General features: G+C 59.3%; 109 protein-coding genes, 5 tRNA genes and 3 pseudogenes (2 of these 117 only partly in view). 31 read left to right on the top strand and 86 right to left on the bottom strand.

All coding sequences use genetic code 11. The features are described from left to right. From ctaD to OEG84_RS02855, 4 genes are all read right to left on the bottom strand, one after another. Window positions 1–432: the start of a cytochrome c oxidase subunit I gene (gene ctaD / locus OEG84_RS02870; RefSeq protein ID WP_267652335.1), read on the bottom strand. It extends 1197 nt beyond the left edge of the window; the window shows 432 of its 1629 coding nt (coding positions 1–432); its start codon is at window positions 430–432; its stop codon lies off the left edge, out of view. Window positions 433–841: 409 nt separating this feature from the next. Then, the gene (locus tag OEG84_RS02865; RefSeq protein ID WP_267652334.1) at window positions 842–1282 is read right to left on the bottom strand and encodes a c-type cytochrome; all 441 of its coding nucleotides are present in this window, start codon (window positions 1280–1282) and stop codon (window positions 842–844) included. Beyond that, window positions 1279–1674: a Cu(I)-responsive transcriptional regulator gene (gene cueR / locus OEG84_RS02860; protein WP_267652333.1), complete on the bottom strand. Its 396-nt coding sequence runs from the start codon at window positions 1672–1674 to the stop codon at window positions 1279–1281. The genes OEG84_RS02865 and cueR overlap by 4 nt, the downstream gene beginning before the upstream one ends. 51 nt (window positions 1675–1725) lie before the next feature. Beyond that, complete coding sequence (locus tag OEG84_RS02855; protein ID WP_267652332.1) at window positions 1726–4164, bottom strand: heavy metal translocating P-type ATPase; 2439 nt, start codon at window positions 4162–4164, stop codon at window positions 1726–1728. A 140-nt stretch (window positions 4165–4304) separates the two neighbouring features. Between OEG84_RS02855 and OEG84_RS02850 the strand changes: the two genes are divergently transcribed. Continuing rightward, window positions 4305–4781, top strand: coding sequence for a DUF305 domain-containing protein (locus tag OEG84_RS02850; RefSeq protein ID WP_267652331.1), 477 nt, complete (start codon window positions 4305–4307; stop codon window positions 4779–4781). A gap of 35 nt (window positions 4782–4816) precedes the next feature. On the opposite strand, the gene OEG84_RS02845 is transcribed toward OEG84_RS02850, so the two are convergent. The 3 genes from OEG84_RS02845 to OEG84_RS02835 all read right to left on the bottom strand — a co-directional run bounded on the left by OEG84_RS02845 (window position 4817) and on the right by OEG84_RS02835 (window position 14307). After that, a complete protein-coding gene (locus OEG84_RS02845) occupies window positions 4817–6493 on the bottom strand; it encodes a sensor histidine kinase (RefSeq protein WP_267652330.1) in 1677 nt (558 codons plus the stop codon). A gap of 255 nt (window positions 6494–6748) precedes the next feature. After that, the gene (pbpC, locus tag OEG84_RS02840; protein ID WP_267652329.1) at window positions 6749–8857 is read right to left on the bottom strand and encodes a penicillin-binding protein 1C; all 2109 of its coding nucleotides are present in this window, start codon (window positions 8855–8857) and stop codon (window positions 6749–6751) included. Further along, window positions 8854–14307, bottom strand: coding sequence for an alpha-2-macroglobulin family protein (locus tag OEG84_RS02835; RefSeq protein WP_267652328.1), 5454 nt, complete (start codon window positions 14305–14307; stop codon window positions 8854–8856). The genes pbpC and OEG84_RS02835 overlap by 4 nt, the downstream gene beginning before the upstream one ends. Window positions 14308–14681: 374 nt before the next feature. Here OEG84_RS02835 and OEG84_RS02830 point away from each other — a divergent pair, with 374 nt between their 5' ends. Beyond that, window positions 14682–15032, top strand: coding sequence for an ArsR/SmtB family transcription factor (locus OEG84_RS02830; protein ID WP_267652327.1), 351 nt, complete (start codon window positions 14682–14684; stop codon window positions 15030–15032). Window positions 15033–15152: 120 nt separating this feature from the next. On the opposite strand, the gene hemA is transcribed toward OEG84_RS02830, so the two are convergent. Both hemA and OEG84_RS02820 read right to left on the bottom strand, forming a co-directional pair. Next, the gene (gene hemA / locus OEG84_RS02825; protein ID WP_267652326.1) at window positions 15153–16370 is read right to left on the bottom strand and encodes a 5-aminolevulinate synthase; all 1218 of its coding nucleotides are present in this window, start codon (window positions 16368–16370) and stop codon (window positions 15153–15155) included. Between the two features lie 200 nt (window positions 16371–16570). Further along, window positions 16571–17959 carry a glutamine synthetase family protein gene (locus OEG84_RS02820; RefSeq protein WP_267652325.1) on the bottom strand — a complete coding sequence of 463 codons (1389 nt, stop codon included), beginning with the start codon at window positions 17957–17959 and terminating at the stop codon, window positions 16571–16573. A gap of 138 nt (window positions 17960–18097) precedes the next feature. On the opposite strand from OEG84_RS02820, the gene OEG84_RS02815 reads away from it, so the two are divergent. Both OEG84_RS02815 and OEG84_RS02810 read left to right on the top strand, forming a co-directional pair. Beyond that, window positions 18098–19486 (top strand): aspartate aminotransferase family protein, encoded by a 1389-nt coding sequence (locus OEG84_RS02815; protein WP_267652324.1) that lies wholly within the window; start codon window positions 18098–18100, stop codon window positions 19484–19486. Window positions 19487–19588: 102 nt separating this feature from the next. Continuing rightward, complete coding sequence (locus OEG84_RS02810) at window positions 19589–20707, top strand: acyltransferase family protein (RefSeq protein WP_267652323.1); 1119 nt, start codon at window positions 19589–19591, stop codon at window positions 20705–20707. An 84-nt stretch (window positions 20708–20791) separates the two neighbouring features. Here OEG84_RS02810 and OEG84_RS02805 read toward each other — a convergent pair whose 3' ends face one another. The 4 genes and pseudogenes from OEG84_RS02805 to OEG84_RS02790 all read right to left on the bottom strand — a co-directional run bounded on the left by OEG84_RS02805 (window position 20792) and on the right by OEG84_RS02790 (window position 25482). Then, the gene (locus OEG84_RS02805; protein WP_267652322.1) at window positions 20792–21862 is read right to left on the bottom strand and encodes a BMP family ABC transporter substrate-binding protein; all 1071 of its coding nucleotides are present in this window, start codon (window positions 21860–21862) and stop codon (window positions 20792–20794) included. Window positions 21863–21941: 79 nt separating this feature from the next. After that, window positions 21942–22862, bottom strand: a complete 921-nt coding sequence (locus tag OEG84_RS02800; protein ID WP_267652321.1) for an ABC transporter permease — start codon at window positions 22860–22862, stop codon at window positions 21942–21944. Continuing rightward, window positions 22862–23956, bottom strand: a complete 1095-nt coding sequence (locus OEG84_RS02795) for an ABC transporter permease (protein WP_267652320.1) — start codon at window positions 23954–23956, stop codon at window positions 22862–22864. Before OEG84_RS02795 ends, OEG84_RS02800 begins: the two co-directional genes overlap by 1 nt. After that, window positions 23946–25482 (bottom strand): annotated as a pseudogene (locus OEG84_RS02790) (ABC transporter ATP-binding protein). Before OEG84_RS02790 ends, OEG84_RS02795 begins: the two are co-directional and overlap by 11 nt. Before the next feature lie 123 nt (window positions 25483–25605). Between OEG84_RS02790 and OEG84_RS02785 the strand changes: the two are divergent. Then, complete coding sequence (locus OEG84_RS02785; RefSeq protein ID WP_267652319.1) at window positions 25606–25824, top strand: hypothetical protein; 219 nt, start codon at window positions 25606–25608, stop codon at window positions 25822–25824. Window position 25825: 1 nt separating this feature from the next. Here OEG84_RS02785 and OEG84_RS02780 read toward each other — a convergent pair whose 3' ends face one another. From OEG84_RS02780 to OEG84_RS02765, 4 genes are read right to left on the bottom strand one after another with little or no spacing between them, the layout of a single operon-like run. Next, entirely contained in the window at window positions 25826–26800 is a 975-nt protein-coding gene (locus OEG84_RS02780; RefSeq protein WP_267652318.1) for a quinone oxidoreductase family protein, read from the bottom strand. Window positions 26801–26841: 41 nt separating this feature from the next. Next, window positions 26842–27579: a phosphatidylcholine synthase gene (pcsA, locus tag OEG84_RS02775; RefSeq protein WP_267652317.1), complete on the bottom strand. Its 738-nt coding sequence runs from the start codon at window positions 27577–27579 to the stop codon at window positions 26842–26844. A gap of 36 nt (window positions 27580–27615) precedes the next feature. Next, complete coding sequence (locus OEG84_RS02770) at window positions 27616–28233, bottom strand: DUF1326 domain-containing protein (RefSeq protein ID WP_267652316.1); 618 nt, start codon at window positions 28231–28233, stop codon at window positions 27616–27618. Window positions 28234–28247: 14 nt separating this feature from the next. Beyond that, a complete protein-coding gene (locus OEG84_RS02765; protein ID WP_267652315.1) occupies window positions 28248–29180 on the bottom strand; it encodes a DUF2182 domain-containing protein in 933 nt (310 codons plus the stop codon). Between the two features lie 95 nt (window positions 29181–29275). Between OEG84_RS02765 and OEG84_RS02760 the strand changes: the two are divergent. Then, a pseudogene (locus tag OEG84_RS02760) lies at window positions 29276–30489 on the top strand (UbiH/UbiF family hydroxylase). Here OEG84_RS02760 and OEG84_RS02755 read toward each other — a convergent pair. Next, window positions 30463–31428, bottom strand: a complete 966-nt coding sequence (locus OEG84_RS02755) for an AEC family transporter (protein ID WP_267652314.1) — start codon at window positions 31426–31428, stop codon at window positions 30463–30465. The pseudogene OEG84_RS02760 and the gene OEG84_RS02755 overlap by 27 nt on opposite strands. Before the next feature lie 150 nt (window positions 31429–31578). On the opposite strand from OEG84_RS02755, the gene hspQ reads away from it, so the two are divergent. Further along, complete coding sequence (gene hspQ, locus OEG84_RS02750) at window positions 31579–31908, top strand: heat shock protein HspQ (RefSeq protein WP_267652313.1); 330 nt, start codon at window positions 31579–31581, stop codon at window positions 31906–31908. Between the two features lie 239 nt (window positions 31909–32147). Here the strand turns inward: hspQ and OEG84_RS02745 are convergent, their stop codons facing one another. Next, window positions 32148–32756, bottom strand: coding sequence for an invasion associated locus B family protein (locus OEG84_RS02745; RefSeq protein ID WP_267652312.1), 609 nt, complete (start codon window positions 32754–32756; stop codon window positions 32148–32150). Window positions 32757–33055: 299 nt separating this feature from the next. Here OEG84_RS02745 and OEG84_RS02740 point away from each other — a divergent pair, with 299 nt between their 5' ends. The 5 genes from OEG84_RS02740 to OEG84_RS02720 all read left to right on the top strand — a co-directional run bounded on the left by OEG84_RS02740 (window position 33056) and on the right by OEG84_RS02720 (window position 37533). Continuing rightward, on the top strand, window positions 33056–34879 hold the full coding sequence (locus tag OEG84_RS02740) for an extracellular solute-binding protein (protein WP_425602887.1): 1824 nt from the start codon (window positions 33056–33058) through the stop codon (window positions 34877–34879). Window positions 34880–34896: 17 nt separating this feature from the next. Continuing rightward, window positions 34897–35622, top strand: a complete 726-nt coding sequence (locus tag OEG84_RS02735; protein ID WP_267652310.1) for a DsbA family oxidoreductase — start codon at window positions 34897–34899, stop codon at window positions 35620–35622. Between the two features lie 611 nt (window positions 35623–36233). Beyond that, the gene (locus tag OEG84_RS02730; RefSeq protein WP_267652309.1) at window positions 36234–36536 is read left to right on the top strand and encodes a hypothetical protein; all 303 of its coding nucleotides are present in this window, start codon (window positions 36234–36236) and stop codon (window positions 36534–36536) included. Between the two features lie 109 nt (window positions 36537–36645). After that, entirely contained in the window at window positions 36646–36945 is a 300-nt protein-coding gene (locus tag OEG84_RS02725; RefSeq protein WP_267652308.1) for a hypothetical protein, read from the top strand. Window positions 36946–37281: 336 nt separating this feature from the next. Beyond that, window positions 37282–37533, top strand: a complete 252-nt coding sequence (locus OEG84_RS02720) for a hypothetical protein (RefSeq protein WP_267652307.1) — start codon at window positions 37282–37284, stop codon at window positions 37531–37533. Window positions 37534–37605: 72 nt separating this feature from the next. On the opposite strand, the gene OEG84_RS02715 is transcribed toward OEG84_RS02720, so the two are convergent. After that, window positions 37606–37690, bottom strand: a tRNA-Leu gene (locus tag OEG84_RS02715). 227 nt (window positions 37691–37917) lie between these two features. Here OEG84_RS02715 and lipB point away from each other — a divergent pair. Beyond that, a complete protein-coding gene (gene lipB / locus OEG84_RS02710) occupies window positions 37918–38643 on the top strand; it encodes a lipoyl(octanoyl) transferase LipB (RefSeq protein ID WP_267652306.1) in 726 nt (241 codons plus the stop codon). Between the two features lie 104 nt (window positions 38644–38747). Here lipB and OEG84_RS02705 read toward each other — a convergent pair whose 3' ends face one another. Next, complete coding sequence (locus OEG84_RS02705; RefSeq protein WP_267652305.1) at window positions 38748–39386, bottom strand: hypothetical protein; 639 nt, start codon at window positions 39384–39386, stop codon at window positions 38748–38750. Window positions 39387–39586: 200 nt separating this feature from the next. Between OEG84_RS02705 and OEG84_RS02700 the strand changes: the two genes are divergently transcribed. From OEG84_RS02700 to fghA, 4 genes are all read left to right on the top strand, one after another. Next, on the top strand, window positions 39587–39979 hold the full coding sequence (locus OEG84_RS02700) for a hypothetical protein (RefSeq protein WP_324288165.1): 393 nt from the start codon (window positions 39587–39589) through the stop codon (window positions 39977–39979). 214 nt (window positions 39980–40193) lie between these two features. Further along, a complete protein-coding gene (locus OEG84_RS02695) occupies window positions 40194–40577 on the top strand; it encodes a helix-turn-helix domain-containing protein (RefSeq protein ID WP_267652304.1) in 384 nt (127 codons plus the stop codon). A gap of 179 nt (window positions 40578–40756) precedes the next feature. Continuing rightward, window positions 40757–41866, top strand: a complete 1110-nt coding sequence (locus OEG84_RS02690; RefSeq protein WP_267652303.1) for an S-(hydroxymethyl)glutathione dehydrogenase/class III alcohol dehydrogenase — start codon at window positions 40757–40759, stop codon at window positions 41864–41866. A 141-nt stretch (window positions 41867–42007) separates the two neighbouring features. After that, window positions 42008–42841 carry an S-formylglutathione hydrolase gene (fghA, locus tag OEG84_RS02685; RefSeq protein WP_267652302.1) on the top strand — a complete coding sequence of 278 codons (834 nt, stop codon included), beginning with the start codon at window positions 42008–42010 and terminating at the stop codon, window positions 42839–42841. Window positions 42842–42918: 77 nt separating this feature from the next. On the opposite strand, the gene OEG84_RS02680 is transcribed toward fghA, so the two are convergent. The 6 genes from OEG84_RS02680 to OEG84_RS02655 all read right to left on the bottom strand — a co-directional run bounded on the left by OEG84_RS02680 (window position 42919) and on the right by OEG84_RS02655 (window position 47401). Then, the gene (locus OEG84_RS02680) at window positions 42919–43680 is read right to left on the bottom strand and encodes a hypothetical protein (RefSeq protein WP_267652301.1); all 762 of its coding nucleotides are present in this window, start codon (window positions 43678–43680) and stop codon (window positions 42919–42921) included. A 255-nt stretch (window positions 43681–43935) separates the two neighbouring features. Beyond that, window positions 43936–44724: an ATP12 family chaperone protein gene (locus OEG84_RS02675; RefSeq protein ID WP_267652300.1), complete on the bottom strand. Its 789-nt coding sequence runs from the start codon at window positions 44722–44724 to the stop codon at window positions 43936–43938. A 17-nt stretch (window positions 44725–44741) separates the two neighbouring features. Continuing rightward, window positions 44742–45389: an HAD-IA family hydrolase gene (locus tag OEG84_RS02670; RefSeq protein WP_267652299.1), complete on the bottom strand. Its 648-nt coding sequence runs from the start codon at window positions 45387–45389 to the stop codon at window positions 44742–44744. Beyond that, window positions 45386–46375 (bottom strand): RluA family pseudouridine synthase, encoded by a 990-nt coding sequence (locus OEG84_RS02665; protein WP_267652298.1) that lies wholly within the window; start codon window positions 46373–46375, stop codon window positions 45386–45388. Before OEG84_RS02665 ends, OEG84_RS02670 begins: the two co-directional genes overlap by 4 nt. Window positions 46376–46397: 22 nt before the next feature. Then, window positions 46398–46772 (bottom strand): fluoride efflux transporter CrcB, encoded by a 375-nt coding sequence (crcB, locus tag OEG84_RS02660; RefSeq protein ID WP_267652297.1) that lies wholly within the window; start codon window positions 46770–46772, stop codon window positions 46398–46400. 80 nt (window positions 46773–46852) lie between these two features. Beyond that, window positions 46853–47401 carry a flavodoxin domain-containing protein gene (locus OEG84_RS02655; RefSeq protein WP_267652296.1) on the bottom strand — a complete coding sequence of 183 codons (549 nt, stop codon included), beginning with the start codon at window positions 47399–47401 and terminating at the stop codon, window positions 46853–46855. 297 nt (window positions 47402–47698) lie between these two features. Between OEG84_RS02655 and OEG84_RS02650 the strand changes: the two genes are divergently transcribed. Both OEG84_RS02650 and OEG84_RS02645 read left to right on the top strand, forming a co-directional pair. Further along, entirely contained in the window at window positions 47699–47953 is a 255-nt protein-coding gene (locus OEG84_RS02650; protein ID WP_267652295.1) for a type II toxin-antitoxin system HicA family toxin, read from the top strand. Next, on the top strand, window positions 47950–48312 hold the full coding sequence (locus tag OEG84_RS02645; RefSeq protein WP_267652294.1) for a type II toxin-antitoxin system HicB family antitoxin: 363 nt from the start codon (window positions 47950–47952) through the stop codon (window positions 48310–48312). The genes OEG84_RS02650 and OEG84_RS02645 overlap by 4 nt, the downstream gene beginning before the upstream one ends. A 210-nt stretch (window positions 48313–48522) precedes the next feature. On the opposite strand, the gene OEG84_RS02640 is transcribed toward OEG84_RS02645, so the two are convergent. Both OEG84_RS02640 and OEG84_RS02635 read right to left on the bottom strand, forming a co-directional pair. Beyond that, the gene (locus OEG84_RS02640) at window positions 48523–49836 is read right to left on the bottom strand and encodes a replication-associated recombination protein A (RefSeq protein ID WP_267652293.1); all 1314 of its coding nucleotides are present in this window, start codon (window positions 49834–49836) and stop codon (window positions 48523–48525) included. 4 nt (window positions 49837–49840) lie between these two features. Further along, complete coding sequence (locus OEG84_RS02635; RefSeq protein WP_267656063.1) at window positions 49841–51136, bottom strand: DegQ family serine endoprotease; 1296 nt, start codon at window positions 51134–51136, stop codon at window positions 49841–49843. 550 nt (window positions 51137–51686) lie between these two features. On the opposite strand from OEG84_RS02635, the gene msrP reads away from it, so the two are divergent. After that, complete coding sequence (gene msrP, locus OEG84_RS02630; RefSeq protein WP_267652292.1) at window positions 51687–52643, top strand: protein-methionine-sulfoxide reductase catalytic subunit MsrP; 957 nt, start codon at window positions 51687–51689, stop codon at window positions 52641–52643. 2 nt (window positions 52644–52645) lie between these two features. Then, the gene (gene msrQ / locus OEG84_RS02625; RefSeq protein ID WP_267652291.1) at window positions 52646–53296 is read left to right on the top strand and encodes a protein-methionine-sulfoxide reductase heme-binding subunit MsrQ; all 651 of its coding nucleotides are present in this window, start codon (window positions 52646–52648) and stop codon (window positions 53294–53296) included. Window positions 53297–53453: 157 nt separating this feature from the next. Here msrQ and rplQ read toward each other — a convergent pair whose 3' ends face one another. From rplQ to OEG84_RS02465, 32 genes are all read right to left on the bottom strand, one after another. Then, window positions 53454–53879 (bottom strand): 50S ribosomal protein L17, encoded by a 426-nt coding sequence (gene rplQ / locus OEG84_RS02620; protein WP_267652290.1) that lies wholly within the window; start codon window positions 53877–53879, stop codon window positions 53454–53456. Window positions 53880–53922: 43 nt separating this feature from the next. Continuing rightward, on the bottom strand, window positions 53923–54933 hold the full coding sequence (locus OEG84_RS02615; protein WP_267652289.1) for a DNA-directed RNA polymerase subunit alpha: 1011 nt from the start codon (window positions 54931–54933) through the stop codon (window positions 53923–53925). A gap of 106 nt (window positions 54934–55039) precedes the next feature. Next, window positions 55040–55429, bottom strand: coding sequence for a 30S ribosomal protein S11 (gene rpsK / locus OEG84_RS02610; RefSeq protein WP_267652288.1), 390 nt, complete (start codon window positions 55427–55429; stop codon window positions 55040–55042). Window positions 55430–55570: 141 nt separating this feature from the next. Then, window positions 55571–55939: a 30S ribosomal protein S13 gene (gene rpsM / locus OEG84_RS02605; RefSeq protein ID WP_267652287.1), complete on the bottom strand. Its 369-nt coding sequence runs from the start codon at window positions 55937–55939 to the stop codon at window positions 55571–55573. 343 nt (window positions 55940–56282) lie between these two features. Next, complete coding sequence (locus OEG84_RS02600) at window positions 56283–56867, bottom strand: adenylate kinase (RefSeq protein WP_267652286.1); 585 nt, start codon at window positions 56865–56867, stop codon at window positions 56283–56285. After that, on the bottom strand, window positions 56864–58204 hold the full coding sequence (gene secY, locus OEG84_RS02595) for a preprotein translocase subunit SecY (protein WP_267652285.1): 1341 nt from the start codon (window positions 58202–58204) through the stop codon (window positions 56864–56866). Before secY ends, OEG84_RS02600 begins: the two co-directional genes overlap by 4 nt. 196 nt (window positions 58205–58400) lie before the next feature. Further along, window positions 58401–58895, bottom strand: a complete 495-nt coding sequence (gene rplO, locus OEG84_RS02590; RefSeq protein ID WP_267652284.1) for a 50S ribosomal protein L15 — start codon at window positions 58893–58895, stop codon at window positions 58401–58403. Window positions 58896–58911: 16 nt separating this feature from the next. Then, window positions 58912–59112, bottom strand: coding sequence for a 50S ribosomal protein L30 (gene rpmD / locus OEG84_RS02585; RefSeq protein ID WP_007197129.1), 201 nt, complete (start codon window positions 59110–59112; stop codon window positions 58912–58914). A gap of 38 nt (window positions 59113–59150) precedes the next feature. Further along, window positions 59151–59711: a 30S ribosomal protein S5 gene (gene rpsE / locus OEG84_RS02580; RefSeq protein ID WP_267652283.1), complete on the bottom strand. Its 561-nt coding sequence runs from the start codon at window positions 59709–59711 to the stop codon at window positions 59151–59153. A gap of 45 nt (window positions 59712–59756) precedes the next feature. Then, window positions 59757–60119 (bottom strand): 50S ribosomal protein L18, encoded by a 363-nt coding sequence (rplR, locus tag OEG84_RS02575; protein WP_267652282.1) that lies wholly within the window; start codon window positions 60117–60119, stop codon window positions 59757–59759. Between the two features lie 12 nt (window positions 60120–60131). Next, window positions 60132–60665: a 50S ribosomal protein L6 gene (rplF, locus tag OEG84_RS02570; RefSeq protein ID WP_267652281.1), complete on the bottom strand. Its 534-nt coding sequence runs from the start codon at window positions 60663–60665 to the stop codon at window positions 60132–60134. A gap of 38 nt (window positions 60666–60703) precedes the next feature. After that, window positions 60704–61102, bottom strand: a complete 399-nt coding sequence (rpsH, locus tag OEG84_RS02565; protein ID WP_267652280.1) for a 30S ribosomal protein S8 — start codon at window positions 61100–61102, stop codon at window positions 60704–60706. A 12-nt stretch (window positions 61103–61114) separates the two neighbouring features. Beyond that, a complete protein-coding gene (gene rpsN / locus OEG84_RS02560; protein ID WP_267652279.1) occupies window positions 61115–61420 on the bottom strand; it encodes a 30S ribosomal protein S14 in 306 nt (101 codons plus the stop codon). A 34-nt stretch (window positions 61421–61454) separates the two neighbouring features. After that, window positions 61455–62012 (bottom strand): 50S ribosomal protein L5, encoded by a 558-nt coding sequence (rplE, locus tag OEG84_RS02555; RefSeq protein ID WP_267652278.1) that lies wholly within the window; start codon window positions 62010–62012, stop codon window positions 61455–61457. Continuing rightward, entirely contained in the window at window positions 62005–62316 is a 312-nt protein-coding gene (gene rplX, locus OEG84_RS02550; protein ID WP_267652277.1) for a 50S ribosomal protein L24, read from the bottom strand. The genes rplE and rplX overlap by 8 nt, the downstream gene beginning before the upstream one ends. A gap of 11 nt (window positions 62317–62327) precedes the next feature. Then, window positions 62328–62696 carry a 50S ribosomal protein L14 gene (gene rplN, locus OEG84_RS02545; RefSeq protein ID WP_267652276.1) on the bottom strand — a complete coding sequence of 123 codons (369 nt, stop codon included), beginning with the start codon at window positions 62694–62696 and terminating at the stop codon, window positions 62328–62330. Between the two features lie 234 nt (window positions 62697–62930). Continuing rightward, a complete protein-coding gene (gene rpsQ / locus OEG84_RS02540) occupies window positions 62931–63170 on the bottom strand; it encodes a 30S ribosomal protein S17 (RefSeq protein WP_267652275.1) in 240 nt (79 codons plus the stop codon). A 12-nt stretch (window positions 63171–63182) separates the two neighbouring features. Beyond that, the gene (rpmC, locus tag OEG84_RS02535; RefSeq protein WP_267652274.1) at window positions 63183–63383 is read right to left on the bottom strand and encodes a 50S ribosomal protein L29; all 201 of its coding nucleotides are present in this window, start codon (window positions 63381–63383) and stop codon (window positions 63183–63185) included. Window positions 63384–63394: 11 nt separating this feature from the next. Then, entirely contained in the window at window positions 63395–63808 is a 414-nt protein-coding gene (gene rplP / locus OEG84_RS02530; protein ID WP_045648399.1) for a 50S ribosomal protein L16, read from the bottom strand. Between the two features lie 35 nt (window positions 63809–63843). Further along, window positions 63844–64548 (bottom strand): 30S ribosomal protein S3, encoded by a 705-nt coding sequence (gene rpsC / locus OEG84_RS02525; protein ID WP_267652273.1) that lies wholly within the window; start codon window positions 64546–64548, stop codon window positions 63844–63846. Continuing rightward, on the bottom strand, window positions 64548–64937 hold the full coding sequence (rplV, locus tag OEG84_RS02520) for a 50S ribosomal protein L22 (RefSeq protein ID WP_267652272.1): 390 nt from the start codon (window positions 64935–64937) through the stop codon (window positions 64548–64550). The genes rpsC and rplV overlap by 1 nt, the downstream gene beginning before the upstream one ends. 2 nt (window positions 64938–64939) lie before the next feature. Then, a complete protein-coding gene (rpsS, locus tag OEG84_RS02515) occupies window positions 64940–65218 on the bottom strand; it encodes a 30S ribosomal protein S19 (protein WP_267652271.1) in 279 nt (92 codons plus the stop codon). Between the two features lie 15 nt (window positions 65219–65233). After that, window positions 65234–66070, bottom strand: a complete 837-nt coding sequence (gene rplB / locus OEG84_RS02510; RefSeq protein ID WP_267652270.1) for a 50S ribosomal protein L2 — start codon at window positions 66068–66070, stop codon at window positions 65234–65236. 39 nt (window positions 66071–66109) lie between these two features. After that, on the bottom strand, window positions 66110–66403 hold the full coding sequence (locus OEG84_RS02505; protein WP_267652269.1) for a 50S ribosomal protein L23: 294 nt from the start codon (window positions 66401–66403) through the stop codon (window positions 66110–66112). Further along, window positions 66400–67020, bottom strand: a complete 621-nt coding sequence (gene rplD, locus OEG84_RS02500) for a 50S ribosomal protein L4 (RefSeq protein ID WP_267652268.1) — start codon at window positions 67018–67020, stop codon at window positions 66400–66402. The genes OEG84_RS02505 and rplD overlap by 4 nt, the downstream gene beginning before the upstream one ends. Beyond that, on the bottom strand, window positions 67020–67724 hold the full coding sequence (gene rplC / locus OEG84_RS02495) for a 50S ribosomal protein L3 (RefSeq protein WP_267652267.1): 705 nt from the start codon (window positions 67722–67724) through the stop codon (window positions 67020–67022). The genes rplD and rplC overlap by 1 nt, the downstream gene beginning before the upstream one ends. 78 nt (window positions 67725–67802) lie before the next feature. After that, window positions 67803–68111, bottom strand: coding sequence for a 30S ribosomal protein S10 (rpsJ, locus tag OEG84_RS02490; protein ID WP_003547547.1), 309 nt, complete (start codon window positions 68109–68111; stop codon window positions 67803–67805). 71 nt (window positions 68112–68182) lie between these two features. After that, a complete protein-coding gene (tuf, locus tag OEG84_RS02485; protein WP_267652266.1) occupies window positions 68183–69358 on the bottom strand; it encodes an elongation factor Tu in 1176 nt (391 codons plus the stop codon). A 102-nt stretch (window positions 69359–69460) separates the two neighbouring features. Beyond that, window positions 69461–71551: an elongation factor G gene (fusA, locus tag OEG84_RS02480; protein WP_267652265.1), complete on the bottom strand. Its 2091-nt coding sequence runs from the start codon at window positions 71549–71551 to the stop codon at window positions 69461–69463. Window positions 71552–71580: 29 nt separating this feature from the next. Continuing rightward, entirely contained in the window at window positions 71581–72051 is a 471-nt protein-coding gene (gene rpsG / locus OEG84_RS02475; RefSeq protein WP_267652264.1) for a 30S ribosomal protein S7, read from the bottom strand. A gap of 68 nt (window positions 72052–72119) precedes the next feature. Beyond that, window positions 72120–72491, bottom strand: a complete 372-nt coding sequence (gene rpsL / locus OEG84_RS02470) for a 30S ribosomal protein S12 (protein ID WP_007197105.1) — start codon at window positions 72489–72491, stop codon at window positions 72120–72122. Window positions 72492–72966: 475 nt separating this feature from the next. After that, on the bottom strand, window positions 72967–73221 hold the full coding sequence (locus OEG84_RS02465) for a GlsB/YeaQ/YmgE family stress response membrane protein (protein WP_267652263.1): 255 nt from the start codon (window positions 73219–73221) through the stop codon (window positions 72967–72969). Window positions 73222–73493: 272 nt separating this feature from the next. Here OEG84_RS02465 and OEG84_RS02460 point away from each other — a divergent pair, with 272 nt between their 5' ends. Further along, window positions 73494–73790, top strand: a complete 297-nt coding sequence (locus tag OEG84_RS02460; RefSeq protein WP_267652262.1) for a transcriptional regulator — start codon at window positions 73494–73496, stop codon at window positions 73788–73790. Between the two features lie 294 nt (window positions 73791–74084). Then, window positions 74085–74549 (top strand): DUF302 domain-containing protein, encoded by a 465-nt coding sequence (locus OEG84_RS02455; RefSeq protein WP_267652261.1) that lies wholly within the window; start codon window positions 74085–74087, stop codon window positions 74547–74549. Window positions 74550–74623: 74 nt separating this feature from the next. Here the strand turns inward: OEG84_RS02455 and rpoC are convergent. The 11 genes and pseudogenes from rpoC to tuf (OEG84_RS02400) all read right to left on the bottom strand — a co-directional run bounded on the left by rpoC (window position 74624) and on the right by tuf (OEG84_RS02400) (window position 89432). Next, a pseudogene (gene rpoC, locus OEG84_RS02450) lies at window positions 74624–78833 on the bottom strand (DNA-directed RNA polymerase subunit beta'). A 181-nt stretch (window positions 78834–79014) separates the two neighbouring features. Beyond that, window positions 79015–83157, bottom strand: coding sequence for a DNA-directed RNA polymerase subunit beta (gene rpoB / locus OEG84_RS02445; protein WP_267652260.1), 4143 nt, complete (start codon window positions 83155–83157; stop codon window positions 79015–79017). 260 nt (window positions 83158–83417) lie between these two features. After that, window positions 83418–83789, bottom strand: coding sequence for a 50S ribosomal protein L7/L12 (gene rplL / locus OEG84_RS02440; RefSeq protein WP_267652259.1), 372 nt, complete (start codon window positions 83787–83789; stop codon window positions 83418–83420). A gap of 62 nt (window positions 83790–83851) precedes the next feature. Next, complete coding sequence (rplJ, locus tag OEG84_RS02435) at window positions 83852–84370, bottom strand: 50S ribosomal protein L10 (RefSeq protein ID WP_267652258.1); 519 nt, start codon at window positions 84368–84370, stop codon at window positions 83852–83854. Window positions 84371–84718: 348 nt separating this feature from the next. Next, the gene (rplA, locus tag OEG84_RS02430; RefSeq protein WP_267652257.1) at window positions 84719–85417 is read right to left on the bottom strand and encodes a 50S ribosomal protein L1; all 699 of its coding nucleotides are present in this window, start codon (window positions 85415–85417) and stop codon (window positions 84719–84721) included. A gap of 4 nt (window positions 85418–85421) precedes the next feature. Further along, window positions 85422–85850 (bottom strand): 50S ribosomal protein L11, encoded by a 429-nt coding sequence (gene rplK, locus OEG84_RS02425; RefSeq protein ID WP_267652256.1) that lies wholly within the window; start codon window positions 85848–85850, stop codon window positions 85422–85424. Between the two features lie 201 nt (window positions 85851–86051). After that, window positions 86052–86582 carry a transcription termination/antitermination protein NusG gene (nusG, locus tag OEG84_RS02420; RefSeq protein ID WP_267652255.1) on the bottom strand — a complete coding sequence of 177 codons (531 nt, stop codon included), beginning with the start codon at window positions 86580–86582 and terminating at the stop codon, window positions 86052–86054. 13 nt (window positions 86583–86595) lie between these two features. Then, window positions 86596–86796, bottom strand: a complete 201-nt coding sequence (secE, locus tag OEG84_RS02415) for a preprotein translocase subunit SecE (protein ID WP_267652254.1) — start codon at window positions 86794–86796, stop codon at window positions 86596–86598. Window positions 86797–87004: 208 nt separating this feature from the next. Further along, window positions 87005–87080, bottom strand: a tRNA-Trp gene (locus OEG84_RS02410). A gap of 239 nt (window positions 87081–87319) precedes the next feature. After that, window positions 87320–87970, bottom strand: a complete 651-nt coding sequence (locus tag OEG84_RS02405; protein ID WP_267652253.1) for a CatB-related O-acetyltransferase — start codon at window positions 87968–87970, stop codon at window positions 87320–87322. Between the two features lie 286 nt (window positions 87971–88256). Next, entirely contained in the window at window positions 88257–89432 is a 1176-nt protein-coding gene (gene tuf, locus OEG84_RS02400) for an elongation factor Tu (protein ID WP_267652252.1), read from the bottom strand. A gap of 90 nt (window positions 89433–89522) precedes the next feature. Here tuf (OEG84_RS02400) and OEG84_RS02395 point away from each other — a divergent pair, with 90 nt between their 5' ends. Next, window positions 89523–90116 carry a hypothetical protein gene (locus OEG84_RS02395; protein ID WP_267652251.1) on the top strand — a complete coding sequence of 198 codons (594 nt, stop codon included), beginning with the start codon at window positions 89523–89525 and terminating at the stop codon, window positions 90114–90116. 216 nt (window positions 90117–90332) lie between these two features. Here OEG84_RS02395 and OEG84_RS02390 read toward each other — a convergent pair whose 3' ends face one another. The 3 genes from OEG84_RS02390 to OEG84_RS02380 all read right to left on the bottom strand — a co-directional run bounded on the left by OEG84_RS02390 (window position 90333) and on the right by OEG84_RS02380 (window position 91100). Further along, window positions 90333–90704 carry a hypothetical protein gene (locus OEG84_RS02390; protein WP_267652250.1) on the bottom strand — a complete coding sequence of 124 codons (372 nt, stop codon included), beginning with the start codon at window positions 90702–90704 and terminating at the stop codon, window positions 90333–90335. A gap of 218 nt (window positions 90705–90922) precedes the next feature. Further along, window positions 90923–90996: transfer RNA gene (locus OEG84_RS02385), tRNA-Gly, on the bottom strand. 19 nt (window positions 90997–91015) lie between these two features. Further along, window positions 91016–91100 (bottom strand) — tRNA-Tyr (locus OEG84_RS02380). Between the two features lie 285 nt (window positions 91101–91385). On the opposite strand from OEG84_RS02380, the gene rlmB reads away from it, so the two are divergent. The 4 genes from rlmB to OEG84_RS02360 all read left to right on the top strand — a co-directional run bounded on the left by rlmB (window position 91386) and on the right by OEG84_RS02360 (window position 96670). Beyond that, window positions 91386–92288, top strand: coding sequence for a 23S rRNA (guanosine(2251)-2'-O)-methyltransferase RlmB (gene rlmB, locus OEG84_RS02375; RefSeq protein WP_267652249.1), 903 nt, complete (start codon window positions 91386–91388; stop codon window positions 92286–92288). A 271-nt stretch (window positions 92289–92559) separates the two neighbouring features. Then, window positions 92560–92635 (top strand) — tRNA-Thr (locus tag OEG84_RS02370). Between the two features lie 533 nt (window positions 92636–93168). Beyond that, window positions 93169–94200, top strand: coding sequence for an AAA family ATPase (locus OEG84_RS02365; RefSeq protein WP_267652248.1), 1032 nt, complete (start codon window positions 93169–93171; stop codon window positions 94198–94200). A 178-nt stretch (window positions 94201–94378) separates the two neighbouring features. Next, complete coding sequence (locus tag OEG84_RS02360; protein WP_267656062.1) at window positions 94379–96670, top strand: S8 family peptidase; 2292 nt, start codon at window positions 94379–94381, stop codon at window positions 96668–96670. A 155-nt stretch (window positions 96671–96825) separates the two neighbouring features. Here OEG84_RS02360 and OEG84_RS02355 read toward each other — a convergent pair whose 3' ends face one another. Further along, entirely contained in the window at window positions 96826–97551 is a 726-nt protein-coding gene (locus tag OEG84_RS02355; RefSeq protein ID WP_324288164.1) for a recombinase family protein, read from the bottom strand. Window positions 97552–98575: 1024 nt separating this feature from the next. Here OEG84_RS02355 and OEG84_RS02350 point away from each other — a divergent pair. Continuing rightward, window positions 98576–98938, top strand: coding sequence for a hypothetical protein (locus OEG84_RS02350; RefSeq protein ID WP_267652247.1), 363 nt, complete (start codon window positions 98576–98578; stop codon window positions 98936–98938). A 503-nt stretch (window positions 98939–99441) separates the two neighbouring features. Here the strand turns inward: OEG84_RS02350 and OEG84_RS02345 are convergent. From OEG84_RS02345 to OEG84_RS02310, 8 genes are all read right to left on the bottom strand, one after another. After that, the gene (locus OEG84_RS02345) at window positions 99442–100239 is read right to left on the bottom strand and encodes a hypothetical protein (protein ID WP_267652246.1); all 798 of its coding nucleotides are present in this window, start codon (window positions 100237–100239) and stop codon (window positions 99442–99444) included. Continuing rightward, complete coding sequence (locus tag OEG84_RS02340) at window positions 100236–100541, bottom strand: helix-turn-helix transcriptional regulator (RefSeq protein WP_267652245.1); 306 nt, start codon at window positions 100539–100541, stop codon at window positions 100236–100238. Before OEG84_RS02340 ends, OEG84_RS02345 begins: the two co-directional genes overlap by 4 nt. Window positions 100542–100610: 69 nt before the next feature. Beyond that, window positions 100611–101387 (bottom strand): hypothetical protein, encoded by a 777-nt coding sequence (locus OEG84_RS02335; protein ID WP_267652244.1) that lies wholly within the window; start codon window positions 101385–101387, stop codon window positions 100611–100613. Then, window positions 101377–102561 carry a tyrosine-type recombinase/integrase gene (locus OEG84_RS02330; protein WP_267652243.1) on the bottom strand — a complete coding sequence of 395 codons (1185 nt, stop codon included), beginning with the start codon at window positions 102559–102561 and terminating at the stop codon, window positions 101377–101379. The genes OEG84_RS02335 and OEG84_RS02330 overlap by 11 nt, the downstream gene beginning before the upstream one ends. 638 nt (window positions 102562–103199) lie before the next feature. After that, window positions 103200–106268, bottom strand: a complete 3069-nt coding sequence (locus OEG84_RS02325; protein WP_267652242.1) for an efflux RND transporter permease subunit — start codon at window positions 106266–106268, stop codon at window positions 103200–103202. Then, window positions 106265–107530 carry an efflux RND transporter periplasmic adaptor subunit gene (locus tag OEG84_RS02320; RefSeq protein WP_267652241.1) on the bottom strand — a complete coding sequence of 422 codons (1266 nt, stop codon included), beginning with the start codon at window positions 107528–107530 and terminating at the stop codon, window positions 106265–106267. The genes OEG84_RS02325 and OEG84_RS02320 overlap by 4 nt, the downstream gene beginning before the upstream one ends. A 38-nt stretch (window positions 107531–107568) precedes the next feature. Beyond that, window positions 107569–108135, bottom strand: coding sequence for a cytochrome b (locus OEG84_RS02315; protein ID WP_267652240.1), 567 nt, complete (start codon window positions 108133–108135; stop codon window positions 107569–107571). Between the two features lie 109 nt (window positions 108136–108244). After that, entirely contained in the window at window positions 108245–108787 is a 543-nt protein-coding gene (locus OEG84_RS02310; RefSeq protein ID WP_267652239.1) for an EF-hand domain-containing protein, read from the bottom strand. A 242-nt stretch (window positions 108788–109029) separates the two neighbouring features. Here OEG84_RS02310 and OEG84_RS02305 point away from each other — a divergent pair, with 242 nt between their 5' ends. Further along, window positions 109030–109749 (top strand): response regulator, encoded by a 720-nt coding sequence (locus OEG84_RS02305; protein ID WP_267652238.1) that lies wholly within the window; start codon window positions 109030–109032, stop codon window positions 109747–109749. Continuing rightward, window positions 109749–111110, top strand: a complete 1362-nt coding sequence (locus tag OEG84_RS02300) for an ATP-binding protein (RefSeq protein WP_267652237.1) — start codon at window positions 109749–109751, stop codon at window positions 111108–111110. The genes OEG84_RS02305 and OEG84_RS02300 overlap by 1 nt, the downstream gene beginning before the upstream one ends. 258 nt (window positions 111111–111368) lie before the next feature. On the opposite strand, the gene OEG84_RS02295 is transcribed toward OEG84_RS02300, so the two are convergent. Next, the gene (locus OEG84_RS02295) at window positions 111369–112874 is read right to left on the bottom strand and encodes an FGGY-family carbohydrate kinase (protein WP_267652236.1); all 1506 of its coding nucleotides are present in this window, start codon (window positions 112872–112874) and stop codon (window positions 111369–111371) included. Continuing rightward, on the bottom strand, window positions 112874–113611 hold the 3' portion of the coding sequence (locus OEG84_RS02290) for a class I fructose-bisphosphate aldolase (RefSeq protein ID WP_267652235.1). The gene runs 108 nt beyond the window's last position; 738 of the gene's 846 nt are visible here — the last part of the coding sequence; the start codon falls outside the window, past its right edge; its stop codon occupies window positions 112874–112876. The genes OEG84_RS02295 and OEG84_RS02290 overlap by 1 nt, the downstream gene beginning before the upstream one ends.

Here is a 113611-nt window from a genome sequence, read left to right as displayed (position 1 = left end):
CTCGACGAACATCGAAACGATGAAGAGCACAAATGCTACCAGCAGCAGCCAGAACGACAGGTTGTTCAACCGAGGAAACGCCATGTCGGGGGCGCCGATGAGGATTGGCACGAACCAGTTACCGAAGCCGCCGATCAATGCCGGCATCAGAACGAAGAAGATCATCACCAGCCCATGGGCGCTGACAACAACGTTGTAGGTGCCGGGATCGCCGAATATCTGCATGCCGGGTTGCTGAAGCTCCATCCGGATCAGCAGTGACAGCCCGGTTCCAAAAAGACCGGCCAAGATCGAGAACAGCAAATAGAGCGTTCCGATATCCTTGTGGTTGGTGGAATACGCCCAACGTCTCAGAAATGGCAGCGGCGCGTGGCCATCCGGAGAAACCGCGGCGTCCTGTGTTCTGGTGTGGGTGTAGGCTTGGTCGGACATCGTGTTCTCCGTCATGCATCGAAAACCCCGCAGCAAAACGACCGCAGGGCGATTCCGAAAAAGATGGGCTTTCGGAAAAAACAAGGCAAACGGAATTAAATGCAGATTGAGTGCAATTAAATTGCACTCAAATGAAACACAGTCGGAGTCGCTGACACACACAGGAAATTGCAGCTCGGCGCAATTGCCGACTGCTCCATGGTTGGCCGGGTGACCACGGTCTTTCGGTCGAAAAACGGGTTTGCTTCAGCTGGGGAGCCCGTCCGGGCAGGCTAAAACCCAGGCACGGCTCTGTTCAGACAAATGGCGGTCAGTGCGTCAATAAGGCGCCCCGGCTTCCAAGCTGGGCAAACGCCAGCTACACACGCGCCGGACGGACACAGCCCGCTGCACTGACACCTGTACCCGATCAATGGATGCCGTTGGCGCGTTGCAGTTCACGCACATAGGCGACGATCTTTGCGACGTCGGCATCGCTCACGCCTTCGCGTGGCGGCATGTCGCCAAAACGCCAGTGATGGGCGCGGACGCCGTTCTTGGCGGCAAGCACAAAGGCCATGTCGCTGTGGTGGTTGGGTTCATAGATCACATGCACCAGTGGCGGTGCGACGCCATCCTGACCGGCAGCATTGCTGCCGTGGCAAGTGCCGCAATTGCCATCAAACAGCACCTTGCCCTCTTCACCGGCCGCGGAAAGAACGGGCACCGTGACATTGACCAGCGGTGCACCGGCTTCGCCTGCCGTGGTTTGAACCGAATGCGGATTTTCCGGCTTCGGCCAGAACTTGTCATAGGCGAACGCCGCACCACCCAGAACGAATACCGCAATGACGAAATACTTGGGGTTCATAGCGTTCCCTGCCCGGCCATGCCGTCAATGATCGGACAGTCCGGTCGATCATCGCCATGACAGGTATCGGCGAGCTTCTTCAGGGTTGATTTCAAGGCCGTGAGTTCGGCGATCTTGCGGTCCACCTGCGAGATCTTCTCGAGTGCCAGCGCCTTCACATCGGCGCTTGCCCGGTTCTTGTCGGCGTAAAGCCCCAATAGAGAGCGGCACTCATCGACTGAAAAGCCGAGGCTGCGCGCCCGCTGTACAAAACTGAGTCGGCGTACATCCTCTTCGGCATAATCGCGGTAGCCGTTCTCAAGACGCGCTGGCTTGACCAACTTGATGTCCTCATAATAGCGGATCGTCTTGGCCGGCAACCCGGTGGTCCGGGAAACGATACCTATGTTCATTGCGTTTCTCCTGTACTGCAGTGGAGCCTAGAGGTTCCACCGGGCGGAAGGTCAAGCGTCCAGATCGACACGCCGCAGCCGCAACGCGTTTGCAATCACCGATACCGATGACAAGCTCATCGCAGCTGCTGCAATCATCGGCGACAGCAGCGTGCCGGTGATCGGGTAGAGCACCCCAGCAGCGATCGGAATGCCCAGCGAATTGTAGGCAAAGGCGAAGAACAGGTTCTGCTTAATGTTGCGCAACGTGGACTGGGACAGTTTGCGCGCCCGGACGATGCCGATAAGATCGCCCTTCAGCAGCGTGATGCCGGCGCTTTCCACCGCCACATCCGCGCCGGTTCCCATGGCGATGCCCACCTCGGCTGCCGCCAGTGCCGGTGCGTCATTGACGCCGTCGCCGGCCATCGCAACCTTATGGCCCTTGCCGTGCAGTTCATCGACCAGCGCCTTCTTGTCTTCAGGCAGGACTCCGGCCCGCACCTCGTCGATGCCGAGTTGATCGGCCACCGCGCGGGCCGTCCGCTCATTGTCGCCCGTTGCCATGATGATCTTCAAGCCTGCGTCATGCAGCGCCTTGATGGCTTCGGCTGTCGATTGTTTGATCGGATCCGACACCGAAACCAGACCGCTGAGTTGACCGTCAATAGCGACATACATGGCGGTCTTGCCGGAACCGCGCAGTTTGTTGGCCTGATCTTCGATCCCGGAATGGTCTATTGCGGACAATTCCATCATCGCAGCGTTGCCAAGTGCAACCGGCCTGCCCTGGAATTTCGCGCGTACCCCCTTGCCTGTGATCGCCTCGAAATCGGTGATCGCTGCCGCTTCGACGCCACGTGATTTGATGCCCTCGGCGATGGCTTCGGCCAGAGGGTGTTCGGAATTTGCCTCAATACCGCGCACAACTGCCAGCATCTCGGCTTCCGGCAGGTCACCGACGACAATGACATCGGTCAGGCTCGGTCTGCCTTCGGTCAATGTGCCTGTCTTGTCGACCACCAGGACATCGACCTTGGCCATCCGCTCAAGCGCCTCCGCGTCCTTGATCAACACCCCTGCCTGGGCGCCGCGCCCGGTGGCGGTCATGATCGACATCGGCGTGGCAAGTCCGAGCGCACAGGGACAGGCGATGATCAGCACCGATACGGCGGAGACGATGGCGAAGACAAACGCCGGGTCGGGGCCAAAGGCATACCAGAGCCCGAAGGCTGCGATCGCCACCGCGATCACTGACGGGACAAAGAAGGAGGCTACCCGGTCCGCAAGTCCCTGGATCGGCGCCCGTGAACGTTGCGCCGCCGACACCATGGCGACAATCCGCGCCAGCATGGTTTCATCGCCCACCCTGCTGGCTTCGATGATCAGCGAACCGTTCTTGTTGAGCGTGCCGCCGGTCACTGTATCGCCTTGGCCCTTTTCAACCGGCAGCGGCTCTCCTGTCAGCATGCTTTCGTCAACCGATGTCTTGCCACTGATGACCCGCGCATCCACCGGCACGGCCTCGCCAGGGCGAACTCGAAGCCGGTCGCCTTCAACGATGTTTTCGAGCGGCGCATCATATTCATCGCCATCGGGCGTAATCCGCCGTCCGGTTTTGGGCGCCAGATCTAAAAGCGCGCGAATAGCATCGCCGGTCCGCTCGCGCGCGCGAAGCTCCAGCACCTGCCCGACAAACACCAAAGCGACGATCACCACAGCGGCCTCATAGTAGACCGGCATGTGGCCCCCATGCATTTGCAGGCCGGCTGGAAAAAGCCCGGGCAGGAATGTGGCAATCACAGAATAGATATAGGCTGAACCGACACCGATCATGATCAGTGTCCACATGTTCAAGTTCCAGGTCCTGATCGAGTTCCAGCCGCGATGAAAGAACGGCAGTGCAGCCCACAGGATCACAGGGGTGGCCAGCACAAACTCAAGATAAATTGCCAGGCTTTCCCCGAGCCATTGACGGATGGGAAGCCCGAGCATCGGCCCCATCGTCAGCAGCACCAGCGGAATGGCCGCAAGCGAGCTTACCCAAAGCCGCCGGGTAAAATCGGTCAGCTCGTGGTTTGCGCCTTCCACAACCCCACCCTGCGGTTCCAGCGCCATGCCGCAAATCGGGCAACTGCCGGGTCCTTCCTGGACGATCTCCGGGTGCATCGGACAGGTGTAGAGCGTGTTTTTTGGTGCCGTCTCCTTCTTTCGCGCCTTGTTTCCAGACAGATAGAAATACGGATCGCTTTCGAAACGGTCATGGCATTTCTGACTGCAGAAATGATAGTTGTCACCCTTGTACTCGAGCGATGGCTTGCCTGCATCGAGTTTGACTTTCATCCCGCAGACCGGATCAGTCACCGAGCCATCAACCGGCACCGTGGCGCTTTGATGGATGTCTGCCGCGGACTGCAGGTGATGTGGGTCATGATCGTGGTCGTGGTGAGTTTCGGCATGCACATGGCCGTTGTCGCCGTGTTGGTGTGATGCCTCGAATGGTTTTTTCATCAACGCAATCCTTTTCGCTGCCAGTACGCTAGGCCTTCCAGTCAATGGAAGGTCAAGAACAATTATTTTGACGTCATTATGGAACCATCCAGTGCTGGAAGGTCGTTGATGTGATCGAGGCATTGAACAAGGAGGTCCAAATGTCCTACACGCGCTTCTTGACCATGATTGCAACGTCAACAGTCATCATGCTGGGCTTGATGTATCTGAATACATATGCGTGGGATCACATCTTCTTCAGCGAGACGCGCACCTACATGGCGATTTATATGGGTTCGGCGATGGCGATTATCATGCTGGCCTTCATGCTCGGCATGTACACCAACCGGAAGCTCAATATCGCCATCTTTGCCGTTTCCGCGCTGATCTTCGCGGGCTCTGTCTATCTGGTTCGCAGCCAGGATACGGTCGAGGATGTTTCCTGGATGAAAGCGATGATCCCGCACCACTCGATCGCAATCCTGACCAGCAGCCGGGCCAATATTTCGGACCCGCGCGTGCGCAAGCTGGCCGACAATATCATCGAGGCACAGAAGCGCGAAATTGGTGAGATGAAAGCTCTGATCGTCGATCTTGAGGGCGGACCTGCTGCAACGCCGGAAATCGACGGCCAGTGATGCTGGCCGCCTTCGCTTGGCACCGCAATCCGCCGTCAGACCGGCTTTCGTGATGCGCCGGGTTTGGTGGGAACCTCAAACTGTTGCAGCGGCGCGGTCAGCACCCAGCGCAAACCAGTCTGCAGATATTCGGTTGATGCCTGGCCGTTAAAGGTGGCCGCGACATGCCGTTCGAGGATTTGCGCGCCAAATCCCTTGATTTCAGGCTCAACTACAGCCGGCCCGCCACTTTCCAGCCATTGCAGACGCAATTGCTGACCGGTGTCGGATGTCTCAACCGTCCAACTGACTTCCACCCTGCCCGCGCTGGTGCTTAACCCACCATGTTTTGCGGCATTGGTGGCGAGCTCGTGCAGCGCCATGCCCATATGCTGGACCGCATCCGGTCGCAGATCGATATCGGGTCCTTTTACCTTGATATTGCCACCAGTGGCGCCGAAATGCGCAAGCTGGCTTTCTACGAGTTCGCGCAGCGGTACCGAAGCCCACTCCCGCGCGGTCAGCGAATCGATGGAAGCGCCGAGACCCATGATCCGGCTGGTGATCGATTTGGCCATCTGTTGCGGATCGGCATTGCGCTTGGCGGTTTGCCGGACAATGGAGATCACCACGGCGATCAGGTTCTTGGTGCGGTGCGCCAGTTCCTTCATCACGAAGGTGATCGTTTCCTCGCGCTGGCTGCGGTCAAAGGATGCGTTCGACAGAGCCTTGGCGACTCTATCGATTTCGCTGATGCGCGAATCGATCGGCGAAACGATTTCTCCCTCGCCCAGCCGCTCGGCCATCTGAGCGACGTTGTAGACCGTCTTCTTCAGGAACCGGGTGAAGAGATAGAGGATGGCAAGCGATAACAAGAGGAAGATCAGCCCGCCCCAGATGAGAATCTGCCAACTCTGCAACAACGAAGCCTGAGCCGCGTCTGCTGGACCCCAGACGAAGGTTGCCCATTGCGTTCCGATTATCGGCGCGTAGCCCAGAATATTTCCTTCGGCATCGCTGAACCGGCGAAACCGGGAGGTACCGGAAAAATCGGACGGCAACAGACCCATCGGAAGCACCAGCGCATCACCGGTGTTCAATCCACGCTCGCTGCTGGCCACGACGATCCGGCCGTGGTCATCGACAACTGCGGCCGTCCAGCCCGGCGCCAGCACAAGCCGGTCGATGACCGGCGCCAGATCCTCTGTATTTTTAGTCGTCACCACGACATGGGCCTCCGACGTGGTGAAATTCGGCAATGCCTTGAGGACGTTGAAGGCCCATTTGCCGCCGGTGCGCCCCAACAACACATTGGAGACATACGGCATGCTGCTGGCCATCGCATTTTCGATGCCGTCCATGTCGGCGACGAGGCCCAGCTCCGTGCCAAAATCAACCCGGGTATTGAGAAGCTGCTGACCGTTCTTGTCGGTGACGATGATGTAGTTGCCGGATCCGCGCAGCGCAAAACGGGAGCGCCGGTGAAACCCTTCCAGGTCACCCTGGCTCAATTCTTCCATCGACGAGACCAGGTTTACAGTGATCAGCATGCTGTCGATCACCGGCTTGATTGCCTGGGCAATGCTGGCGGCTTCCCGCACCGTCCGCTGTTCCACCTTGGCATTGTCGGAAGCCTGCAATTGTCCCAGCAGCAATACCACGAAGGCAAACAGCGGTAGGAAAATGGCCAGGATAAGCGCGCCAAGCCAGGTCGAAATTGAAAAGCGTGTCATTCAAAATTCCCTGAGCAGGCCCGCGCCCTCGTGAGTTTGGTAATCGCAATCGATCACTACAAACCCGGTTGTCAGCTTAGCGCCAATGGCGCGAGATGGCGTCATATAAAGCGTGCCGCGCATGCGCATCCGCACGCACATAATTTCATTTGTCGACCACAAGTGCCAGCATCGAATTATGGCCGTATGGAGACAGACAGCGATGAAATTATGCCATCCATTCCAGTCGAATGATGTTCTCGCACTGTGCCGGGATCAGTCCGCGTCAATGAACACGCTGACGCTGGCGGCCCGTCCCTCGGCATCCATCACCGTCAGCGTGGAAGCCCCTGCCCCGTCCGGCGTCCAGTTTAACACACGCCGGCGACTTGCCTTGGCCAACGGTTCGCCATTGGCAATCAGCCGGTAGGGCGCCGCCCCGCCCTGCAGCTTGATTACCAGTGGCGTCAGTTGCCCGGCGCCGCGCGAGGTTAAGGCCACGCGCGCGCCCTGTGGCGGATAGACAATGCGCGGCGGCAAAGAAACACCGGCCATCAGTGGTGCAGCATCCTGGCCGGGTGCAAATTTTCTGAGCGCAAACGGCAATTGGCTACGCGACCGGACAACCAGGCCCCGCGGCGGTGCGGCAAATTTAACCGGTGCGAGATCGCTGCGCGCAAACGCCTCAAACAGCAAGGGGGCTGCGGTCGTAAGTCCCGACAGCCCCGGCAAGGGTGCGGCATCAGGTCGTCCAACCCAGACGCCGAGCACATGGCGGCCGTCAAAACCCACCGCCCAGGCGTCGCGATAGCCATAGGAGGTGCCGGTCTTGTAGGCGATGGCGATCCGGGGCGCGCCTTGCGGTGCATCAACGCCCGAGAGAATATTGCTAACCCGCCAATTGGCACGGGCATCGAGCACCGGGTGCTCGAATGTGGTCTTTACCCCATCCTCAAAACCATCATGCAGCACCCGGGCGGCGCCATCATTTATAAACGCTGTGTAGAGCTGCACCAGATCGCGCAGGCTCACGCCGGCTCCGCCAAGCCCGATGGCAAGTCCAGGTGCGCCGCCGGGCGGCAACTGCAGATCTGCGCCGCCGCGTCTCAGCCGGGCGAGAAAACGCTGCGGGCCAACCGCTTCGAGCAACCGCACCGCCGGCACATTGAGCGAAAGCTGCAATGCTTCGCTGACGCTGACCTCGCCCATGAAACCACGATCGAAATTGCGCGGGCGGTAACCGGAAAAATCAGCCGGGCTGTCATCAATCAGCGTTGCCGGATCGACAAGTGCATCCTCGAACGCCAGGCCATAGATGAAGGGTTTCAGGGTTGAACCTGGTGAGCGGATGGCGCGGCTCATATCGATGGCGCCGGCGCGTCCGGCATCCAGGTGCCCGGTTGACCCCACGGAGGCGAGGATCTCGCCATTGCGGCCATCGGCCAGCACCATGGCAAGCGATTGTTTGGGCCCAAGCCGGGCCGCGGTTTCCCGCGCCAGATCTTCCAGCCGTGCCTGAATTGTCTGCTCCAGTGTCAGCTTGATCACACGGGCTTCCGGCATTGATTTCAAGGCTGTGTCGGCAGTGTGGGCGGCGAGATCCGGCATTGCACGGCGCCCGCGTGGAACAGCGGATGCTGACGCACGGGCAATTTCGCTTTCGGGAATGAGGCCCGATTCCTGCATTCGTCTGAGCACCCGGTCGCGCGCCTGCCGCGCTTGTGCATGTTGGCGGTCGGGCCGCCGCACTTCCGGCGCCTGCGGCAGCGCCACCAAGAGCGCCGATTGCCCCAACGTGAGCTTGCGCGGCTCCTTGCCAAACCAGGCGAGGCTCGCCGCGCGTACGCCTTCGATGTTGCCGCCATAGGGCGCCAGCGTGAGGTAAAGCGAAAGGATTTCATCCTTGCTCAGGCGCCGCTCGATCTGCAGCGCCCGCACCATTTGCCTGAGTTTGGCCGAAAGCGACCGCTCAGACCGCGGTTCGATCAGCCGCGCCACCTGCATGGTGATGGTAGAACCGCCAGAAACGATGCGGCCGCCATTGACCACGAACTGCACCGCCGCCCGCAGCAAGGCCAGCGGGTCGACACCCCAGTGATCGCGAAAACGGCGATCCTCATAGGCAAGCAGCATGTTGATGTAGTCTGGATCAACCGCATCCAAACTCATCGGCAACCGCCACAGACCCTGCGGCGTTGTGTAGGCGCGCAGGAGCTGGTCGTTCCGATCTACCACCTCGCGCGAAAGATCGCTGGCAGCCTCAAGCGGTGGCGGAAACGCCCGGTCTGCACGCACCAGCGCGATCGCCCCAAGCCCGATGAGGACAAGGCCGCTCAAGCTGATGCCAGCGAGGCGTTTCCATCTTGCCGCGGACGGCCGTTTCATGGCGCGCCGATGACCTCCAGAATGCCGGTCGCGGTGCGTGCGGCGAGTTCCGGCCGGTACATGTCCTCGACCACCGCTGCGGGCTGCGCATAGATCCCGGGTGTTACCGCGCGCACCACATAAGCGGCGGTGAAGTTGCGGTTGGACGAGCCATTGCGGTCAAACGCCGCCATGAACCGGTCATCGCGGAATTCCGCATGGCCCGCCGATGTCGGTTCGAGCCAGGGGAAATTTTTCAGGTCCGCGCTATCGACCAGCCGCGGGTTGTCGATCACGAAACCTGCAGGCAGCAGATCTGTGACAACCACCCGTGATGTCCAGGCGTTAGCCTCGCGCATTTGCAGAACCACGAGGTAGCGCTGGTTCTGCTGTGCCGATGCGATCGAGGCCGGCTGACCGTCAATCGTGTAGTAGCTGCGGCTGATGTCGAACCCGACACCGCCGGCGCTCAGCGGTTGCGCCGGGGCTGCAATGGTGGTCACCACCGCGTCCACCGGATCAGTTCCCTGGTTGACGATGGTCAGCGGGTTTGCCTTCACTTCCTCGCCGCTCAGTTGCGATTGGTAGGCGCCGGCATAGGCCTTTCCGTTGACATTGACGGAGATCGACTTGTTGCCCGCAACGATCGCCCGCGCAGCCAGCACCATCCAGGCGTTTTCCTGAGTGCTGGTCGATTGCCGCACGGCCTTGGCGTCGCCGACAAAGCGGATCAATTCGGGAACGATGCCCGGGGTCGGCGTCGATTCCGCCGCCAGCGCGAGCATCGCCGCACCATCGCGCAAGGCCGAACCATAATCGTTGCGGCTGCCCACCAGTCTGGCTGTTGAGCGAGCCTGCTGGAAGGCCGAGCGGAAGCTCTCACTGGCGCGTTGCTGATCACCATAGAGCGACAGCGCCGCTCCGATCTGGGCACGCGCCAGTGGCTGGGCGAAGCGATTGATCTGGCTGTCGGAATAGTACCGAAGATCAGTGGCCGCAGCCTTCCGATTGCGCGCCAGCACATAGAGCGCATAGGCAATGCCGCTGCCATCTGTTTCAACATCGGTGGTGTAGGACAGCGCATTCTGGAGATTATCGAGCGCCAGACGACTGGCGACCGACGGCACCGAAAATCCTTTTTCCAGAGCCCTGGTGAGAAAATCGGTGACATAGGCGTCGAGCCAGAGATCGCCGGAGCCCGGGCCCCAAAGACCAAAACTGCCCGATGACGACTGGTAGGCGACAAGCCGGTTGATGGCCGCATCGATGCGCTCGCGGATTACCTTGGCGTCTTCAGCACCATTGCTGTCGCCAAGTTCGCTCAGATAGAGCAGCGGCAGCGCCCGGCTGGCAGTCTGTTCGGCGCAGCCATAGGGATACCGGTCGAGTTGCATCAGCAGCGACGCCACGTCGAAGGCGGCGTTGCGGGTGACCCCGACTGTTACCGAAGCACCGTCGAGCAGACTATCGGCCAGCAACTCGCCGTCGATCCGCAAGGTGCCGCCATTACCGGCAAGACTGATGATCCGCTTGATGGTCACCGGCATTGCCGCCGGCCGCACGGTGATCAGTTCCTGCCGTTCGAGTTCCAGCCCGTCCGGGCCGGTCAGCGCCACGGTGACACTGTCAGACCCGGTTCGCAGACCTTCGAGCGGCACCACCAAGCTGTCGCGGCCGCCTACTGCCAGGTCAAATTCATGACGAACGCCATCTCCGACCTTGATGCGGCCCGAGGCGGTGAACAGTTCCACGGCATAGGTCCCAGCCGGTCCATCGGTATTGGCAAGTTCGATCAGCATCTGCGAACGGTCTTCTGGCGCCAGGAATTGCGGCAGGCTGGCAGAAATCACCACCTGATCGCGGACAATCACGTCCTTGGTTGTGTGGCCCAGCCCCTTTTTGCTCCAGGCCACGGCGTTGACGCGCACGGTGCCGTTGAACTGAGGTATCTCAAAGGAAACCGTCGCCGTTCCGTCCGCTCCGACTTCCACCGGGCCTTCAAAAAACGCCACCAGTTTTTCCTTGGGCGGGCTGCCCTCCGATCGCATCATGGCGCCGTCGCCGCCCGAGCGGATACGGCCGGTGACGCCGGCCGAACCGTCGATCAACCGCCCGTAGATGTCGCGGATCTCGAGCCCCAGCGCGCGTTGGCCGAAATACCATGTTTCCGGATCGGCAACCTCGTGCCGGGTCAGGTTGAGAATGCCGACATCAACCGCGGAAATGGTCACATAGGCCTGCTCGCCGGCGCTCAAGCCGGCAATCTTAACCGGAACCGTGAACTGGTCGCGCGGCGTGGTCTGACTGGCCATGTCGAGGCTGACCGACAATTGCCGCTCTCCCGGGTCAACGGTGAGCCACTTGACGCCAATGGCGCGCATCGGCATCCGCGATTCCTGATCTCCTGCCGGGCGGTAAAGCGTCGCCGTCACATAGGCGCCCGCTCCCCATTCCTCGGTGATCGGCAGCGCGACCGTGGCGCCCTCGGCGCCGACTTCGGCAGTTACGCTGGTAACCAGCCGCTCGGACCCCACCGTGACCAGCACCTTGCCGGCAAATCGCGGCGAAATCCGCAACTGTGCAGTATCGCCGATCTGGTAATTATCCTTGTCGAGCGCGATTTCGAGCCCGTCGGGTGTTTCGACCGACTTGGCGGCGACATACCAGCCTGCATCAAACAGCATGCTGGTCTCGGCGCCGTCCTCGCCCACCACGTCGAGCCGGTAGCGGCCCCATTCGACATTGGCGGCAACCCGTGCTGCGTCATCAGCAGCAAGATCGACCTCGCCGTCGGCCACTTCGGTGGTGAAATCGACCACCTCGTAGTTCCAGGAATTACCCTGGCGATACCACTGATAATTGCGCTCGATCCGCACCAGCGACCATGACGTCGGCATCGCCGTCCGGGCACCGTCAGCGTCAATGGCGATAAGTCGGAATGAGGCTTGGCTGTTTTCCGGGACCTGGCCGTCGTCAAACTTCGGATCGATGCCGATACGCGGTCCGTCTGTCGCAACCTTGAGGTCGACCGCGCGCTCAACCGCGCGTCCACCGCCCTCGGAAGCGCGGATCGTTACCTTGGCGGTCAGAAATTGCGTGGTGAAAGGCAGACTGTCGAGGTTGATGCCCACTTCTGCCTTTCCTGCCTGATCGAGCGGTTGCAGATCCTCGAGCGAAATCCGGGTATTCTCGAATTCCTCGTCGGCAAGCCCGAATTCAAACCCCGGATAGGCATCGAGCGTGCGGGTACGGCTCAGCACCACTTCGCCTTCGGTGGCCATCCCCCCGGCCGGTGCGCCGTAAAGATAACGGCCGGAAACCTCTATTTCAGCCGGCTCACCGGGCGCAACGATTGCGTCTTTCGCATCAAGCTCGATCTCGATCCGGTCAGGCTGGAAATCCTCGACCAGAAAGGTGGCCTCGGCGATCGCTGGGCGTTTGGGATCTGTATGGAGCGCCGCGCGCCAGGCCCCCTGCATGGCGTTCTCCGGCAGCGACAGGGCCAGCGTATGACCGCCCAGTGCTGTGCCGTCAGAGACGACGCGGCGGTCTTCAACTCCGTCGGGCCTTTGCACGATGATGGTCAGCGGCAGATCAACCAGCGCCTCGGCGCGGCTGTCGCGCGCAAGGGCTGTTAGGTGAACGGTTTCGCCGGCGCGGTAGATGCCGCGTTCGGTCCAGGCCATGACATCGACGCCACCCGGCGCCGCCCGGCCGGTGACGCCGCGGTCGGAAAGGTCAAATCCGCCACTGGTCAGATCGAGAAACACGAAATCGCCATCTGCACTTCTGGCAAGCAGCGCTGCTGGCGCCAGTCCGGCAAGTCCGCGTGTCAGTCCTGGCTGGAACCGGGCGTGGCCGCTGGCGTCGGTGACCGCCTCGCCGAGAACCTCGTTGTTGCGGGCAAGCAGCGTCAGCGACACGTCGCCCAGCGGTTCCGCTGTGTCGAGCGAACGCAGGAACACCGAAAGTCCGTCCGTTCCGGCAAACGTGGTCAGGCCGATGTCGGAAATGACAAACCACTGGGTGGCGCGCGCATCCCAGCTTTCGCTCTTGTCACCCAGTGGCGTGGCGGTCAGCACATAGACGCCTGGCTGGCGTTCGGGAAGCAGCGTGTCGACCGGAATGCTGGTGGTCACCTCGCGGTTGAGTTCGCTGGAAATGTCGATGGCCCCCTGCCACACTGGTGCGCCCACATCCTGGCCAATCATCTCGGCCGTGTAGCCTTCAAGCTGACGCAGGAATTCCGAACCGGTGATGATGCGCGTCAATGCCCGTTCGCCAACCCGGTAGAGCTTCAGCTCCGCCGACGGCGCATTGATGGTGACGAGCGGAATTCCGCGCCGCGATTTTGCCGGCAACACGAAATTGGAACCGGTGAAACGCGCCACCGGCGCACGGTCACGAATGTAGAGCGACAGTTCAACCGGGGCTTCGAGTTGTTCGCCGACGCTCGACGGCAGTCCCTGGCGCAGCACCACGCGGTAACGCTGGCCGTGCGACAGGCCGTTGGCACAAATCTGCCGGTTTTCGGTCTCGATCGCCACGTCATCGATACCGTCAATGCTGAGATAATCGGCATAATCCTGCCCCTTCACCAGATTTTCCGAAAACTGGATGCAGACCCGCGGGGTATCGCTTTCGGCGTCAACCATGTTGTCGACCACCCGGAAGCCGCGCCGAGTGCGCAAATCGGCATAGGCAGCGCGCAGCGCCGGCACTTCGCGGATCGCCAGGCTCGCCTTGTAGGCCGACAGCGCCGGTCTCCACCTCTCCGACCGCTCCAGCGCTTCGCCAAGCACTGCGAGGGCGTCGGCCCGTTGGCTTGCCGTCCGCGAGGTCTGATAGGCGTTGACAGCTGCCGATACCGCCACGGAGCGCAGATTGCGCACCAGATTGGCGTTTTCGGGGTTGAAGGTAAGTGCTGAGCGCGAAAGTTCGGCCCAGACCGGGCTGCGCTCGGGATCGGCGGCAGCGGCAATGGCAAAATTGCGCACCGCGGCTTGCATGTCGCCCTCGGCGATCGAGGCTTCGGCGGCGCGCGTCAGCACGGTTGCGCCACGGCTGATGGCGCCGGCGTTGCGAGTGATGATGCGTTCGCGGTAGGTCCGCGCCGCGTCAAGCGTCGATGCCGGCACGAAGCTCAGCGTGGGCGCCGCGCCAAGCTCCGGCTCATCGCTGCTGACCACTCTGCCGGCGACCGCGCCAACAAACGGATTGATGGTGCTGTAATCGGATTTGAGGAAACACCAGCCTGCCTTGACATTATAGGTGAACGCCTTGCATTGCCGGTCTTCAAGGCAGATGGCCTTGCATTCATTCAGCTCCACGTCCTGCACCGTGCGCAGATCAAAACCGTAATAATCGGCATCTTGCGTGGTTTCGATTCGGCGTTGCTCCGCCTGCACGCTTGCTGGCAGACTGACCACCAGAGCACAGATAAAAAACAGGGTGCGTTGAAATCCAGACATGTCACCTCCCGTGCCCGACACGAGGCCGGAGCATGCTTGTGCCGAGCATCGGTAACTCTCCGCCAGATTGGCTTTGTTACCGAGGATCAGGCTGTTCGAAGGCCAGACTACAACATCGGTTGGAAAATCGTAATCCATTTCCAGCAATCTTATCTGGCGAAATCAATAACCTGCACTGAAAAGCTGCTTCATTATGTTGCCGAGTGCCCGTCAAATCATGTAGGAAAAACCCAGTCGGTGCGGCGCTATAGATCCGGCGGCGTCTCATGCTAACATGGCTTTTCGCGTGATGGGTTGCACGAGGCCTGCCTTGGCCTTGTTCACCGCATTGTCCGACATCTCATTGACGATCCCAAGTATCCGAGTGAACGCCCATGAATTTGCCTCACATCAAGTCCGACATGAACGAAAGCGATTTCAACCTGCTGCTCAACCAGGCACGGCAGGCCAGCGATCTGCTCAAGTCGCTCAGCCACGAAACTCGGCTGATGATTTTGTGCATCTTGTCGGAAGGCGAAAAATCGGTATCCCAGCTTGAAGAAATCCTGTCGATGCCGCAGGCTGCGGTCTCGCAGCAACTGGCCCGACTGCGGCTTGATGGCCTGGTCGATACACGCCGCGAAGGGCGGATGATCTATTATTCGATCGTCAATCAAGAGGTTTCTTCGGTGATTGGCACGCTCTACACGCTGTTTTGCGCGCCTGTGCGCAATCAGGACGCCTGACCGGCCGTCATTTTCACTCTGCCAACAAGACAACACGTCAAATAGCAAAACGGCGCGAAACCAAAAAGGTCCGCGCCGTCAAAGCGAATTGCACTTGCCACTTGCGCGGCGCGGCCCGTGTCAGGCCACGGCGCGCGCCAAAGCGCATTGCGACCAGAGTTCGCTCAAAGCGCCGGCGAGATGGCGAATGTCGCCATCGGTGTGCATCGGCGTTGGCGTGATCCGCAGCCGTTCGGTCTTTACCGGAACCGTCGGATAGTTGATCGGCTGCACGTAGATACCGTGATTGTCGATCAACACATCCGAAATCCACTTGCACTTGGCCGCGTTGCCAACCATCACCGGAACGATGTGACTGGGATTGGGCATATGCGGAATGCCGTGTGCGTCGAGCGCCTTGCGAACCTTGGCAACAGCGTCCTGATGACGCCGCCGTTCAAGTTGACTGGCCTTGAGATGGCGAATCGACACCGCAGCCGCCGCCGCCAGCGATGGCGGCAAGGCAGTGGTGAAAATGAATCCGGAAGCAAAGCTGCGGACGAAATCGCACAGTGCGCGGCTTGCGGTGATGTAGCCGCCCATCACGCCGAACGCCTTGCCCAGCGTGCCTTCGATCACGGTCAGACGATCCATGATGCCTTCGCGCTCGGCAATACCGCCGCCGCGCGGTCCGTACATGCCGACAGCATGAACTTCATCAAGATAGGTCATGGCGCCGAATTCATCGGCTACATCGCAGAGGTCGGCGATCGGGGCGATGTCGCCATCCATCGAATAGACGCTCTCGAACGCCACCATTTTCGGTGCCGCCGGATCATCCAGGGCCATCAACCGGCGCAGATCATCGGGGTCATTGTGCCTGAACACGCGCTTTTCGCAGCGCGCATGACGGATCCCCTCAATCATTGAGGCATGATTGAGCGCGTCCGAATAGATGATGAGGCCGGGAATCTTTGATCCCAGCGTACCGAGCGCGGCCCAGTTGGAGACGTATCCGGAGGTAAAGATCAGCGCATCCTGCTTGCCGTGCAGGTCCGCAAGTTCGCGCTCAAGCATCACATGGTAATGATTGGTGCCGGAAATGTTGCGGGTACCGCCAGCGCCGGCGCCGCAGCGCTCGATCGCTTCCTTCATGGCACCGGTGACCAAAGGATTCTGCCCCATGCCCAGATAGTCATTTGAGCACCATACCGTCACGTCCTGCGTCGAACCATCCGCCCGGTAGCGCGTGGCCCGCGGAAATCCACCGGCATGGCGTTCGATATCGGTAAAAACCCGGTAGTTGCCAGCTTCGTGCAGACCGCCGAGCTTTTCCTCGAAGAACGCTTCAAAATTCATAGCATTAACCCTATATGTCCCAGACAAGATGCGAAACATCGACGCTGACGTCAACCCGAAAATGGCGATGATGACAGCAGTCAAATAGTCGCACGGCGTCCGTCTGGTTCTCCTTGTCCTAGATCAAATCGCCCGTCTGATATGTGTTGCCCCGGTTTTGTGGTCTAGTTTCGGAACGATTTTGCCTGTGCTGAAACGGCCTATAGATAGGTGGAGCGCTCCAGCGGCGTGATTTCATTATCGAAAGCCTTCAGCTCCTCGCGCTTGATTTCGGCGAAAATACGGCGCAATTCCGGCCCGAACAGCCGTCGAATGAAGTCGGAACGTTCGAAATCCTCGATCGCGTCGTCCATGTCGTCGGACAGTTGCGGCAGCGGCACATTATAAGCATTGCCCTCGACCGGTGGTGGCGGTGCCTTGGCGTTCTCCAAGCCTTCCAGCATACCGCCAAGCACACCCGCCAGCACGAAATAGGGATTTGCGTCGGCGCCGGACATCCGGTGCTCCAGCCGACGCGCCTTGTCGTCGGACGCGGGAACCCTAACGACGACGGAACGGTTGTTACGGCCCCAGGCGATTCGGGTCGGCGCGTAGGAGCCGGGCTGCAGCCGGCGATAACCGTTGAATCCCGGAATATAGAGCAGCAACGTATCCTTGAGCGTCGACAACAACCCAGCCGCCGCATGCTGAAGTCGCTGGTCTCCGCCCTCGCCTGCAAAGATGTTATTGCCATCCTTATCGAGAATGCTGGCGTGCACATGCATGCCGTTGCCCGACCATTCCAGAAACGGCTTGGCCATGAAAGTGGCGCGAAGCCCGAATTTGTGGGCACATTCGGTGATCACCCGGCGCAGCAGCACGGTGTCGTCGGCCGCAGCCATGGCATCATCGCGGTGCTTGAGATTGACCTCGAACTGGCCGGGGGCCGCTTCCTTGATGATGGTGTCGATCGGCAGGCCCTGGGCGAGAGCAGCGGCGCGGATTTCGGCAAACAGCTCACTCTGGCCACGTAGCTCCGAGAGCGAATACATGTGCTGCTGATCGGGACCGGGGCCTGAATCCTTGCCCATTCGACCCGAACTCTGGAACACCGCCGGGTCCACCAGATAGAATTCCAGTTCGAACGCCGTGACCGGCCGCAAGCCCTTGGCGGTAAACCGGTCGACCACCCGCTGCAGCGCGTTGCGCGGATCGATCTCATAGGGTTCGCCAGCTTCGGTATACATCGACATCAACACCTGCGCCGAGGGCCGCGGCGACCACGGTGCCAGATTGATCCGGCCCGGAATGGCGCGGCAGTAGCCGTCAATGTCCCCGGTCTCGATGTGAATGCCGGTGGATTCGACTTCCCTGCCCCAGACATCGAGCCCGAAGATCGACAACGGCATGTTGATGCCGGGATGGCCCACCTTGCCGAGCGCTTCCGCCGGCCCCCATTTACCGCGCATCACGCCATTGATGTCGGGAATCAGGAAATCCACCGATTCGATCAGCGGGTTTGTTGCCATAAAGGCTTCGGCTTCATCATTCGTGGGCAGGTCGGCGTGCCGATCCGCGATTGGGGCGCTCTCGCGCATAATGTCACCCATGACCTTTCACGATTCCCGATGCCGCGCGCAGCGGCTGTTGCAGCGCTTGTCCGCGCTAAAAATTTGTGCACACACTCTTGTCAAAGGTCAAACCAAATTGCGATCAAGCCCTCGCACAAACCAATCAGGAACAAAACAATGCGCGTCAATGTGTCATCTCATGATCTGAAGGTTTTGGACCACAAGCATCACCTCCATCCCTTTACCGATCATGGCGCGCTGGGCATAGACGAACGCCGGGTGATCTCGCGCGCCGACGGCGTCTGGATCTGGGACACTGACGGCAATCGCATGCTTGACGGAATGGCCGGACTCTGGTGCGTCAATGTCGGCCACGGCCGCCAGGAAATCGTCGAAGCGGTGCGCGCGCAGATGAGCGAGCTCTCCTATTACAACACCTTTTTCAAGACCACACACCCGCCGGTGATCGAACTGTCGCGGATGCTTGCGGAGCTGGCGCCCGAACACATGAACATGGTGTTTTACGGCGGCGGCGGTTCCGATGCCAATGACACCATTTTCCGGCTGGTCCGGGTTTACTGGGATCTGATGGGCAAACCGACCAAGAAAACCATCATCTCCCGTCACAACGCCTATCACGGCTCCACAGTGGCCGGCGCCTCGCTCAGCGGCATGGGCGGCATGCACGGTCAGGGTGACCTGCCAATTCCGGGCATCCATCACATCGCCCAGCCATACTGGTTCGGCGAAGGCATGCAGACCGGCATGAGCGAAGATGAATTTGGCATCTGGGCCGCGCGCGAACTGGAACGCGCGATCGACGAAATCGGCGAAAACAATATCGGCGCTTTCATTGCTGAGCCGATCCAGGGCGCCGGCGGGGTCATCATACCGCCTGCCACCTATTGGCCCGAGGTCAATCGGATCCTCAGCGAACGCGATATCCTGTTCATTTCAGACGAAGTGATCTGCGGCTTCGGCCGGACCGGCGAATGGTTCGGCGCCGACACCTACGGCACGAAGCCCGACATGATGGCCATCGCCAAGGGCATGACCTCGGGCTATCTACCGATGGGCGGCGTCATCGTCTCAGACCGGATTGCCGAGGTGCTGCACGAAAAGGGTGGCGAGTTCTATCACGGCTATACCTATTCCGGTCACCCGGCGGCCTGCGCGGCTGCGATCGCCAATCTGACCATCATGAAACGTGAAAAACTGGTCGATCGCGTCCGCGACCAGATCGGACCTTATTTCCGGCAGCGCTGGCTCGCGCTTGGCGATCATCCGCTGGTTGGCGAAGCGCGGATGAAAGGTCTGGTCGGTGCACTCGAGCTGATTCCCGACAAGAACGATCTGAGCAAGCGTTTTGGCAATATTGGCGCTGCCGGCACGATTGCCCGCGACCATTCTTTTAACAACGGCCTGGTGATGCGGGCGGTGCGCGACAGCCTGATCGTCTCGCCGCCCCTGACGATCAGCGAAGAGGAAACCGACGAATTCATCACCCGCGCCCGCAAATCGCTGGATGATGCAGCGGCCTCGATTTCCGCAAAGGGGGCCATCTGATCCGGGTACCGCTTAACCTTTACGCTTAAGCTTAACGCCGGGTTATCAGACCCGGCGTTTCAGTTTGCGGTATGATCTCCCCATCCTGTGGAGGAGATCGAGATGCGTAACTTCCCATCATCCATCGACCGAACTACCGGGCACGGCCACAGAAACGGGTTGCTTGATCTGTTGAGGTTTGCTGCCGCTATGATGGTGGTGTTTTACCACTTTCTCTATCGCGGCGCGATTGAAGGCAATTATCTCGACCAGTCCTATGGCGCGGCGGGCGACGCCATTTCGCTGGGCTATCTCGGCGTCAATCTGTTTTTCATGATCTCGGGCTACGTCATCATCTGGTCGGCATCCGGCCGCGATTGGTACGGATTTTCGTTCAGCCGGCTGGCCCGGCTCTATCCCGCGCATCTGGTGGCCATGACGATTACCGCCATCACGATGGCGATGTGGGCGACGCCGCCGCTGACCACCAGTTTTGCGCAATGGCTGGCAAACCTGACCATGCTGGCGCCATTGTTCGGCCAGAACTTCATGGATGGGGCTTACTGGTCGATTGTCATCGAATTGCTGTTTTACGCCTGGGTGATGATCGGTCTGTTTACCGGGGTATTGCCACGCCATACCGATCTGGCGCTGGCGGTCTGGTTGAGTCTGGTTGTCGCCAACAATCTGTTTATCGGCTCTCGCCCGTTCGAATTGCTGTTCCTCACCGAATATGGTGCCTATTTCGCCTTTGGCGCTCTGATTTGGCGGATGACTTCGCACGGACCGAGTACTTTTCGATTGTTTCTTGCCGGTTTGGCGTTGGTGCTGACGCTGCATGCGGCGGAAGTGCAACGGCTTGACGTCATCGCCCGGCTTGGTGAAGCCGGTTCGGCCACCAGCACGGCCTTGGCAAACCTCGCTATCATCACACTGTTCCTGATGGCGGCGACGCTCGGCAGGCGCTTCAAGGCAAGCGCCTGGATGCTGGCGCTGGGTGGCATCAGCTACCCGCTCTACCTGGTCCATCAGAATGCCGGCTACATCCTGATCAACCTGACCGCCCCCGGCATTGGCAAATGGTCGGCGTTGGCCCTCGCTACCGTGCTGTCGCTGGCGGTGAGTTGGTGGATCTACGCCCGCATCGAACCGGGCGGCCGCCGTATCATCCGCGCATTGTTCTCGCCCGCCGCACGCTACCTGCCCCGAACCGCGGCGCGTCTTTCAGTTCCGGCGGAATAATAAAATCATAAATCACCCCGGAACGAGAAGGGGCGGCCCTAACGGCCGCCCCTGATCTTTTATCTGTGAACTTCGAGCCGTCGCTTATTGCGGCAGCTTGTCGTCAACGCCTTCGACGTAGAAATTCATGCCCAAGAGCGTGCCATCGTCAGAAACTTCACCGTCCTTGAGCCAGACGGTACCGTCCTGCTTGTTGATCGGGCCGGTGAAGGGGTGGATGGAGCCATCCTTGATGCCGGCTTCGGTGGCTTCTGCCATCGCCTTCACATCGTCAGGCATGTTGGTGTATTCCGCCATGGTGAGAATGCCGTCCTTGAGGCCGTCCCAGGAAGATTCGCCACCCTTCCAGGTGCCGTCCATCGCCGCAGCGATCTGCTTTTCGTAATAGGGACCCCAGGTGTCTTCGATGGCGGTCAACTGCGCGGTCGGGCCGGCCTTGATCTGGTCGAATGCCTGACCGAACGCCTTGATGCCGCGTTCTTCGGCAACCTGCATCGGGCCAGTCGAATCGGTGTGCTGGGTGATGATGTCCACGCCCTGATCGATCAGCGCCTTGGCAGCATCAGCTTCCTTGCCGGCGTCAAACCAGCTGTTGACCCACACAACCTTGAGTTTGAAATCAGGATTGACCGAACGGGCGCCGGTGAGGAACCCGTTGATGCCCATGACCACTTCCGGGATCGGGAACGAGGCGATGTAGCCGGCAACGCCGGTCTTCGACATCTTGCCGGCAATCTGGCCGATGATGTAGCGGCCTTCATAGAAGCGCGCATTGTAGGTGGTCACGTTCGGCGCGGTTTTGTAGCCGGTGGCGTGTTCGAATTTCACGTCCGGGAACTTGGCGGCAATTGCCAAGGTCTGGTCCATGAAGCCAAAGGATGTGGTGAAGATGATGCCGCAGCCGGAACGGGCGAAGCGTTCGATGGCGCGCTCGGCATCCGGACCTTCCGGAACATTTTCGAGCGCCACCATTTCGACCTTGTCGCCAAGCTTTTCCTGGGCGTACTGGCGGCCGATTTCATGCGCCTGGGTCCAGCCGCCATCGGTCTTCGAACCGACATAGATAAAGCATGCCTTGTACGGGTCGGCAGCCAGCGCGCTTGTCCCGGCTGTCGCTGCGAATGTTGCAGCCAGTGCAAAAACGATTTTTTTCATTTAGTCCACCTCTCTGTTGCTCCTCCGGCTTGGCCGGATGGAATTGGAATTTTGTCGTTGGTGCGCGAATCGATCAGGACTACCGGTCCGGCACAAAGGCTTTGCCCAGCGAAGCTGGAGTGTTCATCAGTGTCAAGCGCCGGTCGCGTGAAATGATCACCAGCACGACGATGGTCGCAACATAGGGCAAGGCCGACAGGAATTGCGACGGAATACCGAAACCGAGCGCCTGGGCATGCAACTGGCCGATCGATACGGCGCCGAACAGATAAGCGCCACCGAGAACCCGCCACGGCCGCCAGGAGGCAAACACAACCAGCGCCAGCGCGATCCAGCCCCGCCCCGCGGTCATGTTCTCCACCCATTGCGGCGTATAGACCAGCGAAAGATGCGCACCGGCAAGACCGGCACAGGCGCCGCCAAACATCACCGCCAGATAACGGATCTTGAGCACATTGATGCCCAGCGCATGCGCCGAGGCATGATTGTCGCCAACGGCGCGGAGGGTCAGCCCGGCCCGCGTCCGGAACAGGAACCAGGCAACGCCACCCGTCAGGACCAGCGATATGTAGAAGATCGGATCCTGGCCGAAAACAAGCCGCCCGATCAGCGGGATGTCGGTCAGCACCGGAATGTGGAGGCTGCCAAGCTTGACGCCCGCCGAGCCGACAAAACTCTCACCGATCATCCCTGACAGACCGAGACCGAGCAGCGTCAGCGACAGGCCGGTGGCAACCTGATTGGCGGCCAGCGACAAAGTCAGCACACCGAACGCCAACGAAAAGACCGCACCGGCAGCCACCGCAGCGAGCATGCCGATCCAAGGCGATCCGCTCAGCGCCGTGGCCGCGAAGCCGCAGACAGCGCCGATTACCATCATGCCCTCGACACCCAGGTTGAGCACGCCGGAGCGCTCGACCACCAGTTCACCGATGGCGGCGATCAGTAACGGCGTAGCTGCCGTCATGATCGTCAATAATATGTTTTGAGCAATGTCCATCAGGCCTGGCCTCCGGCTGCTGCCGTGGCTTTACGCCACACCAGCCGCACCTGGTAATGAATGAGCGTGTCGCAACCGAGCACGAAGAAAAGCAGCAATCCCTGGAACACACGCCCGACCTTGTCGGAGACACCAAGCGTCATCTGTGCTGCCTCACCGCCAAGGTAAGTCAGTGCCAGCATGAAGCCAGCTGCAATCGCCCCCAACGGATTGAGGCGTCCAAGAAAGGCGACGATGATCGCCGTGAAGCCATAACCGGGCGATATCGTCTCGCGCAATTGGCCGATGGCGCCGCTAACCTCGGCGATTCCGGCAAGACCAGCGAGTCCGCCCGAGAGCAGGAACGCGAAGAAGGTCATCCTTTTCTGCGAGAATCCGGCAAAGCGCCCTGCCCGCGGATTGGCGCCAAGCACCCGGACCTCGAAGCCGTTAAGCGTGTAGCGCAGCATGAACCAGGCGATGATAGCGGCGATGATGGCGAGCACGATGCCATAATGCGCGCCGCCCGCCGATGGCATGATCTCGGGCAATTGCGCGGCCGCAGGAAACCGGACGGAGCCCGGGAAATTGTTTCCATTGGGATCCCTGAACATACCGCGGGCCAACCAGTCCAGAAACAGCTGCGCGGTGTAGACCAGCATTAGGCTGGTGAGGATCTCGTTGGTGTTGAAGCGGGTCTTGAGGTAGGCCGGGATGGCACCCCATGCGGCGCCGCCGGCCATGCCAAGCAACAGCATCAGCGGCAAAGTCAGCCAGGTCTGGAACCCGGGCATGAGGATAGGCACCAGCGAGCCGGCAATACCGCCCATGATGAACTGCCCTTCGGCACCAATATTCCAGTTGTTGGACCGGTAACAGACCGACAGACCGACGGCGATCAGGATCAGCGGCGCCGCCTTGATCGTCAATTCGTGCAGCGACCAGATCTCGGTCAGCGGCTCGATGAAAAAGCTGTAAAGCGCGTCGAACGGGTTTTTGCCCAGCGCCATGAACAGGATTGCGCCCGCAACTAGCGTCAGGCCGAGCGCGATGAAGGGTGACAGCACGGCGAAAAGCCGTGAAGGCACCGGCCGTTTCTGCAATTCAATGTGCATGGCTTGCCTCCGGCGCGTTGTCTGTCCGGGCGGTGCCGTCGTGAAAGCCCCCCATCAACAATCCTATCCGTTCCCGTGTCATGTTCGCGGCCGGCTCTGGATTCGAGAGCTGGCCCTCATTGATCACGGAAATGCTGCTGGCAATCTCGAACACTTCGTCGAGATCCTGGCTGATGACGATGACCGCCGACCCGCTCTTGGCCAGATCGACCAGCGCCTGGCGGATGCGGCTGGCGGCACCAGCGTCGACTCCCCAGGTCGGTTGATTGACCACAAGCACTACCGGCTGGCGGTCGAGTTCACGACCGACAATGAACTTCTGCAGATTGCCGCCTGACAGCGACCCCGCCGGCGGATCCTCCAGCGATTTGCGCACATCCATCGCCTCCGATATCCGCTTGGTGGCGGTCGCCACGGGACCATTGTTGATCAACCCCAACCAGCCGCCTGTGAGGAACGTCTTGCGGTCCGAGGCATAGCGCGAAAGCACCAGGTTTCCGCTCAAATTCATGTCTGGCACCGCCGCGTGACCATGGCGTTCTTCCGGCACAAATCCGCAGCCCATGAGCCGGCGCGCGGTAATACCCATATGGCCCGCGGCAACGCCCGAGATACGAATCGAATTCGCATCCGAAACAGTCACCTCACCGGAAAGCACATCAAACAGTTCGCTCTGTCCGTTACCGGCGACACCGGCAATGGCGATCACTTCGCCGGCCCGAACCGAAAGGTCGACATCGCGCAAGGCCACCGAGAAGGGCGTCAGCGCGGGAGCAGAAAGTTTTTGAACCTCCACCAGCACATCACCCGGTTCGCCGAGACCGGCGCCGGAAATTTCGGCAACTTCGCCACCCACCATCATCCGCGCAAGTGAAGACGGTGTCTCCTGGCGTGGGTCACAAGCACCCGTCACCTTGCCATGACGTAACACCGTGGCCCGGTCGCAAATGCGTTGCACTTCCTCAAGCCGGTGACTGATATAAAGCACCGAGCGACCCTCGGCTTTAAACTTGGCGAGTGTTTCGAACAACTTGTCCGCTTCCTGCGGGGTCAACACCGAAGTCGGTTCGTCAAGGATGATCAGTTCAGGGTTCTGCAGCAGCGAGCGCACGATTTCGATCTCGCTGACGTTCGCCCACCGAAAGATCGGCGACATGGGCAGAAGGGTCGAGCGGCAAGCCATATTCGATCGACAGCCGCCGCGCTTCCTCGGAAATCTTGTCGATCGGCACATTGCCGTCGAGCGCCAGCGCAATGTTTTCCGCCACTGTCAACGCTTCAAACAACGAAAAATGCTGGAACACCATGCCCACGCCGGTGGCACGAGCCTCTCCCGGGCTGCCAATCCGGACTGGCTTGCCCTTCCACAAAATCTCTCCGCCGCTGGGGTCGAGAACCCCGAACAGCATTTTCACGAGGGTCGATTTGCCGGCGCCGTTTTCTCCCAACAGCGCGTGCACCTCTCCCGGCGCAATCTTGAGATCAATGCTATCGCAAGCCCTCAGGCTTCCGAAAACCTTGGTCAGCCCCTGGTTTCCAACAGCGGCGTATTGCTCGTTTGGTTTTGCACGTCACCCCCTGAAATCTGCACTTGCCAGCTTCGCCAAATGCGGCGCTCCTCCCGTAAGTGCGAAAACACGCTCCACCATATGATCCACAAATTCAAGGGACCGGCGGCCATCCGACGGGCAATGCGAACCGCTATCAAACGAAATATTTGTGCGCCGCACAAGAGCTACGGGATCGAAAATTCCGAATATTTTCAACGGATGGGAATTTCCGATCTTCCGAAAAAGGCAATGGCCGCCTTTGCTTTTCAACTTTCCCCTACGAGTGTTTCAAACCAGACGCCGGTGAGTTCCGCCTGATTCAGAGGGTCAGAACGGTGGTGCCGGTGGTCTTGCGGGCTTCCAGATCGGCATGGGCGCGGGCTGCCTCGGCGAGCGGGTAGCGCTGATTGACACCTATTTTCACAATGCCACGCGAAACAACGTCAAACAGCGATTGTGCCGACGTTTCGAGATCTGCGCGGCTTGCAGTGTAGGTGAACACCGACGGCCGGGTCGCAAACAGCGAGCCTTTCTTTGCCAAAATGCCGAAATCGATCGGACCAATCGGACCTGACGACTGGCCGAAGCTCACCCACAAGCCGCGTGGTCGCAGGCAATCGAGCGATCCGGGAAACGTATCCTTGCCCACCGAATCATAAACCACATCGGCGCCCTTGCCGCCGGTGATCTCCTTGACCCGGCCAACAAAATCCTCGGTGCGGTAGTTGATTACATGATCATAGCCGTTGGCCGAAGCCAGCGCCGCCTTCTCCGACGAGCCGACTGTGCCGATCACGGTGGCGCCAAGCGCCTTGGCCCATTGACCGGCAATCAGGCCGACACCGCCGGCAGCGGCATGAAACAGGATCGTGTCGCCAGCTTTGACCTCGAATGTGCGCCGGAGCAAATATTCGGCCGTCATTCCCTTGAGCATCATCGCAGCTGCAATATCAAACTCGATGCTGTCGGGGATTTTGACCAAACGATCGGCGAGGATCACGCGCTCTTCGGCATAGGCGCCGAGCGGCCCGACATAGGCAACCCGATCGCCTTGCTTCAATGTCGAAACACCTTCGCCAACGGCGGTGATGACGCCGACGGCTTCATTGCCGGGCACCAGCGGCAGGCCGTTGGGCGCCGGGTAGAGCCCGGTTCGGAAATAGACATCGATGAAATTGAGTCCCACCGCCTCGTGCCTGATCCGGACCTCGCCCGGCCCCGGATCGCCGACCGGATGGTCGCGCCATTCGAGAACCTCGGGACCGCCATGACTGGACACCACGATTGCTTTCATCTCACCATTCTCCCTGGAAGTATCGTCCGCACAGATCTTGCTCAGGCCGGCGGACGGCGGCCGAGTGCGGGGAACATCTGCATGACCCCGCCAATCACAAACAAATAGGCGCCAGTCAGCATCACCGCCCACATCAGCCAATCCGGGCTTTCGAAATGCAGCAGCAATGCATAGCCAGACAGCACCGACCAGACCGAAAAAATGGTCAGGTTCACTGGTCTGAGCCGTATCACCCGCACCGGATGCAGAAAGAAGATCGGCAGGAATGTCATGATCACCGCCGCCAGTACGATCAGAAACGCCACCGTTTCGGAGGCATTGATGACAAACAGCGTGAACACCAGCATGTTCCAGACCACAGGGAACCCGGAGAAGAAATTTTCTTCGGTTTTCATGCCCGTGTCGGCGTAATAGATCGCGCTCGACATGACGATCAGTCCGGCAGCGACAAACGATAGCGGTTCGCCGATCATGCCGCTCTGATACAGCGCAAACGCAGGAATCAGCACATAGGTGACATAATCGATGACGTTGTCGAGCATGACGCCTGACCAGTTCGGCAGCACTTCCTTGACATTGAGCTTGCGGGCGATCGGCCCGTCAATGCCGTCAATCAGCAGCGCAACGCCGAGCCACCACCACAGATCGATGAACCGACCCTCGGCAGCCGCCACCAGCGCCAGAAACGCCATGAACGAGCCACTGGCGGTCAGGATGTGAACCGAGAATGCGCGAATCTCCGCATAAGGCACGCGGCGGTATTTGAATGGAAGTTTCATGCCGCCTATGCCCTCCTCGACCAGCGACCGGAGGCCCTAATTGGGGCCGCTCCAGTCGAGTGCGCAGATTTCTGCCGAACGCCCGGCAAAATTCCAGTTGCGGCCAAAGGCGCGCATCTTCGAGCGCTCCGACTTGGCGACGATGATTTCCGGTGCAATCCAGTATTCAGAATTGGAGATCACCGTGTCCTCGCCATGTTTCCTGCCGGGAATCGGCGAGACCACGCCGTCGATGATCTTGGGAATCTTGACGATCCTCTTCTTGTCCTCGACCTCATAGCTGATCGGCACTTGCTGAACGCCCAGAAAATTGCCTACGAGGATCGACAACAGCCCGGTCGTGCCACCGGCCTTGCCGGTGAAAATCTTGGTGAAGGCCTTGGTTGCGTAGATCGACGCGCGCTTGTCGACAAACAGACCCGCGGTCCAGTTGCCGCGACTCATATAGCCCGGAATTTCCATGATCAGGCCGAGATTGAGCCCGGAAAGGTCGGTGTCGCCATAATAGCCGTTATCCACGCGGAAGCCGGCCCAGGTCTGGCAGTAGCCTTCGGTCGGGGGATGCTGGCCTAGCGATATCACGCAGGGGCAAAACACGGTGCAATTGCACGACAGCACCAATTCGCCCTTCAAGGCCCATTCCACATCAGCCATTCATGTCTCCCGCATCAGTTCACCGCGCTCCAAATCAGCGCCACGCCCCAAAAACTCACTATCGCGCCGCCGAGGCGACTTGTCACCCGACCGGTTCCTGTTTTTTCGACAAACGTAAACAGGGTTAGCGCCGCCATCCAGACCACATTCATGCTGCCCACTGCAAGCATGATCAACATCATGGCCCAGCAGCAGCCGAGGCACCATACTCCCTGCTCCATGCCCAACCGGAACACGCCCAGAGTGCTCGAGCGCCAGCGCGCAAACAGCGTGGTGAACGGATTGCGGCACTTGCTCAGGCAGGCCTCCTTCAGCGGTGTGAATTGATAGGCGCCCGCGCCAAAGAGGATCAACCCCGCCACCACGCCCTTGACCGGCTCGGCCGCAGTAGTGCCGGTAAACGATGTCACCGTCATCTGGGCTGAGGCGAAAAGGATAGCGGCAAGACTCCAGACAAAAAGGTAGCCCGAGGCCAACACCAGCGGGTGAACCACAGGATCGCCGCGTGCGGCGGCGGTGTCAGCGATCTCGGAATAGGTGCGAATCATCGGCGCAGCAGTCGGCAGCATCATTGCCGCCGCCATCGCGGTCCACATCATCACCAGCGCCAGATAAATCCCAATCGTCCCGCCGCCCGAAAGCAGCGCTCCGGAATCGGCTGACAGGCACAGATCAGCGATCCTGGCCGCAAACGATCCAGAATCGACCGGAAGGAACCGGGCAATCAACGACATCCCGGGCCCCAACGGGCGCGCAGACCCTTCGAATCCGGCGACGGCCCCTGCCATCGACAGCAGCAACCACCAGGCAATCGCCGTCGTGAGGATCGCCATCGCCATGACCAGCCACAACGGCTTTCGGCTCAGCGTGGCAATGGTCTGGCCCGACCGATCGAGATGATCGAACCGGCCTTCAAGCGGGTCGGGGTTGCCGGACGGCGTAAACATGCGCCAAATGATCCCATGGAGTTCGTTGCTCCCAAGATGTAAGGGAACATGTACTTCAAGCGCAATCGCCAATGAAGGTCCGAAGGGTAAAACATATGCAGCTACAGCATGATATCGCCGTCGTAGGCGGCGGCCTGGCCGGATCAGTCGCAGCACTGGCTGCGGCTGCCAAGGGATGGCGGGTGGCCTTCATCGCGCCGCCGCCGCCGCGGCAAGACCAACGCACCACCGCCTTGCTGTCGGAATCAATCGATCTGCTCACGAATTTAGGCATCTGGGAGAGTGTCCGGCCGGTTTCGGCACCGCTGCGCACCATGCGCATTCTTGACGGGACCACCCGGTTGTTGCGCGCGCCGCCGGTGTCATTTCAAGCCTCCGAGATCGATTTGGACGCCTTTGGCTACAACATCCCCAACAAGCCGTTGTTCGAGGCGCTACAGGTTGCTATCGGGGAAGCTGCCCTGGTTGAGCGATTTGAAAGTCCGCTCGTGGAGGCCAGCCAATCCGATAACGCGGTCACCCTGACGCTCGCCGATGGAACCCGGATCGACGCCAGCGCAGCGCTTGCCGCCGATGGCCGCAAATCCACCCTGCGCGAAGCAGTCGGCATCAAGGTCAAGACCTGGTCCTATCCGCAATCGGCGCTGGTAATGAATTTTTCCCATCGTCTCGACCATGCCGACACCTCCACCGAATTTCACACCGAGCGCGGTCCATTCACTCAAGTTCCCCTGCCCGGGCGACGCTCCAGTCTGGTCTGGGCAGTCAAGCCCGATCAGGTCGACGAAATCCTGGCCTGGCCGCGCGAACGCCTCAATGCCGAGGTGGAGGCACGAATGTGCTCCATTCTCGGGTCAGTCGGGGTCGAGGACGGCATTCAGGCCTGGCCGCTATCGAGCCTGATTGCCGAGAAATTCGGCATCGGCAGAACCATGCTGGTCGGCGAGACCGGCCACGCCTTTCCCCGATCGGTGCGCAAGGCCTCAATCTCGGGCTGCGCGATATCATGCAGGCGATCACGTCGCTCGCCGAGGCTGGTGGCCCCGAACACGCCACTGAGGCCGTCACCGCCTTCAACCGTCAGCGCAGGTTTGATGTCACCAGCCGGACCGCCGGCGTCGACCTCTTGAACAGGGCGTTGTTGAGTTCGTTTCTGCCGATGCAGGCGCTGCGCGCCGGCGGGCTGGCGGCGCTTTCGGCGATTGGCCCACTGAGGCTGCTGGCGATGCGCCAGGGCATGACCCCGGGCTGGCGCAAGAACGCCCGCACGCCGGATACAGCGTCAACCCGGGAACAGGTCGGGCGGTAGCGTTGCACTGGTGATCAGCCACAACAGCGTCGAGACCGTAGCAACACTTGCCACCGTGGTGACCAGAACGGTGGCGGAAGCGCGCTCGACCCAGGTCGAATATTGCTGCGCGATCACGAACACGTTGGTTGCTGTTGGCAGCGAGGCCAGCAGCACCGCTGTGTAGACCCAGACCGGTTCGAAATCGCCGACCGCGCTCAGCCCCACATACATCAGCACCGGGTGCACGATCAGCTTCATCGGCACGATGAAACCGAGTTCCACCGGAATCCGCTTGAGCGGTCGTAACGCCAGCGTCACGCCCATAGCAAACAGCGCACAAGGGGCCGCGGCCTGGGCCAGATAATCGATCAGCCGGGTGACCGGCAGCGGCGGTGTGAAATGCAGCGCGGCGGCGGCAACGCCCACCGCAGTGGCAAGAATGAACGGGTGAAAGGCAATCTTGCGCACTACCCCGAGCGCCAGTGCTGCGGGACCGCGCTTGTCGCCACCAGCAAGAGCCATCATCATCGGCGCGATGGTGAAATGCATGATGTTTTCAAAGCAGAAGATAAGCGCCACCGGTACGGCGGCCTGTTCGCCGAAGGCCAGGATGGCAATTCCGGGGCCCATATAACCAATATTGCCATAGGCTCCGGCCAGCCCCTGCACGGTAGCTTCGCCGATCGCCGCGCGGCGTATCAGGATGCTGGCGGCGAATACCAGCGCAAATATCGTATAGGTGACCACCATGCTGGTCAGCACGTAGTCCCAGCGCGCCAGCTGTTCGATCGGGGTTCGCGAGAGCAATTTGAAGAACAGAGCCGGCAATGACACGTAAATGATGAAGGTGTTGAGCCACCCCATCGCCACTTCCGGCTGCTTGGTAATGCGCGCGGTGATATAGCCGAGCAGGATCAAGCCGAAGAAGGGCAGCACCAGACCTGTGATTTCCGCCATGAATTACGCTCGTGTTCGCGGGTTGATTGATGCAACGGTTTTCGGGAGGAGCCGCCACCCCGGGCTAGGTTCCCCGTCCGGTTCCGTCAAGGCCGGAAACTTGATCTTTTCGTCAAATACCCCATCTTTAGAGGCCAAAGGAAAAAAGACATGTCGTTCAAACTTGCAAAATTCCAAATCGGCCAGGTCGTCAAGCACCGGGTCTTCCCGTTCCGCGGCGTTATTTTTGATGTCGATCCGGTCTTTGCCAACAGCGAAGAATGGTGGAATGCCATTCCCGAAAATGTGCGGCCCCGCAAGGATCAGCCGTTCTATCATCTGCTGGCGGAAAACGACGACACCGAATACGTGGCCTATGTATCGGAGCAAAACCTGCTCGACGATGACAACACCAAACCGTTGCGCCATCCCCATCTGGCCGATTTCTTCGACGCGCAGGTCGATGGCCTCTATCGTCCCAAGGAACGCATCAGCCACTAACGGTCGCTATGAGCGGGATGAGCGAACTCAAATCGAGCCGGATTGGGTGTTGCGAAGCACAGGCAGAGATGTACGCCGGACCGGCAATTAAGGGTTCAGCGCTCAAATCGAGATCACCACGATTCCGGTGTTAAAGCGGAATGTGATCAAGCCCCGCCAGCACTTTTCTCAGTTAGCAGCTACGAAAAAGCCCGGAGGCGCTGGCGCATCCGGGCTTGATGGTCGAGACCTTGCTGAAATCAGTTCTTTTTGGCGGCGGCCTGAGCTTCTTCGAGCTTCTTGCGCGCTTCGTCGGCCTTCTTCGTCATTTCTTCCTGCAGCAGACGCTGACGTTCCTGAAGTTCGGACTGGGCGACCGGATCGCCGTCCCACGCCTGGGTAAAGCCTTCGAGCGAAATTTTCAGCGGGTTCGGCGTGCGCTGATAGTTGACCGAAGTCAGCACCAATTCGCCACCCTTCTTGTAGGAAGCAATCATGGCGTCGGTCAGCAGGATTTCCGCAACGCAGGTTTCCGGCATGCAGATCGCGTATTCGACGCGCTGGGCCTGGCCGCCATCCACCTGCAGATTGATGCCCGGCTGGATCAGGCGAGCGGTCGGCACGGTGATCTGAAGGATCTTGCGGTTGACCTTGCCGGTCACATTGATCAGGCCAATGGCGGTAAGAAGCTGGCCGGTGGGGGCTGTGACAATGTTCTGCACAACGCACACATCATTGTCTTCCTGCTTGGTGCAGGTCTTGTACCAACCCTGGTTCGCGCCCTGGGCCGATGCGGGGGCCGGCGTGAACGCAGCGGCGAGGCCGACGGACATGACGGCTGCAAAAACGGTCTTCGTGGTGGCGTTCATTGACATCCAAGTCTCCTGAAACACGCCCCGTGGGGCGCCAATCGGTTCGCGCGGTTTCCCGCGTCATCGTGCATCGGTCGCGCCTTCTCGATTGAAAATGCGGCGACAGCAAGGCTCTCTCGGCTACCTGTTAACGCGGGATGCCCACAATATCCAGCCCGCGGGCCCGATGAACCGTAAAAAATCGGCCGCAATGGGCCCATACGGTGGTCTGGTTCCCGGCTGGCGTATAGTCTCGCCACGGGAATCGGCCTCCGGTGCCCCTGGTTGCAATCCTGGAAGGATAGACAATGAAACGAATGCTGGCAGCATTTTCTGTCCTGGCCGCGAGCCTCATTGCTGCGCCCTCGTTGGTTTCGCAAACGCGCGCCGAACCGGTGCATGCCATCGCCATGCATGGCGAACCAGCGTTACCTGCAGATTTTACGCACCTGCCCTATGTCAATCCGGACGCCCCAAAGGGCGGGCGCATTGCCTATGGCGTGGTCGGCAGTTTCGACAGCGTCCGTCCCTTCATCGTCAGAAGCATGCGCACCAGCGCCCGCGGCGTGGTCGACCCGGAATACGGCAATCTGATCTATGAGACGCTGATGCAGCGCTCCCAGGATGAACCCTTCACGCTCTATGGCCTGCTGGCCGAATCCGTTGAATGGGACGAGGAGCGCAGCTTCATCCAGTACAATCTCAACCCGCTGGCGCGCTGGTCGGATGGCAAGCCGGTTACCGCCGACGACGTGATCTTCACCATGGAATTGCTGCGTGACAAGGGACGGCCGCCCTACAGCACCCGGCTTAACCGTGTCGCCAAGATGGAAAAGATCTCGGATCTGTCGGTGCGTTTCACCTTCAACGAGACATCCAATCGGGAATTTCCGCTGATTCTATCACTGTCACCAGTGCTTCCAAAGCACGCCACCGATGCTGAGAATTTCGACCAATCGACACTGGAACCGGGGATCGGCTCCGGCCCCTATCTGATCAGCGAGATCAAGCCCGGCGAGCGCATCACCTTCACGCGGCGCCCGGACTACTGGGCCAAGGACCTGCCGATCAAGCGCGGGATCGACAATTACGACGAGATCTCGGTCGAATATTTTCTTTCGGAGACCGCCCAGTTCGAAGCTTTCAAGAAAGGCGTATTCGATGTCTATCCCGACGGCAGCGCTACCAACTGGAGCCGCGGCTACGATTTTTCGGCGGTCGAGAACGGCGACATCCTGCGTGAGGAATATGACCGCCGCACACCCTCGGGCATGTATGGCTTCGTCTTCAACACCCGCCGCCCGATTTTTGCGGATGTACGGGTACGGCGCGCGCTGGCCATGATGTTCGATTTCGAATGGGCCAATCGCAGCCTTTACGACAATACCTACAAGCGCACCCATTCGTTTTGGGACGGATCGGATCTGTCGAGCTACGGCAAGCCTGCCGATGCGCGCGAGCGGGAAATTCTGGCGCCCTTTCCCGACACGGTTTCAGACGACATCATGAACGGCACCTGGCAATTGCCGGTCTCCGATGGATCGGGCCGTGATCGCAAGATCAGCCGCGCCGCGCTGACGCTGCTGCAGGATGCGGGCTACCGGATCGACAGCGGCCAGTTGCTGGATCCATCCGGCAAGCCGTTCAGTTTTGCGCTGATGACCCAGAATGAAGGACAGGAAAAGCTCGCTGTCGCCTATCAGCGTTCGCTGGCAGCGCTTGGCATCGAAATGGCAATCCGCACCGTCGACGACGCGCAGTACCAGCAGCGCTCGCAGACCTTCGACTATGACATGATCATGAAAGCCTTCACTTCGTCGCTGTCGCCCGGCACCGAGCAACTCGGCCGCTGGGGGTCGGATTCGCGCGACCGTGAAGGCTCATTCAATTTCGCCGGGGTTGCCAGTCCGGCGGTCGACGCGGCCATCGATGCGCTTCTCAACGCCCGCAGCGCCGAAGACTTTCACTCAGCCGTGCGCGCCTATGACCGTGTGCTGCTGTCGGGTTATTATGTGATCCCGACCTTCCACCTCGGCAAGTCCTGGATGGCGCACCGCAGCCGCATCGTCGGCCCGGAAGGCGATCCGCCGCTTTATGGCTACTATCTGCCGGCATGGTGGGATAAAACCGCCAATCCATAAAACCGCTTCCAGAATTCATGCCGCACAAAGCCGGCAAGAAAGGTATCCTGATGACCGTCCCCTCGCTGACCATCGACATTGTTTCCGATGTCATGTGCCCATGGTGTTATATCGGCAAGCGCCGGCTCGAAGCCGCCTTGCTCGATGTCAGCCAGGAAATGGACGTCGAGGTGCGCTGGCGACCATACCAGCTTGACCCGACATTGCCGAAGGAAGGCAAGGACCGGCAGCAATATCTCGAGGACAAATTTGGCGGCGCGGAGGGCGCAGACCAGGCCTATGCGGCGGTGCGCGCGGCAGGTGCCGACGAACAGATTCCGTTTGCCTTCGACAAGATCCCGGTTTCGGCCAATACGCTTGACGCCCACCGGGTGATCCGTTGGGCCGGATCTGAGGGGTTGGCAGCACAGGACAAGATGGTCGAAACCCTGTTCAAGGCCTATTTCGAAGAGGGCAAGAACATTGGCGACGATGCGGTGCTGGTGGAGGCTGCCCAACAGGTCGGGCTCGAACCGGCCGTCATCGAACGGCTTTTGTCAGGCGATGCCGACCGCGACACCGTCAACGCCGAGATCGACCAGGCGCGGCAGATGGGCGTGACCGGCGTTCCGTGCTTTATCATCGACATGAAATACGCGCTTGTCGGCGCCCAGCCGGCCGAGGCGCTGGCCGACGCCCTGCGCAAGGTCGTCATCGAAAAGGCCAAGCAGGAGGCCGAAGCTTCCGAGACGCCGGAGGCGTAAGCCCGCTTTTGATGGCAGACAGCGCCGGTTCGGACGGCGAAGCGGCGGGAATTGTCTAGCGGGCCATGCCCACACCGATTTTCAGATGAAATTCGAGCCCCGGCAACCTTGCCTGCCGGGGCTTTTTGCTGCGCAACGCTCTGAATGGCGGTGACTAAGCCGGACAAATCGATCACGAAAGCCATGCCCTGATCACGCACCGCGTGATCGGCCGTGACAATGGCCCCTTGCTGGCTCACGCCTTCGCAGTCGGCACCAAAAACCGACAGCCGTTTTTGAACCGTGCAGTCCCGATTTTGGGGGCATTTTCACTGTTTGACGCGTCGATTGTGAACGCTCCGGGTCGCCTGCGGTTGACAATGAGGCCCCGATCACATCCGAAAATGCCATGCAACCCGTTGAGTTTGCTTGGTTCTTTCCTGGCACCCCCTGCCCGTTCAGCCTTCCAGTCACGTCAGACCCACGCCGTTCTCACGGCCATGTGGTTCGCAAGTCATCAGCACAAGCCTCATCTTCAGGTCATCGAACAACACGGCTCACCCAACGGGCCGCCCCACGAACCGGACAGACGGATACGGATTTCCGCTTTCCACCTCACAAGGATAACGACCATGAACAAGATCATCATCGCCCTCGGCTTCACCCTTGCTGCTTCCACCGGCGCCTTTGCCGCTTCCACTGCCATGGACGCCTATGACGTCCCCGCCGTGCAGGGCGACATCACTTACGCTGTTGGCGTTGCCAACGACCTGGTCAGCTACGACCGTGCCGGCAATGACGGCTCGCCGAGCTTCCTGGCTCCTGCCGCAACCGGCATCGATTACACCGCCACTGCTTCCATCGGCGGCGTTTCCAACGACCAGATCATCTATGACCGCGCCGGCAATGACGGTTCGCCGCGCTTTGCCAACTAACAATTGAGACCTGGATCGGCGGACCTTTCGCTCCGCTGATCCCTTCCCCCGCAGACATCATCTTTACGCAGTCCTCCCAAGACGCGACCCAGATTCAAAGGATAAGACCATGAACAAGATCATCATCGCCCTCGGCTTCACCCTTGCTGCTTCCACCGGCGCTTTTGCCGCTTCGACCGCCATGGACGCCTATGACGTCCCGTCGGTTCAGGGCCAGGTCAATTATGCTGTTGGTGTTTCCAACGATCTGGTCAGCTATGACCGTGCAGGTCAGGACGGTTCGCCGAGCTTTCAGGCTTCGGTTGCTGGCGTCGATTACACCACGACCGCCTCGATCGGCGATGTCGCCAACGACCAGGTCCGTTACGACCGTGCCGGCAACGACGGTTCGCCGCACTTCACACGCTAAGACACAAGCCTGACGGATGGCGCCGGTTTCCTCCCGACCGGCGTCATCCGCTTGCTGACGGCCGCGGCCATGATTACAGGCACTCCCTGCCCTCCAGCTTGACTTGATGCAGGACGGTATCGTTCAAATTGAACTCATTTGGACACGACGTGCATCAGCGACGCCCGACACCGAAATCCGTCCGATGACGGGCGCACCGCGCGAAACCCCGCTTGAAAAGGCGGAGTTTTTGCCTGTGTGGGCTGGTCGATTGAAGTCTAGCCGGCAAGTTCTCTCTGATGGGCATCAACCCAGATCGCACCGGCTCCCTGCCATGCGGTCCATCTCGATTGCGGTGTGGAGACAACGAACGACCTGATTCTCGAAGCCGGTGGGGTCAGCGTCTACATATGGCTAAAAACGCCCACACCAGCACTGGTCGCCGCCATCCTCCCGCTTGGTAATTTTCCCGCGCCCTGGCCTTTCGGCTGCAATCGCCAAAGCAAAAAGATGCCTGACAGAGATCGCGAAATCATCAAATTCGGCGTTAAAGGCCCATTTTTGTGGGGTCCATACCGCCGCATTGCAGCGGGCGGCTGCTGGCTTTAAGCGAATGCACAAATATGCCAATATTTTCAAGGATCTTCAGACACAAAAAAACCCGCCGAAGCGGGTGTTTTATGGTGCGGTCGAGAAGACTCGAACTTCCACGGGTTGCCCCACAGCGACCTCAACGCTGCGCGTCTACCAATTCCGCCACGACCGCACGTGGTAGAGCCGAAATCTGTCGGCGCGCTGCATGTAGCAAATGGTCATGCACTGCACAAGCGCATTCCTGACAAAAATGACTGTAGCCGACAAGCATCTGTCGCTGCGGATTTTAAAAGCCGCGACAAGTGCTTGCGCGGCTGGCACCAGGGCTGAAACACGGCCCGCGCAGATCACCTCATCAAAGTGGTTTGCTTCGCGGCTGATTCTCATTAGACAGGCAGCATGACCCAACGCGACACATTGGAAACCCGGTTTTTCGCCCATGCTGGCAGCCCTGCCGTACGCTGGCGTGTATCCGAGGGGCTGACCCCATACCCTCAAGCCGTCGAATTGATGGAGACTGAGGCGGCCAAGATTGCCGCAGGCGCTGCCGACGAGCTGGTCTGGCTGGTCGAGCACCCGCCGCTTTACACCGCCGGCACCAGCGCCAAACCCGAAGACCTGGTGGCACCTGACCGGTTCGAGGTGTTCGAGACCGGACGCGGCGGCGAATTCACCTATCACGGCCCGGGCCAGCGAGTGGCTTACGTAATGCTTGATCTCAAGCGCCGGCGGCAGGATGTGCGCGCCTTCGTCTCGGCCATGGAAGCCGTCATCATCACCACGCTGGCAAGCATGAATGTAACCGGCGAGCGGCGCGAAGACCGGGTTGGCGTCTGGGTGCGCCGCCCGGACAAGCCCCGGCTTGGCGATGACAGCATGGCCGAGGACAAGATCGCTGCCATCGGCATCCGTCTGCGCAAATGGGTAAGTTTTCACGGACTTGCGCTGAATGTGGACCCGGACCTTGAACATTTTTCAGGCATCGTGCCCTGCGGCGTACGCGAACACGGGGTGACGAGCCTTGTCGATCTTGGCTTGCCGATACCGATGCACGAATCCGACATTCGCCTACGCGACGCGTTCGAGACCATTTTCGGGCCTACCGTCATCGACCACCCGGGCTGAACCGTCCGGACGGTGTCGTCGGTGCGGCGAATCGCCAAATTCCACGGATTGTTCAGGTGGTAAACCCACGGCCTGCCGACCTGCCTCATTGAGGTCTGTGCAGGTCAGGCAGCAACCGCGCCGGGACCGGCAACACGGGCGATGAACTCGCGCCAGGCTGATTTCTGGCCGCCCGGGGTCAGGTCGAGCGCGGGATCAAACAGTGCTTCCGCGTCAGCTACCGAGAATGGCTGGGCCGATCCCAGCGCTGCGAGCACGCGATTGATGTAGGTGAGTTGTTCCATGCCCAGCACCGCCCACAGACCTTTGCGGCGGCTGGCAAGAGGACCCTCGCCTTCAACGACGGCGTGCCAGACCTGGCTCAGCGCGAAGGCTGCCAGATGATGGCTCTGGGTGCCGGCCATTTCCATGATCCGCACCAGCGCTTCGATTTCGTTGCGGCTGGCAATCAGCCCGCCGCGCGCGAGCGCCCGTCGCAGCCAGTCGGCCTTGGCCCTCGTCATGGTCCCTGCGGGGGCCAGGTGATTGACAACATGATCGGTCAATGTGCGTATAAAAAACTCGTCCCACTCGACACATTTTTCGGCTCGGCAGTGCTCAAGCGCCAGCAGGGTCGCCACCGCATCGGGGCCATCAAGCCCCCTGGCAAACACCCGGTTCTCAATCAACTGGACGTCTTGCGGCGTGAAATTGGATTTTTCGGCCAGCGTACATGCTGGGTAAGAAAGGCGTAGTTCACTCATTTCTTGCTCCCCATTTCATCATGAAATGTGAGAAACACTCTGCCATTAAGGAGTTTCTAAAATACCAAGGCTCACGGTTAATGCAAAGTTGCCGTCAGCGCGGGCGCCAAAACCTCAGGCTCACAGCATCACCGTGATTGACAATTCCTGGATCTGAGCAGACGGTTTTTCGAGGCCACCGGCTTTTCGGCAGCCTGATTTTGGAGATCGCTTCGATGGTGAAATTCAGCATGATGAAATCTGGCTTGGCCGGCGCAACCATGATGCTAATGGCGCTTGGATCCGCACAGGCACAAACGATTGGCGGCAGCTATCAGGTGGAAGGCACCAATCTGGACGGAAGCAGCTATTCCGGCACTGCGCAGATAGATGTAACCAGCGCCACCACCTGCCGCATCGCGTGGGACACTGGCACGTCCTCAAGCGGCATCTGCATGGTCAATCAGAACGCCTTTGCAGCGGCCTATGTGTTCGAAAGCGGCGCGGTCGGACTGGTGGTTTATGAATTAATGCAGGACGGCACACTGGACGGCGTGTGGACAATCGCCGATACTGCCGGCGCCGGAACAGAGACCCTGACCCCGATTGAATAGATTCGGCCTTCACTGCACAGTGATACAGACGTAAGGGGCGCGCCGCAAATTCTGCTGGCGATGGGTAACCGCGACTGACACGCCATATGCATGTCGCGCCGATGCGGGTTCACACGCACGCCATGGCTCATGCATAGGCATCATCGGATCGTCTGCGACGCCAATGAGCGAGCGCGGACGCATTCGCAAGTCCGTATTCGAAGGGAATGAATCGATGAATGTAATGACAGCGGAAATCTATGACGACGACGACACGCTTGGTGGACGGATTACCCGCGCCCGCGATCTCGCCAGTCTGACGCTGGAAGAAACCGCATCGCGCCTCGGCGTCACCACCGAAACGCTGGCCGAATGGGAAACCGACCGCTCGGAGCCGCGCGCGAACAAGGTGATGACGCTGGCCGGCGTTCTGGGAATTTCGCCAGCCTGGCTGATCAGCGGTACCGGTGATGCACCCCAATCGCAAAACATGTCGATCGCCGTCGATGAGATGACCGGCGAGATCAACCGACTGAGGGAACTTGCCGCACAGGTGACTGCCTGTGTCGAATCGCTCGAAAGCCGCTTGGTCACGCTGACCCGAGCCGCCCACGACTGATTGCGCCTGCCGCGCCGGACTAATTCCGGCGCGGCGCGGCTCCCGCAGATGGCTTGCCGCCATTTGCCGGAAACTGAATCCTCGCAAAATCAATTGCAGACACAAACCGGGGTTGAGCCAAACGCGCCACTCTGGCAGTTTCCTACGTCAAGACATGAGCAGCTTTCAGGAGTACCGGAATGGACGTTCGCGCAGCCGTAGCCTTTGAGGCGGGAAAACCGCTGGAAATCACCACCGTCCAGCTGGACGGACCGCGCGCCGGTGAGGTGCTGGTCGAAATCAAGGCCACAGGCATCTGCCATACCGACGAGTTCACACTCTCGGGCGCCGATCCGGAAGGCATCTTCCCGGCGATTCTGGGGCATGAGGGCGCCGGCGTGGTGGTCGATGTCGGGCCCGGCGTCACATCGCTGAAAAAGGGCGACCACGTAATTCCGCTCTACACGCCGGAATGCCGTGAATGCGAATATTGCCTCAACCCGAAAACCAATCTGTGCCAGTCGATCCGCACCACCCAGGGCCAGGGCCTGATGCCCGACGGTACCTCGCGCTTTTCGGTCAATGGCAAGCCGATCTTTCACTATATGGGCACTTCGACATTTGCCAATTTCACGGTACTGCCGGAAATCGCGCTGGCCAAGATCAACCCGGATGCACCGTTCGACAAGGTTTGTTACATCGGCTGCGGCGTTACCACCGGTATCGGCGCCGTGATCAATACCGCCAAGGTCGAGATCGGCTCCAAAGCGATCGCCTTCGGTCTCGGCGGCATCGGCCTCAATGTGCTGCAGGGCCTCAGACTTGCCGGCGCCGACATGATCGTCGGTGTGGACCTCAATCCCGGCAAGGTGGAAATGGCAACCCGGTTCGGCATGACACATTTCGTCAATCCAAGCGAAGTCGAAGGCGATCTGGTGCCCTACCTCGTCGATCTGACCAAGGGCGGTGCCGATTACACATTCGATGCCACCGGTAATGTCGGCGTCATGCGCACAGCTCTGGAATGTGCCCACAAGGGCTGGGGCGAGAGCATCATCATCGGCGTGGCACCGGCCGGGGCGGAAATCTCCACCCGCCCGTTCCAACTGGTGACCGGCCGCTCCTGGCGCGGAACAGCCTTCGGCGGCGCGCGTGGACGCACGGATGTACCGAAAATCGTGGAGTGGTACATGGAAGGCAAGATCGAGATTGACCCGATGATCACCCACACGATGGGGCTTGAAGGCATCAACGAGGCCTTTGACCTGATGCACCGCGGCGAGAGCATCCGCAGCGTCGTTATCTACTGATGCATGTTGCGCAAGTCCGAGAAGCGGTTTTGCAATAGCGACATGGAAAAACAATGAGCCAATGCGTGTCATCCGGAACCGGTTTGATACGGCGCGCATTGGTACCGATATCACTCCATCCGTCAGCAACGGAATCAGTCCATGAAAATCGTATCGGAAGCCAAGGCCCATGGCGGACGTCAGGGCGTCTACACGACCTCATCGCAAGCCTGTGGGTGCGACATGACCTTCGCCGTATTCACGCCGCCGCAGGCCAAGGAACAATTGTGCCCTGTGGTCTGGTATCTCTCCGGACTGACCTGCACCCACGCCAATGTCATGGACAAGGGTGAATATCGGCGGTTGGCGGCCGAACTCGGCCTGATCATCGTCTGCCCGGATGTGAGTCCGCGCGGCGACCATGTGCCCGACGAGCCCGACAATTGGCAGTTTGGCAAGGGCGCGGGGTTCTATCTCGATGCGACCGAGGCGCCATGGGCCAGCCACTACCGGATGGAAACTCATATCCTCGAGGAATTACCGGCGCTCATCGCCGCCCATTTCGCCGCCGATATGGGCCGCCAGTCAGTAATGGGTCATTCCATGGGCGGACACGGCGCGCTGACCTTTGCGCTTAAAAATCCGGAACGGTTCAAGAGTTGTTCGGCATTCGCGCCAATCGTACAGCCATCGACGGCGGACTGGTCGCGCCCGGCGCTGGCAAAATATCTCGGCGACGATGAAAGCCTCTGGCGCCGTCATGACGCCACCCTGCTGATTGCCGACGGTGCGCGGTTTGATGCCTTCCTGGTGGATCAGGGAACCGCCGACGGGTTCCTGGAAACTGGCTTGCGACCATGGTTGCTGGGACAGGCCTGCACGGACGCCGGGATCGCGCTAACCTTGCGCATGCAGGAGGGCTATGACCACTCCTACAACTTCGTCTCGACCTTCATGGACGACCACCTTGCCTGGCATGCCGAACGGCTTGTCTGATGCTCAGAGTGAATAGCAACTGATTGCAAAAGACCGGGCATATCAGCTCGTCTTTTTTTGGCGCGCCCGTAAAACCATCAACGGCTATCGGGATCGATGCAATCATTGTCGACGGTGATGATGCAAGGCACATCGTCGTCATCGGACGTCACCGGCTTGTCAGGCTCCGTGCTGGGCGCGCTGGCAGGAAGTTCCAAGGCTTGCGGAACGACAATACCGGCGGGAGACGGAATCGGTTTCGCGACCATGGGCTGGTCATCCCCTGCCCCTCTGATCGCTGGCTCTGCAACGGTAGGCTCTGCTGAAAGCAGTGGCCTCGACAGATCCGCCACCGGAGCGGCCTCCGAACCGGAATCGATAACAAAGCTGGTTGGCGTCACGGTGCCGTTGAGCAACGGATCGGCCAGTAATTCCATATCGGTGAGCGGTACGTCTTCCATTACATCAGCCCGGTAGTGGGGTTGGACGACCGGACGCTTGACGCCGCCAACCGGATGCGGTGCGTAGCCTGAAAGACCGAGCACTGCCCTGATATCAGCAACCAGCCGTGCCATCAGACCACTGTCGCGCTGAGGGCCATAGCCGGCTGCGCTAACCCGCAAGGCGCGTGAACTGAGAACTACGCCCGTATCTGCGTCGCTGAGAAGCAGATTCACTGTGGCTGCGCGCCGGGAATCACCAAACAAGCCCAGCGGACTGGCGTCAGAACCGCGATCAAGCACACTCACATCAAGGCGCGTGGGCTGGCCGATGTCGCGGGTGGCGCGACCGACAGTGGCTTCAAGCCGCCGCTGAAGATCATTGGCAAAGCCGGCATCAAGGATACTTTGCGCGGTCACACTCACTTCAGTGACATTAACCGCCCTGTTCGGCTCGAGCGGCTTGGGGCGGCCCGCACAGGCAGAAACTGCCAATCCCACACAGATTATGAAGAATATCTGCAGCAGACGTGATGGATATTGCTTGGTTGCTGACACGCCTGCGCTCCGGAATAGTAATTTTTACATACCGGATAATTCGCACCTTATGGTTAGCGTATGGTTAACATATCGTCGGCAGGCTCGGGTCGAGCGCATCAACCCGACGTTAAACGTTCAAGCCTTGCAGGCTTCGAGAATCAACACAGCCGCCTCGAATTCAACCTGCCGCTTGGCGCGGCGTGCAGCGGCTTCGTGATCCTGGCCCCAATGGGTCACGTTGTAATCTTCGTCCACATGGGCGGCGTCCCATATGTCAGCAGGCGTCGCGTAACCCTCGGCCAGCGCCAGTGCCAGCAGCAGCGAGCCGGTCAGCGAGGTGACTGCGTGCAGCGCCGTCATTTGCAGATCGGAAGAAAAGCGCCGCAACAAGACCGCCAATGCCCGGATGGCTTCGGCCGGTTGTTCGACATGGACGATGCCTTCGGCCAGCACCAGCCGCGCGCCCTGGTTTGCGGCCCAGTCGAGATAGGGATCCCAGATCTCGGCTTCGCGTTCACTCAACGCTTGCGGTGTTCCAGCGCGGTAACACAGAAGATCTGATCCACCGTAGCGCAAGATTTCCTCGAACACAGCTTCACGCGCCGTGGAGACTCCATCAAGGGCAGTGTTGACCATACGGGTGAGCGGCATCGTCGCCGGGTCGATGGTTTCTTCCTGCGCTGCCCATTCGGCGGCCAATGCCTCGGCAAGGTTTTGATCCGGCACGCCAAGCTCATGGCGCGAGGGGGTGCGCACGCTCTTGCCGTCAAGCGCTACCACAAACCCGCCCTCGGCGCCTGGCACGGCGGCGGCTTGGGTGTAGAACCGTTTGGGCAATTTCTTGCGTAGTCCCACCTGTGCCTGCTGGACCGGATCGGACATCTTGTCGTCGCCAAGATCAAGATCGCTGAGAATGTCGCGCATGGGAGCGTCTCCTGTCGTCAGATAAGGGCGGCGATCTCGTCAGCGCGGTTAACCACGTGCCGTGCGCCGGCGGCGTGAAGCGCGTCGACCGGCGCATAGCCCCAGGCGACACCGATGCCGCGCGCGCCGGCGTTGACCGCCATTTGCATGTCGTAGATCGCATCGCCGATCACCACTGTGCTTTCGGGCGTAATACCGGCATGGGCGCAGCATTCAAGCACCATCGCCGGGTGCGGCTTGGAGGGGCAATCATCGGCGGTACGGGTGACAAAGAAGGACTTGGTCATGCCGTGATTGGCCAATATCGCATCAAGACCGCGGCGGGACTTGCCGGTGACCACGCCAAGAATGACATCGTCACGCCCCGCCAATGCATCGATCAGCGGCAGAATTCCGTCATAGGCGGGCTCGGGCGCTCCACCCGTTTCACGGTGGAGCGTGAAATGCTCCTTGTAACGTGCGGTCATCGCCGTAATTTCTTCGTCGACCGGTCGGGCCAGCATTTGCGCGATGGCAAGATCAAGCGTCAAGCCGATGATCGACTTGGTAAGATCGAGTGTCGGCCGGGCTGCGCCAAAATCAACAAATGTGCGCTCCATGCAGGTATGGATCACAGCGGCGCTGTCAACCAGCGTGCCGTCGCAATCAAACAGCGCCAGCTTCATTCATCCTTCTCCCCGGCTGTGGATTCCTCAAAACCAAGCAGGTTCCAGGATTGAACCATGTGCGGTGGCAAGGGGGCGGTCACCGACAGCCGCCCGCCATCGGGATGCGGCACCGAAATATGCCGCGCCAGCAAATGCAGCCGTTTCTGCATGCCGCTGGGAAATTCCCAGTTGTAGTCGGTATCGGAATACTTTGGATCGCCGATGATCGGGTGGCCCAGATGCAGCGCATGGACACGTAGCTGGTGGGTGCGGCCGGTATAGGGCTCGAATTCGAGCCAGGCGAGGTTCTGGGCGGCCTTGTCGATGATCCGGTAATAGGACACCGCATGGTCGGCGCCCTGCTCTCCGTGCTTGGCTACGCGCATCCGGTCGCCATCCTCAGTGGCTTCCTTGATCAGCCAGGTGGAGATCTTGCCTTCCCTGTCGCGCGGCACGCCCTTGACCAGTGCCCAGTAGGTTTTCTTGGTGGTGCGCTCGCGGAAGGCCGCGGTCAGCGCCTGCGCCGCACCGCGGGTGCGGGCAACCACCAGAACCCCGGAGGTGTCGCGGTCAAGCCGATGCACAAGCCGCGGCTTTTCGCCCTTCTTGTTGCGCCAAGCTTCCAGCATTTCATCCACATTGCGGGTGACACCGGAGCCGCCCTGAACCGCGAGCCCGGCGGGCTTGTTGAACACCAGTACCTTTGAATCTTCGTGCAGCAGCATCTGGCTGAGCACATCGTGGTCATTGCTGTTGCGAATGGTCTTGGCGGTCAGCGGGCCGGTGGATTTCTCGTCGACATCCATCGGCGGAACCCGGATGGTCTGACCGGGCTGCACCCGCGCGTCGGATTTGACCCGACCGCCATCAACGCGGACCTGCCCGGATCTGAGCAGCTTTTGCAGCGGCCCGAAGCCGAGGCCTGGAAAATGCACCTTGAACCAGCGATCGAGCCGCATGCCGGCTTCGTCTGGTTCGACCTGTATGAGCTGTACGCCCGCCATGATGGGTCTCTTGGATTTGTTCTCAGAGCTGGCGCGCAAGCCAGAGGCCGCCAAACAGCGCGAGAATGGACAATGTCACGCTGGCAATCACATAGGCAGCCGCCGCCGTCAACGCGCCACGCTCGTAAAGCGTCACTGCATCGAGCGAAAATGCGGAAAAGGTGGTAAATCCGCCAAGAAAGCCGGTTGCCAGCAACAATCGCAGATGCGCATCACCAGCCGAGCGGCGCGCCAGCCAGGCGATCAGCAGGCCCATGGCCAGCGATCCGACAATGTTGACGACCATCGTTCCCCAGGGAAATCCGGGGCCCGACCAGCGGATTACCGCCGATGCCGAGAGATGGCGCGCCACGGCGCCGAACCCGCCGCCGATAAAGACGAAAAGAAGTGCGTTCATCCACGCTGCTTAACCGAATTTGACGCGCTGATAAAGACGCCCGTGCCGGGTAGCAGCCCAGATTTGCGGCACGACGCCGCTCAGCCCTTGCCTGCCAGCGCGATGTCGTCGGCAATTTCCTGCACAAAGGCATCAAGCGCTGCCCAGTCGGTGAACTCGTGGTCCTTGCCGGTGTCGAGCGGCCCACCCTCGCTGGCGGAGATCTGGCGCATCAGCATGCGCTTGAAAAAGTCATATTCGAGAAATTTCAGCGCGCCGGCAGCGTGATGGATGCGGCGTGGACGAAAGCCGGTCTTGCGCTCCAGCTTGGCCGGAAAACCTTCGGCCTCGGCACGTTCCTCGGCGTTTTCGCTGTGAATGCCAAGCGTAACCGAGATCAGCGCCGTGGGGACCGCTTCCAGCGCATCCTTCCAGTCGCGCAGGAACCGGACCATCGCGTCGGGATAGCGCCCCATATGGATCGGCGCACACAGGAGCACACCGTCAAACCGGCCCGGAATGGCAAAGCCGGGTTCGCGAACGTCGCCGACGATGACGCTGTGGCCGAGTTCTTCAAGCTGGTTGGCAGCATGTTCGGCAATCTTGCGGCTGTGACCTTCGACCGTGGCGTATAGAACCAGAATGGGCATGGTGCACTCTCCTTGATCTGTTCGGGCAGAGAATGCCCCACGGGCGACGATCCGGCATTGACGCAGGTCAACCGCTTACGCGACGCGCCTTCGCCAATAGCACCGAGCCCGGCAATTCCGGCGAGGTTCCGGCGGCAAAGGCCGCATCCACCAGATCGCAAATCAGCGCATTGACCGGCGCGGTGCGGCCATGGGATTCGGCCAGACGGCAAAAGTATAATTGATGCGACTATTGGCCCACCAATACGCTTGCACAATATGCTTGCACAAACCCATCCAAACTCCTATAGTGCTTGCATGAACAGCAAGCAACAAAAGACGCTCAAAGCGATCTTCAGCACGCCTGTTTCCGGCACGATCGCGTGGGCTGATGTTGAAACTTTGCTGATCGCAGCTGGCGCCGAGTTGATCGAAGGAAATGGTTCCCGGGTGCGGTTTGTCAAAGATCAGGTTGTTGCATCGTTTCATCGCCCGCACCCTGCAAAGGAAGCCAAACGTTATCAGGTCAAGGATGCCCGAGCATTTCTCGAACAAATTGGAGTTAAACCGTGAGCACAATGAGCTACAAGGGCTTTCACGCCCGCATCGAATTCGACGATAGTGATGAAATATTCACAGGACGAATTACCGGAATTCAGGACATCATCGGGTTTCACGGTGACAGCGTGGCCACACTCAAAGCTGCATTCCATGAAGCTGTGGATGATTACCTCGAAACCTGCGCCAAGATCGGAAAAACGCCCCAAAAACCCTATTCGGGAAAGGTCATGTTTCGTGTCGATCCGGAAATCCACCGCAAGGCCGTCATTGCCGCAGAACTGACCGGCAAGAGCCTCAACCAATGGGCAGAGGAGGTTTTGTCGAACGCTGTGAACCTAGACAACTTTGCAGAAGAACAATTGAGCGCATGACATTCGATTGCGTTCAAATGTCTGCTCTATAAGTCCAGCGCCAACGACACCGCAACTTGTCAGAATTACCGGCAAGGCCTTCGCGCGTTGCGAAAACCAAGAAGCGCGCCGCTTTCGGCCAGCACACCGTTATTATAAAGCCCAAGGACTCTGGCCGCCATAATGACTATCTTCGGAATGCTTTCCGGCCGTCTTACTGGTCATTGTGGCCTACCCTTTGCCTGAACGCTCTTTTCTGAGCTTACTCCAGAACTCCAGCCGCTTGCGGATGTCGCGCTCGAAACCACGCTCGGGCGGATCGTAGAATTGCTTGCGGCCAAGCTTTTCGGGAAAATAGTCTTGTCCGGAAAAGGCATCGGGCTCGTCGTGGTCGTAACGGTAGCCCTCATTATAGCCCTCGGCCTTCATCAGCTTGGTCGGCGCATTGAGGATGTGCTTGGGCGGCAGCAGCGAGCCTCCCTCCTTGGCGACCCGCCTTGCGGCTTTATAGGCGGTGTAGACGGCGTTGGATTTGGGTGCCGTGGCGAGATAGACGCAAGCCTGGGCCAGGGCCAGTTCACCCTCCGGCGAGCCCAGAAAATCATAGGCGTCCTTGGCGGCATTGGCGACCACGAGCGCCTGCGGATCGGCCATGCCGATTTCCTCAGACGCCATGCGCACCAGCCGGCGAGCCAGAAACAGCGGATCCTCGCCAGCATCAAACATCCGGCAGAGATAATAGAGAGCGGCATCGGGATCGGAACCGCGCACCGATTTGTGCAGCGCTGAAATGAGATTGTAATGGCCGTCCTGGCCCTTGTCGTAGACCGGCGCGCGGCGCTGGACGATCCCCACCAGCGCCTCGGTGTCGAACATCTCGTCGTCACGGGCGGCACGCCAGACTTCCTCGGCCAGCGTCAGCACGGCGCGGCCATCGCCATCGGCCATCCTGAGCAGGCTCGTCCGCGCGTCGGGCTCGAGCGGCAACGGCTTGCCCGTGTCGGTTTCAGCGCGCACCAGCAGGCTTTCGAGGCTTTCCTCGTCATGCGACTGGAAGGTCAGCACCCGGGCACGTGAGAGCAGCGCAGCGTTGAGTTCAAACGAAGGATTTTCGGTGGTGGCACCGACCAGCACGATGGTGCCATCTTCCATCACCGGCAGGAAGCTGTCCTGCTGGGCGCGGTTGAAGCGATGGATTTCGTCGACGAACAGCAGTGTCTGACGCCCTGACATGCGCCGGGCGCGCGCCGTCTCGAACACTTTCTTGAGATCGGCAACGCCGGAAAAGATTGCCGAGATCTGGTCAAACGCCAAATCGGTCTCGCCGGCCAGCAGCCGCGCCACCGTGGTCTTGCCGGTGCCGGGCGGGCCCCAGAAGATCATCGAGCCGAGGCTGCCCGAGGCGATCATCCGGGTGATGGCGCCATCGACGCCTGTCAGATGCGGTTGGCCGGTGACTTCAGCCAGGCTCGCCGGCCGCAAGCGGTCGGCAAGTGGACGTTTGGTGTTGTCCATGACTGCAGGATCGGCGAACAGGTCACTCATCGTGTCACCGAATGATCTGGCGGATGCGCCGACCGTCGCGGATGATCTCGAAACGCCAGAAATTGGCGCCTCTTTTCAGCACTTCGGCGAGACCATCGACCGTGGTGATGGTGGCGCCGTTGACATCGGAGATGATGTCACCCGGTCGGAACCCGTAGCGCGACGCCAACGACTGGCGTGGCACCTCAATGATGATCACACCGCGCAACGATGGCGACAGCCGCAATTGATCGGCAATCCGCGGGGTGATGTTGGAGACCACAGCGCCGGCAAACGGGTTCTCCCCCTCCAGCGTCCGTCGATCACGAGGATCGTCGGCGGGCGCCGCCTGCAAGGTGATCTTGACGGTCTTGCGCCCCTTGCGGCCCAGGACATCGAGTTCGGCGGTGGCGCCGACGCCGGTGGTGGCGAGGCGGTAGCCCAGCGCATCGGGATGTTCCACCGGCTGGCCATTGAAGCCCAGGATGATGTCGCCGGCGCGCAGGCCCGCCTTGGCGGCCGGTCCATCGGCGGCCACATCGGAGATCAGCGCACCGGTGGCGTGATCGAGGCCGAGCGCTTCGGCGATGTCGGATGTCACGGTTTCGAACGTGGCACCGATATAAGGCCGCTCGAAAATATCGGAACCCGATTCCGCGGTTTCGACCACGGCCCGCACCAGATTGGCGGGTGTGGCAAAACCGATGCCGTTGGAGCCGCCGGAGCGGGTAAAGATCGCCGTGTTGATACCTATCAGGCGGCCATTCATGTCAATCAATGCGCCACCGGAATTACCCGGGTTGATGGCTGCATCGGTCTGGATGAAAAACCCGAAATCGGAGACGCCGACGCGGTTGCGCGCCAGAGCCGAGACAATGCCGCTGGTCACGGTCTGGCCGACACCGAACGGATTGCCGATGGCGAGCACGATATCGCCGACCTCGATGGAATCGGTGTCACCGAACTCGATCACCGGGAACGGCCCCTCACCTTCGATCTGCAACACGGCCAGATCGAGGCGCTCGTCCTTGAGCAGGATGCGGCTGTTGAATTCGCGCCCGTCGGCCAGAGCGATGCGGATGTCGTCAGCATCCTTGATCACATGGTTGTTGGTAACCACCAGCCCGCTGCTCTGGATGATGACGCCAGAGCCAAGCGAGGATTGCCGTTCGGTGCGGTTGGGCAGACGCTGGCCGAAAAACTGTTCAAAAAATGGATCGCCCGCAAAGGGCGAAGACCGGCGCTGCACCAGACGGTCGGCATAGACATTGACCACAGCCGGCGCGGTGGCCTTCACCAGTGGTGAAAATGACTGCATCATCTGGGTGCGCGATGCAGGCAACTGGCGCTGCGGCTCTGTCGTTGCCGGAGGTGTGAGCGATTCGGCGCCTTGCTCGGTGGTGCCGCGCAGCACATCCTTGAAAAGCTTGCCGATTGCGTCGCCGACCGAGATCACTGCCCGAATCACTGGCCGAATTTCCGGCCGCATCCTGGGCCACCACAGGCAACGACGTCGTCACAACAAGCGCAAAGGCAGCCAGCAGGGCAAATGAAATGGCGCGGAAGCGCGAGCGATCTGGAATCATGGCGGGAATCCTCAATGATTTGAAATAGTATGGCCTGACTGGTGATGCAAAGTCATCATCAGTTTGGCGGCTTCATGGCAGCGGACCAATCGCTGCTGCGGCAAAACTGCCGCGCCCGGTAGGCGCATTGTCCTGGGCGCCAGGAAGACGCAACTGGTGCGGTTCACGCCGACTACACGAAAAAGTGGCCAAAGCCGCCCTTGTCAGGCCACCCTTCCGGCTATCTTGATGGGGCAAGACGCGTATGAACCCACCCTTGTCGACCTCACGGGAGTCCACACCGCCATGCCATGCTACCGCCCTCGCCCGATCGTCAGCTCGCAGATCACACCGGAAGATTGCTATCTGAACCGCCGCGATATGCTACGCATGACGGCCGCAGGCGGGATTGCCCTTTCGGTGCCCTCGCTTGCGCAGGCAGCCATTGCACAACAGGCGCTCAAGGCAAAGCCTGGCGATTACGATCCGAAAGAAGAGTGGACACCCGAGAAGGACGTCACCAGCTACAACAATTTCTATGAATTCGGCACCGGCAAGGACGATCCGGCCGCCAATTCGGGCGACTTCAATCCGCTTCCCTGGACTCTCAAGGTCGATGGTTTGGTCAACAAGCCGATGATTTTCGACCAGGACGATCTGCTGGGGTTTGAACTCGAAGAGCGGGTCTACCGGATGCGGTGCGTGGAAGCCTGGTCGATGGTGATCCCCTGGATCGGCTTTCCACTTGCTGACCTGCTTGACCGGGTCGAACCACTCGGCAGCGCCCGCTACGTTGCCTTTGAAACCGTGGTTCGCCCGGAGGAAATGCCGGGGCAGCGCGGCGTGTTCCAGCCGCTGAACTGGCCCTATGTCGAAGGCCTCAGGCTTGACGAGGCGCGCCATCCGCTGGCAATCTTGGCGACGGGCCTCTACGGCAAAACGTTGCCCAACCCGAATGGCGCCCCGGTGCGGCTGGTGACGCCATGGAAATATGGCTTCAAGGGCGTCAAGTCGATCGTTAAGATTACACTCACCGAAGAGCAGCCAGTAACCACATGGAACCGTCTGGCCCCGTACGAGTACGGCTTTTACGCCAACGTCAATCCGGCGGTCGACCACCCGCGCTGGAGCCAGGCTACCGAGAACCGGATCGGCGGTGGCGGTTTCTTCGGCTCCAACAAGCGCGAAACCTTGCCGTTCAACGGCTATGCCGACGAGGTCGCCAGCCTGTATGACGGCATGGATCTGAAAGCAAATTTCTGACCATGATGCGACTGCCCTCGATGCCAAAGCAGCTTCACGGCCCCTCGATCTGGGCGCTCTATGCGGCTGGCCTGATTCCGGCTGTCTGGACATTCCATCTCGGCGCGACGGGCCAACTTATTGGCAACCCAGTCAAGATCTTCGAGCATCTGCTGGGCGAATGGGCCTTGCGGTTTCTGATCCTGACGCTGGCAATCTCGCCACTCAGAGATTTGGCGGGTATCAACTGGCTGCGCTATCGTCGGGCACTCGGCCTGTTGGCATTCTATTACGTGGCGATGCATTTCCTCGCCTACATGGTGCTCGACAAGCGGTTGGCTTTCGGCATGATCATTGATGATGTCGTCAAGCGCTGGTTCATCACCATCGGCATGGCGGCACTGGTAATGCTGATCCCGCTGGCGCTGACATCCAACCGATGGTCAATCCGCAAGCTTGGGCCTGGCTGGGCCAAGTTGCACCGGCTGATTTACCCGGTTGCCGCAGCCGGAGCCCTGCACTTTTGCCTGTCGGTCAAGGTGATCGGCGCCCGGGAGTTGATCTATGCGGGGTTGATAGTGGTTCTGATCGGATGGCGCCTGGTTCGCAGGCGTTTCATGGCCTGGAAACGGGCGCCGGTGGCACGCCCTTCGGCCATTGCCGGATCAGCCTGACCACCCGGAAAACAGCCCTCGTTCACGCAGGTACGCGCAAAAAACGGGATCGATGCATAAACACCGATCCTGCGACCCAGACGCCGGATCCAACGAAAAAGGCCGGATGCGCGAAGCACCCGGCCTTTCAATTTTCTGCTTTGCCAGAAGGAAGCGCTTACGCGGCTTCTTCTGCGGCAGCCTCGGCAGCCACGCGAGCGCGGTCCTGGGCGCCCTTGGCATCGGGATCGCGATCGACGAATTCGACAACGGCCATCGGCGCGTTGTCGCCTGTGCGGAAGCCGGCCTTCATGATCCGGATGTAACCGCCGTGGCGGGTGGCGTAGCGGGTCGCAATCGCATCAAACAGCTTGCGAACGGCATCGTTGTCGCGGATCTGCGAGATCGCCTGACGGCGGGCATGCAGGTCGCCGCGCTTGCCGAGCGTAACGAGTTTTTCAACGATCGGACGGATTTCCTTGGCCTTTGGCAAGGTGGTCACGATCTGCTCATGCACGATGAGCGAAGCCGCCATGTTGGCGAACATCGCCTTGCGGTGGCTAGAGGTGCGGTTCAGCTTGCGGCCGGAATTTCCATGGCGCATGGCTCGTCTCCTTCACATGCAGGCCTATGCCCGCCTTAAGGGTTTAATACTGGTCTTCGTAACGCTTGGCGAGATCTTCGATATTTTCCGGCGGCCAGGACGGAACTTCCATACCCAGATGCAGGCCCATGGAAGCCAAAACTTCCTTGATCTCGTTGAGTGACTTGCGGCCAAAGTTCGGAGTCCGGAGCATTTCGGCTTCCGTCTTCTGAATAAGGTCGCCGATGTAGACGATGTTGTCGTTCTTGAGGCAGTTGGCCGAACGGACAGACAGTTCCAGCTCGTCGACCTTCTTGAGAAGCGACGGGTTGAAAGCGAGTTCCGCGACGGTTTCCTCGTGAACTTCCTTCTGCGGCTCGTCGAAGTTGACGAACACACCGAGCTGGTCCTGAAGAATGCGGGCCGCGTAGGCAACAGCGTCTTCACCGCTCACCGAGCCATCTGTTTCCAGGGTCAGGGTCAGCTTGTCATAATCGAGAACCTGTCCTTCACGGGTGTTTTCCACCTTGTAGGAACACTTCTTGACCGGCGAATACAGGCTGTCGACCGGGATCAGGCCAATCGGCGCGTCTTCAGCGCGATTGCGATCTGCCGGCACATAGCCCTTGCCGTTGTTGACGGTGAATTCCATGCGGATTTCAGCGCCCTCATCCAGCGTGCACAACACGTGCTCGGGATTGAGGATCTCGATATCGCCAACGGTCTGGATGTCGCCTGCCTTGACAACGCCCGGGCCCTGCTTGCGCACGACCATGCGTTTGGCTTCATCGCCTTCCATGCGGATGGCGATTTCCTTGATGTTGAGAATGATGTCGGTGACATCTTCGCGAACACCCGGGATAGACGAAAACTCATGCAGAACGCCGTCGATCTGCACTGCCGTGACGGCAGCGCCGCGCAGCGAGGACAAAAGCACCCGACGCAGGGCATTGCCCAGGGTCAGGCCAAAGCCGCGCTCAAGCGGTTCGGCAACCACAGAAGCCTTGGTGCGGCTTGTGGTCGAGAACTCGACCTTGCTTGGCTTGATCAATTCCTGCCAGTTTTTCTGAATCATGTCTGATACCTTCCTGTTGCCGCACCATCCAATCGTGACGGCCAAGTGAGAAGAGAATTAAACGGGCGCAGGTAAAACCCGGCCCGACGATAAATCTGAAACAAACTCAGACGCGACGCTTCTTGCGCGGACGGCAGCCATTGTGCGGGATCGGGGTCACATCACGGATCGAGGTGATGGTGAAACCGGCAGCCTGCAGCGCCCGGAGTGCCGACTCACGACCCGAACCGGGGCCACAAACTTCGACTTCGAGCGTCTTCATGCCGTGATCCTGCGCCTTCTTGGCGGCGTCTTCGGCAGCCATCTGGGCAGCAAACGGGGTCGACTTACGCGATCCCTTGAAACCCTTGGCACCGGCTGACGACCAGGAAATGGTGTTTCCCTGCGCATCAGTGATGGTGATCATCGTGTTGTTGAATGTCGAACTGACGTGGGCTACGCCCGACGAGATGTTCTTACGTTCGCGACGCTTGACGCGTCCGGCTTCCTTGGCCATGAATTTTCCTTTCGAGATATCTGCACCGCCGTAACACCAGCGGCTCCACCGGGAGACGCCTGGCTATAGGCGAAAACATCGGCGCGGAGATCAGCAGACCCACCGCGCCAAAATTGTCGCCGCCAGTCAGGCGGGCCCAAATTACTTCTTTTTACCAGCGATCGCCTTTGCCGGACCCTTACGGGTGCGGGCATTGGTGTGGGTACGCTGACCACGCACCGGCAGGCCGCGACGATGGCGCAGGCCGCGGTAGCAACCAAGGTCCATGAGACGCTTGATGTTCATCGAGTTCTCGCGGCGCAGGTCGCCTTCAACCTGGTAGTCGCGGTCAATGGCTTCACGAATCTGCAGCACTTCGGAATCCGACAGCTGATTGACGCGACGGTCCAACGGAATACCGACCTTCTCCACGATCTGCTGGGCAAACTTGTTGCCGATACCGTGAATGTAGGTCAGTGCGATGACGACGCGCTTGTTTGTCGGAATGTTTACGCCTGCTATGCGGGCCATGTGCTTCTCCATGTGGGCCGGTCGTGCCGGCGGGTTATCGTTGCCCGCGTCCGGTGGAGGCCGGCCCTTGCGGGTAGTCTGAAACAATGAATTGGTCGCCCTTGCGGACAAGATCAATCACATTGCGCATGCTGATTCCCGGCACGCTTAAAGCGACCAGAGCTGTATCCCCGATTAACCAGGAATAATCGCACCGATCGCCTGCATGTTGCGAGTTGCGCGGGTCTTAGCGGAACTACAAGGCTTTCGTCAAGCTCTTGGCCCACAGTATTTGCGCACGGAGCGCTTCGAGAGGCAGGCTTCTCATGAGCAGCAGCCAGCCATCCCGATATCGCGTATCCAATCAGAGCGTGGCCAGAACCTGTTCGATCTGCTCGGTTACCTCGTCGATGGTTCCCATGCCGTCAACGGTGCGCAACGCGCCCTTGGCGTAATAGTACCCGGTCAACGGTGCAGTCTTCTTGTAATACTCGCGCAGGCGTTCTTCGAACACTTCCGCGTTGTCGTCCTTGCGGACCGGCTGCCCGGCGGCGGCCGCTTCTTCCGCCCGCTTGATGATTCGACCGACAAGCGCTCGGTCGTCAACAACAAGCTCGATGACCGAATCAAGCTTCATGTGCTTGCCCGCCAACATGGCTTCCACCGCGTCGGCCTGAATCAGCGTCCGCGGATAGCCATCAAGGATGAAGCCGCGCGCGCAATCAGGCTGATCGATGCGATCGGAGACGATGGCGTTGACGATATCGTCAGAGACGAGCTCGCCGGCATCCATCACCGCCTTGGCCCGCTGGCCGACTTCTGTTTCCGCTGCGACTGCTGCGCGCAACATGTCACCGGTCGACAATTGCGGAATACCGTGTTTCTCGACGAGGCGCTGGGCTTGTGTACCCTTGCCTGCGCCGGGTGGCCCCAAAAGAATAAGTTTCATCGTCCCCTCTTCCCTCCCCGAAGTTTAGACTTCTTGATCAACCCCTCATATTGCTGGGCGATAAGATGTCCCTGAACCTGCGCAACCGTATCGAGCGTCACCGACACAACGATCAGAAGCGATGTTCCACCCAAATAGAACGGAACGCCGGTCTGCGCGATTAGAAATTCGGGTAAGAGACAGACGAAAACGAGGTAGATCGCACCGACCACCGTTACACGGGTCAGCACGTAGTCAATATATTCGGCGGTACGATCACCGGGACGGATACCCGGAATGAAGCCGCCGTGCCGCTTGAGATTGTCCGCGGTGTCCTTCGGATTGAAGACGATCGCGGTATAGAAAAACGCGAAAAACGCAATCAAACCGCCGTAAAGCAGCATATAAGCCGGCTGACCGTGGCCAACCGAGGCCAGCAGCGTGGTCGCCCAGGCCGGCATATTGCCGGTGGCAGCAAAGCCCGCGACGGTGGCTGGCAGCAGAAGCAACGACGAGGCAAAGATCGGCGGAATCACGCCCGATGTGTTGAGCTTGAGCGGCAGGTGCGACGTATCGCCCTGGAACATCCGCGAGCCAACCTGGCGTTTTGGATACTGAATCAGCAATTGCCGCTGTGCCCGCTCGACAAACACGATCAATGCAATCACCGCAATGGCGACGACGATGACCGCAATGATCAGGCCAGTCGACAAGGCGCCGGTACGGCCAAGTTCCAGGGTGCCGGCGACAGCGCTCGGCATCGCGGCGACGATGCCGGCGAAAATGATCAATGAAATGCCGTTGCCGATGCCGCGCGCAGTAATTTGCTCGCCCAACCACATCAGGAACATGGTGCCGCCGACCAGAGTGATGACGGTAGCAATGCGGAAGAACCAGCCCGGATCGGTAACAATACCATTGCCCGACTCAAGCCCGACGGCGATGCCGTAGGCCTGCACGGTGCCCAAAAGCACGGTGCCATAGCGAGTGTACTGGTTGATGATCTTGCGACCCTGCTCGCCCTCTTTCTTGAGTTGCTCAAGCGTCGGGACAACGGAGGTCATCAGCTGAATGATGATCGAGGCCGAGATATAGGGCATGATGCCGAGAGCGAAAATCGCCATACGCTCGACAGCGCCGCCAGCAAACATGTTGAACAGGCCAAGGATGCCGCCCGACTGGCCCTGGAAAGCCTGCGCAAAGGCGCCCGGGTTGATGCCCGGCAACGGAATATAGGTACCCAGGCGATACACCAGAAGTGCGCCAAGAGTGAACCAGATCCGCTTCTTGAGGTCTTCCGCCTTGGCGAAAGCCGAGAAATTAAGATTGGAAGCGAGTTGTTCGGCTGCAGATGCCATTGCGTTCTCCGCGCGGCCCATCCGGCGCCCGATGAACCCGATCATCTCCGGAGGGCCTGAGTTGGTTTCACCGGACGTTGCGGCTTGACCGGACCACCGGTCGGCTGCGCCTGCCCCGGCCGCCGCATTGAGTCGCGCCGACCTGTCCCATATGGGACGAAAGCCGCCCGGTGTGAAGCACCGGGCGGCCAAATAATTACTTCTCTTCGGTAACCGGCGCAGCGGCAGGTGCGACTTCCAGCACCTTGACGGTGCCGCCAGCCTTTTCCACCTTCTCGATGGCGGTGCGCGAGGCGCCGCCGACTTCGAGGGTGACCTTGGCCTTCAGTTCGCCATCGGCCAGAACCCGCACTCCGTCCTTGATGCGACGGATGACGCCAGCTGCCTTGAGAGCGACTGCATCGATCGTGCCCTTGCCGTCGAGCTTGCCCGCGTCGATCGCCGTCTGAATGCGGCCGACGGAGACGACATTGAAGTCGCTCGAGAAGATGTTCTTGAAGCCGCGCTTAGGCAGACGCCGATAGATTGGCATCTGGCCGCCTTCAAAACCGTTGATGGCAACGCCGCCACGAGACTTCTGTCCCTTGACGCCGCGTCCACCGGTTTTGCCGGTACCCGAACCAATGCCGCGACCTACGCGCTTGCGGTTCTTGGTAGCACCTTCGTTGTCGGTGATCTCATTGAGTTTCATGATAGTTCACTCCCACTCACTGCTCGTCGACGACGCGAACGAGGTGGCTGACCGAACGGATCATGCCACGAACGGACGGCGTGTCCTCGAGGGTCCGGCGGCGGTGCATTTTGTTGAGGCCCAAGCCGATCAGCGTCTGGCGCTGGACGTTCGGGCGGCGAATCGGGCTGCCGATCTGTTCGACGGTGACCGTCTTGCCCTTTTTATTGTCAGCCATGGTCTTGGCTCCCTAATATGAATAAGGCAGACGCCCGATTACTCTTCGCCGCCAGCGGAAGGACCGCGGCGAGCCTGGAGCGTGGAATACTTGATGCTGCGCTGAGCCGCGATGTCCTTGGGGTGCATCTGGTTCTTGAGCGCATCAAATGTGGCGCGGACCATGTTGTACGGGTTCGAAGACCCGGTCGACTTGGCCACAACATCGTGCATGCCCAGCGTTTCAAACACGGCACGCATCGGACCACCGGCGATGATCCCTGTACCAGGCTTGGCAGCGCGCAGCAGTACCTTGCCGGCGCCGTGACGGCCATGCACATCGTGGTGCAGGGTCCGGCCCGAACGCAGCGGAACAAAGATCAGTTCGCGCTTGGCGGCTTCGGTTGCCTTGCGGATGGCTTCCGGCACTTCACGCGCCTTACCATGACCGAAGCCAACGCGACCCTTCTGGTCACCAACGACCACCAGGGCTGCAAAACCGAAGCGGCGGCCGCCCTTGACGACCTTGGCAACGCGGTTGATGTGAACAAGCTTGTCGACGAATTCGCTATCGCGCTCGTCGTCTCTGCCGCGGTTATCGCGACGACCTTCCTTGGCCATTGTCCTTTTCCTTATTCTTTTCCGGAATCAATCGGCTGGTTTTGATTAGAAAGTCAGACCGGCTTCGCGGGCTGCTTCGGCGAGGGCCTTGATACGGCCATGATAGATAAAGGCGCCGCGGTCGAAGACCACATCCTTGACGCCTGCTTCTGTCGCACGCTCGGCAATCAACTTGCCAACCGCAGACGCCGCAGAGACATCGGCGCCAGTCTTGAGATCACCACGAAGGCCGGTGTCCAAGGTCGATGCCGAAGCAAGCGTACGGCCTGCGGCGTCATCGATGATCTGTGCGTAGATGTTCTTCGACGAGCGATGAACCGACAGGCGCGGACGGCCATTGGCCACCGCTTTGAGCTGGCGGCGGACACGGTCGGCCCGACGCGTAAGGGATTGTTTCCTGCTAGCCATTTCGCGTCTTCCTTACTTCTTCTTGCCTTCTTTGCGGACAATCCGCTCTTCAGCATATTTAACGCCCTTGCCCTTGTAGGGTTCAGGCTTGCGATAGGCACGGATTTCTGCCGCAACCTGGCCAAGCACCTGCTTGTTGATCCCGGAGATGACGATTTCCGTCGGCTTGGGACAAGCAATATTGACGCCTTCCGGCGGCAGATAAACGACATCGTGGCTAAAGCCAAGGGCCAACTGCAGATTACGTCCCTGCATGGTCGCGCGATAACCCACGCCGTTGATTTCGAGCTTGCGTTCGTACCCGTCCTTCACACCAGTGAAGAGATTGGCAATCATTGTACGCGACATGCCCCATTTGGAGCGGGCGCCCTTGGAATTATCCACGGGCGTGACGACGACCGCATTGTCCTCGAGCTTGAGCGCAACTTCGTCATTGGCGACGAAGATCAACTCACCCTTGGGACCCTTGGCGACCACTTTCTGGCCGTCAATCGTCGCAGTTACACCGGCGGGAACCGGAACGGGCTTTTTACCGATACGAGACATTGTTCAACCTGTCTGTTCGAGTTGGAGGTTCTGCACGATCAGAAGATCGAGCAGAGAACCTCACCACCAACATTCTGCTCGCGCGCGATGTGATCGGCCAAAACGCCCTTCGGAGTCGAAAGGATCGTGATGCCGAGACCGTTAGCGACCTGCGGAATGGATTTCACGGAGACGTATACACGCCGGCCTGGCTTGGAAACGCGGGCGATCTCACGGATCACCGGTGCGCCTTCATGATACTTGAGCTCGATGCTCAATTCAGCCTTGCCGTTGTCGAACGCCACTTCGGTATAGCCGCGAATATAACCTTCGGCTTCCAGAACGTCGAGCACCCGAGCGCGCAGCTTCGATGCAGGCGTCGATACCGACGACTTGCGACGGGCGACACCATTGCGGATGCGTGTGAGCATATCGCCCAGAGGATCAGTCATTGCCATCTCACGCGCTCCTTACCAGCTCGACTTGACGAGGCCGGGCACCTTGCCCAGTGACCCGAGATCACGCAAAGCGATACGCGACATGCCCAGCTTGCGGTAATACGCACGCGGACGGCCGGTCACTTCGCAGCGATTGCGAACGCGGATCTTGGATCCGTTGCGCGGCATTTCGGCCAGCTTCAAGGTTGCACGGAAACGTTCCTCGATGGAAAGTTCCTGATTGTGCGTGATCGCATTGAGTGCGGCGCGCTTAGCGGCGTCACGCTCGACCAGCTTGCGGCGGCGCTTGTTCTTTTGAATTGCGCTGACTTTCGCCATATTCAGATATCCTTTTTCATGAATGCCGTTACGACTACTTGGGGAAAGGGAAGTTGAACTCTTTGAGAAGAGCCCGTGCTTCGTCGTCCGTTTTAGCCGTCGTACAAACGATGACGTCCATGCCCCAGATCTGATCAACCTTGTCGTAGTTGACCTCCGGAAACACGATGTGTTCCTTGATGCCCATGGCAAAATTGCCACGACCGTCAAAGCTCTTGGGGTTCAGGCCGCGAAAGTCACGAACGCGGGGAAGCGCGATGGTGATCAAACGATCCATGAACTCAAACATGCGAGCGCCGCGAAGCGTCACCTTGGCGCCGATCGGCATATCTTCGCGCAGCTTGAAGCCGGCGATCGAATTGCGTGCGCGGGTAATGACAGGCTTCTGACCGGCGATTGCCGCCAGGTCTTCGGCCGCTATCGCGGGCTTCTTGGAATCAGCGGTGGATTCACCAACGCCCATGTTGATGACGATCTTGTCCATGCGCGGGATCTGCATTTCGTTCGCGTAGGCGAACTGCTCCTGCATAGCCTTGCGGATGCGCTCAACGTATTCGGTCTTGAGCCGCGGCTCATATTTTGCATCAGCCATCGATCACTTCTCCAGAACGCTTAGCCACGCGAACCTTCTTCTCGCCCTCGATACGGAAACCGACACGGGTCGGCTTGCCGTCCTTGGGGTCTGCAACCGCGAGGTTGGAGAGATGAAGCGAGGCTTCCTTGTTGATGATGCCGGCTTCCTGGGTCTGGGACTGGCGCTGATGGCGCTTGACCATATTCAAACCCCGGACCACGGCCCGGTCTTCTTTCGGCATCACGACGAGGACTTCGCCGGTACGGCCCTTGTCCTTGCCTGTCAGAACGACGACCTTGTCGCCTTTGCGGATCTTTTGCATCGGTTCGTTCCTTACAGCACTTCAGGAGCCAGGGAGATGATCTTCATGTGGCTCTTGGCGCGCAATTCGCGCGGAACCGGTCCGAAGATGCGGGTGCCGATCGGCTCTTTCTTGTTGTCGATCAGGACAGCTGCGTTTCCGTCAAAGCGGATGACGCTGCCATCGGCGCGACGGATGTCCTTGGCTGTGCGAACCACAACCGCCTTCATCACATCACCCTTCTTAACGCGGCCGCGCGGAATGGCTTCCTTGATCGAGACGACAATGATGTCGCCGATAGAAGCATACTTCCGCTTGGAACCGCCCAGAACCTTGATGCACATGACACGACGAGCGCCGGAATTATCCGCGACGTCGAGGTTTGTTTGCATCTGAATCATATCAGGCCGCCTTCTTGTTGTTACCGACACGGTTGGGCGCAGAGGCCACCTATGCCAGCTTATGAGTCAATTCTTTTGTGCGCGGGAAGGATATTGCCAAGGTGGTTTCCGCAAACGGACCTTCCATGCGCTGAAAGCAGAAGAACGCCCGATTCCCGGGCGTTCTGCGCCAATGGCCTGCTTCATACAGGATTCTCGACAAGGTGCAATAGCCTCACCTCAAATCCCGTTCATTCAAGCCTGGGCTGTCTCGATGACAGTCCAGCGTTTGTCCTTTGAGATCGGCGCGCATTCCTGAATGGAAACCTCGTCGCCAACCTTGTGCTGGTTGTTTTCGTCGTGCGCCTTGTAGTTCTTCGTGCGGCGCACGATTTTCCGCATGACCGGATGCGCGAAACGGCGTTCCACGCGGACAACCACGGTCTTCTCGTTCTTGTCACTGACAACAGTGCCCTGCAGAATGCGTTTTGGCATGTTCTTCGGTCCTTAGGCCTTGGATTCGGCCGCCTTCTGGCGGGCAATGGTCTTGATGCGAGCGACGTCGCGGCGGACTTCCCTGACCCGCGAAGTTTTTTCAAGCTGTCCGGTAGCACCTTGGAAACGCAGGTTGAACTGCTCTTTCTTCAGCTTGGCAAGCTCGTCATTGAGTTGGTCAACGCTCATGGCGCGAACATCTGCGGCTTTCATGATCCGTCTCCTTACTCTGCGATGCGCTGCACGAAGCGGGTCTTGACCGAAAGCTTGGCTGCGCCGAGACGCAGGGCTTCACGGGCAAGCTCTTCGCTGACGCCGTCGATTTCGAACATGATCCGTCCGGGCTTGACCTTGGCCGCCCAGTAATCAACCGAACCCTTGCCCTTACCCATGCGGACTTCCGTCGGCTTGGATGTGACAGGCACGTCCGGGAAGATGCGGATCCAAACACGGCCGGCACGCTTCATGTGACGGGTGATGGCGCGACGAGCTGCTTCGATCTGACGTGCATTGACGCGATCGGGCTCCTGTGCCTTCAAGCCGTAAGCTCCGAAATTCAAGTCCGAGCCGCCCTTGGCCACGCCCTTGATGCGGCCCTTGAACTGCTTGCGGTACTTAGTACGCTTTGGCTGCAACATTGTCTAATTCTCCGAATTGTCTGCCTGGCGCAAGATCAGGCGTGTTCGCGCCGGCGGTTGCCGCCCGATGCGTCGCCTTCCGTAGCGCGACGTTCAGACGCCATGGGATCATGCTCAAGAATTTCGCCCTTGAAGATCCAGACCTTGACGCCACAAATTCCGTAAGCGGTCTTGGCTTCAGCCGTGCCGTAATCGATGTCGGCACGCAGCGTGTGAAGCGGCACCCGGCCCTCACGGTACCATTCGGTGCGCGCGATTTCCGCGCCGCCGAGACGGCCGCCGCAGGTGATTTTGATGCCCTCGGCACCAAGACGCATGGCCGACTGAACCGAGCGCTTCATGGCGCGACGGAAAGCAATACGGCGCTCGAGTTGCTGGGCAATAGACTGCGCAACCAAAGTGGCGTCGACTTCCGGCTTGCGAACTTCAACAATGTTGAGGTGCGTTTCCGACTGGGTCATTTCGCCAAGCTTGCGGCGCAGCTTTTCGATGTCCGCACCCTTCTTGCCAATGATCAGGCCAGGACGGGCAGCGTGAATGGTGACGCGGCACTTCTTGTGCGGGCGTTCGATGACGATCTTGGAAACGCCAGCCTGCTTGAGTTCGTTCTGCAGGTACTTGCGGATCTTCAGATCTTCATGAAGCAGCTTGCCGTATTCGGCGTTGTCGGCGAACCAACGGCTGTCCCAGGTACGGTTGATGCCGAGGCGAAAACCGATTGGATTGATTTTCTGACCCATTACGCGGCCTCCTCTTTGGCTTCCATCTCACGCACGACGATGGTCAAATGCGCGAATGGCTTTTCGACCCGCGAGGCGCGACCGCGGCCACGAGCGTGAAAGCGCTTCATGACAATCGACTTACCGACATAGGCTTCGGCAACGATCAGCGAATCAACATCAAGGTCGTGGTTGTTCTCGGCGTTTGCGATCGCCGATTCAAGCGTCTTCTTGACGGTCGAAGCGATACGCTTGCGCGAAAACTCAAGCTCGGCCAGCGCCTTGTCAACCTTCTTGCCGCGAATGAGTGCGGCTACCAGGTTGAGCTTCTGCGGGCTGATACGAATGGTGCGGGCAACTGCCTGCGCCTCGTTGTCCTTGAGCCGGCGTTCGGTTTTAGCCTTGCCCATCGTTACTTCCTCTTCGCTTTCTTGTCGGCGCCATGGCCATAATACGTCCGCGTCGGGGAGTATTCGCCAAACTTCTGGCCGACCATGTCCTCGGACACGTTGACCGGAATGTGCTTGCTTCCGTTGTACACGCCGAATGTCAGGCCGACGAACTGCGGCATGATGGTGGAGCGGCGGCTCCACATTTTGATCACTTCGTTGCGGCCGCCTTCGCGAACCTTCTCAGCTTTCTTGAGAAGATAGCCGTCAACAAACGGACCTTTCCATACTGAACGAGCCATTGGAGACTTCCTCTCTTACTTCTTGCGCTGATGGCGCGAACGCATGATGAACTTGTCAGTCGACTTGTTCGAACGCGTGCGCTTGCCCTTGGTCGGCTTGCCCCAGGGGCTAACCGGGTGACGACCACCGGAGGTGCGGCCTTCGCCGCCGCCGTGCGGGTGATCGACCGGGTTCATGGCGACACCGCGAACATGCGGGCGCTTGCCCTTCCAGCGCGACCGACCGGCCTTGCCATCGTTGATATTGGAGTGGTCCGGGTTGGACACCGCGCCGACAGTGGCGAGGCAGGCACCCTGAACCAAGCGCTGTTCGCCGGAGTTCAAGCGCATGATTGCCATGCCCTGATCACGACCGACCAACTGAGCGTAGCCGCCTGCAGAGCGGGCAACCTGGCCGCCCTTGGCCGGCTTCATCTCGATATTGTGGACGATCGTGCCAACCGGCATGAACTGAAGCGGCATGCAATTGCCTGGCTTCACGTCCACAGCCTTGTCGGACGAAATCACCTTGTCACCGGCAGTCAGACGCTGCGGTGCGAGAATATAGGACTTCTCGCCGTCGGCATAGGTGATCAGAGCGATGAAGGCCGACCGGTTGGGGTCGTATTCCATACGCTCGACAGTCGCCTCAACGTCGAACTTGCGACGCTTGAAATCAACCATGCGGTAAGTGCGCTTGTGACCACCACCAATCGACTGGGCTGTAACCCGGCCGTGGTTGTTACGGCCACCCTTGCTGTGAAGGCCCTGCGTCAAGGACTTGACCGGCTTTCCGCGATGAAGACCCGAACGATCAACGATGACCAGCTGACGCTGGCTCGGGGTCGTCGGATTGTAACTTTTCAGTGCCATTTTCCTGTTCCCTTTTGAGGGCTTATTCCCGCGCAGTCCTTACAGACCGGTGGAGACGTCGATCGACTGGCCTTCGGCAAGTGTCACATACGCCTTTTTCACGTCTGACTGGCGGCCCGCGATACCCCGGAAGCGCTTGGTCTTACCCTTGCGCAGCAGCGTGTTGACCGCAGTAACCTTGACACCGAACAGCGCTTCGACCGCAGCCTTGATTTGAGGCTTGGTAGCACGCCGGGCGACGTTGAAGACAACCTGGTTCTGTTCAGATACCAAAGTTGATTTTTCAGTGATCGACGGAGAGACGATCACATCATAATGGCGAATGTCCGTCATTTGAAGCGCTCCTCCAGGGCCGCGATAGCGTCCTTGGACAAGACCAGCTTGCCGCGACGCAAGATGTCGTAAACATTGATGCCCTGGATCGGCAACACATCGACATTGGGAATGTTGGCCGCTGCGAGGCTGAAATTCTTGTCAACCTCGGCGCCGCCGATGAACAGGGCGTTGACGAGGCCGAGCTTGCTCAGCGAACCGGCCAGCGCCTTGGTCTTCGGATCGGAAGCCGAAAGGCTATCAACGACGATGATCTCAGATGCTGCAAACTTGGCTGAAAGCGCATGCCGCAGGCCAAGTGCCCTCACCTTCTTGGGAAGGTCATGGGCGTGGCTGCGAAGAACCGGACCATGAGCCCGGCCGCCGCCACGAAACTGCGGTGCACTTGCAGCGTGGTGACGGGCGCGGCCCGTACCCTTCTGCTTGAACATCTTGGCGCCGGTGCGAGCAATTTCCGAGCGGCTGAGGGTCTTGTGACCGCCCTGCTGCTTCTTTGCAAGCTGCCAGCGCACGATGCGCTGGATCAGATCCTGACGCGGCTCGAGACCGAAGATCGCGTCGGAAAGCGAAATCTTTCCTGCGTCCTTGCCCTCGAGGGTGGTGACGGTAAGATCCATTATTCGGCTCCCTCATTCGATACGTTGGCTGCCGCGCGAAGCGCCGCAGGAAGGGGCGCATCAGCCGGGATACCGGACTTGACGGCGTCGCGAACAACGATCCAGGCACCCTTGGAGCCCGGAACCGCACCCTTGATCAGGATCAGGCCGCGATCGACATCGGTCGAGACAATTTCGAGATTCTGCGTGGTCACGCGGGTACTACCCATGTGGCCAGCCATCTTCTTACCCTTCCAGACCTTGCCCGGATCCTGGTTGGAACCGGTCGAGCCGTGCGAACGGTGCGAAACCGAAACGCCGTGGGTGGCGCGAAGACCGCCGAAGCCGTGGCGCTTCATGGCGCCGGCAAAGCCTTTACCCTGAGTGACACCGGAAACATCGACCAACTGGCCGGCAACGAAATGACTCGCTGCAATTTCCGAACCGACATCGATCAAGTTGTCCGAGCTCACACGGAACTCGACCAGCTTGGCCTTGGGTTCGACATTGGCAATGGCGAAGTTACCGCGCATGGCCTTGGACGTATTCTTGACCTTGGCGACGCCAGCGCCGAGCTGAACAGCGGTATAGCCGTTCTTCTCTTCCGTACGCTGGGCTACCACCTGGCAGTTTTCCATCCGCAGGACGGTAACGGGGATATGGTCTCCGGCGTCGTTGTAGACCCGGGTCATTCCCACTTTTTGTGCAATCACACCTGAACGCATCGGTTCATTCCTCTTGAGATGAGCCTGTCGGGGCCTCGCCCCTACCTGCCTCGTTCCCTGTCCTTAAGGCCCTGGGCCTTAAAGCTTGATTTCCACATCAACACCCGCGGCGAGATCCAGCTTCATAAGCGCATCAACGGTCTGCGGGGTCGGATCAACAATATCGAGAAGGCGCTTGTGGGTGCGCATTTCGAACTGCTCGCGGCTCTTCTTGTCGATGTGCGGCGAGCGGTTGACCGTAAATTTTTCGATCCGGGTCGGCAGCGGGACCGGGCCGCGGACGCTCGCGCCGGTCCGCTTTGCCGTCGACACGATTTCACGCGTGGAGGCATCAAGGATCCGGTGGTCAAACGCCTTGAGGCGGATGCGGATGTTCTGACCGTTCATTCGAATTGTCCTTGCTTGTGTGAGGACCGCGCGATCCGGTTTGCCCGAACCGCGCGACCTGACCCAGTTTATTACTCGATGATCGAAGCGACGATGCCGGCACCAACGGTGCGGCCGCCTTCGCGGATGGCGAAGCGAAGCTTCTCTTCCATCGCGATCGGCACGATCAGTGTCACGTCAGCCGAGATGTTGTCGCCCGGCATCACCATTTCGGTGCCTTCCGGCAGTGTCACAACACCCGTCACGTCGGTCGTGCGGAAGTAGAACTGCGGACGGTAGTTGGTGAAGAACGGCGTATGACGGCCACCCTCTTCCTTGGTCAGAATGTAGGCTTCTGCCTTGAACTTGGTGTGCGGCTTGACCGAACCCGGCTTGCACAGGATCTGGCCACGCTCGACGTCCTCACGGCCAACGCCGCGAAGCAATGCGCCGATGTTGTCGCCGGCCTGGCCCTGATCGAGCAGCTTGCGGAACATTTCAACGCCGGTGCAGACCGTCTTCTGGGTGTCGCGGATACCGACGATCTCGATTTCCTCGCCAACCTTGACAACGCCGCGCTCGACGCGACCGGTGACAACCGTGCCACGGCCGGAGATCGAGAACACGTCCTCGATCGGCATCAGGAACGGCTGATCGATCGGACGCTCAGGCGTCGGGATGTATTCGTCAACAGCGGCCATCAGCGCGCGGATGGCGTCTTCGCCGATTGCCTTGTCGCCATCATTGAGCGCGGCAAGCGCCGAGCCCTTGATGATCGGAATATCGTCGCCCGGGAAGTCGTAGGATGACAGCAACTCACGGACTTCCATCTCGACGAGTTCAAGAAGCTCTTCGTCGTCAACCTGGTCGACCTTGTTCAAAAACACCACCAGCGACGGAACGCCAACCTGACGGGCCAGCAGGATGTGCTCGCGGGTCTGGGGCATCGGGCCGTCGGCAGCCGACACAACCAGAATACCGCCATCCATCTGCGCGGCACCGGTGATCATGTTCTTCACATAGTCGGCGTGGCCTGGGCAATCGACGTGGGCGTAGTGGCGGGCCTCGGTTTCATATTCGACGTGGGCGGTCGAAATGGTGATGCCGCGCGCCTTTTCTTCCGGCGCCGCGTCAATTTGGTCATAGGCCTTGAAATCACCGAAATACTTGGTGATCGCAGCCGTCAAAGACGTCTTGCCGTGGTCAACGTGACCGATCGTGCCGATGTTTACATGCGGCTTATTGCGCTCGAACTTACCCTTTGCCATCGTCGGCTCTCCATTCTCATTCAGCCCGTTGCGGGGCAATTTACAGTTTCGGTCTCCGGTCCGGGCCGGCGTCGTGGGACGCGGGCCCGGCAGTCCGGCAAATTATGCGTATTTCGCCTGGATCTCCTGGGAGACATTCGACGGAACCGCCGCGTAGTGATCAAACGTCATCGTGTACTGGGCGCGGCCTTGCGACATCGAGCGCAGCGTATCAACGTATTTGAACATGTTGGCCAGCGGCACATGAGCGTCAATGACCACGGCGATGCCGCGCATTTCCTGCCCCTGGATCTGACCACGGCGGGAGTTCAAGTCGCCAATCACGTCACCGACGTAATCTTCAGGGGTCACAACTTCAACGGCCATGATTGGCTCGAGCAGTTGCGGGCCCATGAACTTCGAATTTTCGCGGAAGCAGGCGCGACCGGCAATTTCGAAGGCGAGGACACTGGAGTCCACATCGTGGTAGGCGCCATCGATCAAGGTTGCCTTGATACCCAGCATCGGGAAGCCGGCAAGCGGTCCGGAATTCATCACGCTGTTGATGCCCTTCTGGACACCCGGGATGTATTCCTTGGGAACCGAACCACCGACGACCTTGGATTCGAAGATGAACTCTTCGGTCTCGTCGTTCGGCTCGAAACGGATTTTGACCCGTGCGAACTGACCCGAACCACCCGACTGCTTCTTGTGGGTGTAATCGGCTTCGTAAGCCTTGGTAATCGATTCACGGTAAGCAACCTGCGGCGCACCGACGTTGGCTTCGACCTTGAACTCGCGACGCATACGGTCAACGAGGATGTCCAGATGCAATTCGCCCATGCCTGCAATGATGGTCTGACCCGATTCCTCGTCGGTCTTGACGCGGAACGAAGGATCTTCGGCAGCCAGACGGTTGAGCGCGAGGCCCATCTTTTCCTGGTCGCCCTTGGTCTTCGGCTCGATCGCGATCTGAATGACCGGCTCAGGGAATTCCATACGCTCGAGGATCACCGGCTTGAGCGGATCACACAGTGTATCACCCGTGGTGGTTTCCTTGAGGCCGGCAAGTGCAACGATATCACCGGCAAATGCTTCCTCGATGTCCTCACGGGAATTCGAGTGCATCTGCAACATGCGACCGACGCGCTCGCGCTTGTCCTTGACGGTGTTCATGACCGACGAGCCCTTCTCGAGCTTGCCGGAATAGATCCGTGCGAAGGTAAGCGAACCGACGAAGGGGTCATTCATTACCTTGAAGGCCAGCATCGACAGCGGCGCTTCATCGGAAGCGGGCCGGGTCGTTTCTTCTTCGGTCTTGACGTCGATGCCTTCGATGGCAGGAACATCAATCGGGCTCGGCAGATATTCGACAACTGCGTCGAGAAGCGGCTGAACGCCCTTGTTCTTGAAGGCCGAACCGCAGAACATCGGGAAGAACTGAACGGCGATGGTGCCCTTGCGAACCAGTGCGCGCAATTCGTCATTGTCCGGCATCGTTCCTTCGAGATAACGCTCCATGGCAGCCTCGTCGGCTTCCACGGCATTTTCGATGAGCAGCTCGCGGTATTCCACGGCCTTTTCCTTGAGATCTTCAGGGATCTCAACAATGTCCCACTGAGCGCCAAGCGATTCATCACGCCAGACCAGCGCATTCATCTCGATCAGATCGACAACACCCTTGAATTCGGTTTCAGCGCCAATCGGCAGCTGCATGACAACCGGGATCGCACCAAGACGCGACTTGACCATCGACACCGAACGATAGAAATCGGCGCCGGTCTTGTCCATCTTGTTGCAGAAGATCATCCGCGGAACATTGTACTTGTCAGCCTGACGCCAGACCGTTTCGGTCTGCGGCTCAACACCGGCATTGGCATCAAGCAGCGCGATGGCACCGTCGAGCACACGCAGCGAACGCTCAACTTCAATGGTGAAGTCGACGTGACCAGGGGTGTCGATGATATTGAAGTGGCAAACCTTGCCGGTGCGGCCCTTCCAGAACGTGGTGGTCGCAGCAGAGGTAATGGTAATACCACGCTCCTGCTCCTGTTCCATCCAGTCCATGGTGGCAGCACCGTCATGAACTTCACCGATCTTGTGCGACTTGCCGGTATAAAACAGCACCCGCTCGGTGGTCGTGGTCTTGCCGGCGTCGATATGCGCCATAATGCCGAAATTTCGGTAGTCTTCGATTGCGTATTCGCGCGCCATCTTGAATGCCTTTCGAATGCGGGTCGTTGTTACCAGCGATAATGCGAGAATGCGCGGTTGGCATCAGCCATCTTGTGGGTATCTTCCCGCTTCTTGACTGCACTGCCGCGGTTGTTTGCGGCATCCATGAGTTCGCCCGACAGGCGCTCAACCATGGTGGTCTCGTTACGCTTGCGCGCTGCAGCAATCAGCCAGCGAATGGCCAGCGCCTGACGACGCTCGGGACGCACATCAACCGGCACCTGGTAGGTAGCACCACCAACCCGGCGGGAGCGCACTTCCACATGCGGCGCAACATTTTCAAGCGCCGTATGGAACTGGGTGACCGGCTCCGACTTGGAACGGGTCTCAACCTGGTCAAGCGCACCATAGACGATCTGCTCGGCAACTGATTTCTTGCCGTGCATCATGATGGCGTTCATGAACTTTGTGATGACCAGATCGCCGAACTTCGGGTCCGGGTTGATCTCACGCTTTTCTGCACTGTGACGTCGTGACATACTTTTCGTCTTTCAACTGATGGGTCGAAACAGCCAGCCGCATGGAATGACGCGACTGGCCGACACAATTACTTCGGACGCTTGGCGCCGTACTTCGAGCGGCGCTGCTTGCGGTTCTTGACGCCCTGGGTATCGAGAACACCGCGAATGACGTGGTAACGCACGCCGGGCAAATCCTTTACGCGGCCGCCGCGGATCATCACAACCGAGTGTTCCTGAAGGTTATGACCTTCACCCGGAATGTAACCGATCACTTCGTAGCCGTTTGTCAGGCGAATCTTTGCAACCTTACGAAGCGCCGAGTTCGGCTTTTTCGGGGTCGTGGTATACACACGGGTGCAAACGCCGCGCTTCTGCGGATTCTGCTCCAGCGCGGGAACCTTGTTGCGCTTTACCGGCGCCTGGCGCGGCTTGCGGATCAGCTGGTTTACAGTTGGCATGTAACCATCCCTTTAGAATTCATGTTTCGCCCTTTCGGACCACCATGCCTGCAAACAGTATGCGCAAAACAAGGGCCGATCCGGTTTTGCCGGAGGACCCCAAAAAGCAGAGGACGCAATCGTCAGCGTCATGCGTGCAGCATTGTCAGTTCGCAGTGCAGTTTGGAACCTTGTTTGAGACAAGTTCCAGGACGTGTCGTCCCGGAGAAAAGCGCCTCACATCGATCTCAGTGGCCGGTAACTACTGACTTCCCCCATTCCGTCAAGGCCATGGCGAAGAAAATCGTCTTTTGCCGTCGCAAGAGGACCGCCTGCGCGTTACTGAGACAGATAATTGTGCCTGCAAGTCCCAATCCCGGCCTTTATTGCTTGGCTACAAGTACCGCAGCAGCCGACTCGGATGAAACAACCGCTCAAACCCGGGACTGCTGACCGGAACGGCGAATCGAGTCGCCCGGACCGATTCTGTGATTGCTCAGGCGCGTTTGACGAGCCCGATGATAAACAACAGGATCACCGCGCCGATGGTGGCATGAATGATAGACCCGATTATGCCGCCACCAATAGCGATGCCGACCATCGGCAGCACCAGACCGGCGATGAAGGCGCCGACAATCCCGACCACGATATTGCCGATCAGCCCGAAACCAAAGCCCTTCATGATGATGCCGGCAAGCCAACCAGCGACCGCGCCGATCAACAGGAAAACCACAAGACTACCGATATCCATTTCTCATCCCTCCCGTGCCCTATACACCGGGGCGCACGGCGGATGGGCACATTCCCGCCAAAGCGCCCTTCCCCGGCGCCAGCCTTGCGGCTCTGCGGTGCCCGGGGTCTTCGCTCAATCAGAGAAGCATGAAGTCGAACCGCCCGCAAGCGTGACAGAGAGGTTGTCTGTGCGCTGGTGCAGAGGATATCAGCCGAACCTGGGCAGTCGCGTTGCCTTCGCGCCTGCAACATGACAAACAGGCCCTACTCCAATGCGGAAAGGATGGTGCCATGAAGTTTGACAATGACAATGAAAACGACGACAGCGGCACGGCAACCGTCTTCATCATCATTGGCCAGGTGAACCGGCAAAAAGGCGGCGAGAAACGGCCTTTTCACGTGCTCATCGTCGCGCCCGATGAAGACACCGCAGTGCGACATTGCCTCGACGCGCTGTCGGCCAAAGGATTTGCCGAGGCCGACCTCAACCAGATCGGCCTGATGGGCGGAATGCCCGACGAAGAACCGCATGCGTCGGCTTATCAGGGTGCGCTCGAAGGCGAAGTCGCAGTCATTGCTTTCGACTGACACTCCTTCCGCACTTGCGTGGTGACGCGGTTGCCGTCCCAGGTCCATAAGACCCGCAACACCGCCTTCCCCATTCCGCGGTCCGATAATCACCATATTGTGCGCGCACCACGGCAAAGGTGATTTAGCCGCGGTCCGACAATGTGTTTGTCTTCCCTATCAGCGGATCACTGCGCCATGCATGCGATGGCCCAGCCCGACAGCATGGCGACCGTTCGTTCGCACCACGGGAACCCGTGGATGCTTCCGGCCGTTGATAGCAGCAGATGCAACAGTCGAGGGAAACGCAAAATCATGACATTATCGAGAAATCTGAAATTCGCAGCTACAGCAGCAACGTTGCTGATGGCGACAGCCGGTTCCGTGCGCGCTGAAGACGACTGGATCATCAAGAACAGCGACGCATCGGTGGAACAGACCGCCGACAAACTGGTGGCCGCGGTGGAAAAGGCCGGTGCCAAGGTATTTGCCCGCGTGGATCACGCCGCAGGCGCCAGGAGCATCGATGCGGAGCTCGCCGACATGACACTCATCATGTTCGGCAATCCGAAAATCGGCACCCCGATCTTGCAGGCTTCACCGCGTGCCGGGATCGACCTGCCGAACCGCGTCCTTATCTGGGATGAGCAGGGCCAGACCCGGGTCGGCTATCTCGATCCCGCCGCCCTCAAGGCACGCCACCAGGTCGAAGGGGCGGACAAGGCTTTCGACGTAATGGCCGGAGCGCTGGGGAAATTGACCGACGTCGCTTCGAAATAGCTCGCTCTCAGGCGTTCGTAACGAAAAAGGCCGCCCCGAAAGGCGGCCTTTTTTATTGGATCGGAACTGCGGCCCTATTCGGCGGGCGACGGCTCTTCGGTGTTCATGTCGGTCAGCATCGGCGCTGCCGTTTCCGCGCCGGAAGTCTTGCGACGTTCGTCGATGATCAGATCGTCGCGCGATGTGGCGATGCGACGGATCAGCGTCATGGTACCGCCGGTACCTGCTGGCACCAGACGACCGACGATGACGTTCTCCTTCAGACCCTGCAACGTATCGACCTTGCCGGCGACCGCAGCCTCGGTAAGCACCTTGGTGGTCTCCTGGAACGAAGCCGCCGAGATGAAGGACGGGGTCTGCAGCGAGGCCTTGGTGATACCAAGCAGAACCGGAACGCCGTGTGCCGGCTTCTTGCCCTGTTCGACCAGACGGTCATTGGCATTGTCGAGTTCGATCTGATCGACATTGTCGCCGACGATGTAGACGGAATCGCCTGCATCTGTGACTTCGACCTTCTGCAGCATCTGCCGGACAATCACTTCGATGTGCTTGTCGTTGATGAGAACGCCCTGCAGACGATAAACTTCCTGGATCTCGTTGACGAGATACGAGGCAAGTGCCTCCACGCCCTTGATCGCCAGAATGTCATGCGGTGCCGGGTTACCATCGAGGATGTAATCGCCCTTTTCGATGTAATCGCCATCCTGCAAGTGGAAGGGCTTGCCCTTCGGGATGAGATACTCGACAGGTTCGACGCCATCCTCGGCGGCCTCAATCTGGATGCGACGCTTGTTCTTGTAGTCGCGGCCGAAGCGAATGGTACCATCGATCTCGGCGATGATGGCGTGATCCTTCGGACGGCGAGCTTCGAACAGTTCGGCAACCCGCGGCAGACCACCGGTGATGTCCTTGGTCTTGGCGCTTTCGAGCGGCACACGGGCAAGAACGTCACCCTGGCTGACCTTGGCGCCGGGTTCGACCGACAGAATAGCATCCACAGACAACTGGAAGCGAGCTTCGCCGCCACGTGCCAGCTTGGCGATCTCGCCATCCTTGCCCTTGATGACAATCGACGGCTTGAGATCGACACCGCGCGGGGTCGAACGCCAGTCAATGACCTGACGCTTGGTGATGCCGGTTGCCTCGTCGGTGGCTTCGAGAACCGAGATGCCATCGACGACATCTTCGAATTCCACGGTACCCTCGATTTCCGTCATCATCGGCCGTGTGTACGGATCCCACTCAGCCAGACGCTGGCCGCGTTTGACCGCATCGCCGTCATCGACATAGATCTTGGAGCCGTAAGCCACACGCTGCGAAGAACGCTCGGTACCGGCTTCATCCAGGATCTGGACAGCCATGCTGCGGCCCATGGCAATCAGATTGCCATCGGAATTGCGCAGCATGTTGCGGTTCTTGATACGCACCGTGCCCTCGTAGGAAGCTTCCAGGAAGGATTGGTCAACCACGGTGGCTGTGCCGCCAAGGTGGAAGGTACGCATGGTCAGCTGGGTACCCGGCTCACCGATCGACTGGGCGGCGATAACGCCAACCGCTTCACCGATGTTGACGGGCGTGCCGCGAGCCAAGTCGCGACCGTAGCAGGCAGCACAGATGCCGGTCTGGATTTCGCATGTCAGCGGCGAACGGATGTGCACCGACTGAATGCCCGCAGCCTCGACTTCGAGCACCTGGGCTTCATCCACCATGGTTCCGGCCTTGACGATGGTTTCGCCAGTGATCGGATGGTTGATGTCGTCCAGCGCGGTCCGGCCAAGGATACGTTGACCGATCGATGCCACAACCTGACCGGCATCGACGATTGCCGTCATGGTCAGGCCTTCCTTGGTGCCGCAATCGATCTGATTGACGATGCAATCCTGCGCCACGTCGACGAGACGACGGGTCAGGTAACCGGAGTTGGCGGTCTTCAGCGCAGTGTCGGCAAGTCCCTTACGGGCACCGTGTGTCGAGTTGAAGTACTCGTTCACGGTCAGGCCTTCCTTGAAGTTCGAGATGATCGGCGTCTCGATGATTTCACCCGACGGCTTGGCCATCAGGCCACGCATGCCGCCCAGCTGGCGCATCTGGCTCGGCGAACCACGGGCGCCGGAATGGCTCATCATGTAGATCGAGTTCATCTGCTTCTGACGGCCATTTTCATGGAACTCGACAGACTTGATGCGCGCCATCATTTCGTCGGCGACCTTTTCGGTAGCCTTGCCCCAGGCATCGACAACCTTGTTGTACTTCTCGCCCTGAGTGATCAGGCCGTCATTGTACTGCTGCTCGTATTCCTTCACCATCGTGTCGGTCTCGCCGACAATCCGGGCCTTGGAATCGGGGATCACCATGTCGTCCTTGCCGAACGAAATGCCGGCGCGGCAGGCATGACCGAAGCCGAGCTGCATGATGCGGTCGCAGAAGATCACCGTGTCCTTCTGACCGCAGTGGCGGTAGACGGTGTCGATCATCCGGGAAATGTTCTTCTTGGTCATTTCCTGGTTGCAGGTGTCGAACGGCACATTGACGTTCTTGGGCAGAAGCTCGCCGATGATCATGCGACCAGGCGTGGTTTCAAAGATCTTGGAAACCGGGTTGCCTTCGGCGTCAACGGACTTGAAACGGCCCTTGATCTTGGTGTGCAGGGTAACAATCTTGTTTTCCAGCGCGTGATGCAGTTCGCCCATATCGGAGAACACCATGCCCTGGCCCGGCTCGTTCTCAGCCTGGATCGAGAGATAATAGAGACCCAGCACCATGTCCTGCGACGGCACGATGATCGGTGCGCCGTTGGCCGGATGCAGAATGTTGTTGGTCGACATCATCAGCACGCGGGCTTCAAGCTGTGCTTCCAGCGACAGCGGCACGTGAACTGCCATCTGGTCGCCATCGAAGTCGGCGTTAAACGCGGTACAGACCAGCGGGTGAAGCTGAATGGCCTTGCCTTCGACCAGCACCGGCTCGAATGCCTGAATGCCAAGACGGTGAAGCGTCGGCGCGCGGTTCAAGAGGACCGGGTGCTCGCGGATGACCTCGTCGAGGATATCCCAAACTTCCGGCTTTTCCTTCTCAACCAGCTTCTTGGCCTGCTTGACCGTGGACGAATAGCCCTTGGCGTCAAGACGCGCATAGATGAACGGCTTGAACAGTTCGAGCGCCATCTTCTTGGGCAAGCCGCACTGGTGCAGCTTGAGTTCCGGACCGGTGACGATGACCGAACGGCCGGAATAGTCGACGCGCTTGCCGAGCAAGTTCTGACGGAAACGGCCCTGCTTGCCCTTGAGCATGTCGCTCAAAGACTTCAGCGGACGCTTGTTGGCACCGGTGATGGTGCGGCCGCGACGACCGTTGTCGAACAGCGCATCAACGGCTTCCTGCAGCATCCGCTTTTCGTTGCGGATGATGATGCCAGGCGCACGCAGTTCGATCAGCCGCTTGAGACGGTTGTTCCGGTTGATCACGCGGCGATAGAGATCGTTCAGGTCGGAGGTCGCAAAGCGGCCGCCATCGAGCGGCACCAGCGGACGCAGGTCCGGCGGGATCACCGGAACGACCTTCATGATCATCCATTCGGGACGGTTGCCTGAATCGATGAAGCTCTCAACGATCTTGAGACGCTTCATGAACTTCTTCTGCTTCAGTTCAGAAGTCGTCGAGGCAAGCTCTGTGCGCAATTCACCGGCAATGCGCTCGAGGTCCATCGAGGCCAGCAGTTCAAAGATCGCTTCAGCGCCGATCATGGCGGTGAACGAGATCTTCGCCGAACTCGTCGACGGCGACCATGTAGTCTTCCTCAGAGAGAAGCGAGTTCTCCTTGAGCGACGTCAGGCCCGGCTCGGTGACAATGTAGTTCTCAAAGTAGAGAACCCGCTCGATATCCTTGAGCGTCATGTCGAGCAGCGTGCCGATGCGCGACGGCAGCGACTTCAGGAACCAGATGTGGGCAACCGGTGCGGCGAGCTCGATATGGCCCATGCGCTCACGGCGAACGCGGCTGAGCGTAACTTCGACGCCGCATTTTTCACAGATGACGCCCTTGTACTTCATCCGCTTGTACTTGCCGCAGAGGCATTCGTAATCCTTGATAGGACCGAAAATGCGGGCACAGAACAAGCCATCGCGCTCGGGCTTGAAAGTACGGTAGTTGATCGTCTCCGGCTTTTTGATTTCGCCGAAGGACCAGGAAAGAATCTTCTCGGGGCTGGCGATCGAGATCCGGATGGAATCGAACGTCTGCGCCGGAACATTGTTGTTGAAAAGATTCATGACCTCATGGTTCATGCCTGTCTCCTTTTAGGGCTGTTCGCCCTTGGCTTGCGACGGCGCCGGCAGACCCCCGGCAACAGGCCATCGCCTGAAATTCGTGTGTGCCCGCGATAGAAGCGAGCGTCATCTCCCGCCCGCATTTAAAGCGGGAAGGATATGGCGCGAGGGACGATCTGCCCCTCGCGCCTTCCAGGCTTTATTCAGCCGCGTCCGGCAGTTCATCCGGCTCGGCGATACCGTCGATCTTGTTCGATTCCAGCTCGACATTGAGGCCAAGCGACCGCATTTCCTTGACGAGAACGTTAAAGCTCTCCGGAATACCGGCCTCGAAGGTGTCGTCGCCTCGGACGATCGCCTCATAGACCTTGGTGCGGCCGGCTACGTCATCAGACTTCACCGTCAGCATTTCCTGCAGGGTGTAGGCGGCGCCATAGGCTTCCAGCGCCCAGACTTCCATTTCCCCGAAGCGCTGACCACCGAACTGCGCCTTGCCGCCCAGCGGCTGCTGGGTAACGAGCGAGTAAGGTCCGATCGAACGAGCATGGATCTTGTCGTCGACCAAGTGGTTGAGCTTGAGCATATAGATGTAGCCCACGGTCACCGGACGGTCGAAGGTTTCGCCAGTACGCCCATCGTAGACCGTCGACTGCCCCGAAACATCGAGACCTGCCTGAGCAAGCATGATGTTGATGTCAGCCTCAACCGCACCGTCGAACACCGGCGTTGCGATCGACACGCCACGGCGTGTCTGTTCGGCCAGACGGACGATTGACGGATCATCATACTGCTTGATCGGTTCACCCTTCGGACCAGTACCGATGACGCTGTCGATGGTGTCACGCAGCGGCTGGATATCACCGCCTTCGTTATACGCATCGAGCATGGCACCGATCTTCTTGCCCATACCGGCACAAGCCCACCCAAGGTGGGTTTCAAGGATCTGTCCGACGTTCATACGCGACGGCACGCCCAACGGGTTGAGCACGATGTCGACGTGAGTTCCGTCTTCAAGGAACGGCATGTCTTCGCAAGGCAGAATGCGGGAAACCACACCCTTGTTGCCGTGGCGGCCAGCCATCTTGTCGCCCGGCTGAAGCTTGCGCTTCACGGCAACAAAAACCTTGACCATCTTCATCACGCCTGGCGGCAGTTCGTCGCCACGCTGAACCTTTTCGACCTTGTCCATGAAGCGGGCTTCGAGCAGCTTCTTGGAATCGTCGTACTGGGCCCGCAGCGCTTCGATTTCGCCCTGCAACGCTTCATCTTCAACGGCGAACGTCCACCATTGCGAACGCGGATAGTCGGAGGTGGTCTCCTCGTTGACTTCCGCACCCTTCTTGAAGCCCTTGGGTCCGGCGATCGCCGCCTTGCCATTGAGCATGTCCGACAGACGGCCGTAGACGTTACGGTCAAGAATGGCCTGTTCGTCGTCGCGGTCCTTGGCCAGGCGCTCGATTTCCTCGCGCTCGATGGCCATTGCACGCTCGTCCTTTTCAACGCCGTGGCGGTTGAAAACGCGAACTTCAACGATGGTGCCGTAGGTTCCCGGCGGCATCCGCATCGAGGTGTCCCGGACGTCCGAAGCCTTCTCACCGAAGATGGCGCGCAGAAGCTTCTCTTCCGGCGTCATCGGGCTTTCGCCCTTCGGCGTGATCTTGCCGACTAGAATGTCGCCCGGAGCCACTTCGGCGCCGATATAGACGATACCGGCCTCATCAAGGTTCCTCAGCGCTTCTTCCGAAACGTTGGGGATATCGCGGGTGATTTCTTCCGGTCCAAGCTTGGTGTCACGCGCCATCACTTCGAACTCGTCGATGTGGATGGAGGTAAACACATCATCAGAGACGATGCGCTCGGACAGAAGGATCGAGTCCTCGTAGTTGTAGCCGTTCCAGGGCATGAACGCGACGAGCACGTTGCGGCCAAGCGCGAGATCGCCAAGATCGGTCGACGGACCGTCGGCGATGATATCGCCCTTGTTGATCAGGTCACCCACGGTCACCAGCGGACGCTGGTTGATGCAGGTGTTCTGGTTGGAACGCTGGAACTTCTGCAGCCGATAGATGTCGACACCCGACCGCGAGGCTTCCATCTCCTCGGTGGCACGGATAACGATACGCGTGGCATCGACCTGGTCGACAACACCGCCGCGACGTGCGGCAATGGCGGCGCCAGAGTCACGGGCCACGATCGGCTCCATGCCAGTGCCCACAAACGGAGCCTCTGCGCGGACCAACGGAACCGCCTGACGCTGCATGTTCGAGCCCATCAGGGCGCGGTTGGCGTCATCGTTTTCCAGGAACGGGATCAAGGCAGCAGCCACCGAGACCAGCTGGCGTGGCGACACGTCCATCAGGTCGATGTTGTCACGCGGGGTCATCATCACATCGCCGGAATGGCGGCAGACGATGAACTCGTTGACAAGCGAGCCGTCTTCGCTGAGTTCGGCATTTGCCTGAGCGACGAAATACTTCGCCTCTTCCATGGCCGAAAGATAGATCACTTCCTTGGTGACCTTTCCGTCCTTGATCTTCCGGTACGGGCTTTCGATGAAGCCGTACTTGTTGACCCGGGCGAAAGTTGCCAGCGAGTTGATCAGGCCGATGTTCGGGCCTTCCGGCGTTTCAATTGGGCAGATACGACCATAGTGCGTCGGGTGCACGTCACGCACTTCGAAGCCGGCGCGTTCGCGTGTCAGACCGCCAGGTCCAAGCGCCGAAAGACGGCGCTTGTGGGTGATCTCGGACAGCGGATTGACCTGGTCCATGAACTGCGACAGCTGCGAGGAGCCGAAGAATTCACGCACCGCAGCGGCGGCCGGTTTGGCGTTGATCAGGTCCTGCGGCATCACGGTGTCGATTTCGATCGACGACATACGCTCCTTGATGGCGCGCTCCATACGCAGCAGGCCAAGACGGTACTGATTTTCCATCAGCTCGCCGACCGAGCGCACCCGGCGGTTGCCGAGGTTGTCGATGTCGTCGATTTCGCCCTTGCCGTCACGCAGCGCAACGAGGGTCTTGACCACAGCCAGGATGTCGTCCTTGCGCAGCACGCGCACGGTGTCCTCGGCGTCGAGGTCGAGACGCATGTTCATCTTGACGCGACCAACTGCCGACAGATCGTAGCGTTCTGAATCGAAGAACAGCGAATTGAACATCGCTTCCGCTGAATCGATGGTTGGCGGCTCACCCGGACGCATCACGCGGTAGATATCGAACAACGCGTCCTGGCGACCTTCATTCTTGTCGGCAGCAAGTGTGTTGCGGATATAGGCGCCGACATTGATGTGGTCGATGTCGAGCACCGGGATCTCGGTGAGCCCGGCTTCCGCCAGAACCGGAAGAGTCTTTTCGTCGATCTCGTCGCCGGCTTCGAGGAACACCTCACCGGTCTGCGGATTGACGATGTCTTCGGCCAGGTAGGAACCAAACAGATCCTCGTCGGTCGCCTTGATAAAGTTGACGCCCTTCTCGGTGAGCTGGCGCAACAGGCGCGGGGTCAGCTTCTTGCCGGATTCGACAACGACTTCGCCGCTGTCGGCGTCGATCATGTCGGCCAGCGCCTTGGTGCCCTTGAGGGTCTCCGGATGGAACGGAATCCGCCAGCCTTCACCATCCTTCGCATAGACGGAATGGGTGTAGAAGGTCGACAGGATTTCTTCGGCATCCATGCCCAGCGCCATCAGCAGCGATGTTGCCGGAATCTTGCGGCGACGGTCGATACGGGCGTGAACGATGTCCTTGGCGTCAAATTCGATATCGAGCCAGGAACCGCGGTAGGGAATGACACGCGCGGCAAACAAAAGCTTGCCCGAGGAATGGCTCTTGCCCTTGTCGTGGTCAAAGAACACGCCTGGCGACCGGTGCATCTGCGAGACGATGACGCGCTCGGTACCATTGACGACAAAGGTGCCGTTGTCGGTCATGAGCGGCATATCGCCCATGTAGACATTCTGTTCCTTGATGTCCTTGATCGACTTGGCGCCCGTATCCTCGTCGATATCAAACACGATCAGACGCAGTGTCACCTTGAGCGGCGCTGCATAGGTCAGATCGCGCTGACGGCATTCCTCAACGTCGAATTTGGGAGATTCGAATTCGTAGGACACGAATTCCAGCATCGCACTGCCGGAAAAGTCGGAAATCGGAAACACCGATTTGAATACTGCCTGCAGTCCTTCGTCCAGACGACCGCCCTGCGGTTCGTCCACCATCAGGAACTGGTCGTAGGATGCCTTCTGAACCTCGATGAGGTTCGGCATATCCGCCACTTCCGGGATTTTTCCGAAGATCTTGCGTACGCGCCTGCGACCATTGAAGGAAAGGGTCTGAGCCATCGTCGCTCCTTGTCAATTTGCATCCGGGCCTGCAACAGGCGATCGCCGCTGGCCAAGCGACTCCGTCATATAAATGAATTCGTTCAATCTCGTCTCATTCCCAGTACGGCGCGGCCGGAGTGCCTTGCGGTCTGGTTCGAGACTATCCTTTTGAAGAACCCATTACCCAAAAGCCGTTTTCGGGCTTTTGGGTAATCCGTTCAGCGACAGGGTGCATCCGGGGATGAGGCAGCAGCACCGCCCCCGGATGCGATTTTGAATTACTTGATTTCGACCTTGGCGCCGGCGTCTTCAAGCTTCTTCTTGACGTCTTCAGCTTCGCCCTTGGAGACGGCTTCCTTGACAGCCTTCGGAGCTGCTTCAACCATATCCTTGGCTTCCTTGAGGCCGAGACCGGTGATAGCGCGGACTTCCTTGATGACGTTGATCTTGTTGGCGCCGATTTCGGCCAGGATCACGTCAAATTCAGTCTTCTCTTCAGCGGCTTCAGCAGGAGCAGCAGCAGCGGCAGCGGCAGCTACCGGTGCAGCGGCAGAGACGCCCCACTTTTCTTCAAGCATCTTGGACAGCTCAGCAGCTTCCAGGACGGTCAGGTTGGAAAGGTCTTCCACGATTTTGGCGAGATCAGCCATTTTCTTACTTCCTTGTATTCGGTTCGAACCGGTGTTGATCTAATTCACAGCGAAGTTCCGCCTTATGCGGCTTCGTCCTTCCGGGCATAAGCGCCAATGACGCGCGCCACAGCACCTGCGGGTGCGTTGACGATCTGGGCGATGCGCGTTGCCGGCGTGGTAATCATGCCGATAAGTTTCGCGCGCAACTCGTCTAGTGACGGCATCGTGGCTAGTGCCTTGACTCCATCAGCATCGAGAGTTGTCGCCCCCATCGCGCCACCAAGGATGACCAGCTTGTCGCTGACCTTGGTGAACTCGACGGCGATTTTCGGAGCGGTCACCGGATCATCGCTGTAGGCGATGAGCGTCTGGCCGATGAAAAGGTCACTGACCCCTTCTGACTCCGTGCCCTGAAGAGCGATCTTGGCAAGGCGGTTCTTCGCGACCTTGACGGTGCCCCCGGCTGTGCGCATGCGCGACCGAAGGTCGTTCATTTGCGCAACCGTAAGACCGGCGTAGTGGGCCACGACAACCGAACCGGCGTTGGTGAAAACACCGTTCAGTTCCGCGACGAATTCGCGTTTTTCCGCTCTATCCACTGCGTTTCTCCAGTTGACAGATGATGCAAGCACCACCTGCCGGGTTTGCCTTTGCCGCCAGGGATTCATAACGAACCCACAAGCGACGCTTGAGGATCCTGTCCCCTTACGCCGATACCGAACAGCGGCAGCGGCACAAGGCAAGCGAGGTTCGAACCGTAAGGAGCATTCGCTCCCGAAAACGGAACTTACCCGTCTCATGCAGGTTACTAAATTAAGGTAGGCCGACTAAAGCTCACCACCTGCAATCTCGGACAGGGAGCCCGGGGAAAACCCCGGACTTTTCCGGCCCGAAGGCCGGAAACTGAAGAAAACCGGAGGTATCCCCGGCTTTCCAAATCTTACAAATCAGGCGACGCTGAGCGACGACGGATCAATCTTGACACCCGGGCCCATGGTCGAAGAAATCGCCATGCGCTTGAGGTAGTTACCCTTGGCTCCGGCCGGTTTTGCCTTGACGACGGCATCGGCGAAAGCGCGGATGTTTTCTTCGATCTGTTCAGGACCGAACGAGGCTTTGCCGACGCCAGCATGGATGATGCCGGACTTTTCGACGCGAAACTCGACGGCGCCGCCCTTGGACGCCTTGACGGCGCTGGCGACATCGGCAGTAACTGTGCCAACCTTGGGGTTAGGCATCATGCCGCGCGGGCCGAGAACCTTGCCGAGACGACCGACCAGCGGCATCATGTCCGGTGTGGCGATGCAGCGATCGAAATCGATGGTACCGCCCTGGACGATTTCAACCAGTTCTTCTGCACCAACGATATCTGCACCAGCAGCCTTGGCTTCGTCGGCTTTTTCACCGCGGGCGAAGACGGCGACGCGAACGTCACGGCCGGTGCCGTTGGGCAGGTTGACGACGCCGCGGACCATCTGGTCGGCGTGGCGCGGATCAACGCCGAGGTTCATCGAGACTTCAATGGTCTCATCGAACTTGGCGATGGCGCGTTCCTTGATCATCGAAACAGCTTCGCCGAGGGCGTAATACTTGTTGCGGTCAACACCTTCGTTGACCTTCTGCATGCGCTTAGCAATCTTGGCCATGGTCTTATCCCGTCACTTCCAGGCCCATGGAGCGGGCAGAACCCTCGACCATAGCCATCGCGCCTTCGATATCGGCGGCGTTAAGATCCTTCATCTTCGCTTCGGCGATCGTGCGAACCTGGGCGCGCGTGATCGAACCGGCAATTTCCTTGCCCGGAAGCTTGGAGCCGGACTTGAGCTTGGCTTCCTTCTTGATGAAGTAGCTCACCGGAGGCTGCTTCATGACGAAGTTAAAGGACTTGTCCTGGTAGTAGGTGATGACGACCGGAATCGGCATGCCCTTTTCCATTTCCTGCGTCGCGGCGTTGAAGCCCTTGCAGAATTCCATGATATTTATGCCACGCTGACCAAGTGCCGGGCCAATCGGGGGCGACGGTGTCGCCGATCCGGCCGGAACCTGCAGCTTGAGCTGGCCTGCAACTTTCTTAGCCATATTCTCTCTGCCTTTCATTGCGGCAACGCCTGTGCGTCACCTTGATGCCGGCTTCTGCCGGCGGCTGCGGTTGCGTGGTGCGGATCGGTGAACCGGCTAAAGTCCACTCACCTCCCACGCGGATGCATCACCAGGTATTCCGGTAACGCAAAACCTGGCCTGCGCAATCCTTGCAGATTGCGCAGGCCAGGCGATTGCTTGTCAGACCTTTTCGACCTGACCATATTCGAGTTCGACCGGGGTTGCCCGACCGAAAATGGACACTTCGACCTTGAGACGCGAACGCTCCTCGTCGACTTCCTGCACCGTGCCGTTGAACGAAGCGAAGGGGCCATCGGACACCCGCACCTGCTCGCCGATCTCGAAGGCGATCGAGGGCTTGGGCCGCTCCACACCTTCCTGAACCTGCATCAGGATCCGGTCAGCTTCCGAATCCGGAATCGGCACCGGCTTGGAATCACTACCCAGGAAACCTGTCACCTTCGGCGTATTCTTGATCAGATGAAACGCCTCGTCGGTCAGATCGGCGCGCACCAGCACATAACCCGGAAAGAATTTCCGTTCTGCATCAACCTTGCGGCCGCGGCGCACCTCAACAACCTTCTCGACAGGCACCAGAATCTTTTCGAAAAGATGGCTCAAACCCTTCTGGCGAGCCTGCTCCTCGATCGAATCCGCAACCTTCTTTTCAAAATTTGAATAGGCGTGGACAATATACCAGCGTGCAGTCATCGTGTTCCCCGCCTCAGGCGCCGATATTCAGGATGAGCGAAATCGCCCAGCCCATAGCCTGATCGGCCGCAAAAAAGAAAATCGAGGCGAGCAGCACCATGACGAGAACCATGATCGTCGAGATCGAGGTTTCGCGACGCGACGGCCACTTCACTTTCGCGGTTTCAGCCCGAACCTGCTGAATGAATGTAAACGGATTTGTCTTGGATGCCATTATCTATCCACGCTTATACGGCGCGTAAAGCCGGTTTGCCAGCTCCACGCACCGCGTGTCTGTTAACGTCCTACATAAAGCCCGATTCCCCAAATCACAAGGGGGTAGCGGTCTTTTTTCGCTGCGAGCCCTTCAACTGGCCCAATCTTTGCTCCCGGACAAGATGCCGGGCCGTCTCCCGTGTGCGCCGTCACCGACGCCACCGAACTGGCAGGGGCAGCAGGACTCGAACCTGCGACCTACGGTTTTGGAGACCGTCGCTCTACCAACTGAGCTATACCCCTAGGCCGGTGGCGGCTCTGATAGCGTCAAATGCACGGGGAATGCAAGGAAGAAGTGACGCCAATGAGCACCGTGCTCCGTTTTTCTGCTCAACGTCCGACCGCTGTGACGGCAAGGGTATTCCTGCCTCCCTCCAATCGGCCGAGGATTGACGGCCTGAAGGCCGGGCAAACCCGGATAGCAACACCCTGCCGCCCAGCCTCGCTCATATGGCCGCCAAAAGGAAATCGGGCAGAGATAGCTAGACCGCTCGCTCGAGTGCATTGATGTCAGCACCGGTAATGGCGTCGACATGGCGGCCGATTCGCGACAGCTCCCAGTCCCACCAGGCCAGATCAAGCAGGCGGGCGACCACATCCGGGGCAAAGCGTGACCGGATCGGTTGCGCTGGATTGCCGCCGACGATGGTATAATCGGCGACATCTGCAGTGACCACGCAGCGGGCACCGATGATGGCACCATGGCCGATTCGCACCCCCGGCATCACCACCGATTCGAAACCGAGCCAAACATCATTGCCGATGACGGTGTCGCGCCTGTTGTCGATCGAGGCCGCGTAGGACCGGACCAGCTCGGGATTGAAGACCGCGAAGGGATATGTGGAAAACCCGTCCATGGCGTGATTGGCTGAACTGGTGATGATGCGCACACCATGGGCGATCTGGCAAAATTTTCCAATGGTGAGCCGCTCCGGCGCACCCGGATAGAGATAGGGTGCAAGGGCAGCGGCATAATCTGCGGGTGTTTCAAATCCCGAATAATAGCTGAAATCGCCGATCGCAATGTTGGGATGGTCGATCACCTGGTTGAGGTGAACCGTGCCGTGATGCGGCGTGCCGTCGGGCAGGATGATGGGATGACGCAAGGTCGCGTCGAGGAAGGGACGAGACATGAATTGCTCTTTCGATCTGGAGTGAGAATTGGTCCGATTTTCAGAACAGATTCTTGTTCACCGCAGCCTCCATGCCATTCACCGTGTAGCCGATCGCAGCTCATTACCGACCGTGCGGGTGTTTGTCCAGATTTGACCTGCCGAGGGCGCTCGCGCGCCACTACAGGCGGTTCCCGTCGTCTGGGCGTTCGCGCATATTCAGCGCCATGTATCGCCTACCGTTAAACGCAAAACGCGGGCCGAGGCCCGCGTTCTTTCTGATTGAATTATCGTCAAAAATCAACGATTACTCGATGATCGAAGCGACGATGCCGGCACCAACGGTGCGGCCGCCTTCGCGGATGGCGAAGCGAAGCTTCTCTTCCATCGCGATCGGCACGATCAGCGTCACGTCAGCCGAGATGTTGTCGCCCGGCATCACCATTTCGGTGCCTTCCGGCAGTGTCACAACACCCGTCACGTCGGTCGTGCGGAAGTAGAACTGCGGACGGTAGTTGGTGAAGAACGGCGTATGACGGCCACCCTCTTCCTTGGTCAGAATGTAGGCTTCTGCCTTGAACTTGGTGTGCGGCTTGACCGAACCCGGCTTGCACAGGATCTGGCCACGCTCGACGTCCTCACGGCCAACGCCGCGAAGCAATGCGCCGATGTTGTCGCCGGCCTGGCCCTGATCGAGCAGCTTGCGGAACATTTCAACGCCGGTGCAGACCGTCTTCTGGGTGTCGCGGATACCGACGATCTCGATTTCCTCGCCAACCTTGACAACGCCGCGCTCGACGCGACCGGTGACAACCGTGCCACGGCCGGAGATCGAGAACACGTCCTCGATCGGCATCAGGAACGGCTGGTCGATCGGACGCTCAGGCGTCGGGATGTATTCGTCAACAGCGGCCATCAGCGCGCGGATGGCGTCTTCGCCGATTGCCTTGTCGCCATCATTGAGCGCGGCAAGCGCCGAGCCCTTGATGATCGGAATATCGTCGCCCGGGAAGTCGTAGGACGACAGCAGCTCACGAACTTCCATCTCGACGAGCTCAAGAAGCTCTTCGTCGTCAACCTGGTCAACCTTGTTGAGGAAGACAACCAGCGACGGAACGCCAACCTGACGGGCCAGCAGGATGTGCTCGCGGGTCTGGGGCATCGGGCCGTCGGCAGCCGACACAACCAGGATCGCACCATCCATCTGCGCGGCACCGGTGATCATGTTCTTCACATAGTCGGCGTGGCCTGGGCAATCGACGTGGGCGTAGTGGCGGGCCTCGGTTTCATATTCGACGTGGGCGGTCGAAATGGTGATGCCGCGCGCCTTTTCTTCCGGCGCCGCGTCAATTTGGTCATAGGCCTTGAAATCACCGAAATACTTGGTGATCGCAGCCGTCAAAGACGTCTTGCCGTGGTCAACGTGACCGATCGTGCCGATGTTTACATGCGGCTTATTGCGCTCGAACTTACCCTTTGCCATCGTCCTGTATCCTGTAATTCTGTTGGCAGACTGTGGATCCGGAGGCGTTTGATCCGGGTTCCGCGAGAAGTCCACGCGACATAAGGGTTTGTGTCCAGTTTCGCAAGCAAAAACCGAGACGCCGGAAATGCCGGAAATCCGGGTGGATGCTATGGAAACGGGCCGCCGCGCATACCGTGTCCCGGCGACGCCGACCCGATTCAGCCGGGGTGCAGCACCGAATCGGTTTCAGCCGGGAACAGATACCCGGAAACGCAAACCAGCGTCTATCCGGCGCCCGGCAAGCATATCAGGCTCGCTTTGTTGCTTCTTGGTGTGGATTGCTACACGGTACCGAAATCGCAGCACATCGCCCGCCCCCGGGTCGATTTCATGACCCGAATTTTTTGTTCTTTGCGTATTTGGCAGCCTCAAAGCCGATCGCACCAGCAAATGCCACCCGGCAAGAGGAATATGACTTTGGAAGCTCCCCCTGTTTGGATTACGGCCCTGGTCCTTGTTTTGTTTGTGCTGTTTCCGATCGGAATTTCATTGCTGGGACTGAAGCAAATTTTCAAGGTTCACCGCTTTCGAAAAGGCGCGGTGCGGGTAATCGGAACAGTCGTCGACATCAAAGAGACGACACGCTGCTTGCAGCCGCCAAATACGATTTCGAGCGCGGCAGCCAACACACAATCCTGGTAAATTTGAGCGAGTCTGGGACGGTCCACATGCCAGGCAACTGGCCCTATCTGATCGGATCTGGCTTTGGCGCGATCATGGCCTATTTCGGCAGTGGCGCATTGTCTGCATCAGGGTGAATAGGCCGCGAAATCCATGTGGCGACGCATCACAGATTGCTGACGCGCGCGGATCATCAGGCACTGAAAATGCGGCGATGGCGGCGCCCAGCCGCGTAAGTCAGTTAGCTTCGCATCTATCCAGACATTGGCTGAGTGCGGCCTGCCCTTCAAAACCGAGGCAGCTTTCTTCATAGGCATCGACTTCGGTTATAAACACCCCGGGGGTCTTTTGCTGCGCGTTGCTTCCGGGCACCGCGGACGCATCCGGACTTAACGCAGCAGCGTCCTGCAATTGCTTCTGCTGCATCTCCTCGTCGACGCGGCACTGCAGATTATCGGCATCATTCGCATCCATGCATTTTTGCTCGCATTGCTGCTGTTCCGTCTGGTCTTGCGCCCCTGCTGCCGAAGCGACAGAGAGGACTGAAGCAAGGCTTGCCAGCGCCAGAAAGCGCGGGGCTAAGCCGCGATCAACAATCGGTTTCATCATTTGGGGGCCGGACTTTCTGATTGTTCGGATGTGGACGGGGCGCAGTTGTGCAACGGCCTGCGGCCTTTCGGTCCCCAAAACGGACAGCGCTGCGGCACAAAAACAGTGCGACACGGATCAGGAAATGACAGTGCCGGGCAATCTGCGATCAGATCACCAGCAAACCGTAGCACGGCTGTGCAAGATTTCTGGAATGATTCGGAAATTCAATGGAGGTCTGGAGCGGGTAGAGGGAATCGAACCCTCGTATTCAGCTTGGAAGGCTGCTGCTCTACCATTGAGCTATACCCGCATTCACGACCCCGCAACGGTGGTGGAGGAAGTTGGATTTGAACCAACGTAGGCGAAGCCAACGGATTTACAGTCCGTCCCCTTTAACCACTCGGGCATTCCTCCGGTCCAACCGTCAGGGTCATGCATCCAAGATGGACACCCGAAACGTTCGGGTTTTGCGGGCCAAGTGATTGGTTAGAAACACCTGCTCCGCGGTCGGCGTTATGACGGCGCGCGGTTGCCGTGTCAACACGGATGGCGACAAAAACCGACAGTTCTTCACGGGCCGCTCGCAGCACACCCGGAAACCCCGGAAAACCGTGCGGTGAAAACCGCCGCGATGCTGTCGGTCGGGCCTCAGGTTGGGCCACCGATTGCACCCTACCGCAATTGGGGTATAAGCGCGCCATGAGCAAAGATGACGATACCGGCGCGGACGGTTCCAACCGCGATACCCACTATGCCAAGCTGCGCCGCGCCCACCGCGACGCCAAGCGCGATCAACAGGGCCTGCCGCCGGCGCAGCCGCGCAGCAAGCGCGACCTGCCTGCGCGCAAAGGCTCGCTTTATGCGGATCGCGTCGCGCCGGAAACCGTCTACCTGTATGGCCTGCACACGGTGCGTGCTGCGCTCGACAACCCAGCGCGACGCATTACCAGCCTGAAGGCCACACGCAATGCGCTCATCCGGCTGGAGATCGCCGAGGATGCGGCCCTGCCCTACCCGCTCGAACTTGTGAGCCCACAGGACATCGACCTGTTGCTTGGCGATGACGCCGTGCACCAGGGCGTGCTTCTGGAAGCAGCACCGCTCAAACCGCGGCCACTGTCAGCGCTTGGCGAAGGGCAACTGATCGTAATTCTCGACCAGGTGACCGATCCGCATAATGTCGGCGCGATCATGCGTTCGGCGGTGGCATTTGGTGCCGGCGCGCTTGTTACCACCCAACGCCACAGCCCGCAGGAATCGGGCGTGCTGGCCAAATCGGCCTCCGGCGCACTGGAAATGATCGATCATATCGAGGTGCGCAACCTGGCGGCGGCATTCGAGGAGATCCGGGCCCAGGGTTTCGTCACCATCGGGCTTGATTCGGAAGGCCCGGCACCGATCGAAACCGGCCTGTCGGGCAACCGAATCGCACTGGTGCTTGGCGCCGAGGGCAAGGGCCTTCGGCAAAAGACCCGCGAGACGGTCGACACGCTGGTGCGGCTCGAGATGCCCGGCGCCATCAAGTCGCTCAATGTCTCCAACGCCACCGCGATCGCGCTTTACGCCGCACGGCAATTTCTGGCGGGGCAATCGCGCGGCTGATCGCTGCCGACACGAAAACCCCGGTGGCGCCCGCCCGCCGCTGGGATCATGGCGGCCGATCCCGGACCCAGGGCGATCGCGATTACGCCCGCGCCACGCCCCACCATATAGGGACCTATTGCGGACGCCGTCGATAAAACCGGAGCAACAGTTTTCAGCACTACATCGGGGCCGTATCTGGCCGTCGCGACCCACCATCACGGTGGATCATTCACCAATCACATTGTTTTTGCTTTACAGACGCGCCCAATATGCTATCGGCATCGGCGCTGCCCTTGTAGCTCAGTTGGTAGAGCACCTGATTTGTAATCAGGGGGTCACGGGTTCGAATCCTGTCGGGGGCACCATTCTTTTCAATGACTTAGGTCATGCACCAGCCGCCGCACTCGGCTCTGTGTAAGCGCAATGTAAGCCGCGCGAATATACGAAACGGCTTTACGAGGATCGCCGTTCGCACGACTCATGACAACCAACGCGTCCGAGGCGCGGCATAACACCCCTAGTGGCGCCCACATGCCCGTCGCTCAGGTTGCACGGCAGTCTGAAGCCCAAATGGTCGGAACGGCTATTACCACTAGGTGGGGCACCGCAGCCGAAGAAGTTGATGTAGTGAAACTGGCTTTATGGCTTGAGATAGCGAAAGCACGCCAGTGTGCTTGAGGAACGTGCATTTACGCCGACAAGAAAAAGCTCGCGAAATCTTTGTATTTACGGGTCGGCTAACCTTCGGCTAAGCTGCTTTCCGACGCTTCCAGATTCGACTCAGCTACCTTGATCTCGATTAAGTGCGCGGAACAGGCCATGAACGCGCAATTGCCTTGTTTCTGAGTAAAATGGAAAATCAGTCGCGGGCTCGCAGCGAGGGTAAGTTAGTACAATTATGGCACGTAGCGACATTCTCGTGAATCTAGTGCGCGCCGGTGCGGTCGGTGATCGTGAGGCGCTGCGTTCGATTGCCGAAGCCCTAATGGCAGACGAGCGCGCCAAGAAGCATCATATCGTTGCCGACCGCCTGCAACGAGCGCTTTCCGCCGTGCCGGTCACGTCTCCCGCACTCACGACTAGTTCGCCCCAGCTCAATCCGGTCAATGGCCGCGAGGCCATTCTGGAGGTAACCGCGCGCCTTCGTCTTGAGGATTTAATGTTGCCACTTCCTGCGCAACAGAGCGGCCGCCAGCTTATTGAAGAACATCAGCGCGCCGATGTGCTGCGCGCCAGCGGCTATGAGCCGCGGCATCGCGTGCTCTTGTCCGGCCCGCCGGGCAATGGCAAAACTTCGTTCGCCGAAGCGATCGCTGAGGGGATGGGGCTACCTTTATATGTTGTGCGCTACGACGCGCTAATTGGCAGCTATCTTGGTGAGACCAACGCACGACTGCGTAAGCTCTTCGATTACGTCCGTACCACGCCGAGTGTCCTTTTCTTTGATGAATTCGATGCGATCGGCAAGGAGCGGGGCGATACGCATGAGACGGGTGAGATCAAGCGAGTGGTCTCGTTCCTGCTCATGCAGCTAGATCAGTTACCGAGCTATGTTGTCGTTGTCGCCGCCACTAATCATGGCGAGCTACTGGACCGGGCCGTGTGGCGCCGGTTCCAGATGCGTTTGGCGATGCCCGCACCGCAAAGGCAGGAAGTCGCTGTATTCCTTGACCGCATCTTGGCCGAATGGCCGAATGCGCCCAAGATGTCGCCGGCGAGGATTGCCACCAAGCTCGGTAAGGTTAGCTATGCTGAGGCACTCGATTTCTGCCAGAACGTGCGGCGGCGGCAAATTTTAGGGTTGGGGGAGATGTCCGTTGACGACGCATTGCGCGCCGAGATCGATCTCTGGACCTCACGCGTAACACCAGAGGTCATCAATGCCGAGCGATCCGATGAAGCCACTGCTGAGGCTGAGGCCGCAGGCTGATCAGCCGCGTCAGATAGGTCGTCCCGCCTACGTGCGATCTCCCGACGCGTTTCCACGCAACCGGCAGACCAATACGTTTGGCCCGCGGTTTAACCGCTTAGCGCGAGTCCTCGCACGCGGAGAAGATGCACTCGAACTGCGTGCCGATCCTTCCGGCCTCGCGCCAGAGCGATTGTTGGTGTTCGAGGTTCGAGGTTCGATCAATGCTTTCGCGAACGCGGTCCAAAACGTCGCTGGCCTGGAGCTCGTCGACGAGGAGGAATTGGACTCGGACGAGGGAGACAAACAGCCCTACGCCTATCTGCTGGTCCCTGACATGGTGGCACTCCGGAATCTCGAATCACTGTGGCGCCGGTGGCAGAACGGCCAGCTCGTTCGGGGCGAGGCACCCTGGGCGACTGTCTTTGATCTACTGCGCGATCTTCGCCCTTGGGGCCCGCTCGATCGGGTGCATAGAAGCGATGCCAGCTTGCTCGCGGCGGTAATCGATGGAAGGGACGAGGAGGAACTCGTCCGGCTGGAAGTCGAGCTGGTGTATCGCGGGCACAGAGCCGTAGCGGAAGAGCAAGAAGCGAACGTCCGCGTCGCGATTGTCGCGCGAGGTGGAGTCGTCGTCTCGCGGGCGCGCATCGCCGATATTGGCTACCACGCGCTACTCGCTGATATCCCTGTGCACGCGGTGCGGGAAATCGTCGAGCGGCGCTCCGAGGGGATCGCTGGGCTTGAACCGATCTTGCATATCCGACCGCAGAGCGCACCAACGACCATCGAGATCGCCGATGTGGAGGAGGAAGATGCTGGCGCTGGGCCGGCGCTGCCGCTCGGCGAGCCGGTGCTCGCGCTGCTCGACGGCGTTCCGGTGGCAAACCATCGCCTGCTCGCTGGTCACATCGATCTTGACGACCCCTTTGACCTCGAGCCGGACGCGCTGGTCAACAACCGCTCGCACGGCACTGCCATGGCCTCGCTAATCGTGCACGGCGACCGCAATCGCCCTGGCGTGCCACTGCCGCGGCGTATTCACGTCATTCCGGTTCTGGGCAACAACGACGAATTCCCATCCGACCGACTGATAGTCGACCTCATCTATCTGTCCGTCGTCCGGTTGCGGGAGCAGCGGCCGGGAGTGGTCATCATAAATCTCTCTCTCGGCAACCGCGTCAGGCCCTTTCACGGGCACTTATCGCCTTGGGCCCGGCTGCTCGATCGCCTTGCAGTCCGGTTCGGTCTTCTGTTCATAGTGAGCGCGGGCAACGCAACGAGCGACTTCGGTGTTCCAGCCTATACAACTCGAATCGAATATGAGGACGCCGATGGAGCGCACCGCGCCACGTCGATGATCACGGCGCTTCATGCGCTGATAGGGGAACGTAAGATGTTCTCGCCGGCCGAAACGGTCAACGGCGTGACAGTCGGTGGCTGCAATAGTGACGCTGTTCCGCTGGCCGACCGGGCACTCGCACGGGCCCTTATCGATCCGTATCCGGGGCATGATGCAGCAAACCCGTCGAGCAGCCTCGGCCCCGGTTTCGCGCGCTCCGTGAAGCCGGACATCCTGATGCCTGGTGCGCGCGAGCATATGCAGGTCGTGCGCAACCACACCCACATTGAAGTACGGCCAGGCCGCGCGTCGCGCGGCGCTGGCCTCAAGGTCGCGGCTCCGCCGGTTGCAGGCCGAGAAAATCTGGACGGCTATACCAACGGCACTAGTGCTGCTGCCGCGCTCGCCTCGCGAACCTGCCACCGGATCCATGATGCTCTTGAAACAACCTATGGCGATGCCTTTCTTGCGCTCCCGCCGATTGAGCGTGCAGTCCTGCTCAAAGCATTGATCGTGCATCCCGCGCGGTGGCCTCGCGAAGTGGCGGAGCTCATTAAGGCTACCGTTGGCCCTTGGGGGCGCGGCCAGGCTAGCAAGCAGAAGGACAACATCCGTCGTTTCATGGGTTTTGGCTGCGTCGATGCTGACGACGCCGTAGCCTGCGCGGCGGACCGCGCGACCTTCTTTGCTACGGGCAGCCTACGTCGTGACCGCAGCGTCACAATCGCGGTGCCCGTTCCGCTCGCCATGGGTGGTAAGGCGCTACCACACAGCCTCTCAGCGACTCTGGCCTGGTTCACACCGGTTGCTCCAGGGCGAAAGAGTTATCGCACTTGTCGACTCAAGATATTGAACCCGCCATCGCTTGGCGATCTTAGAGTGAGTGGGCATAGCTGGCAGCCCGATGAAAATCAGACCAACCGCGGCACCATATTTTCTCGCTGCTGGGAGGGGTGCGACGCGCCGATCGTTACGGCTGACATGACCATCCCGCTCGTGGTGCAGCGTGACCCAGACCAAGGTACACCGATCGACGAGCCTGTGGTCTTCGGACTGGCAGTCACACTCGCGATGCCTGGCGAGGTTGCTCTATACGAAGAAGTCTTCGCGCGAGTTCAGCAACAAATCCGAGCCGCAGCGCGTCCCTGACCGTACCCCACCGCAACCGGTGCGGTCAGCTATGATCGAGATTCCAAAAATTTGAATGTCAGATTTTATCGGCAGATTTGCTATAAGCTGCTGGTCAGCAATCAGCCCCATCTGTGACGTGCCGCAACCACTGTCTCCAGTGATTGAACCCTACTCTAACGGCGCTTACTAGCCAACTTCACAGGATGAAGTCGTCGAAGTACGTTTCGGACCGTAGATGCGTGCCACGCGCCAACGCGACGTGTCCGGATTCCTCTTGCGTTCAATTCACTTGCAATCGCCCCCAGCGAAGTGTGGCCTGAAGCCCTAATCTCCTCAATCAATGGTTCGATTGTCATCGCGAATTCATCCGTCTGGCTTTGAAGCGCACTCAGAGCTTGCTCAGGCCGCCCCACAGGCCGATACCCCCTATCGCCGCCCAAGATGACTCCACGAGCTTTCGCAGCCTTCAGTGCCGCTTTGGTGCGCTCGCTGATCCGGCGCGCTTCGTCTTCGGCAACTGCGGCGAGGATATGAACCGTCAGCCGATTTGCGTGCGGATTGTCGCAGGCGACGAATTCTGTGCCGGCCTCCATCAGCGCTGACACGAACGCCACATTGCGGGCAAGCCGGTCGAGCTTGGCGATCAACAGGACAGCGCCAGTATGTCGGCAGTACTTCAACGCTTTGTCCATCTCAGGCCGGTCTTTGCGTTTCCCGCTCTCGACCTCGACGAATTCCGCCAAAAGATCGCAATTGTCCGGCGTGGTGAACCGGCCGACGGCTTCGCGCTGAGCGTCAAGACCAAGGCCCGATGCGCCCTGGCGCTTTGTGGACACGCGATAGTAGGCGACATATTTGAGGGGTTTCATAAATTTCCATTTCCATACAAGACTGATCAACGTTCGTTGATCAGTCTTGTATGCGGAACCAATCAGAATTCAAAATGGATTTGTGGCTTCAGGAAACTGTCCAAAATCTTGAAACATCAAGCGGCAGTGTGCACCGAATTCCCATACGGTGCCTTCCACATGACGTTGTCGATACTACTCGTTGTCATCAGCATTGGAGCAATCCCGTGCACCGGCAGCCTTGGCCTTCTCGGCCATCTGATTTTCGCTTTTCTGCTATGCGTTTCAACCGCAGCACGCGTAAAGCTGCAATTCAGCGCAGAAAAGATGACGACGGTATCCTGTTCGAATGCTATCGAATTTGCGCAGACAGACAGGCTCGCTGAAAAGTCCACGTGATCGAAAAGCTCACCACGGTCGTATATGTACGCTAAAGTGATAAGTTATGATCAGGGCAAAGAGCTTAAGCTATTGTTTTTTATACACAATAGTGCTTATCACCCGATCCTAAATCGGAATCATCATGATTACGTTGAAATGTCACGCAAAATTCGAAACCCCAGAATTCCGGGCTTTTGGCTAAATCGAACATCCTTAAATTCAGATCAATGATACGTGAGTTGCTTATATTGATAAGCGATGCTGATCAGTTTGATAAGCTGCAACGACAGACCCGCGGCCGGTTTGGACGCTATTCTCATTATCTTTAACTGCTGGATGAGTGGTGAGCGCCGGCATGGATCTTCATAGGCACGAAATGGCCCACCAAGCGCATTGCGGGTCGCGCGGCACAAATGCTGACCGCCAATCAGAATGGCTACAGGCGGGCATGCATGAGTCAAACAGACGTGGCTAGTAAAGCCCCGCCCCTAGCGAATAGCTACGCGAGGTCGCTCAGACCAATCTTGATGACACACACTTGGCAACAGTCTCAAATGGCCGGTGCGCATCGGGCTGCGGGCTCGTCTGTTGGCTACGACAAAGCCGGATATGACGAGAGTCGAAAGTCTACGTTCGAATTCAAAGTCTCGCCGCTTATAGCTGGACGGTAAACTAGAATTTTTTGGAAATTGTCATGAAAACACGATTGAAGATGGCCTTCGCTGGCCTTGCCGCATTGCTGTGCTCGACGCAGCTCGTTTCAGCCACATGCATGGATGATTATGGCGGCGATCCGAGATATCTCGGTGAAGGGATATCGGCCAAGGAAGCGGCCAGCGCTCTTGTGGATCAATTAGATCCAAAATCAGGGGCTACCGACAAGAACCTGGACTTGCTCAGCCAAGCCTGCGCAAAAGCCAAGGTTTCAATCTTCTATCTTCAAAAATCCGCAGCCGCATATCGTATTTGCGATCATCCGGAAATGGCTTTCAAGATTGAAAAATATGTGGACGATCTAAGCAATTCTCACATCTGCGACATGGACACGTCTGACTGATCGAAGCCTGGCAACCGGCGTGTCAGTGAACTGAAATCATTGGCACGCCGCCGACAATGCGCTCGATACGCCGGTCGAGTTCCATGATCTCGAACATCGTTTCCTTGATCCGGTGTTCGTTGCGCATGGATCAGTTCAACGAGGTCTGAACAACGAACTTCATCGTCCTGAAAGGGCCAGATTTCCTCCCTGCGCGATGCAAGCACCCCGGTCACTGGATAGAGGACCGTCCAGTTTTTTCTTTGCCGTTCAATGTGGGGGTGGGGTGTGGCCGGCATGTGCCGTTGTTCGACTCACAGGGCGTACTAGAGTCGCTTCGCTCGCTTTCGGCGCCGTGCTATGCGATAGCAGCCAAACCGAGCCTGGCGGGCTTGCATGGGGCCGACGGCCGCCTGTGCCAATGCTTCAGGGATTTATCGCTTGATCACAACTTGCCAGTCGGCTCCTTGACGTCGACTGGCCGTGGCTCGATCACCGCAGCGATAACAGCTTCATTTATGACGTCAGAGTGCCGGCTCGCTGTCATCATTCAGCATCTGCGGTTTCGCCGACTCGTACCAGATCTCGGTCTTGGCCGCATTCCAGCGAGTTAAAAGACTGCTGACTCCGCGGCTAACCAAAATTGGCTTCCCAACTCGACACTTTCGATGTTCATTCACCGTGTCTTCGATGTCTTTTGCCATGTATTCGACAAGGCCCTCAGCTCCATACTTGCTGTGGTAGCTTTTCTTTGCTGACACCCGCATCACGTTGACGCAGGCGCCGGACCGTCGTCTAAAGGCGATGGCCTTGAACGCTTCTTCACTGTGCAAATCGGAAGGTGCCAGCTTCAGCCAAACAGGAAAGAGGCATTTCAAAAGGGCCGGCTTCGACGGAAAATGTGCCAGGATGTGAACATGATAAAGCCCGTCGTCTATCTCAATGACGCCGATCCATAAGCAAGGCAAATTCTGACGAGCAGCAGCGCTGCGAACTGCCGGCATGATCTTCTCGTTCACGTACTTGCTCACCGTCATGCCATGGAGCAAGATTTCTAACTCTTTGGGATGACCAAGGTTGAAGGTCACAAAGTAGTTCGGTTGAGATGTGGCTGTGCTATTCAGCCAAGCACCGGCATAGGCATATAGCCTCATTCTTTTTCGAGACCCCTGTTCGACGTCACAGTACCACCGGCAACCTCTCTGCATCCAATTGAATTCATGTGTTGTTTCTGATTGCTCCTGGTTTGATTTCGTTTGTTTTCGACAACCGACTATGGGGAAGTGTGCATCCAGTCGCTCAAATTCATCACCTGCGCTCATAGACCGCTCTCCGAAGTGCTGTGCCGGTAGGTCGCGTTTATCCAATTCTCAAGCTCTTTCGCCGGATACCGCACCATCGATTTTGCAATTTTGCAGAAACCGGGCCCAGTGCCCGATATACGCCAATTTCGTAGCGTGCCTGGCGCAACACTAAGCAGGTCGGAGACTTCTCTTTCTTTGAGAAGTGGTGGCAGCGATTTCGACAGGCTGATGACACCTGTGCCTTCACCCGAGACGGAATGAGCATGCATTCTTGGCTGTTGGTGCTGAGAAAGTTGTGTCGGCATGATTTGATCTTTCATCAATTGGTTCTTGATGAAGAGAAGAATGCCGGAGCCGCAGCTTGCCAATGCAGAGGAATAAATAGACCGTCAGTCGAGTATTTTTTGCACGGCAGCGGTTCTGGGTCGAGCTTTGTGGTTTCGACTGTCGATATATCGGCGAACGGCATTATCGATCGTGCTTTCAGGGGCTTGCCTGATGGGTATGCCTAGGGCGTCGGTGATCGAGAAGACACGCTGTACAAAGCGCACAAACGGTCCGTGCACCTCCAGCCCGCCGGCACCAGGCTTCTTTTCCGGACGGCTGGAATACCCAGCTTTGCCGCTAGCGACATGCTCATAGACAGCAGCAAGATCGACTACAGCTTCCAGCAGATCATCACGTGCTGGCCGGCCTCTAGTCGGCTCGATCTCGTTCGCGATCAATCCCGCCTTTATTCCAACCAGACGCACGTCAGAATGAAAAGTCTCGATGTGGAAGCCCTCGGCATCCTCGTCGTCGAAAGGCTCACTCTCCGGAACCAGAAATTCAAGTGATCGGTCGTCCAGCGTCGACATCAAAGCGTATACTGCGTTGAGATGCCGGCTAATCTCGGCAAAAGTTTTCTTGGCCGTTCCGGAATCGAACAGATCGAGTCCACCATCACGCGTCAGAATGCCTTTGTGATAGAGAAACATGTGCAGCACACGCTCAATGTCAAAAACCAATGCATCGAGTCGCTTGCCGTCTTCGCAACGCAACTCTTCGAACAAATAGCACTTCCGCTCATGCGTCATGTCGAGCAATCGAACACGAATTGGTGGACGATTCGGCAGCCTTTGCCGCTCGGCCTCGTTCGCTGACAAGATCACGAATTCAATTTTCATCACGGGCCTTGGGCCGATAGCCGCTGGCATCAGAAAACAGGTTTGTCGCCTTGCGTAAGGCTTCGTCCTTCAGGTGTGCATATCGAGCAGTCGTCTGCGGTTGAGAATGTCCAAGCAGCCTGCCGATTGTCTCCAGCGACTCTCCACTGCTCACGAGATGCGAGGCGAATGTATGACGCAAATCGTGCAGCCTGACATCATCGATATTCGCTTCTTTTCTTAGCGAACGCCAGAACGTCTTGATTGTCGTCATGGGCTTGCCTGGCACATCGCCCGGGAAAACATAGACGTTGTCGGCCGGCGCTTTGTGACGAATTTGACGCAGCAGAGCGATCGCAGCTTCGGACAGTGGGATAATTTCCGTTCGCTTTTGCTTCGTCGTGTGTGCAGGCTTGGTCCAACGGCCGATTGAAAGATCCACATCGGCCCAGTGCATTGAAAAAACCTCACCCCGGCGAGCACCGGTCAGCAACAATATCCGCACGATATTGCAGCCGCGCTGGTTCGCATTGCCGTCCATGGCGGTTACTAAACGCCCAAGCTCGTCCTTCGACAAGTACCGTTCGCGCTTTGTCTCAGGGTTTTTCTGCCACCCTTCAGTGGGGTTGTGATCGCACCAGTTCCAGCGCCGGGCTAGGTTAAACATCTTGCTCAACAGGGCAACTAGGCGGTTTGCAGTCGTCCGGCGATCTCCAAGTGAATCTGCAAGACGCTCGATATCGGTGAGTTCGATCTCACTCACCTTTTTCCGACCAAGTTGAGGCTTGATGAAGCGAGCTATGTAATCCGTATCACCTTCGACAGAGCGAGGGCGCTTGTTCCGTTTGGCGTGCTCGTTGAGATACCGCTCACAAAGGTGTTCGACTGTCGGCGCATTGCGGCTTTCCCTGCTCTCGGCCGCCGGATCGCCTCCACTGCGAACCTGGACATACCAGTCGCGCGCAATTTCTCGAGCCTGGTCGACAGTGATACTTCCGTGCTTGCCGACGGTTTTCCGCCTGGTGCGACCGCCGGAAGCGCGATACTGAAAGACATAGCTTTTAGTGCCAGTGTTCATCACCCGCAATCCGAAACCCTTGACATCAGAATCCCAGACGAAGGTGCATTTTGAACCATCTGATGGTGGCAACGTCTGATCAACGACACGTTTGGAAAGCTTGATCGGAATTGCCATGTGTAAGCTCTATGTAAGCAGCAGGACGTGATTTCCAGTGACACTGCATAGCGTCGACAGAAAGTCTCTTGCGCCCGTTCATATTGAATTACAACATATTTCTCGATTTCGGTGATCCACAGTGACTTCGAATGACACGCACTACATGTCGTAGAATTTGATTTGTAATCAGGGGGTCACGGGTTCGAATCCTGTCGGGGGCACCATTCATTTTTTGAAATACCGATGTTGTTGAGCTGTTTTCATTTGTTGACTCTTTGAGCCACCTTCTCATTCACCTCATCCGGGTCGCGGATGCGATCGGTTCCTGCGAATTCGATCGTGCGCGCGTCGTTGCGGACGGCGGGATTTCAACCGTATTAGACCCGCAAACACCAGTGGGCGCGACTGTTGGGCGTCACATTGATGTCCGCTGATAAACTTCGAAAAGAACCTTCCCGTAGAAACACGCCCATCAGCGGGATATTGGCGTCAATGGTGCCATTGACGATTACTGGCAGAAGTTTCAGCCGCCGATATGATCGCGACCTGTTCCGCCTGCATTGGTTGCGTCCCATGATTTGCTCTTCCAAGTAATTTTTCCGTTCACGGATCAAACCATGCTTTCGGAAGCTTCGGCCTCCGAGCTCGTTGCATTTTCATGCCTCAGCCGCTTGGATGCCATGCCTGGTTCGGCGCCCCATACTGCGATCCAGCGGTAGAACACCGGGGTCAGGAAGAGGGTGAACACGGTGGCAAAGCCAAGTCCGCCAATGATCACCCAGCCGACCGCGATCTCGCGCCTCGGCACCCGCACCTGATGTCAGGATCAGCGGCAACCCGCCAAACACGGTCGACAGCATGGTCATCATCACCGGCCTGATGCGCAGCCGCAGCGCATCGCGGATGGCGCTGTCTATATCCTGGCCCGCCTCACGCAGCTGGTTGGCAAATTCGACAATCAGGATGCCGTTCTTGGCCATCACGCCGATCAGCATGACGAGGCCAATCTGGCTGTAGTAGTTCAGCGACCCGCCGCTGGGCGAAATCGCCATCAACGCAGCAGCAAGACCAAACGGCACCGTCAGCATGATAACGACGGCGCTGGCAAGGCTCTCGAACTGTGCGGCCAGCACGAGGAAGACAATCACGAAGGCCACGCCGAACACCATGTACATGCCTGCCTGACTGTCCGACAGCGACGCCGCCTCGCCTGTAAAGGTAACCCCCATGCCGCCGGGCAACGTCTCCGCAGCAATCTGGCTCAGCCGTGTCATGGCATCGCCGAGATCGACACTCTGGTCGAGATTGGCCTGGACCGAAACCGCCAGCGATCCGCCCTGGCGCTCGATTTGGGATTGGCTGACCACCGGCTCAAGCGTCGCGGCAGCCGACAGCGGGATATAGGCGCCGTCAGGCAGGCGCAGAAAGATGGATTCGAGATCGGACGGATCGTTGATCGGAGGCCCGCCCGGCACCACGTTGACGTCGATTTCGGTATCGTCCTTAAACACGGTGACAGCCACTTTCCCCTGCACCATGGAGCTTATGGTTTGGGTGATTTCGGCTTCGGTCAGACCGAACATGCCCGCCACATCTCCATTCACCCGTACCTCGTACTGGGCCTGAACATTGTCGCTGGACAGTTGCGGATTGAGGAACATGCTGTCCTGAGCCATTGCCGCGACCAGCACATCAGCCGCATCGGTCATGGCAGTGACATCGGTGCCGGTTACAGCGAACTGCAGCCCCCGTCCCGCACCGCGGATGTTGAGACTGTTGGTCGAGCGCGCACTGACCTGAACCCCGGGGACCTTGGACAACTCACCGCTGACCTCGGTGAGGATTTCCTGCTGGCTCCGGTCGCGGTCATTCCAGTCTAGCAGCCGCACGATGATGAAGGCACTGGTGCCACCGCCGACGCCGATGATGCTTTGCACGGCGGTCACCTCACCGCTTTCACGGTACGGCGTCAGAATGTCCTCGATCATGGCCACCTGACCATCGAGATATTCAGGTGTGGTGTCGGGAGCGCCACGCGCCTGCACCAGGAAAAAGCCGCGATCTTCACTGGGCGTGATGGAAGAAGACAGGGTAGCCGCCGATCCGGCAGCAATAATTGCAAAGCCGCATGCAACGGCAATCACGATCAGCGGCGCGCGAATGGCCCGGTCCATCACGAAGTCGAAAGCGCGGGACAGCCGGCCCGGTCCGGCGTCTGGTTTTTCAGCCCCCGCCCGGCCGGGATCGAGAAACGCCGCCATGACCGGCGCCAGTGTCAAAGCCGAAATCGATGACAGGGTGACGGCGAAGGCCAGAACGAAACCGAATTCACTGAACACGCCTCCTGCCTGACCGGGCAGGAACGAGATCGGAATGAAGACGGCCGCCAGCGTCGCTGTCGTCGAAATGACAGCGAAGAACACCTCGTTGGTGCCGGCGGCGGCGGCGGCAAAGGCCCCCATGCCCTGCTGGCGCTTTCGCACGATGTTCTCGATGACCACAATCGTGTCATCGACGACCATGCCTGTGGCCAGAACCAGCGCCAGCAGGCTGATGGTGTTGACCGAAAACCCGGTCAGCCAGATTGCCGCAACGGTACCCACCAGGGCGACGGGAATTGTCACCGCAGGGATCAGCGTTGCACTGGCAGAGCGCAGGAAGGCGAAAATCACCGCAACCACGATCACGGCCGCCAGACCGATGGACTTGACCACCTCGTTGATCGACCCTTCGATGAACACGCCATCATCTGAGGTGATGACGATATCCACGCCCTCGGGCAATTCTTTACCCAGCTCTTCAACAGCTGCGCTCACCGCCTTGGAAATTTCCAGCGTATTGCCGGCCGATTGACGACTGATATCCAGCCCGATGGCGGACTGGCCATTGACGCGGGCAAACACATCATTGTCCTCGGGAACCAGCTGGACGAAGGCGATGTCGGAGACACGGGTGGTGGCGTTGATCGACACCTGGCCAACGCTGTCGGCAGTCACTTCGGCATTGCCGACACGCAAGGCGATGGTTTGCGATGTCGCTTCGAGCGAACCCAGCGGGGTGTCGTCACGCAAGGCCAGCAGCGCGGTCGAGACATCGGAAACCGTCAGCCCGCGATTGAGCAGCGAGGGAATATCGAGCGTAACGCGGAATTCATTGGCCCGGTTGCCGCGAACCGAAACCTCGGCAATGCCGTCGATAACCGAGAGCCGGTCATAGATCACCCCCTCGGCCAGGGTTGTCAGTTCGTCGAATGTGGCATCGCCCAGCACGGCGAGACGGATGATTGCGTCGGCATTGCTGTCACTCTTCGAGACCACAGGATCGTCGATATCATCGGGCAGTGCCCGCTGCGTTGCAGACACGATCTCGCGCGCCTCGTTTGCGGCGATATCAACGTCGGTCCCTTCCGAGAGGTCGATGGTTATCCGGCTTTCCCCGGTGGTAGAGCTTGATTCGATGTAGGACACGCCATCAAGCGCACTCAGCGCATCCTCCAGAACCTGCGTCACTTCCTGGTCAACGGTGCCGGGAACAGCACCTTCATAGGTGGTGCGGATCGAAAGCACCGGCTGATCGACATCCGGCATCTCGCGCACATCCACCGAGACAAGCGCCGCCAGACCAGCAATCAGGATCAGCAGATTGATGACAACACCGAAAATCGGGCGGGCAACGAAGAGATCAGCCAGGCCTGCCTTGCGGCCTTGCGGCTTTTGGGCGCTCATATCGGCTTCTCCGTCGAGATGGCCTGTTGCGATTCAGCCTGACCAAGCTTCAGTTCTGCGCGCGCAGGCACGGCATCTTGCCCGCCAACCACAGGATCGCCTTTAGCGGCGTTCGCCGCCACGATGGGAGACCCGGCCCGCAGTTTCTGCGCGCCCTCGCTTACCACCATCGCGCCCGGGGCAATGTCGGCTTCAATCCAAACCTGGTCGTCCCGGCGATACAGGATCGCCGCAGAAATCTGTTCAGCCACTCCGTTGTTATCAATCCAGACACTCGATCCGCTGCGCGACCAGGTAATCGCGGTTGACGGCAGAACCGCCAAAGGGTCGCTCTCGTGGACAATGCGGACGGCAAAACTCATGCCCGGCCACAGCCGCCCATCGGAATTGTCGATCAGGGCATGGACTGTAACGCTGCGGGTGACGCTGTCGATGCGGCTGTCGAAGGATACGATCTCTCCCTCGAACACCTGACCGGTATAGGTCGGGGTACTTGTCAGGACCTTCTGGCCCTTATCCAGCAGACCGACCGAGCGTTCAGGCAGTTCGAACACCACCAGCAAAGCCTCGGCATCGTCGATGGTCACAATGGCACTGCCGGCAGACAAGGTGTCCCCGATCTCCACATCGCTCAAACCCAGCTTGCCTGAAATCGGGGCCTTGATGGTCCGGTCATCCAATGCCACCCGGGCAAGGCCGACATTCGCCTCGGCCAACCGCTGGGCAACACGCGCTTCGGCAAGGGCAACATCGGTTATCGATGAATTTCCGGATGCGAGCAGCCGCTCGTAGCGCAATACCTTGTCACGGGCCTGTTCAAGTTCGGCCTGGGCGATTTCAAGATTGTACATTTCGGTGCGGGCATCGAGCTGCACGAGCACGTCGCCGACCGTCACGTCCTTGTTGGCGGAAAGGTTGGTCTCGATCACGTCGCCCGAAACATTGGAAATCACGCTGGCACTGCGCACTGCGTCGGCACTGCCGATCGCGCGCAGGATGTCTTCATAGGGCTGCATTTGCAGCGGGGTCAGAACCACCGTTGTCGCCCTCGCACCACGCGGCCCGCCAGCGCGACCTGCCTGCGACGGCCCCTTGGCGGCCCTGCCTTCCCGCTGTCCGCCTTCGGTCTGGATGTCCGATGAGACCCCGAGAGATGCGGGAACGTCGAATGCAATGAAATATGCTCCGGCAACTATCGCCGCCGAGACAACCAATGTGACAAGCCTGCGCATCTGGGAAACCTTCTGAATGTTGATCGTCATTCTGGATTGAGTGTCACCGCTGCCCTTGCGGGCAGAACTCAGGCCGATCGCAGGGCCATGCGGCGCAGTGTCATGTCGCGGTCGATGAAGTGGTGTTTGAGCGCACCGACGACGTGGAGAACCAGCAAGCCTAGAAGTCCCCAGGCCGCGAATTGATGGGTCATGCCTGCAGCATTGGCCAACCATTCAATCTTGTTCTGCGCCGGAATGATCAGCCCGAAGACATCAACTTCCCGACCGCGATATATGGTCATCACAAGCCCGGAAAGCGGCATCACAGGAACGGCAGCGAGCAGGCCCCAATGGGTTAGCCTTGATGCCACCGCCTGCCAGCGCGGCATTACTGCCGCATCTGCGGCAAACCCCTGCGCCACACGCCAGCCAACACGCCAAATGCCGTAAACGAGAACCAGAACCCCGATAGCCTTGTGCCATCCCATGATGGCGAGCACGGTCTCACGCTCAAACGGCCCATAGGCCATGACCAAGCCGGAAACCAGCATCCCGATCATCGCCGCGGCAACGATCCAGTGATTGAGCCGCGAGACCAGGCCATAGCTGCTGGAGCTGTCGTTGCGAGGTGCCGTATCTGTCTGCCGTTGCATCTGAAATTTCCACAGTTAGCCGGGCGCGATCTGGGTCGCGCTTCGTTGCAGTCCGTATAGTTCTGAAAACAGGTGCGGCGAGGGCTTGAATGCCCTCGCCATGTCAGCGTCAGCCGCGGCGGTCGCCGTGACGGGATCCATCACGGCCATGCCCCTTGCGGTCATGTCCGCGCTTATCCGCGCGGTCCAGCTTGCCGTCGTCATTGCGGTCCATCCGCTCGACGACATTGCCAAACCGCTTGTCCATTTCGGCCTGTGTCACCATGCCATCACCGTCTTCATCAAGGCGCTGGAAGGCATCGACCATCTTGTTGCGGACCATCTGGAGATAGATCGTCTCGAATTCATCGAGCGAGATATTGCCGTCGCCCGACGCATCGGCTTCAGACACCACGGCAGACCTGAAGGTATCGATTTCGGCCTGCGTCACGGCGCCATCGCCATTTGCGTCAACCTTTTCAAGGATCTGGCGCATCATCCCGCGACCGCCACGTTTGCCGTGACCGTCACCATGGCCACGGAAATCAACGTTCATGACCTTGGGTGCCTGCACCTCTTTGTCCATCGCGGTTTGCGCGCTGGCGACCGTGTAACCGGACACAACGGCCATGATTGCCACAAGGCCGACGGGGAGGAGTTTGGAGTTGTTCATGTCGTATCCTTTCGAGATTTCCATGAGGCGTGCATCGCCGTGGTGAAACAGACTTAGGGGCTATTGCGCCGGAAAGTGTGTCAGCGCCAATGCCGCTTTGTCGTCATTTGTCGCAAGGCATCCGGCTGATACATCTTGCGACAAATCAACCGCGAAACCGCCTGTTCTCTGGTTGATTGTCCCGGGGCAAAGAATGCTACTAAGGGAAATATGGACGCCGAGCGCGGCCAAGGAGAGACCTCATGACAGACCCGATCGCACCGCAAATCCTGATCGTCGACGATGCCCGCGACATTCGCGAGCCGCTCGGCCAGTATCTGCGCAAGCAGGGGTTCCGGACACGGCTTGCCGCACATGCCGCCGAAGCGCGCGAAATCCTGGCGGAAGCCTCCATCCATCTGGTCGTGCTTGACATCATGATGCCCGGTGAGGACGGGTTGAGCCTGTGCCGGTGGCTGGTTGCGCATAACGGTCCGCCCGTATTGCTGCTGACCGCCATGGCGGACGAAACCGACCGCATCGTCGGCCTCGAACTGGGCGCTGACGATTACCTGATCAAACCCTTCAACCCGCGCGAACTGCTGGCGCGGGCACGGGCGATTCTGCGCCGTGCACCGCCGGAAGCAGCGCCGCCTCCCAGCAGTAAGCGCCGGTTCGCTGACTGGACCCACGATCCGGACGTCATGAAACTCACCCATGAAGACGGCCGGAGCATCGACCTGACCACCGCCGAAAACCGGCTTCTCGCCATTTTCCTCGATCAGCCGCGCACGGTGCTGACCCGCGCCACGCTGCTTGACCTGACAGCCGGGCGCGAAGCCAAAGCCTATGATCGCGCCATCGACAACCAGATCAGCCGATTGCGCCGAAAAGTCGAAGACGACCCGAAAAATCCACAGCTGCTGGTGACCGAATGGGGCGGTGGGTACCGGTTGGTGGCAAACGTGAGCGAGGCCAATTGATGAACCGCCTCAAACTCCTGTTGCCCGATTCCCTCGCCGCCCGGCTCGTCTTCCTGCTGGCGATCGCCATTATTGCCGCCAACATCATCGCGCTCGCCGTGCTCGCGTTTCAGCAGCAGAGTTTCGATCAACAGGCCCGGGAGGAACGCGAAATCGAACGGATAGCAGCACTGATTCCTGCGATGGAGGCAGTAAACGCCCAGCTTCGGCAGGTGATTGCACGGGACGCATCGACACGCTTCGCCCGCGTCCGTGTGGAAGATGCCCCGTTGCTGACCGAGACCGAGACAGGCACACGGGCCAGGTACATCGCATCCCAGCTCGCCGAAACGCTGGGCCGGCAGGATGTGAGCGTGGCAATCATAGACCGGCCGCTTCCGCCCGGTGCGGATCGCAACGGCGCCACCCATACAGATCAGGTGATTGCCATCACCATTCCGCTGAGCGCGCGGAACGGACAGTCCGAGTGGCTCAATGTCGTCACCAACGGTGCACCGTCACGCGCCGGCCGTGTCGACAGCAGGCCGTTTTTGACCGTGCTTTCCCTGTCGCTTCTTTCGGTGCTTGGCGTTGCCATTGTTCTCGCTCGCCACCTGACCAAACCACTCAGCCAGCTTTCGCAGGCAGCCCAGGCTGCCGGGCGCGGCGACCGCACTGCGCGGGTACCCGAAAAAGGAGCACGGGAAATGCGTCAAGCTGCGCGGGCGTTTAATGCAATGCAGGCCGAAATCTCTCAATTCGATGCGGAACGCATGCGGATGCTCGCCGCCGTCGGCCATGATTTACGCACCCCCATGACCAGCCTGCGTATCCGTGCCGAAATGGTTGATGACGAAGAATTGCGTGATGGGATGGTCAAAACCCTCGACGGGATGACAGTCATGGCCGATGGCCTGATCAGCTATGCCCGTGAAGGCCAGGATGTGGAAAAGATGCTGTCGCTTGATCTCGGCCAACTGCTCAAGCAGCTTTGCGAGGATCGTGGAGCAGTATGCAACGTTAAAGCAAATGTTCAGGTGGAGGGCCGCCGCGTCGGCCTTGGCCGGGCTATCGGCAACCTTATCGACAACGCGGTGCGATATGGCGAAGAGGCGACGGTTACGCTCTTGCAAGACGGGCAACATGCTATCGTTACCATCGAGGACAATGGTCCAGGCATTCCGCCGGCCCGTCAGAACGCGATGTTCCAGCCCTTTACCCGCGGCGACGACAGCCGCAGCCTCGAAACCGGCGGCGCCGGTCTCGGCCTCTCCATCGCACGAACGATCATTGTTGCCCATGGCGGTCAGATAATGCTCGAAAACCGTGCTGAAGGAGGACTACGTGCGAAAGTGGTTTTGCCGGTGGTCAAGGAAACATGACGTGAGATTGGTATCGGGTGTCGGACGCTGGTCTTGATCGGCCATGTGCTTTGCAAAACGCTCAATCTGTCGGGCGACAGATCACCTTCTACAACCACCAGCGACCTCACGCCGCTTAAGGCGCACAGCCGGCCGTGGTTTACTTTTACAGCATCGAAACCGATCAACTGGAGCCGAAAGTAGCTTAAATTACCACGGACACCGTCGAACAGTCGGGGAGTAGCTCACCAGCGCCAATTGCCTTGATTTCAGTTCATTTTAGACATCCGTCAAGTTGGCCAGAGATGCCCAGTGTGGTGCCATAGACTGTTCTATCTGCTGCCATAGGGCGAACCGCCGTTGATACAATCTGGAACGCTGTGCGTCGGAACGAAGCTCAGTGGCCGGTGCCACCATCGCAGCGGCAGCAGCATCAAGATCCGGGAACCTTCCGCTGCCCACAGCTGCTGCCATCGCCGCGCCAAGAGCGCCAGATTCCGGTTGTGCAGCCACATCCACCGAAGCATCGAGCATATCGGCAAGCATCTGCGGCCACAGCGGGCTCTTTGCCCCGCCGCCAGATATCGTGATCCGGCCGAAGTCGACGCCGGCTGCGCGCATTTTGTTGATATGGGCAAGGTGGGCAAATGCCACGCCCTCGAACAGTGCCCGCATCAGGTCGCCAGTATCGTGCCAACCGGCCAGTCCCATGAAACCGGCGCGAGCTGCCGGGTTGGTGCCTGCACCATAAAGATAGGGATGGTAGAACGGGCCATCGGCACGCAACGGTGCGGCGAGCGCCAACTCATCGGCCAAGGCAAACGCCCCGCGCGCCTGCCGACGCTCGTCATGGCCGAGAAGGTGGTGGGCGACCCATTCAAGATTGGCCGCCGACGTGGCCGAGTTTTCCATCGACATGTAGCGGCCCGGCGCCACGCCGCAAGACATGAATACCGCAGCCGCTGGCTCCGCCACGATCGCCTGGTTGATGCTCCAGGTGCCGATGATTGTGGAGGCTTGGCCGATTTGGGTCACACCGGCGCCGATGGCACTTGCGACCACATCGAAAAGGCCGGCAACCACCGGCGTTCCCTCGATGAGCCCGGTCTTGCGCGCAACCTCGCCGGTGACGTGGCCTGCGACTTCGGTCGGCCACAAAAGCCGCGGCAACAGCCGCTGGTATTCCGACAGACCGTAGGCTGCAAGAAGGTCATCATCGTAGCAATTGGCCGGCAGATTAAGGAGCCCGGCACCTCCCATGTCGGAAATGTCGCTGACCACCTCCCCGGTCAGTGCATGGGTGACAACATCCTTGCACATCAGCACGTGCGCAGCCGCTTGCAACACTTCGGGACGATGCTCGGCCATCCAGGCCATCAGTGTCGGGGTTTGCGAGGCCCAGGGCCGTTGCCGTGCCAGGCGGTTGACCGCATCCGAGGTGCCGTCTGCGTCCCATTGCGTCACCAGTCCGGCAGCACGCGTATCGAGCGACTGGATGGCGGCAAGCGCCTTGCCCTGGGCATCGAGCAGATAGAGTCCGTTGCCATGGCCGGCCGTCCCGACGCCCTTCACCGCAGACCCCGGTACCCCGCCCTTGGCAAGCACCTCGACAACCAGATCGGCAAGATCAGACCGCAGCACCTCGACATCGCGTTCAACCATGCCCGGCGCGGGGCTGGTGCCACCGGTATCGCGATGGGCACGGGCCAGCTCGCGGCCCGTCTCATCGAACAACACTGCCTTGACGCCGGTATTGCCGGCGTCAATTCCCAGATAGGCGTCCATCAAGCGCCGCCCTGCTCATAGATGGCCCAAGCCTTGTCGGCGTCGGCGCCGTCGTGGATCATCGCCATCAGTGCTGCCACAACGGCCCGCGGATTGGCATGCTGGTAAATGTTGCGTCCGTAAACCATCCCGTGGGCACCTTGGCGCATCAACTCGGCAGAGTTTCGGAATACCTGCATCAGGTCAGCCTTGCCGCCACCGCGCACCAGCACGGGACAACGCGCCGCCTGAACCACATGAACGAAATCGGTGGGATCCGTAGTTGGGTCGGCCTTGATGATGTCTGCGCCCATCTCGCGCGCCAGGCGCACCAGCGTAACCACTTTTTCCGTGTCACCGTCGACAAGATAGCCGCCATTTTCGTTGGGCTGCATCACCAGCGGCTCGATCATCAGTGGCATGCCGTACTTCTCGCAGTCATTGCCCAGCCGGCCGATATTCTCGACGCATTGGCGGAACAGCCCCGGCTCACCCGGCAGCATGAATAGGTTGACCACCACGCAGGCGGCATCCATTCGCAGCGCTGCCAGAATGGGATCCGACTGGTTCTGCATCACCGCCCACATCTCGCTGTGGCGCACGGGATTATAGGGATTACCCATGTCGACGCGCATCACCAACGCCGGCCGATTGCGGCCCGGCAAGGTCTGCAGCAGGTCCGACTGGCCGTAATTCATCTGGATCGCATCCGGCCCGGCAGCCACGAGCGTGTTGACCACGCTCTCCATGTCCTCAAG

The organism is Hoeflea algicola (assembly GCF_026619415.1).
Taxonomy (GTDB): domain Bacteria; phylum Pseudomonadota; class Alphaproteobacteria; order Rhizobiales; family Rhizobiaceae; genus Hoeflea; species Hoeflea algicola.
This window is presented reverse-complemented; position numbering and strand designations above follow the sequence as displayed.

Excerpts from the sequence above, each read along its gene's own strand:
- OEG84_RS02865 (WP_267652334.1), bottom strand. The coding sequence starts at position 1,282 with ATGAACCCCAAGTATTTCGTCATTGCGGTATTCGTTCTGGGTGGTGCG.
- rpsN (WP_267652279.1), bottom strand. The coding sequence starts at position 61,420 with ATGGCGAAAGTCAGCGCAATTCAAAAGAACAAGCGCCGCCGCAAGCTG.
- OEG84_RS02330 (WP_267652243.1), bottom strand. The coding sequence starts at position 102,561 with ATGGCAATTCCGATCAAGCTTTCCAAACGTGTCGTTGATCAGACGTTG.
- OEG84_RS02810 (WP_267652323.1), top strand. The coding sequence starts at position 19,589 with ATGCGTAACTTCCCATCATCCATCGACCGAACTACCGGGCACGGCCAC.
- rpsC (WP_267652273.1), bottom strand. The coding sequence starts at position 64,548 with ATGGGTCAGAAAATCAATCCAATCGGTTTTCGCCTCGGCATCAACCGT.
- OEG84_RS02345 (WP_267652246.1), bottom strand. The coding sequence starts at position 100,239 with ATGAGCGCAGGTGATGAATTTGAGCGACTGGATGCACACTTCCCCATA.
- rplB (WP_267652270.1), bottom strand. The coding sequence starts at position 66,070 with ATGGCACTGAAAAGTTACAATCCGACGACCCCGAGCCAGCGTCAGCTG.
- pcsA (WP_267652317.1), bottom strand. The coding sequence starts at position 27,579 with ATGAAACTTCCATTCAAATACCGCCGCGTGCCTTATGCGGAGATTCGC.
- OEG84_RS02615 (WP_267652289.1), bottom strand. The coding sequence starts at position 54,933 with ATGATTCAGAAAAACTGGCAGGAATTGATCAAGCCAAGCAAGGTCGAG.
- OEG84_RS02300 (WP_267652237.1), top strand. The coding sequence starts at position 109,749 with ATGAACCGCCTCAAACTCCTGTTGCCCGATTCCCTCGCCGCCCGGCTC.
- OEG84_RS02455 (WP_267652261.1), top strand. The coding sequence starts at position 74,085 with ATGACATTATCGAGAAATCTGAAATTCGCAGCTACAGCAGCAACGTTG.
- rplQ (WP_267652290.1), bottom strand. The coding sequence starts at position 53,879 with ATGCGCCATGGAAATTCCGGCCGCAAGCTGAACCGCACCTCTAGCCAC.
- tuf (WP_267652252.1), bottom strand. The coding sequence starts at position 89,432 with ATGGCAAAGGGTAAGTTCGAGCGCAATAAGCCGCATGTAAACATCGGC.
- rplA (WP_267652257.1), bottom strand. The coding sequence starts at position 85,417 with ATGGCCAAGATTGCTAAGCGCATGCAGAAGGTCAACGAAGGTGTTGAC.
- OEG84_RS02765 (WP_267652315.1), bottom strand. The coding sequence starts at position 29,180 with ATGTTTACGCCGTCCGGCAACCCCGACCCGCTTGAAGGCCGGTTCGAT.
- OEG84_RS02665 (WP_267652298.1), bottom strand. The coding sequence starts at position 46,375 with ATGGCGGGCGTACAGCTCATACAGGTCGAACCAGACGAAGCCGGCATG.
- rplK (WP_267652256.1), bottom strand. The coding sequence starts at position 85,850 with ATGGCTAAGAAAGTTGCAGGCCAGCTCAAGCTGCAGGTTCCGGCCGGA.
- OEG84_RS02805 (WP_267652322.1), bottom strand. The coding sequence starts at position 21,862 with ATGAAAAAAATCGTTTTTGCACTGGCTGCAACATTCGCAGCGACAGCC.
- OEG84_RS02655 (WP_267652296.1), bottom strand. The coding sequence starts at position 47,401 with ATGCCCATTCTGGTTCTATACGCCACGGTCGAAGGTCACAGCCGCAAG.
- lipB (WP_267652306.1), top strand. The coding sequence starts at position 37,918 with ATGACCCAACGCGACACATTGGAAACCCGGTTTTTCGCCCATGCTGGC.
- OEG84_RS02600 (WP_267652286.1), bottom strand. The coding sequence starts at position 56,867 with ATGAAACTTATTCTTTTGGGGCCACCCGGCGCAGGCAAGGGTACACAA.
- rplR (WP_267652282.1), bottom strand. The coding sequence starts at position 60,119 with ATGGCTAGCAGGAAACAATCCCTTACGCGTCGGGCCGACCGTGTCCGC.
- rpsH (WP_267652280.1), bottom strand. The coding sequence starts at position 61,102 with ATGGCAATGACTGATCCTCTGGGCGATATGCTCACACGCATCCGCAAT.
- rplP (WP_045648399.1), bottom strand. The coding sequence starts at position 63,808 with ATGTTGCAGCCAAAGCGTACTAAGTACCGCAAGCAGTTCAAGGGCCGC.
- OEG84_RS02705 (WP_267652305.1), bottom strand. The coding sequence starts at position 39,386 with ATGAGTGAACTACGCCTTTCTTACCCAGCATGTACGCTGGCCGAAAAA.
- rpsM (WP_267652287.1), bottom strand. The coding sequence starts at position 55,939 with ATGGCCCGCATAGCAGGCGTAAACATTCCGACAAACAAGCGCGTCGTC.
- OEG84_RS02725 (WP_267652308.1), top strand. The coding sequence starts at position 36,646 with ATGAACAAGATCATCATCGCCCTCGGCTTCACCCTTGCTGCTTCCACC.
- OEG84_RS02780 (WP_267652318.1), bottom strand. The coding sequence starts at position 26,800 with ATGAAAGCAATCGTGGTGTCCAGTCATGGCGGTCCCGAGGTTCTCGAA.
- secE (WP_267652254.1), bottom strand. The coding sequence starts at position 86,796 with ATGGCATCCAAGACAAATCCGTTTACATTCATTCAGCAGGTTCGGGCT.
- rpmD (WP_007197129.1), bottom strand. The coding sequence starts at position 59,112 with ATGGCTGACAATAAAAAGGGCAAGACGGTCACCGTCGAACAGATCGGC.
- OEG84_RS02800 (WP_267652321.1), bottom strand. The coding sequence starts at position 22,862 with ATGGACATTGCTCAAAACATATTATTGACGATCATGACGGCAGCTACG.
- OEG84_RS02690 (WP_267652303.1), top strand. The coding sequence starts at position 40,757 with ATGGACGTTCGCGCAGCCGTAGCCTTTGAGGCGGGAAAACCGCTGGAA.
- OEG84_RS02795 (WP_267652320.1), bottom strand. The coding sequence starts at position 23,956 with ATGCACATTGAATTGCAGAAACGGCCGGTGCCTTCACGGCTTTTCGCC.
- OEG84_RS02670 (WP_267652299.1), bottom strand. The coding sequence starts at position 45,389 with ATGAAGCTGGCGCTGTTTGATTGCGACGGCACGCTGGTTGACAGCGCC.
- OEG84_RS02365 (WP_267652248.1), top strand. The coding sequence starts at position 93,169 with ATGGCACGTAGCGACATTCTCGTGAATCTAGTGCGCGCCGGTGCGGTC.
- msrQ (WP_267652291.1), top strand. The coding sequence starts at position 52,646 with ATGATGCGACTGCCCTCGATGCCAAAGCAGCTTCACGGCCCCTCGATC.
- OEG84_RS02855 (WP_267652332.1), bottom strand. The coding sequence starts at position 4,164 with ATGAAAAAACCATTCGAGGCATCACACCAACACGGCGACAACGGCCAT.
- OEG84_RS02735 (WP_267652310.1), top strand. The coding sequence starts at position 34,897 with ATGCCGCACAAAGCCGGCAAGAAAGGTATCCTGATGACCGTCCCCTCG.
- crcB (WP_267652297.1), bottom strand. The coding sequence starts at position 46,772 with ATGAACGCACTTCTTTTCGTCTTTATCGGCGGCGGGTTCGGCGCCGTG.
- OEG84_RS02350 (WP_267652247.1), top strand. The coding sequence starts at position 98,576 with ATGAAAACACGATTGAAGATGGCCTTCGCTGGCCTTGCCGCATTGCTG.
- rpsK (WP_267652288.1), bottom strand. The coding sequence starts at position 55,429 with ATGGCCAAGGAAGCCGGACGCGTCAAGCGTCGCGAACGTAAGAACATC.
- rpsE (WP_267652283.1), bottom strand. The coding sequence starts at position 59,711 with ATGGCCAAGGAAGGTCGTCGCGATAACCGCGGCAGAGACGACGAGCGC.
- OEG84_RS02850 (WP_267652331.1), top strand. The coding sequence starts at position 4,305 with ATGTCCTACACGCGCTTCTTGACCATGATTGCAACGTCAACAGTCATC.
- OEG84_RS02460 (WP_267652262.1), top strand. The coding sequence starts at position 73,494 with ATGAAGTTTGACAATGACAATGAAAACGACGACAGCGGCACGGCAACC.
- OEG84_RS02505 (WP_267652269.1), bottom strand. The coding sequence starts at position 66,403 with ATGACGGACATTCGCCATTATGATGTGATCGTCTCTCCGTCGATCACT.
- OEG84_RS02740 (WP_425602887.1), top strand. The coding sequence starts at position 33,056 with ATGCTGGCAGCATTTTCTGTCCTGGCCGCGAGCCTCATTGCTGCGCCC.
- OEG84_RS02770 (WP_267652316.1), bottom strand. The coding sequence starts at position 28,233 with ATGGCTGATGTGGAATGGGCCTTGAAGGGCGAATTGGTGCTGTCGTGC.
- rplF (WP_267652281.1), bottom strand. The coding sequence starts at position 60,665 with ATGTCTCGTATCGGTAAAAAGCCCGTTCCGGTTCCCGCCGGTGTAACT.
- OEG84_RS02390 (WP_267652250.1), bottom strand. The coding sequence starts at position 90,704 with ATGATGAAACCGATTGTTGATCGCGGCTTAGCCCCGCGCTTTCTGGCG.
- rlmB (WP_267652249.1), top strand. The coding sequence starts at position 91,386 with ATGAGCAAAGATGACGATACCGGCGCGGACGGTTCCAACCGCGATACC.
- rplV (WP_267652272.1), bottom strand. The coding sequence starts at position 64,937 with ATGGGCAAGGCTAAAACCGAACGCCGGCTCAAGGACAACGAGGCGCAG.
- rplL (WP_267652259.1), bottom strand. The coding sequence starts at position 83,789 with ATGGCTGATCTCGCCAAAATCGTGGAAGACCTTTCCAACCTGACCGTC.
- cueR (WP_267652333.1), bottom strand. The coding sequence starts at position 1,674 with ATGAACATAGGTATCGTTTCCCGGACCACCGGGTTGCCGGCCAAGACG.
- OEG84_RS02295 (WP_267652236.1), bottom strand. The coding sequence starts at position 112,874 with ATGGACGCCTATCTGGGAATTGACGCCGGCAATACCGGCGTCAAGGCA.
- OEG84_RS02755 (WP_267652314.1), bottom strand. The coding sequence starts at position 31,428 with ATGGCGGAAATCACAGGTCTGGTGCTGCCCTTCTTCGGCTTGATCCTG.
- OEG84_RS02695 (WP_267652304.1), top strand. The coding sequence starts at position 40,194 with ATGAATGTAATGACAGCGGAAATCTATGACGACGACGACACGCTTGGT.
- rplD (WP_267652268.1), bottom strand. The coding sequence starts at position 67,020 with ATGGATCTTACCGTCACCACCCTCGAGGGCAAGGACGCAGGAAAGATT.
- OEG84_RS02310 (WP_267652239.1), bottom strand. The coding sequence starts at position 108,787 with ATGAACAACTCCAAACTCCTCCCCGTCGGCCTTGTGGCAATCATGGCC.
- rplN (WP_267652276.1), bottom strand. The coding sequence starts at position 62,696 with ATGATTCAGATGCAAACAAACCTCGACGTCGCGGATAATTCCGGCGCT.
- OEG84_RS02320 (WP_267652241.1), bottom strand. The coding sequence starts at position 107,530 with ATGACGATCAACATTCAGAAGGTTTCCCAGATGCGCAGGCTTGTCACA.
- fusA (WP_267652265.1), bottom strand. The coding sequence starts at position 71,551 with ATGGCGCGCGAATACGCAATCGAAGACTACCGAAATTTCGGCATTATG.
- OEG84_RS02340 (WP_267652245.1), bottom strand. The coding sequence starts at position 100,541 with ATGAAAGATCAAATCATGCCGACACAACTTTCTCAGCACCAACAGCCA.
- rpsQ (WP_267652275.1), bottom strand. The coding sequence starts at position 63,170 with ATGCCAAAACGCATTCTGCAGGGCACTGTTGTCAGTGACAAGAACGAG.
- OEG84_RS02815 (WP_267652324.1), top strand. The coding sequence starts at position 18,098 with ATGCGCGTCAATGTGTCATCTCATGATCTGAAGGTTTTGGACCACAAG.
- OEG84_RS02835 (WP_267652328.1), bottom strand. The coding sequence starts at position 14,307 with ATGTCTGGATTTCAACGCACCCTGTTTTTTATCTGTGCTCTGGTGGTC.
- OEG84_RS02305 (WP_267652238.1), top strand. The coding sequence starts at position 109,030 with ATGACAGACCCGATCGCACCGCAAATCCTGATCGTCGACGATGCCCGC.
- OEG84_RS02745 (WP_267652312.1), bottom strand. The coding sequence starts at position 32,756 with ATGAACGCCACCACGAAGACCGTTTTTGCAGCCGTCATGTCCGTCGGC.
- secY (WP_267652285.1), bottom strand. The coding sequence starts at position 58,204 with ATGGCATCTGCAGCCGAACAACTCGCTTCCAATCTTAATTTCTCGGCT.
- rplC (WP_267652267.1), bottom strand. The coding sequence starts at position 67,724 with ATGCGTTCAGGTGTGATTGCACAAAAAGTGGGAATGACCCGGGTCTAC.
- OEG84_RS02315 (WP_267652240.1), bottom strand. The coding sequence starts at position 108,135 with ATGCAACGGCAGACAGATACGGCACCTCGCAACGACAGCTCCAGCAGC.
- nusG (WP_267652255.1), bottom strand. The coding sequence starts at position 86,582 with ATGACTGCACGCTGGTATATTGTCCACGCCTATTCAAATTTTGAAAAG.
- rplE (WP_267652278.1), bottom strand. The coding sequence starts at position 62,012 with ATGGCTGATGCAAAATATGAGCCGCGGCTCAAGACCGAATACGTTGAG.
- OEG84_RS02820 (WP_267652325.1), bottom strand. The coding sequence starts at position 17,959 with ATGGGTGACATTATGCGCGAGAGCGCCCCAATCGCGGATCGGCACGCC.
- OEG84_RS02325 (WP_267652242.1), bottom strand. The coding sequence starts at position 106,268 with ATGAGCGCCCAAAAGCCGCAAGGCCGCAAGGCAGGCCTGGCTGATCTC.
- rpsS (WP_267652271.1), bottom strand. The coding sequence starts at position 65,218 with ATGGCTCGTTCAGTATGGAAAGGTCCGTTTGTTGACGGCTATCTTCTC.
- OEG84_RS02405 (WP_267652253.1), bottom strand. The coding sequence starts at position 87,970 with ATGTCTCGTCCCTTCCTCGACGCGACCTTGCGTCATCCCATCATCCTG.
- OEG84_RS02830 (WP_267652327.1), top strand. The coding sequence starts at position 14,682 with ATGAATTTGCCTCACATCAAGTCCGACATGAACGAAAGCGATTTCAAC.
- OEG84_RS02650 (WP_267652295.1), top strand. The coding sequence starts at position 47,699 with ATGAACAGCAAGCAACAAAAGACGCTCAAAGCGATCTTCAGCACGCCT.
- OEG84_RS02640 (WP_267652293.1), bottom strand. The coding sequence starts at position 49,836 with ATGAGTGACCTGTTCGCCGATCCTGCAGTCATGGACAACACCAAACGT.
- OEG84_RS02845 (WP_267652330.1), bottom strand. The coding sequence starts at position 6,493 with ATGACACGCTTTTCAATTTCGACCTGGCTTGGCGCGCTTATCCTGGCC.
- rplX (WP_267652277.1), bottom strand. The coding sequence starts at position 62,316 with ATGCAAAAGATCCGCAAAGGCGACAAGGTCGTCGTTCTGACAGGCAAG.
- rpsJ (WP_003547547.1), bottom strand. The coding sequence starts at position 68,111 with ATGAACGGTCAGAACATCCGCATCCGCCTCAAGGCGTTTGACCACCGG.
- OEG84_RS02785 (WP_267652319.1), top strand. The coding sequence starts at position 25,606 with ATGATCCACAAATTCAAGGGACCGGCGGCCATCCGACGGGCAATGCGA.
- rplO (WP_267652284.1), bottom strand. The coding sequence starts at position 58,895 with ATGAAACTCAATGAGATCACCGACAACGAAGGTGCTACCAAGAACCGC.
- OEG84_RS02335 (WP_267652244.1), bottom strand. The coding sequence starts at position 101,387 with ATGAAAATTGAATTCGTGATCTTGTCAGCGAACGAGGCCGAGCGGCAA.
- fghA (WP_267652302.1), top strand. The coding sequence starts at position 42,008 with ATGAAAATCGTATCGGAAGCCAAGGCCCATGGCGGACGTCAGGGCGTC.
- pbpC (WP_267652329.1), bottom strand. The coding sequence starts at position 8,857 with ATGAAACGGCCGTCCGCGGCAAGATGGAAACGCCTCGCTGGCATCAGC.
- rpsG (WP_267652264.1), bottom strand. The coding sequence starts at position 72,051 with ATGTCACGACGTCACAGTGCAGAAAAGCGTGAGATCAACCCGGACCCG.
- rpmC (WP_267652274.1), bottom strand. The coding sequence starts at position 63,383 with ATGAAAGCCGCAGATGTTCGCGCCATGAGCGTTGACCAACTCAATGAC.
- rpsL (WP_007197105.1), bottom strand. The coding sequence starts at position 72,491 with ATGCCAACTGTAAACCAGCTGATCCGCAAGCCGCGCCAGGCGCCGGTA.
- msrP (WP_267652292.1), top strand. The coding sequence starts at position 51,687 with ATGCCATGCTACCGCCCTCGCCCGATCGTCAGCTCGCAGATCACACCG.
- OEG84_RS02730 (WP_267652309.1), top strand. The coding sequence starts at position 36,234 with ATGAACAAGATCATCATCGCCCTCGGCTTCACCCTTGCTGCTTCCACC.
- OEG84_RS02675 (WP_267652300.1), bottom strand. The coding sequence starts at position 44,724 with ATGCGCGACATTCTCAGCGATCTTGATCTTGGCGACGACAAGATGTCC.
- rpoB (WP_267652260.1), bottom strand. The coding sequence starts at position 83,157 with ATGGCTCAGACCCTTTCCTTCAATGGTCGCAGGCGCGTACGCAAGATC.
- hspQ (WP_267652313.1), top strand. The coding sequence starts at position 31,579 with ATGTCGTTCAAACTTGCAAAATTCCAAATCGGCCAGGTCGTCAAGCAC.
- OEG84_RS02635 (WP_267656063.1), bottom strand. The coding sequence starts at position 51,136 with ATGATGCAGTCATTTTCACCACTGGTGAAGGCCACCGCGCCGGCTGTG.
- tuf (WP_267652266.1), bottom strand. The coding sequence starts at position 69,358 with ATGGCAAAGGGTAAGTTCGAGCGCAATAAGCCGCATGTAAACATCGGC.
- OEG84_RS02465 (WP_267652263.1), bottom strand. The coding sequence starts at position 73,221 with ATGGATATCGGTAGTCTTGTGGTTTTCCTGTTGATCGGCGCGGTCGCT.
- hemA (WP_267652326.1), bottom strand. The coding sequence starts at position 16,370 with ATGAATTTTGAAGCGTTCTTCGAGGAAAAGCTCGGCGGTCTGCACGAA.